At 62.0% G+C, this 113460-nt stretch carries 105 protein-coding genes and 1 tRNA gene; 49 read left to right on the top strand and 57 right to left on the bottom strand.

Annotated features, from left to right (window positions below):
• Window positions 1-106: 106 nt before the first annotated feature.
• Complete coding sequence (locus AC1RQ5_RS17615; RefSeq protein WP_493200644.1) at window positions 107-1276, bottom strand: CmpA/NrtA family ABC transporter substrate-binding protein; 1170 nt, start codon at window positions 1274-1276, stop codon at window positions 107-109.
• Window positions 1273-1860 (bottom strand): ANTAR domain-containing response regulator, encoded by a 588-nt coding sequence (locus AC1RQ5_RS17620; protein ID WP_398482075.1) that lies wholly within the window; start codon window positions 1858-1860, stop codon window positions 1273-1275. The genes AC1RQ5_RS17615 and AC1RQ5_RS17620 overlap by 4 nt, the downstream gene beginning before the upstream one ends.
• 109 nt (window positions 1861-1969) lie before the next feature.
• On the opposite strand from AC1RQ5_RS17620, the gene rimO reads away from it, so the two are divergent.
• Complete coding sequence (gene rimO / locus AC1RQ5_RS17625) at window positions 1970-3298, top strand: 30S ribosomal protein S12 methylthiotransferase RimO (RefSeq protein WP_493200645.1); 1329 nt, start codon at window positions 1970-1972, stop codon at window positions 3296-3298.
• Window positions 3299-3439: 141 nt separating this feature from the next.
• On the opposite strand, the gene AC1RQ5_RS17630 is transcribed toward rimO, so the two are convergent.
• Complete coding sequence (locus AC1RQ5_RS17630; protein ID WP_398482070.1) at window positions 3440-4414, bottom strand: quinone oxidoreductase family protein; 975 nt, start codon at window positions 4412-4414, stop codon at window positions 3440-3442.
• Between the two features lie 65 nt (window positions 4415-4479).
• The gene (locus AC1RQ5_RS17635) at window positions 4480-5205 is read right to left on the bottom strand and encodes a TerC family protein (protein WP_493200646.1); all 726 of its coding nucleotides are present in this window, start codon (window positions 5203-5205) and stop codon (window positions 4480-4482) included.
• A 160-nt stretch (window positions 5206-5365) separates the two neighbouring features.
• Between AC1RQ5_RS17635 and AC1RQ5_RS17640 the strand changes: the two genes are divergently transcribed.
• Window positions 5366-6550, top strand: a complete 1185-nt coding sequence (locus AC1RQ5_RS17640) for a UbiH/UbiF family hydroxylase (protein ID WP_493203460.1) — start codon at window positions 5366-5368, stop codon at window positions 6548-6550.
• 8 nt (window positions 6551-6558) lie between these two features.
• Here AC1RQ5_RS17640 and AC1RQ5_RS17645 read toward each other — a convergent pair whose 3' ends face one another.
• On the bottom strand, window positions 6559-7512 hold the full coding sequence (locus AC1RQ5_RS17645; protein WP_493200648.1) for an AEC family transporter: 954 nt from the start codon (window positions 7510-7512) through the stop codon (window positions 6559-6561).
• 239 nt (window positions 7513-7751) lie between these two features.
• Here AC1RQ5_RS17645 and AC1RQ5_RS17650 point away from each other — a divergent pair, with 239 nt between their 5' ends.
• Window positions 7752-8024, top strand: coding sequence for a hypothetical protein (locus tag AC1RQ5_RS17650; protein ID WP_398482064.1), 273 nt, complete (start codon window positions 7752-7754; stop codon window positions 8022-8024).
• 57 nt (window positions 8025-8081) lie between these two features.
• Here AC1RQ5_RS17650 and AC1RQ5_RS17655 read toward each other — a convergent pair whose 3' ends face one another.
• From AC1RQ5_RS17655 to AC1RQ5_RS17690, 8 genes are all read right to left on the bottom strand, one after another.
• Window positions 8082-8822 (bottom strand): ABC transporter ATP-binding protein, encoded by a 741-nt coding sequence (locus AC1RQ5_RS17655; protein ID WP_398482062.1) that lies wholly within the window; start codon window positions 8820-8822, stop codon window positions 8082-8084.
• Window positions 8819-9619 carry an ABC transporter ATP-binding protein gene (locus AC1RQ5_RS17660; protein ID WP_493200650.1) on the bottom strand — a complete coding sequence of 267 codons (801 nt, stop codon included), beginning with the start codon at window positions 9617-9619 and terminating at the stop codon, window positions 8819-8821. The genes AC1RQ5_RS17655 and AC1RQ5_RS17660 overlap by 4 nt, the downstream gene beginning before the upstream one ends.
• Window positions 9616-11541, bottom strand: coding sequence for an ABC transporter permease (locus AC1RQ5_RS17665; protein WP_493203462.1), 1926 nt, complete (start codon window positions 11539-11541; stop codon window positions 9616-9618). Before AC1RQ5_RS17665 ends, AC1RQ5_RS17660 begins: the two co-directional genes overlap by 4 nt.
• Before the next feature lie 90 nt (window positions 11542-11631).
• Entirely contained in the window at window positions 11632-12858 is a 1227-nt protein-coding gene (locus AC1RQ5_RS17670) for an ABC transporter substrate-binding protein (RefSeq protein WP_493200652.1), read from the bottom strand.
• A 136-nt stretch (window positions 12859-12994) separates the two neighbouring features.
• Window positions 12995-14236: an FAD-dependent monooxygenase gene (locus tag AC1RQ5_RS17675; protein WP_493200653.1), complete on the bottom strand. Its 1242-nt coding sequence runs from the start codon at window positions 14234-14236 to the stop codon at window positions 12995-12997.
• Between the two features lie 29 nt (window positions 14237-14265).
• Window positions 14266-15219, bottom strand: a complete 954-nt coding sequence (locus tag AC1RQ5_RS17680) for a PDR/VanB family oxidoreductase (RefSeq protein WP_493200655.1) — start codon at window positions 15217-15219, stop codon at window positions 14266-14268.
• A complete protein-coding gene (locus tag AC1RQ5_RS17685) occupies window positions 15206-16264 on the bottom strand; it encodes a Rieske 2Fe-2S domain-containing protein (RefSeq protein WP_493200656.1) in 1059 nt (352 codons plus the stop codon). Before AC1RQ5_RS17685 ends, AC1RQ5_RS17680 begins: the two co-directional genes overlap by 14 nt.
• Before the next feature lie 68 nt (window positions 16265-16332).
• Entirely contained in the window at window positions 16333-16512 is a 180-nt protein-coding gene (locus tag AC1RQ5_RS17690; protein ID WP_493200658.1) for a hypothetical protein, read from the bottom strand.
• Here AC1RQ5_RS17690 and AC1RQ5_RS17695 point away from each other — a divergent pair.
• Window positions 16511-17257, top strand: coding sequence for a TetR/AcrR family transcriptional regulator (locus tag AC1RQ5_RS17695; protein WP_493200660.1), 747 nt, complete (start codon window positions 16511-16513; stop codon window positions 17255-17257). The genes AC1RQ5_RS17690 and AC1RQ5_RS17695 overlap by 2 nt on opposite strands.
• A gap of 117 nt (window positions 17258-17374) precedes the next feature.
• Here the strand turns inward: AC1RQ5_RS17695 and AC1RQ5_RS17700 are convergent, their stop codons facing one another.
• The 7 genes from AC1RQ5_RS17700 to AC1RQ5_RS17730 form a co-directional block, all read right to left on the bottom strand.
• Window positions 17375-18691, bottom strand: a complete 1317-nt coding sequence (locus tag AC1RQ5_RS17700; protein WP_493200662.1) for an MFS transporter — start codon at window positions 18689-18691, stop codon at window positions 17375-17377.
• A 166-nt stretch (window positions 18692-18857) separates the two neighbouring features.
• The gene (locus tag AC1RQ5_RS17705) at window positions 18858-19886 is read right to left on the bottom strand and encodes a 2,5-dihydroxypyridine 5,6-dioxygenase NicX family protein (protein ID WP_398478338.1); all 1029 of its coding nucleotides are present in this window, start codon (window positions 19884-19886) and stop codon (window positions 18858-18860) included.
• A 44-nt stretch (window positions 19887-19930) separates the two neighbouring features.
• On the bottom strand, window positions 19931-20569 hold the full coding sequence (locus AC1RQ5_RS17710; protein WP_398478336.1) for an N-carbamoylsarcosine amidohydrolase: 639 nt from the start codon (window positions 20567-20569) through the stop codon (window positions 19931-19933).
• Window positions 20570-20576: 7 nt separating this feature from the next.
• Entirely contained in the window at window positions 20577-21332 is a 756-nt protein-coding gene (locus tag AC1RQ5_RS17715; protein WP_493200665.1) for a maleate cis-trans isomerase family protein, read from the bottom strand.
• Complete coding sequence (locus AC1RQ5_RS17720; RefSeq protein ID WP_493203464.1) at window positions 21329-22141, bottom strand: alpha/beta fold hydrolase; 813 nt, start codon at window positions 22139-22141, stop codon at window positions 21329-21331. Before AC1RQ5_RS17720 ends, AC1RQ5_RS17715 begins: the two co-directional genes overlap by 4 nt.
• A gap of 5 nt (window positions 22142-22146) precedes the next feature.
• On the bottom strand, window positions 22147-23295 hold the full coding sequence (locus AC1RQ5_RS17725; RefSeq protein WP_493200667.1) for an FAD-dependent monooxygenase: 1149 nt from the start codon (window positions 23293-23295) through the stop codon (window positions 22147-22149).
• Window positions 23296-23397: 102 nt separating this feature from the next.
• Window positions 23398-23592, bottom strand: a complete 195-nt coding sequence (locus AC1RQ5_RS17730; RefSeq protein WP_493200669.1) for a hypothetical protein — start codon at window positions 23590-23592, stop codon at window positions 23398-23400.
• 123 nt (window positions 23593-23715) lie between these two features.
• Here AC1RQ5_RS17730 and AC1RQ5_RS17735 point away from each other — a divergent pair, with 123 nt between their 5' ends.
• The 5 genes from AC1RQ5_RS17735 to hspQ all read left to right on the top strand — a co-directional run bounded on the left by AC1RQ5_RS17735 (window position 23716) and on the right by hspQ (window position 30467).
• Window positions 23716-24177: a MarR family winged helix-turn-helix transcriptional regulator gene (locus tag AC1RQ5_RS17735; protein WP_493200671.1), complete on the top strand. Its 462-nt coding sequence runs from the start codon at window positions 23716-23718 to the stop codon at window positions 24175-24177.
• Between the two features lie 49 nt (window positions 24178-24226).
• A complete protein-coding gene (locus AC1RQ5_RS17740) occupies window positions 24227-24736 on the top strand; it encodes a (2Fe-2S)-binding protein (RefSeq protein WP_493200673.1) in 510 nt (169 codons plus the stop codon).
• Window positions 24733-28290 (top strand): molybdopterin cofactor-binding domain-containing protein, encoded by a 3558-nt coding sequence (locus tag AC1RQ5_RS17745; protein WP_493200675.1) that lies wholly within the window; start codon window positions 24733-24735, stop codon window positions 28288-28290. The genes AC1RQ5_RS17740 and AC1RQ5_RS17745 overlap by 4 nt, the downstream gene beginning before the upstream one ends.
• 665 nt (window positions 28291-28955) lie before the next feature.
• Window positions 28956-29933, top strand: a complete 978-nt coding sequence (locus AC1RQ5_RS17750; protein WP_493200677.1) for a tripartite tricarboxylate transporter substrate binding protein — start codon at window positions 28956-28958, stop codon at window positions 29931-29933.
• Between the two features lie 201 nt (window positions 29934-30134).
• A complete protein-coding gene (gene hspQ / locus AC1RQ5_RS17755) occupies window positions 30135-30467 on the top strand; it encodes a heat shock protein HspQ (RefSeq protein ID WP_398478324.1) in 333 nt (110 codons plus the stop codon).
• Between the two features lie 213 nt (window positions 30468-30680).
• Here hspQ and AC1RQ5_RS17760 read toward each other — a convergent pair whose 3' ends face one another.
• On the bottom strand, window positions 30681-31496 hold the full coding sequence (locus AC1RQ5_RS17760) for an invasion associated locus B family protein (RefSeq protein ID WP_493200679.1): 816 nt from the start codon (window positions 31494-31496) through the stop codon (window positions 30681-30683).
• Between the two features lie 285 nt (window positions 31497-31781).
• Between AC1RQ5_RS17760 and AC1RQ5_RS17765 the strand changes: the two genes are divergently transcribed.
• The 4 genes from AC1RQ5_RS17765 to AC1RQ5_RS17780 all read left to right on the top strand — a co-directional run bounded on the left by AC1RQ5_RS17765 (window position 31782) and on the right by AC1RQ5_RS17780 (window position 36929).
• Complete coding sequence (locus AC1RQ5_RS17765) at window positions 31782-33584, top strand: extracellular solute-binding protein (RefSeq protein ID WP_493200681.1); 1803 nt, start codon at window positions 31782-31784, stop codon at window positions 33582-33584.
• A 4-nt stretch (window positions 33585-33588) separates the two neighbouring features.
• The gene (locus AC1RQ5_RS17770; RefSeq protein ID WP_493200683.1) at window positions 33589-35091 is read left to right on the top strand and encodes an AMP-binding protein; all 1503 of its coding nucleotides are present in this window, start codon (window positions 33589-33591) and stop codon (window positions 35089-35091) included.
• Window positions 35092-35214: 123 nt separating this feature from the next.
• Window positions 35215-36453 carry a GGDEF domain-containing protein gene (locus tag AC1RQ5_RS17775; protein ID WP_493200685.1) on the top strand — a complete coding sequence of 413 codons (1239 nt, stop codon included), beginning with the start codon at window positions 35215-35217 and terminating at the stop codon, window positions 36451-36453.
• A gap of 71 nt (window positions 36454-36524) precedes the next feature.
• The gene (locus AC1RQ5_RS17780) at window positions 36525-36929 is read left to right on the top strand and encodes a PRC-barrel domain-containing protein (protein ID WP_493200687.1); all 405 of its coding nucleotides are present in this window, start codon (window positions 36525-36527) and stop codon (window positions 36927-36929) included.
• Between the two features lie 164 nt (window positions 36930-37093).
• On the opposite strand, the gene mfd is transcribed toward AC1RQ5_RS17780, so the two are convergent.
• Both mfd and AC1RQ5_RS17790 read right to left on the bottom strand, forming a co-directional pair.
• Window positions 37094-40615 (bottom strand): transcription-repair coupling factor, encoded by a 3522-nt coding sequence (mfd, locus tag AC1RQ5_RS17785; RefSeq protein ID WP_493200688.1) that lies wholly within the window; start codon window positions 40613-40615, stop codon window positions 37094-37096.
• Entirely contained in the window at window positions 40612-40902 is a 291-nt protein-coding gene (locus AC1RQ5_RS17790; RefSeq protein ID WP_398478309.1) for an FAD assembly factor SdhE, read from the bottom strand. The genes mfd and AC1RQ5_RS17790 overlap by 4 nt, the downstream gene beginning before the upstream one ends.
• A 192-nt stretch (window positions 40903-41094) precedes the next feature.
• On the opposite strand from AC1RQ5_RS17790, the gene recG reads away from it, so the two are divergent.
• Complete coding sequence (gene recG, locus AC1RQ5_RS17795) at window positions 41095-43200, top strand: ATP-dependent DNA helicase RecG (RefSeq protein WP_493200690.1); 2106 nt, start codon at window positions 41095-41097, stop codon at window positions 43198-43200.
• Between the two features lie 2 nt (window positions 43201-43202).
• On the opposite strand, the gene AC1RQ5_RS17800 is transcribed toward recG, so the two are convergent.
• From AC1RQ5_RS17800 to glmU, 5 genes are all read right to left on the bottom strand, one after another.
• Window positions 43203-43505 (bottom strand): hypothetical protein, encoded by a 303-nt coding sequence (locus tag AC1RQ5_RS17800; protein WP_493200692.1) that lies wholly within the window; start codon window positions 43503-43505, stop codon window positions 43203-43205.
• A 9-nt stretch (window positions 43506-43514) separates the two neighbouring features.
• On the bottom strand, window positions 43515-44279 hold the full coding sequence (locus AC1RQ5_RS17805) for a DUF502 domain-containing protein (protein WP_493200693.1): 765 nt from the start codon (window positions 44277-44279) through the stop codon (window positions 43515-43517).
• Between the two features lie 196 nt (window positions 44280-44475).
• Window positions 44476-46302 (bottom strand): glutamine--fructose-6-phosphate transaminase (isomerizing), encoded by a 1827-nt coding sequence (gene glmS / locus AC1RQ5_RS17810; protein ID WP_398478352.1) that lies wholly within the window; start codon window positions 46300-46302, stop codon window positions 44476-44478.
• A 95-nt stretch (window positions 46303-46397) separates the two neighbouring features.
• Complete coding sequence (locus tag AC1RQ5_RS17815; RefSeq protein ID WP_493200695.1) at window positions 46398-46757, bottom strand: hypothetical protein; 360 nt, start codon at window positions 46755-46757, stop codon at window positions 46398-46400.
• Entirely contained in the window at window positions 46754-48106 is a 1353-nt protein-coding gene (gene glmU, locus AC1RQ5_RS17820) for a bifunctional UDP-N-acetylglucosamine diphosphorylase/glucosamine-1-phosphate N-acetyltransferase GlmU (protein ID WP_493200696.1), read from the bottom strand. Before glmU ends, AC1RQ5_RS17815 begins: the two co-directional genes overlap by 4 nt.
• 160 nt (window positions 48107-48266) lie before the next feature.
• On the opposite strand from glmU, the gene AC1RQ5_RS17825 reads away from it, so the two are divergent.
• Window positions 48267-49523, top strand: a complete 1257-nt coding sequence (locus AC1RQ5_RS17825) for a hypothetical protein (protein ID WP_493200698.1) — start codon at window positions 48267-48269, stop codon at window positions 49521-49523.
• 118 nt (window positions 49524-49641) lie between these two features.
• A complete protein-coding gene (locus AC1RQ5_RS17830; RefSeq protein ID WP_398478295.1) occupies window positions 49642-50022 on the top strand; it encodes a hypothetical protein in 381 nt (126 codons plus the stop codon).
• On the opposite strand, the gene AC1RQ5_RS17835 is transcribed toward AC1RQ5_RS17830, so the two are convergent.
• Window positions 49982-51544 carry a glycoside hydrolase family 17 protein gene (locus tag AC1RQ5_RS17835; RefSeq protein ID WP_493200700.1) on the bottom strand — a complete coding sequence of 521 codons (1563 nt, stop codon included), beginning with the start codon at window positions 51542-51544 and terminating at the stop codon, window positions 49982-49984. The genes AC1RQ5_RS17830 and AC1RQ5_RS17835 overlap by 41 nt on opposite strands.
• 306 nt (window positions 51545-51850) lie before the next feature.
• Here AC1RQ5_RS17835 and AC1RQ5_RS17840 point away from each other — a divergent pair, with 306 nt between their 5' ends.
• From AC1RQ5_RS17840 to AC1RQ5_RS17850, 3 genes are all read left to right on the top strand, one after another.
• Window positions 51851-52426, top strand: a complete 576-nt coding sequence (locus AC1RQ5_RS17840) for a beta-1-3, beta-1-6-glucan biosynthesis protein (protein WP_493200702.1) — start codon at window positions 51851-51853, stop codon at window positions 52424-52426.
• A 195-nt stretch (window positions 52427-52621) separates the two neighbouring features.
• Window positions 52622-55291, top strand: a complete 2670-nt coding sequence (locus AC1RQ5_RS17845; protein ID WP_398478289.1) for a glycosyltransferase — start codon at window positions 52622-52624, stop codon at window positions 55289-55291.
• A gap of 190 nt (window positions 55292-55481) precedes the next feature.
• Window positions 55482-55556, top strand: a tRNA-Lys gene (locus AC1RQ5_RS17850).
• A 38-nt stretch (window positions 55557-55594) separates the two neighbouring features.
• Here the strand turns inward: AC1RQ5_RS17850 and AC1RQ5_RS17855 are convergent.
• The 5 genes from AC1RQ5_RS17855 to AC1RQ5_RS17875 form a co-directional block, all read right to left on the bottom strand.
• Window positions 55595-55891, bottom strand: coding sequence for a DUF3325 domain-containing protein (locus AC1RQ5_RS17855; RefSeq protein ID WP_398478287.1), 297 nt, complete (start codon window positions 55889-55891; stop codon window positions 55595-55597).
• Window positions 55888-57516 (bottom strand): PepSY-associated TM helix domain-containing protein, encoded by a 1629-nt coding sequence (locus AC1RQ5_RS17860; protein WP_493200703.1) that lies wholly within the window; start codon window positions 57514-57516, stop codon window positions 55888-55890. The genes AC1RQ5_RS17855 and AC1RQ5_RS17860 overlap by 4 nt, the downstream gene beginning before the upstream one ends.
• 13 nt (window positions 57517-57529) lie before the next feature.
• Window positions 57530-57811: a DUF3649 domain-containing protein gene (locus tag AC1RQ5_RS17865; protein ID WP_398478283.1), complete on the bottom strand. Its 282-nt coding sequence runs from the start codon at window positions 57809-57811 to the stop codon at window positions 57530-57532.
• Window positions 57808-58542: a cobalt ABC transporter substrate-binding protein gene (locus AC1RQ5_RS17870; protein ID WP_493200705.1), complete on the bottom strand. Its 735-nt coding sequence runs from the start codon at window positions 58540-58542 to the stop codon at window positions 57808-57810. The genes AC1RQ5_RS17865 and AC1RQ5_RS17870 overlap by 4 nt, the downstream gene beginning before the upstream one ends.
• Window positions 58543-58648: 106 nt before the next feature.
• Entirely contained in the window at window positions 58649-60958 is a 2310-nt protein-coding gene (locus tag AC1RQ5_RS17875) for a TonB-dependent siderophore receptor (protein ID WP_493200707.1), read from the bottom strand.
• A 361-nt stretch (window positions 60959-61319) separates the two neighbouring features.
• Between AC1RQ5_RS17875 and AC1RQ5_RS17880 the strand changes: the two genes are divergently transcribed.
• From AC1RQ5_RS17880 to AC1RQ5_RS17900, 5 genes are all read left to right on the top strand, one after another.
• On the top strand, window positions 61320-61907 hold the full coding sequence (locus tag AC1RQ5_RS17880; RefSeq protein ID WP_493200709.1) for a formyltransferase family protein: 588 nt from the start codon (window positions 61320-61322) through the stop codon (window positions 61905-61907).
• 161 nt (window positions 61908-62068) lie between these two features.
• On the top strand, window positions 62069-62428 hold the full coding sequence (locus AC1RQ5_RS17885) for a hypothetical protein (protein ID WP_493200710.1): 360 nt from the start codon (window positions 62069-62071) through the stop codon (window positions 62426-62428).
• 22 nt (window positions 62429-62450) lie between these two features.
• Window positions 62451-62948: a hypothetical protein gene (locus tag AC1RQ5_RS17890; protein ID WP_493200712.1), complete on the top strand. Its 498-nt coding sequence runs from the start codon at window positions 62451-62453 to the stop codon at window positions 62946-62948.
• A gap of 214 nt (window positions 62949-63162) precedes the next feature.
• Window positions 63163-64044, top strand: coding sequence for a DMT family transporter (locus AC1RQ5_RS17895; RefSeq protein ID WP_493200714.1), 882 nt, complete (start codon window positions 63163-63165; stop codon window positions 64042-64044).
• 118 nt (window positions 64045-64162) lie between these two features.
• Complete coding sequence (locus tag AC1RQ5_RS17900; RefSeq protein ID WP_493200716.1) at window positions 64163-65590, top strand: caspase family protein; 1428 nt, start codon at window positions 64163-64165, stop codon at window positions 65588-65590.
• A gap of 18 nt (window positions 65591-65608) precedes the next feature.
• On the opposite strand, the gene AC1RQ5_RS17905 is transcribed toward AC1RQ5_RS17900, so the two are convergent.
• A complete protein-coding gene (locus AC1RQ5_RS17905) occupies window positions 65609-65839 on the bottom strand; it encodes a BrnA antitoxin family protein (protein WP_398478267.1) in 231 nt (76 codons plus the stop codon).
• A 354-nt stretch (window positions 65840-66193) separates the two neighbouring features.
• Here AC1RQ5_RS17905 and AC1RQ5_RS17910 point away from each other — a divergent pair, with 354 nt between their 5' ends.
• Complete coding sequence (locus tag AC1RQ5_RS17910) at window positions 66194-66421, top strand: hypothetical protein (RefSeq protein WP_398478265.1); 228 nt, start codon at window positions 66194-66196, stop codon at window positions 66419-66421.
• Window positions 66422-66468: 47 nt separating this feature from the next.
• Here AC1RQ5_RS17910 and AC1RQ5_RS17915 read toward each other — a convergent pair whose 3' ends face one another.
• From AC1RQ5_RS17915 to coaD, 9 genes are all read right to left on the bottom strand, one after another.
• Window positions 66469-67599 (bottom strand): CaiB/BaiF CoA transferase family protein, encoded by a 1131-nt coding sequence (locus AC1RQ5_RS17915; protein ID WP_493200718.1) that lies wholly within the window; start codon window positions 67597-67599, stop codon window positions 66469-66471.
• A 181-nt stretch (window positions 67600-67780) separates the two neighbouring features.
• Window positions 67781-72097 (bottom strand): translocation/assembly module TamB domain-containing protein, encoded by a 4317-nt coding sequence (locus tag AC1RQ5_RS17920; RefSeq protein WP_493200720.1) that lies wholly within the window; start codon window positions 72095-72097, stop codon window positions 67781-67783.
• A gap of 25 nt (window positions 72098-72122) precedes the next feature.
• The gene (locus AC1RQ5_RS17925; RefSeq protein WP_493200722.1) at window positions 72123-74084 is read right to left on the bottom strand and encodes an autotransporter assembly complex protein TamA; all 1962 of its coding nucleotides are present in this window, start codon (window positions 74082-74084) and stop codon (window positions 72123-72125) included.
• Between the two features lie 381 nt (window positions 74085-74465).
• A complete protein-coding gene (gene tgt / locus AC1RQ5_RS17930) occupies window positions 74466-75599 on the bottom strand; it encodes a tRNA guanosine(34) transglycosylase Tgt (protein ID WP_493200723.1) in 1134 nt (377 codons plus the stop codon).
• On the bottom strand, window positions 75596-76678 hold the full coding sequence (gene queA / locus AC1RQ5_RS17935; RefSeq protein WP_493200724.1) for a tRNA preQ1(34) S-adenosylmethionine ribosyltransferase-isomerase QueA: 1083 nt from the start codon (window positions 76676-76678) through the stop codon (window positions 75596-75598). Before queA ends, tgt begins: the two co-directional genes overlap by 4 nt.
• A gap of 76 nt (window positions 76679-76754) precedes the next feature.
• Window positions 76755-77222, bottom strand: a complete 468-nt coding sequence (locus AC1RQ5_RS17940) for a peptidylprolyl isomerase (protein WP_398483783.1) — start codon at window positions 77220-77222, stop codon at window positions 76755-76757.
• Complete coding sequence (locus tag AC1RQ5_RS17945; RefSeq protein WP_493200727.1) at window positions 77198-77599, bottom strand: UCP034077 family protein; 402 nt, start codon at window positions 77597-77599, stop codon at window positions 77198-77200. Before AC1RQ5_RS17945 ends, AC1RQ5_RS17940 begins: the two co-directional genes overlap by 25 nt.
• A 45-nt stretch (window positions 77600-77644) precedes the next feature.
• Complete coding sequence (locus tag AC1RQ5_RS17950) at window positions 77645-78235, bottom strand: peptidylprolyl isomerase (protein ID WP_398483779.1); 591 nt, start codon at window positions 78233-78235, stop codon at window positions 77645-77647.
• Between the two features lie 39 nt (window positions 78236-78274).
• Window positions 78275-78772 (bottom strand): pantetheine-phosphate adenylyltransferase, encoded by a 498-nt coding sequence (coaD, locus tag AC1RQ5_RS17955; RefSeq protein WP_493200729.1) that lies wholly within the window; start codon window positions 78770-78772, stop codon window positions 78275-78277.
• Window positions 78773-79096: 324 nt separating this feature from the next.
• On the opposite strand from coaD, the gene AC1RQ5_RS17960 reads away from it, so the two are divergent.
• The 5 genes from AC1RQ5_RS17960 (at window position 79097) to AC1RQ5_RS17980 (ending at window position 81329) form a co-directional block, all read left to right on the top strand.
• On the top strand, window positions 79097-79354 hold the full coding sequence (locus tag AC1RQ5_RS17960; protein WP_398483775.1) for a hypothetical protein: 258 nt from the start codon (window positions 79097-79099) through the stop codon (window positions 79352-79354).
• 355 nt (window positions 79355-79709) lie between these two features.
• Entirely contained in the window at window positions 79710-79886 is a 177-nt protein-coding gene (locus AC1RQ5_RS17965) for a hypothetical protein (protein WP_398483773.1), read from the top strand.
• Window positions 79887-79960: 74 nt separating this feature from the next.
• Window positions 79961-80485 carry a PAS domain-containing protein gene (locus tag AC1RQ5_RS17970; protein WP_493200731.1) on the top strand — a complete coding sequence of 175 codons (525 nt, stop codon included), beginning with the start codon at window positions 79961-79963 and terminating at the stop codon, window positions 80483-80485.
• Between the two features lie 103 nt (window positions 80486-80588).
• A complete protein-coding gene (locus AC1RQ5_RS17975; RefSeq protein WP_398483769.1) occupies window positions 80589-80849 on the top strand; it encodes a DUF2798 domain-containing protein in 261 nt (86 codons plus the stop codon).
• Between the two features lie 96 nt (window positions 80850-80945).
• Window positions 80946-81329, top strand: a complete 384-nt coding sequence (locus AC1RQ5_RS17980) for a nuclear transport factor 2 family protein (protein ID WP_493200733.1) — start codon at window positions 80946-80948, stop codon at window positions 81327-81329.
• A gap of 23 nt (window positions 81330-81352) precedes the next feature.
• On the opposite strand, the gene AC1RQ5_RS17985 is transcribed toward AC1RQ5_RS17980, so the two are convergent.
• Window positions 81353-82246 carry a LysR family transcriptional regulator gene (locus tag AC1RQ5_RS17985; RefSeq protein WP_493200735.1) on the bottom strand — a complete coding sequence of 298 codons (894 nt, stop codon included), beginning with the start codon at window positions 82244-82246 and terminating at the stop codon, window positions 81353-81355.
• 152 nt (window positions 82247-82398) lie between these two features.
• Between AC1RQ5_RS17985 and AC1RQ5_RS17990 the strand changes: the two genes are divergently transcribed.
• The 5 genes from AC1RQ5_RS17990 to AC1RQ5_RS18010 all read left to right on the top strand — a co-directional run bounded on the left by AC1RQ5_RS17990 (window position 82399) and on the right by AC1RQ5_RS18010 (window position 86962).
• On the top strand, window positions 82399-83052 hold the full coding sequence (locus AC1RQ5_RS17990) for a hydrolase (RefSeq protein ID WP_493200736.1): 654 nt from the start codon (window positions 82399-82401) through the stop codon (window positions 83050-83052).
• Window positions 83053-83153: 101 nt separating this feature from the next.
• Window positions 83154-84182 carry an Atu2307/SP_0267 family LLM class monooxygenase gene (locus tag AC1RQ5_RS17995; RefSeq protein WP_493200738.1) on the top strand — a complete coding sequence of 343 codons (1029 nt, stop codon included), beginning with the start codon at window positions 83154-83156 and terminating at the stop codon, window positions 84180-84182.
• Between the two features lie 165 nt (window positions 84183-84347).
• Window positions 84348-86147 (top strand): monovalent cation:proton antiporter-2 (CPA2) family protein, encoded by a 1800-nt coding sequence (locus AC1RQ5_RS18000; RefSeq protein ID WP_493200739.1) that lies wholly within the window; start codon window positions 84348-84350, stop codon window positions 86145-86147.
• A gap of 200 nt (window positions 86148-86347) precedes the next feature.
• Window positions 86348-86494: a hypothetical protein gene (locus tag AC1RQ5_RS18005; protein WP_493200741.1), complete on the top strand. Its 147-nt coding sequence runs from the start codon at window positions 86348-86350 to the stop codon at window positions 86492-86494.
• 6 nt (window positions 86495-86500) lie between these two features.
• Window positions 86501-86962 (top strand): NUDIX domain-containing protein, encoded by a 462-nt coding sequence (locus AC1RQ5_RS18010; protein ID WP_493203466.1) that lies wholly within the window; start codon window positions 86501-86503, stop codon window positions 86960-86962.
• An 80-nt stretch (window positions 86963-87042) separates the two neighbouring features.
• Here AC1RQ5_RS18010 and gyrA read toward each other — a convergent pair whose 3' ends face one another.
• Together gyrA and AC1RQ5_RS18020 are read right to left on the bottom strand one after the other, a co-directional pair.
• Window positions 87043-89802: a DNA gyrase subunit A gene (gene gyrA, locus AC1RQ5_RS18015; protein ID WP_493200743.1), complete on the bottom strand. Its 2760-nt coding sequence runs from the start codon at window positions 89800-89802 to the stop codon at window positions 87043-87045.
• A gap of 224 nt (window positions 89803-90026) precedes the next feature.
• Entirely contained in the window at window positions 90027-90794 is a 768-nt protein-coding gene (locus AC1RQ5_RS18020) for a TrmB family transcriptional regulator (RefSeq protein ID WP_398476838.1), read from the bottom strand.
• A gap of 260 nt (window positions 90795-91054) precedes the next feature.
• On the opposite strand from AC1RQ5_RS18020, the gene AC1RQ5_RS18025 reads away from it, so the two are divergent.
• The 4 genes from AC1RQ5_RS18025 to AC1RQ5_RS18040 all read left to right on the top strand — a co-directional run bounded on the left by AC1RQ5_RS18025 (window position 91055) and on the right by AC1RQ5_RS18040 (window position 94819).
• Complete coding sequence (locus AC1RQ5_RS18025) at window positions 91055-91888, top strand: ABC transporter permease (protein ID WP_493200745.1); 834 nt, start codon at window positions 91055-91057, stop codon at window positions 91886-91888.
• Between the two features lie 11 nt (window positions 91889-91899).
• A complete protein-coding gene (locus AC1RQ5_RS18030; RefSeq protein WP_493200747.1) occupies window positions 91900-92727 on the top strand; it encodes an ABC transporter ATP-binding protein in 828 nt (275 codons plus the stop codon).
• A gap of 3 nt (window positions 92728-92730) precedes the next feature.
• A complete protein-coding gene (locus AC1RQ5_RS18035) occupies window positions 92731-93786 on the top strand; it encodes an ABC transporter substrate-binding protein (protein ID WP_493200749.1) in 1056 nt (351 codons plus the stop codon).
• Between the two features lie 94 nt (window positions 93787-93880).
• Window positions 93881-94819: a carbon-nitrogen hydrolase family protein gene (locus AC1RQ5_RS18040; protein ID WP_398476829.1), complete on the top strand. Its 939-nt coding sequence runs from the start codon at window positions 93881-93883 to the stop codon at window positions 94817-94819.
• Here the strand turns inward: AC1RQ5_RS18040 and AC1RQ5_RS18045 are convergent, their stop codons facing one another.
• From AC1RQ5_RS18045 to AC1RQ5_RS18055, 3 genes are all read right to left on the bottom strand, one after another.
• Window positions 94820-95227 (bottom strand): DUF2306 domain-containing protein, encoded by a 408-nt coding sequence (locus AC1RQ5_RS18045; protein WP_493200751.1) that lies wholly within the window; start codon window positions 95225-95227, stop codon window positions 94820-94822.
• A gap of 115 nt (window positions 95228-95342) precedes the next feature.
• A complete protein-coding gene (locus AC1RQ5_RS18050; protein ID WP_493200753.1) occupies window positions 95343-95717 on the bottom strand; it encodes an NUDIX hydrolase in 375 nt (124 codons plus the stop codon).
• An 8-nt stretch (window positions 95718-95725) separates the two neighbouring features.
• Window positions 95726-96499 (bottom strand): DeoR/GlpR family DNA-binding transcription regulator, encoded by a 774-nt coding sequence (locus AC1RQ5_RS18055; protein ID WP_493200755.1) that lies wholly within the window; start codon window positions 96497-96499, stop codon window positions 95726-95728.
• A gap of 167 nt (window positions 96500-96666) precedes the next feature.
• On the opposite strand from AC1RQ5_RS18055, the gene AC1RQ5_RS18060 reads away from it, so the two are divergent.
• From AC1RQ5_RS18060 to AC1RQ5_RS18080, 5 genes are all read left to right on the top strand, one after another.
• The gene (locus AC1RQ5_RS18060) at window positions 96667-97683 is read left to right on the top strand and encodes an ABC transporter ATP-binding protein (RefSeq protein WP_493200757.1); all 1017 of its coding nucleotides are present in this window, start codon (window positions 96667-96669) and stop codon (window positions 97681-97683) included.
• A gap of 47 nt (window positions 97684-97730) precedes the next feature.
• Complete coding sequence (locus AC1RQ5_RS18065; RefSeq protein WP_493200759.1) at window positions 97731-99008, top strand: ABC transporter substrate-binding protein; 1278 nt, start codon at window positions 97731-97733, stop codon at window positions 99006-99008.
• Window positions 99009-99223: 215 nt separating this feature from the next.
• The gene (locus tag AC1RQ5_RS18070) at window positions 99224-100144 is read left to right on the top strand and encodes a carbohydrate ABC transporter permease (protein ID WP_493200761.1); all 921 of its coding nucleotides are present in this window, start codon (window positions 99224-99226) and stop codon (window positions 100142-100144) included.
• Window positions 100141-100950 carry a carbohydrate ABC transporter permease gene (locus AC1RQ5_RS18075; protein WP_493200763.1) on the top strand — a complete coding sequence of 270 codons (810 nt, stop codon included), beginning with the start codon at window positions 100141-100143 and terminating at the stop codon, window positions 100948-100950. The genes AC1RQ5_RS18070 and AC1RQ5_RS18075 overlap by 4 nt, the downstream gene beginning before the upstream one ends.
• 1 nt (window position 100951) lies before the next feature.
• Window positions 100952-101800 (top strand): endonuclease/exonuclease/phosphatase family protein, encoded by an 849-nt coding sequence (locus AC1RQ5_RS18080; RefSeq protein WP_493200765.1) that lies wholly within the window; start codon window positions 100952-100954, stop codon window positions 101798-101800.
• Window positions 101801-101816: 16 nt separating this feature from the next.
• Here AC1RQ5_RS18080 and AC1RQ5_RS18085 read toward each other — a convergent pair whose 3' ends face one another.
• A complete protein-coding gene (locus tag AC1RQ5_RS18085; RefSeq protein WP_493200767.1) occupies window positions 101817-102320 on the bottom strand; it encodes a single-stranded DNA-binding protein in 504 nt (167 codons plus the stop codon).
• Between the two features lie 456 nt (window positions 102321-102776).
• Here AC1RQ5_RS18085 and AC1RQ5_RS18090 point away from each other — a divergent pair, with 456 nt between their 5' ends.
• Both AC1RQ5_RS18090 and uvrA read left to right on the top strand, forming a co-directional pair.
• Complete coding sequence (locus AC1RQ5_RS18090) at window positions 102777-103496, top strand: outer membrane protein (RefSeq protein ID WP_398476801.1); 720 nt, start codon at window positions 102777-102779, stop codon at window positions 103494-103496.
• 229 nt (window positions 103497-103725) lie between these two features.
• Entirely contained in the window at window positions 103726-106707 is a 2982-nt protein-coding gene (uvrA, locus tag AC1RQ5_RS18095) for an excinuclease ABC subunit UvrA (RefSeq protein ID WP_493200768.1), read from the top strand.
• Window positions 106708-106722: 15 nt separating this feature from the next.
• Here uvrA and AC1RQ5_RS18100 read toward each other — a convergent pair whose 3' ends face one another.
• From AC1RQ5_RS18100 to AC1RQ5_RS18115, 4 genes are all read right to left on the bottom strand, one after another.
• On the bottom strand, window positions 106723-107778 hold the full coding sequence (locus AC1RQ5_RS18100) for a hypothetical protein (RefSeq protein WP_493200770.1): 1056 nt from the start codon (window positions 107776-107778) through the stop codon (window positions 106723-106725).
• Window positions 107756-108100 carry a hypothetical protein gene (locus AC1RQ5_RS18105; protein ID WP_493200771.1) on the bottom strand — a complete coding sequence of 115 codons (345 nt, stop codon included), beginning with the start codon at window positions 108098-108100 and terminating at the stop codon, window positions 107756-107758. The genes AC1RQ5_RS18100 and AC1RQ5_RS18105 overlap by 23 nt, the downstream gene beginning before the upstream one ends.
• Window positions 108101-108339: 239 nt before the next feature.
• On the bottom strand, window positions 108340-108480 hold the full coding sequence (locus AC1RQ5_RS18110; RefSeq protein WP_493200773.1) for a hypothetical protein: 141 nt from the start codon (window positions 108478-108480) through the stop codon (window positions 108340-108342).
• A 54-nt stretch (window positions 108481-108534) separates the two neighbouring features.
• Window positions 108535-109053: a DMP19 family protein gene (locus tag AC1RQ5_RS18115; protein WP_493200774.1), complete on the bottom strand. Its 519-nt coding sequence runs from the start codon at window positions 109051-109053 to the stop codon at window positions 108535-108537.
• Between the two features lie 202 nt (window positions 109054-109255).
• Between AC1RQ5_RS18115 and AC1RQ5_RS18120 the strand changes: the two genes are divergently transcribed.
• Window positions 109256-109891: an HAD-IA family hydrolase gene (locus tag AC1RQ5_RS18120; RefSeq protein ID WP_493200776.1), complete on the top strand. Its 636-nt coding sequence runs from the start codon at window positions 109256-109258 to the stop codon at window positions 109889-109891.
• 79 nt (window positions 109892-109970) lie between these two features.
• Window positions 109971-110261, top strand: a complete 291-nt coding sequence (locus tag AC1RQ5_RS18125) for a GNAT family N-acetyltransferase (RefSeq protein WP_493200777.1) — start codon at window positions 109971-109973, stop codon at window positions 110259-110261.
• Window positions 110262-110321: 60 nt separating this feature from the next.
• Here AC1RQ5_RS18125 and AC1RQ5_RS18130 read toward each other — a convergent pair whose 3' ends face one another.
• Both AC1RQ5_RS18130 and AC1RQ5_RS18135 read right to left on the bottom strand, forming a co-directional pair.
• Window positions 110322-111113, bottom strand: a complete 792-nt coding sequence (locus AC1RQ5_RS18130) for a fumarylacetoacetate hydrolase family protein (protein WP_493200779.1) — start codon at window positions 111111-111113, stop codon at window positions 110322-110324.
• Between the two features lie 112 nt (window positions 111114-111225).
• Entirely contained in the window at window positions 111226-111603 is a 378-nt protein-coding gene (locus tag AC1RQ5_RS18135; protein ID WP_398476783.1) for a DUF3597 domain-containing protein, read from the bottom strand.
• Between the two features lie 351 nt (window positions 111604-111954).
• Between AC1RQ5_RS18135 and AC1RQ5_RS18140 the strand changes: the two genes are divergently transcribed.
• Window positions 111955-112854, top strand: a complete 900-nt coding sequence (locus AC1RQ5_RS18140; RefSeq protein ID WP_493200781.1) for a DUF2189 domain-containing protein — start codon at window positions 111955-111957, stop codon at window positions 112852-112854.
• The last annotated feature ends 606 nt before the right edge of the window (window positions 112855-113460 follow it).

Here is a 113460-nt window from a genome sequence, read left to right on the forward strand (position 1 = left end):
CGTCTCGAACCATGCATTCGCCGGGCTCTGAGCCTTGCGGCCATCCTTCGAGACGCAGCCCAAAAGGCCGCTCCTCAGGATGAGGGGCCGCGTGTGACGGGAAGCCCTACCCCTTCAGATGTGCGATCTCGAACGCCGCGAGATGCGCCTCGATCTTGGCCGGATCGAAAGCCGGCCCGGCAAAGGCCCCGACGGGATCGCCGGCGTTATCATCGCCACCACCCGGCTTGCCGATCGCCGCATCATAGAGATCGGGCCGGAACACCGCCTTTGCCGTGGCCAGCGCTTCCGGGCTGATCGTCGTCTGGCCCCAGCGGACCATCTGCGCATACAGCCATGCCGCCTGTGCCGGATCGGGTCGCCCGGCGCTTTCGCGGCCGACCAGTAGATAACGCTCGCTCTCGCGCCAGGTGCCATCCGGCGAGATTTTCAGTTTGCCATCCAGCGTCCGTTGCAGCACCTCCGGCGATACGCCGATATGTTCGGGCTTGGCGAGAATGGCCGTCACCTCGTCGCGGTTCTCCGGTGCTTCGATGAAGGCCGCAGCCGCCACATGGGCACGCGTCAGTGCCGCCACGACGTCCGGGTTCTTGTCCGCCCAAACCTGCCGGATCGCCAGCACCTTTTCGGCGGCACGCTGCAGGATGTCGGAGGCGAAATGCAGGATATGGCCGATGCCGAGATCGACAGCGACCGAGTTCCAGGGCGCACCGACACAGAACGCATCCACATGCCCATTGGCCAGGCTGTCCACCATGTAAGGCGGCGGCAACACCACGAGGCGCACGTCTTCGTCCGAATCGACGCCACCCGCGGCCATCCAGAAACGAAGCTGGTAATTGTGCGTCGAGAACGGGAAGGTCATGCCGAAAGTGAGCGGATCGGCACCTGCCCGTTCACGCGCAACGACCACGCGGTTGAGCGCCTGCGCAGTTGCCATGGGGTCGGTGGGATCGCCATCAAGCTCCGACATGATCGCTGCATGCAGCGCCGGCGACACCGTGATGGCGTTGCCATTGATGCCGAGATTGAACGGCGCCACGATCGGCACCTTCACATGACCAAGCCCGAGGCTGGACGCGATGGCGACCGGGGCCAGCAGATGCGCGGCCTCGAACAGGCCGATATTGAGCTTGTCGCGGACATTCGACCACGACACTTCGCGGACCAGCTCGACGTCGAGCCCCTCGTTCCTGGCAAACCCCTTGTCCACGGCCACGATCAGCGCGGCAGCGTCGACCAGCGGAATGAAACCGATACGAAGCGGATGGGTCATTTCAAAAGCTCCGCTGCGGTGATGATCGATTGCGCGATCTCGCCGATCTTCTTCTTCTCGCGCATCGCCGTCGAGCGCAGCAGCACATAGGCCTCGTCTTCGGTAAGGCCCTTGAGCTTCATCACGATGCCCTTGGCGCGGTCGATGATCTTGCGCTCCTCCAGCGCCGACTTGGTGCGCTCCAACTCGTCCTGCAGCTTGGAGAAGGCATTGAAGCGCGAGATGCAGAGATCGAGGATCGGCTTGATCCGTTCCTTCTTCAAGCCGTCCACGATGTAGGAAGATACCCCCGCATCCACGGAAGCCCGCGCCGATTCGGCATCGCTCTGGTCCACGAACATGGCGACCGGCCGGCGCACGGCGCGGGACACCTGGAACATTTGTTCCAGCACGTCGCGGCTTGGGTTTTCGAGATCGATCAGAATGACGTCAGGATCGAGCTGGTACACGCGGGCCAGCAGATTCTGCATTTCCCGGATGTGATGGACATCGCCATAACCGGCCTCGCGCAGCCCCTCTTCGAGGATCGCGGCCCGGATCGGGCTTTCATCGACAATGACGATCTTGGGTGACTTGTCGGGCATCGGGCACTCGGCTGGATACCACTTCATAGCATGCGGCGCTGCGGCATAAAGCCTTGTATTTATAGGCAAATGGGACTACTTGCTGCCGTTCAATCAGGCAGATCGAATAATGAAACAGGCCGCCGCGCCCAAAATTTCGTTTGTGTCCCTGGGATGCCCCAAGGCCTTGGTGGATTCCGAGCGCATCATCACGCGCCTGCGCGCTGAAGGCTATGAGCTCGCCCGCAAGCATGACGGTGCCGACGTCGTCATCGTCAATACCTGCGGATTCCTCGACAGCGCCAAGCAGGAATCACTGGGCGCCATCGGCGAGGCCATGGCTGCCAACGGCAAGGTGATCGTCACCGGCTGCATGGGCGCCGAGCCCGAGCAGATCGAGGCCGCCTATCCCAATGTGCTGTCGATCACAGGTCCGCAGCAATATGAGAGCGTGCTCGACGCCGTGCATCGTGCGCTGCCGCCGGTGCACAATCCGCATCTCGATCTGGTGCCGCCGCAGGGCATCAAGCTGACGCCGCGCCATTACGCTTACTTGAAGATTTCGGAAGGCTGCAACAATCGCTGCACTTTCTGCATCATTCCCAAGCTGCGCGGCGATCTCGTCTCGCGTTCTGCCAGGGATGTACTGCTCGAAGCCGAGAAGCTGGTGAAAGCCGGCGTCAAGGAATTGCTGGTCGTGTCGCAGGACACCTCGGCCTACGGCGTCGATATCAAATATGCCGAAAGCGAGTGGAAGGACCGCAGCGTCCGCGCCAAGTTCTACGATCTCGCCAAGGAGCTCGGTGAACTCGGCGCCTGGGTGCGGCTGCAATATGTGTATCCCTACCCGCATGTCGATGAGGTGATCGGCCTGATGACGCCGGGCAGCAATGTGCTGCCTTATCTCGACATCCCGTTCCAGCATGCAGCACCAAATGTGCTGAAGGCGATGAAGCGCCCGGCGGCACAGGACAAGACCCTCGGCCGCATCAAGGCGTGGCGCGAGCAGTGCCCAGACCTCGTATTGCGCTCGACCTTCATCGTCGGCTTTCCCGGCGAGACCGAGGATGATTTCCAGTATCTGCTCGACTGGCTGGACGAAGCCCAGATCGACCGCGTCGGCGCGTTCAAATACGAGCCGGTGGCCGGTGCGGTGTCGAATGCGATCGGCCAGGATGTGCCGGACGAGCTGAAGCAGCAGCGCTGGAACGCGCTGATGGAGCGCCAGCAGAAGATCTCGGCCCGGCGCCTCAAGCGCAAGGTCGGCACCCGTCAGCAGGTGATCATCGACGAGGTCGGCCCGACCGTCTCCAAGGGCCGCTCGAAGGCGGACGCACCGGACATCGATGGTGCGGTGTATGTGACCGCACGCCGACCGCTGAAGGTCGGCGAGATTGTGACCGCCAAGATCGAACGTGCGGACAATTACGATCTGCACGGGACGGTGGCGGGGTTCTAACAACACCCCCCGCCCTCATCCTGAGGAGCCGCAAAGCGGCGTCTCGAAGGATGGCCGCAAGCTCGACGCCCAGCCAGCTCATGGTTCGAGACGCGGCCAAGTGGCCGCTCCTCACCATGAGGGCAGAGAAACAGGCCCTGATCACACCTTCAGGATCACAGCGCCCGTCGTCTTCCGGGCTTCCAGATCCGTATGCGCCTTCGCGGCGTCCTTCAGCGCATAGGCATGATTGATCGGCACATGCAGCTTGCCGTCGATCACCGCGGAGAACAGCGTGTCGGCGCCCTCCAGCAAATCCTTGCGCTTGGCCACGTAGTCATTCAGCTTCGGCCGTGTCGCAAACAGCGAGCCGTGATTGTTCAGCTCGGCGATGGCAAAGGGCGGCACCGGTCCCGACGCATTGCCGAACGATACCCACAGGCCCAGCGGCTTCAGGCATGACAGCGAGCCCGGAAACGTGGTCTTGCCGACGCCGTCATAGACGACATCGCAGAGTTCGCCGCGCGTGATCTGCTTGACGCGATCGACGAAGTTTTCCTCGTTGTAATAGATGACGTGATCGCAGCCATTGGCGAGCGCCAGCTCGCCCTTCTCCTTGGAGCCCACGGTGCCGATCACATGCGCGCCCATGGCCTTGGCCCACTGGCACGCCAATAGCCCGATGCCGCCGGCTGCTGCATGGATCAATACGCGGTGATGCGGCTCGACCTTGAAGGTCTTGTGCAGGAGATACCAGACCGTGAGGCCCTTGAGCATCAGCACGGCGCCCTGCTCGTGGGTGATGCGATCCGGCAGCTTCACCAGCCGATCGGCGGCGAAGACGCGCTCCGTGGCATAGCTGCCGAGCGCGGAATAGTAGGCGACGCGATCGCCGGGATGAAAGCCGGTGACGCCCGGCCCGACGCTGACCACTTCGCCGGACGCTTCATTGCCGGCGATGAAAGGCAGCTGCGGCGCCTTGTAAAGGCCGGTGCGGAAATAGGTGTCGATGAAATTGACGCCGATGGCATGCTGGCGGATGCGGACTTCGCCGGCGCCAGGCGCGGGCACTTCGACATCCTCATAGGTCAGCACTTCGGGTCCGCCAACCTGATGGACGCGCACGGCCTTCGTCATCGTTCGATCTCCCTGAATGACTTTGGCGACAAGCGATACCAACCGCCGGGAGATGTCAACCGCGGCTAGCCCGTGCGCTTGCGGCGGTTGCGCTTGGCCAGGATATTGAACAATTCCACGGCTGCCGAGAACAGGATGGCGAAATAGATGTAGCCGCGCGGAATATGGAATTTGAATCCATCCGCTACCAGCGACACTCCGATCAGCACCAGGAAAGCCAGCGCCAGCATTTTCGTGGTCGGATAAGCCGCGACGAAGCGCGCCACCGGGCCGGACGACACATACATCACCGCGCAGGCGATGATCACGGCGGCTACCATGATCTCGATACGGTCTGCCATGCCGATGGCGGTGATGATGCTGTCGAGGGAGAACACGAGATCAACGATCACGACTTGAAGGATAACCCAGGCAAAGGCGTTGGCCGCCGGCTTTTCATTGCCGTGCCCTTCCCGCGCCTCCACCTCGGCGTGGATCTCATGGGTCGCCTTGGCGATCAGGAACAGGCCGCCGCCGATCAGGATCAAATCGCGCCACGACAAAGCGAAACCAAACGCCGTAACCACCGGAGCGGTCAGCCCGATCAGCCAAACCAGAATGCTCAGCAACGCGATGCGGAAGACCAGCGCCAGCGCAAGACCGATCTGCCGCGCCCGCTTGGCCTGATCCGGTGGCAATCGCGCGACCAGCACCGACAGAAAGATCACATTGTCGATGCCGAGCACGATTTCGAGCGCGGTCAGCGTCATCAGCGCAGCCCAGGCTTCGGGGCTGGAGAACAGTTCGATCATAACGGTCACCGTCGCGCGAGCACAGGAAATGAAGGGCTAACAGGATTCCTTGACGATTGTCATGTTGCGGCGCGCGGCGTTCAGCCGCCAGGGGCCGATGGAACGTTTTCGCGATGCGTCATGGCTTGAAAATACCATCGCAAAGGTCGATTGTCCCGGCATGACCGAGACATTCGTTTCCCCTTTTGACGTCGCCATTGTCGGCGGTGGCCCGGCAGGCCTCGCCGCCGCGATTGCTGTTGCCGAGACCGGCGCCCGCACCGCATTGCTCGCTCGCCGCGCGCCCTATGCGGATAATCGCACCACTGCTTTGCTCGGCGGCTCCGTGGATTTCCTGAACGGACTCGGCGTCTGGCAGCGCTGCGCCGACAAGGCTGCAGCGCTCACGACGATGCGCCTCGTTGACGACACCAACCGCCTCATCCGCGCGCCCGAAGTGAAATTCGTCTCGGAAGAAATCGGGCTCGACACCTTCGGCTACAATATCGAGAACCGCGAACTCGTCGCCGCGATGGAAGCGCGCGCCGCCGAGCTGACAAATCTCACCCGCATCGAAGACGACGCCGTCTCCGTGCATCCCGGCGATGCGCAGGTCGCCATCATGACAGCCCAGGGCCAAACCGTCCTGGCCCGTCTTGCCGTCGGCGCCGATGGCCGCCAGTCCATTTGTCGTGACGCCGCCGGCATCACCGCGAACCGCCGCCAACTCGATCAGGTGGCGATCACCTTCAATGTCGGCCACACGAGGCCGCATCGACACGTCTCGACTGAATTCCATACGCCACACGGCCCCTGCGTGTTCGTGCCACTGCCGGGCGATCGCTCCAGCATCGTCTGGATCAACAAGCCCAGTGACGCCGACCGCCTGATGGCGCTCAGTGACGACGCGCTGTCCCTCGCCGTCGAAAAGCAGTCGCATTCCATTCTCGGTCGACTCACCGTCGAGCCCGGCCGCCATCGCTTCCCGCTCGGCATCGGCGCCCCGCGTGACCTCGCAAGGAACCGCATCGTGCTGGTCGGCGATGCCGCCCATGTGGTGCCGCCGATCGGCGCACAGGGCCTCAATCTCGGTCTGCGCGATGCATCCGATCTCGCCGAGATGGTGCGCGACGCAGAGGTTGCCGGCGAAGATATTGGCGCGCCCGATGTGATCGCGCGCTATGCCCGCAAGCGCCGCACCGACATCACCTCGCGCACCTTCGCCATCGACATGGCCAATCGCTCGCTGCTCAATGACCTGCTGCCGGTCCAGCTGATCCGCGCCGCCGGCATGCACGCCATGGGCGCCATCGGGCCGTTACGCAGGCTCGCCATGCGCGAGGGATTGTCGCCGAGCTGGCGCTAGAGCGCGTCTTAAGGAAACGCGATCTGGCCTGACTTCAGGAAATACATCACTGACGTCAGCGTCAGCACGGACACGAATGTGCCGAGCAGCACGGCGACCGAGGCCGGCTCGATCCAGCTGTCATATTGCCGCGCGATCACGAACACATTGAGTGCCGGCGGCAGCGATGCAAGCAGCACGGCAGTGGCGGCCCAGACCGGCGGAAACGGCCCGAGCGCCAGCATCAGGCCGAACACGATCAGCGGATGCAGCAGCAGCTTGATCACGATCAGGCCTGGAATTTCCCATGGTACCCGCCCCAGCGGCCGTAATGCGACCGTGACGCCGAGTGCGAACAGCGCGACAGGGGCAGCGGAATTTTGCAGGAACAGCAGCATTCCATCCGCAGCCACCGGCATCTGGATGTGAAATGCTGCCACGGCCGCGCCGAGATAGGCAGCGACGATCAACGGATGCAGCACGATGTGCTTGATGACGATGCCGATGGTCGGCAGCAGCGGCCGTTTCTCCGGCGCCGTCAGCGCCATCATCAGCGGCGCAATCGAGAACAGAAAGATACTATCGAAGCAGAATACCAGCGCCGTCGGCACCGCCGCCGATGGCCCGAGCACGGCCAGCGCCAGGCCCGGTCCCATATAGCCGATATTGCCATAGCCACCCGCAAGGCCCGCCATTCCTGCCTCGCGCATGGTCAAGCGACCAAGAAACTTGCCGGTGCCGACCGAGAGGAAGAACGCCGTCGCTGTGGCCAGCGTCGTGCCGATCACGAAAGGCAGATTGTTGAGTTCCTCGAACGGCGTCTTCGCCATGATGCGAAAGAACAGCGCCGGCAGCGATACATAGAGGAGAAAGAAGTTCATCCAGGCGAGGCCCGCCTCGGGCAAGCTCTTCACCTTACCACAGGCGAAACCGATGAAGATCAACCCGAAATAAGGCAGCGCGAGATTGAGGACGTCCATCATGAGGTGGCGTTCGCCTTGTTATTCTAAGTCGTAGGAAACACCCAAAATCGGCGACCTTAATAGCCAATCTCCATGCTATTTGTAGGAATTAACGCCCGCGTTCAAGTTTTATCGTCAGTGACGCGTCCCCCGAGGCAATACCGCGTTGGCCTTTCCATCAATTGCCGCCCTTGGCTGCAAACGGGCACTGCGCAGTCAAACGCGTCCCGCAAGAGGATGGCACCGATGGATCCATTTCAATGGCAGACGACCGATTGGCACGTTGCTTGCTCCCGTTTTTGATCGCGCATTACGCGCCGCTTCGGCTGGAGCACACAATGACGCCGACAAAGGCCATAACCCTGCGATCGATCTTCCTGCGGTTTTTCGAGGCCTGTTACGGACATCAGATTGCCGCGGAATACGATCAGATCAATCCCAAACGCGATGGCGCGCAAGATTCGTATCTGGCCATCTGGTCAACGTCAGGCGAGTATCATGGCAACCTGCACAATAACAGGCCAGGTGAGTGACGCCGACGACGCCAGCGCAAGGAATCGACGCCGAAAAATCGTCAGGTCATTGACTAGCTAGACACTGAGATAGGCACGCTGGATATCTTCGTTACGCGCCAGATCCTGCATGGACCCCTCATACATGATCTGGCCTTTTTCCAGGACATAAGCGCGGTCGGACACCAGACGCGCGAAATGGAAGTTCTGCTCGGACAGCAGGATGCTCGCCCCCCGCGCCTTCAGCGCCAGGATCATATGCGCCATCTGCTCGACGATCACCGGCGCCACGCCCTCGGAGGGCTCGTCGAGAAGCACCAGCAGCGGATTGCCCATCAGCGTGCGTGCGACCGTCAGCATCTGCTGCTCGCCACCACTCATCTGGCCGCCACGGCGATTCTGCATCTGGCCGAGATTTGGAAACAGTTCGTAGAGTGCGTCCGGCGTCCAGTTCAATGCCGGCGTTCCGTCCGGCCAGTGACGCGGCGCCTGCTTGCCGGTTTCGAGATTCTCGGTCACCGTCAGGTCGGCAAACACCCTGCGATCCTCCGGCACGAAACCGAGTCCCATCCGCGCGACCTGAAACGGCGCCTTGCCGCCGATATCCTGCCCCAGGAAACTGATCTGTCCCTTGCAGCGCGACAGCAAGCCCATGATGGATTTCAGCGTGGTGGATTTGCCGGCACCGTTCCGCCCCATCAGCGAGATGACTTCGCCGCGCCGCACGTTGAGCGCGACGTCGAACAGGATGTGAGCTGCGCCATACCAGGCGTTGAGCCCGGAGACTTCGAGCAGGGTCGGACTTGCAGATGTCGTCATGCGGGGATCCTTGCGGCAGCGACGGCCACTTCCGGCGGATGTTCGAAGGTCAGGCCATTGCCGAAATAGACTTCCTTGACCTTGGCGTGATTGCGGATCGCATCTGCATCGCCTTCAGCGATCAGCTTGCCGCGGGCCAGCACGATGATCCGGTCGGCATGGGCGAAAACGACGTCCATGCTGTGCTCGGTGAACAGCACGGCCATGCCGCGCTCCACCACTAACCGCTTTGTCAAGGCCATCAGTTCGTTCCGCTCGCGCGGCGCCATGCCGGCTGTTGGCTCATCCATCAGCAACAGCTTTGGATCATTGGCCAGCGCCATCGCCAGTTCGACGCGCTTGACGTCGCCGTAAGCAAGCTCGCTGCAGGGCCGATCAGCCTGTGTATCCATGCCGACACGTTCGAGCAGCGCAAGCGCCTCGCCGCGATAGCGGCTCGCCGCAGGACGCCAGAGCGAGAACAGCTGCCGATGATGCGACATCACCGCCATCTGAACATTTTCGATCACCGTGAAGGAGGCGAATGTCGCTGCGATCTGGAAGGTGCGCCCGACGCCGAGGCGCCAGATGGAGCGCGGCTGCATGCGCGTCAGCTCCTGCCCGGCAAAACGCACCGACCCGCCGGAGGCGCGCAGCTGACCGTTGACCATGTTGAACGTGGTCGATTTGCCTGCACCGTTGGGGCCGATCAGGGCGAGGAATTCACCGGGATGAAGATCGAAGGTGATGCCGTCCACGGCGCGCACGCCGTCGAACGCCTTGTAGAGATCACGGACTTCCAGCAGCGCGCCGCTCATGTCAGCTTCTCCTTCCCGATGATGCCAGGGGCCGGGCGATATTGCTGCCACAGCGCTTCGATCTGGCGCGAAATACCGGACAGACCTTCCGGGAAAGCGAGCACCAGGAACAGAATGATGCCGCCGAACAGAGCCCTCCAATATTCTGTCGAGCGCATCACCCAATCCTGCAAGACACCAAACACGCTCGCGCCGATCACCGGCCCGGTCAGCGTCTGAATGCCGCCCAGCAGAACCATGACCAGTCCATCGATGGATTTGCTGACTGAGATCACATCCGGCGACACGCTGCCTTTCGAGAAGATGTAGAGCGTACCGGCCAACCCGCCGAACACACCGGCAATCACGAAAGCCATCCATTGGATCAGCTTCACATCGATGCCGATCGCCTCGGCGCGCAGCGACGAGTCGCGCCCTGCCCTGAGCGCGTATCCGAATGGCGCAAATACGAAGCGACGCAGCGCGTAGGCCGAGATTCCGACCAGTACGAGAGTGAGATAGTAGTAATTTGCGCCGGTCAGCCACTCCGCCGGCCACACACCCACCATGCCATTGGAGCCGCCGGTGACTGCGTCCCACTGGAACACGATCGACCACACGATCTGCGAGAAGGCGAGCGTCAGCATCGCGAGATAGACGCCGGACAGCCGCACACAGAACCAGCCGAACAACAGTGCACCGACGCCGGCCACCAGAGGTGCGATCATCAGGGCGAGCGGCATGGGCATAAGTAGCATCTTGACCAGCACAGCCGCACCATAGGCGCCGAGGCCGTAATAGGCAGAATGCCCGAAGGAGTGCATGCCGCCCGGCCCCATCATGAAATGCAGGCTGACCGCAAACAACACGGCGATCAGGACATCCTGACCGAGCACGGCTGCATAAGGCAGCCACTGACCGAGCAAAGGCAACACGGCCATGATCAGGAATCCGGCGACGACCATCATACGAAACTGGGCGGAGCCCGGCCGCAGCGGCGCTTCGACGGGCGCCGAATTGCGACTGGCGGCCTGCGGTCGTCCCATCAGTCCCCATGGTCGCACCACCAGGACGACGGCCATGATCAGGAATTCGACCACCAGCGTCAGCTTCGAAAAGGAAATCTCGATGCCGGCAAGATGAACCGTGCCGATGCCGATACAGATCGCCTTCACCTCGGCGATCAGCAACGCAGCCAGAAAAGCACCCGGAATCGAGCCCATGCCACCCACGACAACGACCACGAAGGCGTCGCCGATGGTCGAGATATCGACACCGAGGCTGGCCGGCTGGCGCGGCAGCTGAATTGCGCCGCCAAGCCCGGCCAGCATGCAGCCGAGTGCGAACACGCCCGTGAACAGCCAAGCCTGATTGACGCCGAGCGCGCCCAGCATTTCGCGATCATGCGTTGCCGCGCGCACCATGATGCCCCAGCGCGTCTTGGTGAGCAGCATCCACAGCAGCCCGAAAACCGCGGGGCCGATCACGATCAGAAACAGATTATAGCTCGGATAGGCACGGCCAAACAGCTGGACAGCGCCCTCCAGTCCCGGCGCACGACGACCGAGCAGATCCTCCGGCCCCCAGATCCACAGCGCAGCATCGTTGAAAACGAGGACCAGCGCGAATGTTGCCAGCAGCTGAAACAACTCTGGTGCTTTGTAGATCCGGCGCAGCAGCAAAATTTCCACCAGCGCGCCAAGCAGCCCCACCGCCAGCGCCGCCAACACAATCGCAGCCCAGAATCCGATCGATCGCCATGGACCGACGCCGATCCGCTCCATCAGCGAATAAGCCACATACATGCCCAACATGAAGAACGAGCCATGGGCAAAATTGACGATACGGGTGACGCCGAAAATCAGCGACAGGCCGACTGCGACCAGGAACAGCGCCGAGGCACCGGCCAGGCCGTTTAGCAGTTGGGCCAAGAAGGCAGAAATATCCATGGCAATCTCGCTCGGGACAAAATGAGGCGCGTGTTGCGCTCAAGAACGTCCGGGCGCCCTCGCGAGAGGACGCCCGGTATCAGGTCAGTCAGTGGCGGGACGCAGCTTGCGCACTTCGTCATCCGAGGGCAGCAGCTTGTCGCCCGGCGCGTAGTGATAGTTGACCATCACGCCTTTGCCGTCCTCGACGGCGAGCTTGCCGACATACAGACCCCAGGTGGCCTGGTGATCGATTTTGCGGAAGCTCATCTTGCCATCGGGCGTATCGAAATCCAGACCTTCGAACGCCTTGACCATCGAATCGCTGTCAGTCTTGCCACCCGACGCCGCGACGCCGGCTGCAATCGCCTTGATCGTCGAATAGCCGATGATCGAACCGAAACGCAGATTCTCCTTGCCGTACTTCTTCTGGTATTCGGTGAGGAACGCCTGATGCGCCGGCGTCTTGATGCTGTACCAGGGATAACCGGTCACCAGCCAGTTTTTCGGGATCTCGTCGCGCAACGGCTCGAGATATTCGGGCTGGCCGGTGATGATGCTGAACACCGGCATCTGCTCGCCAAGGAAGCCTCGCGTGTTGCCTTCACGGACGAACTGCGCAAGGTCGGAGCCGAACAGCGCGTTGAAGACACCGTCGGGCTTGGCGTCGGCCAGCGCCTGGATCACGCTGCCGGCGTCGATCTTGTTGAAGGGCGGCGCCTGCTCGGCGACGAATTCCACGTCAGGCTGCTTCTCCTTCATCAGCTTCTTGAAGACGGATGCGGCCGAGGTCCCGAATTCATAGTTCGGATAGACCAGCGCCCAGCGCTTCTTCTTCAGCTTCACAGCCTCATCGACCAGCGAGGCGACCAGCATGTAGGTCGAGGAGTCCAGGCGGAACGTGTATTTGTTGCCGACGCTCCAGACGATGTTGTCGCTGAGCGCCTCGGTGATCAGCATGAAGCGCTTCTTCTGCTTGGCATAGTCGGTAAGCGCGGTACCGATATGGGCGTAGAAGGCGCCGGCGAGGATATCGACCTTCTCGCGCGTGACCAGGTCTTCGGCCTGGCGGATGGCTTCGCCGGGATTGGCATTGTCATCGCGGGTAATCAGCTCGAGCTTGCGCCCGGCGACGCCGCCGGCGGCATTGATCTGATCAATCGCCAGCATCATGCCCTTTTTGTAGCCGTCGGTGAAAACAGGCTGGGACTTGTAGCTATTGATCTCACCGATCTTGATGGGCTCCTGAGCGTGGGCCGAGAACGACGCGCCAATGGCGAGCGTGGCCAGGCCGGACAATAAGACGTGTCGCAAACGCACTTGTTTAGTCATGACTTCCCTTCTCCTGTGAACAGTAAAATTTCAAACGCTGGCATTTTCTTGGAATCAAATGTTGGAGCGGCGCCGCGGTGGACCGCGCGGCCTGCACTCACCTCGATCTGACGCACGCTATGCAGTTTGCGTGCCTTCAGGATGCCGCGCTCAGAACCGGACGCTGGTCGAAGCGCTCCCGGCAGGTGCGGGCATCATATTGGTAGACCCACTCGGCCTTGATCCCGACCGCGTTGGGGTTCTCCGCCTGCTCGCGTTTGAAGGCGAGATCGCGCGCGCGCAGTTCCTCGGGCGACGACAGATGATAGGTGCGGCCGCGTTCGCGCGCCTCGAGCTGCACGCGTGTGGTGCGCGGGCGACGCTCGGCTTCATACGCATCGAGTGCCGCGTCGAGCGCAGCCGGTCCAAAATGGCTCAGCGCCTGGGCCAGCACATAACCATCCTCGACGGCCATCGCGGCGCCCTGCGACAGGAATGGCAGCATTGGATGCGCGGCATCGCCGAGCAACGTGACATTGCCTAGCGACCAGCGCTGCATCGGATCGCGATCGAACAAGCCCCATTTGTAGATCTGGTCGGGATTGGTGAGCTCGAACAGCTTGATCAGGTTGTCATGCCAGCCGGCAAAACCGTCGAGCAATTCCTGCTGGCTGCTCTTGATGGTCCAGGATTCCTCGACCCAGCCGTGGTTCTCGTTGACCGCGACGATGTTCACCATGTCGCCGCCCTTGACGTAATAGGTCACCACATGACCCTTCGGCCCCATCCAGAATGAGGATGTCGGGGTCACAAAAGGCAGCGGGAATTTCTCGACCGGCACCAGCGCGCGCCAGCACATATGGCCGGTATAGCTCGCCGGCTCCTGGCCCCACAGAGCCGCGCGAATGGGCGAGCGAACGCCATCAGCGCCGACGACCAGATCAGCGGTGTATTCGCTGCCATCCTCAAAGGTGACGACCGTGCGCCCGGCCTTCTGCTGCAACCCTGTGCAAGTGGCGCCAAATGTAACGCGTTCCGGCGCGATATCCTTTGCCAGCATCGCGTGCAGATCGGCGCGGTGGACGTGATAAAACTCGGCGCCGAACACGCGCGGGCAGACCTCGCGCAGCGGCGTGCGGAACAGTTCCTCGCCGCTCTGCCAATTCCAGCCCATCATGGCTTCCGGCAGAAAGCCCGCAGCCGCGAGATCGGGCGCAAGAGCGAGCGCCTCCAGAACCTTAACGGCATTGGGCGTCATCTGCACGCCGGCACCGACTTCGCCGAAGACGGCGGAGCGCTCGAACACATGATAGTCGATGCCGAGCCGATCCAGGCTGCGGGCCAAAGCCACGCCGCCGATTCCGCCACCGATGATGGCTACATGGAAATCCTTTTGCATCACGTTTCCTTTGTGGGACTGCATGTGGCTCAGATATCGAGATCAAGTGTGGTCAGCCCGCGCGAACAGCAGGCCATCATGACGGTCGATGTTGCGCGCGCGGCGGGTGCAATCACCTGATCGCGATGGTCGACGCTGCCCGACAGCACGCGGACCTCGCAGGCACCGCAGATGCCTTCTTCGCAGGAATAATCGAGGTCGATTCCAGCAGCGAGACAGGCGCTGAGCACGGTCTCGTCAACGCCGACCTCGAGTGTGCGACCCGAGCGCGCGAGATGAATGGAGAAGCTGCCAGCAGGTCCGGCCTCGACCGGAGCCGCTGCAAAGCGCTCGCGATGCACGAGATGGAGCGGACGCTGCGCGGTCAGATCATCGAAGGCATCGATCATGCGCGTCGGCCCGCAACAATAGAGCGGCGCATCGTTCGGAATATCCGCGAGAACGTCGGCCAGGCGCGGCGCCGGCCCGCTGGTGTGATGCAGCCGCACGCTGCCATCGCTGATCGCCGCAAGCTCGTCGTGAAACAGCGCCGCCTCGGCACTGCGCGTCCAGTAATGCAGCTGAACGGGCCGCCCTTCCGCGACCAGTTTGCGATACATCGAAATGATCGGCGTGATGCCGATGCCGCCGGCCAGCAAATAGGATGTCGTCGCCGTCGCTGCATTGAGCGCGAACAGATTGCGCGGCTCCGAGCCCGGATAGATCTCACCCGTCACCGAGTGCCGATGCCAGGCGCTCGAGCCGCCCCTCCCCTCGGTCGCCTCCTGCACCGCGATTTCGTAACTGTCCAGACGCGGCTGCGGCCACAGCAGCGAATATTGCCGCAGGAATCCGGGCGCCACTTCAAGATCGATATGCGCGCCAGGCTCGATGGCCGGCAGCGGCTGCCCGTCGCATGCGGCGAGCCGGTAGAGATTGATCCCCGGCGCACCGTAGCGCACCTCGACCAGCCGCAGCTTCAGGCCCAGTTCAGATGACGCCATAGGTGATACCCTTGGCGCGCAGCCAGGTCCGGTAGCGCTGGCCCATCAGGTCGGTGCGGTGATGCAATTCGTAGCGCAGCTGGGTCGGAATACGCTCCGGACGCTGGGTCTCGACGATTTCGCGATCTTGATTGAACACCACATCGGCACGATCACGGACCGTTTTCGGATCTGGGTGCGGATTGACATTCATCGCCGCGCAAACACGCGCGATGGTCGTCTTCTCATCGACCGGCTGACAGACGAAAAACGTCGCGAACAGATCAGACTTTTCCGAGATGATATTGCCGGATTTGTCGGCGTCCTGTGTGCGCTTGGAGAAGTAAGCCACAAGCGGACGGAACGTGTGATAGGTGTAGAACGCCATCAGCGGCACGCCACGCGCATCGCCATGCGGTTGAAACACCTTCACTTCCGACGACCGCAGTCCGATCTCATCCTCGAACACATCATAGGGATCGAGCTTGTCGGGATTGTCCATCACGCCATTCAGGCCGGCATGGACGAAGGGGAAGTGGCTCGCATCGATGAAATTCTCGATCGAGCGAAAGCCATTGGCGGCATATTTATAGGGTCCGCTATGGACCTTCATGAAGCTCGGGTCATCCCACTGCGGGAAGACCGGGATGTCATTGGCCGGCTCGCCAAGGCACACCCAGACGAAGCCGTAACGCTCGACCGCCGGATAGGGAAAGGCCCGCGCCTTCTTCATGGGCGTCTCGTCGGGGGCGGCCGGCATCAATGTACAGCGCCCGGTGCCGTCATATTCCCAGCCGTGATACGGGCAGACCACGCGATCGTTCTTGATCCAGCCCTTTGAGAGCCGCGCGCCGCGATGGATGCAGAGATCCTCCCAGACGTGGATCTGGCCATCGGCCGAGCGCCAGCCGATCAGGTCGCGCTCGAGCAGGCGAACCGGCTGGATCTTGTCGGCGACGAAATCGGTGGAATAGCCGACGACATGCCAGTCGTTGAGCAGGACCGGATCCTGACAACCATCATCTGCAGTGATCGGCTTCTGGGCCGACAAGGTCGCGACGGACATTCGAACTCCTTTGCGTTGGCCTGAGCTGGGCTTTATTTGGTCAGCCATATAATTATTTTGCTGGCCAGTTATATAATTTTGTTAGCAATCCCCGTGCCAGCTTGAGAGAACGCAGGAAATGGCATCAGGATGAGGATGTGCGGGCTCGCCGCCATCGTCATTGCCATTCCGATGCTGCGATTTGCATCAATTCTAAGCGCGGGGATGCTCGAAATGCGACCACGGCCGAGGAGCGACAGCGACGCCATGAACCGCGTGTCCGGCCGCCGCGGCGTGTCGTCCGCGGAGTCCCCCACCAAGCGTCCCGGCCGCCCCGAAGGCGGGAACGGTACGATGCGGACCGGCATCATGGATGCGGCCGAAGTCGTGTTTGCAAATGAAGGCTATGCAGGAACGACCCTGCGCAGCATTTCTGAACTTGCTGGCGTGACGCAGGCGCTCATCACGTACTACTTCGGCTCCAAATTCGAGCTGTTCAGCGAGACATTTTTGCGGCGCGCTCAGCCGATCGCGGATGCGCGGATCGCAAGCCTCGAGAAGCTGCAGGCTCAGGGCAAGGCCGACGATGTCGTCGCCATCGTCGAGGCCTTCCTGCAGCCGGTGCTGGATCTGCGCGGAACGGCGCAAGGTCCGGCCTTTCTGCGACTGCATGCCCGCCTGCACACCGAACCGCCAAACCTGTCCTATGAATTGCGCAAGAAGGCCTATGACGAGTCGACGCAACTCTATATCGGAGCGCTGCACAAGGCGCTTCCGCATCTGTCGCGTTACGATGTGCAATGGCGGACCACGCTGATGATCGGCACCTATCTTTATGCGCTGTCGGATACCAACCGGATGGAGGACATGGTGCCCGACGCCTACGATCCCAAGGACGAAGCCAGGCTGATGGCGGAGACGGTCGCATTCATCACTGGCGGCATCTGCCGCGACACACCAGCAAAAAAGAGCTCCGATAAGATCGTCAAGAAAAGCAAGAAACGCAAAAGCTGATCGGCCGCACATCGCAAACATCGCTGTCCCGTCGATGTGGATAGGCCACCCTGCCCGCTTGTCACAGGATATGAGATGCAGGCCGTTGCCTGTCGGCAACGACCTGCCAGACCGGATTTATTCCAGCGGACGTCCCATGGTTTCGACGTCCATAAGGCTGACACAGAAAGCGGCAGCGGCGAGCAGGCCTGCGATCGTGACCAGTGCGAGCGTAAAATTCGTCGCCATGATCGGTGCCACCACCGACGGTGCAAGCAGACCGCCGGCACGCGCCACGGCACCCGCAGCACCCATACCACTGCCACGCAGACGCGTCGGATAGACTTCCGGCGTGAAAGCATAGACGCCGGCCCACGTGCCCAGTAGCGCGAAGCTCATCAGCAGCGTGACACCGACCACAACGACGCTCGACGTGCCAAGGCCATAGGCCAGGCTTCCAACAGCGCTGAGCAGAATGAAGCCGATCAAGGTCGGCTTGCGGCCCCAATGCTCAACACCATAGGCAGCAAGCGCGTAACCTGGGATCTGCACCAGCGCAATCAGGATGAGGAAATACTGTCCGCGCATGAAGCCGAAACCTTGCGCCGACAGTTGCACGGGTAGATAGACGAACACGCCGTAATACGAGATCGAGATCGCGAACCATGCCACCAGCAGCAGGATCGAACGACGCCGAAGCTGCGGCGAGAACAATGCAAACACCGACTGCTGCTTCTGCTCCTCGGGCTTGATCGGACCAATTTCGACATTGGTGCCGTTTTCGCGCGCCATGCGCTGCAGGACTTGCCGTGCCTGATCCGATTTTCCGGTTCGATTGAGATAGAGCGGAGACTCCGGCACATAGAAGCGGACCAGCACGCCGATCAGCGCGGGGACCCCGGTGACGAAGAAAATCGTGCGCCATGCATCGCCGCCCTGCGTTCCCGCAAACAGCGCAAGTATCGCCAGCGCCACGGTGCCGACGGCCCACAGCGACTCCAGCCAGACCAGCCAACGCCCACGACGGTCCGATGGCAGAAACTCGGCCATCATGGCATAGTCCACCGGCAACGTGCCGCCGACACCGATGCCGGTCAGCAGCCGCGCCAGCAGCAGCCATTCGAAGCTCGGAGAGAAAGCCGAAGCGACACCGAAGATCGCATCGATCAGAACGGCGCTGAGAAGAATGGGGCGACGCCCGTAACGATCGGCCAGGCGACCAAACACGAAAGCGCCGATCAGCATGCCGACAAAGAACAGCGTGCCGGTCTGCAGGGCCTGCGGAACGGTGATGCCAAAACTCTTTGCAATCGATGGCGCACTGAAGCCAATAGCCAGCACCTGCATCGCATCCGCAGCCCAGACGAGGCTGAAGATGACGAACAACTTACGCTGAAAGAATCCGACACCCGCCTGGCGGATGCCCTCTTCGATCGTAATCAATGGTTGGGACACGATAGATACCTCTATGTAAAATAACTGAGTACCCTTCAGGCAATCAGAGATTGTTCCGGCGGGCGGATTTCTCCCCGCAGGTCGGTTGGTTCAGACGATTGCAGCGGTTTCGGCCGCCCTGACCCGCATGCCAGATGACATCTGGCGTGCGGGTCTACGGATCAGGTCAGCGAGCGACCTGCATTTCTTTCACGGCGATATCGCCGTTGAGCACGATCGGCTCGTCATCCAGGAAGAGCGAGCAACCACGCAGCGGAATGTCGAGATGGCAGGCGGTGTCGTTGGGGCCGCCGAGTTCGTTGTTCGGGCCGGTCGAGAACATCACATTGCCGTAGAACGAGCGCGGCTCCATGCCCATGCCACCGGGGAATTCACCCGGCACCATCGCATGCCACTTGGCATTCTGATTGAGACCCCAGCCGACATGGCTCATGCCCATGCCGCGCGGATCGTTGAAGGCAGACATGTAGGACTTCACCAGTTCCGCCTCGAGTCCGCCGCGGATATCGGTGACCCATCCCTTTTCGATCGTGTAGGTGATCGGCTCGCGCACATAGATGTTCTGCGGCAGCAGGATGTCGCCCGGTCCCACCACGAATGTGCCATCGACACCGTCATCGTCACCACCGGTGAAGACGAAGCCCGACGGCCAGTGATCCCAGCGCCCCGGCTTGTCGGTGCAGGCATATTCCGCAATGGTCGGATAGGTGTTGAGCTTGTAGGTCACGTCGGTGCCAAATGGCGAGGTGATGCGCATCACCTTCGCCTTTTCGAGCAGCTCCGCGCCGATCTCGACGCGCTCGCGCAGTTCCTTGGTCGGCATCATGCGCGCCAGCAATTCCGGCGGCTCCACGGCGGTGAGGATGCGCGTGCCGGACGCCTGGATCGCCATCTGCTCAGGGCTGAACAGCAGGAAGATGCAGTCGATCAGCATGTCGGCGGCCTTGAGCGCCTCGACGGCTTCCGGCATCGCCGCGAGTCCGGTCTGGCCGACGGCCCAGGCGCCGATCGGCGGCACCGATGGCAAACGCATGTGATACATCTTGGCGCCGAGGCGCTGGCCTGCCGCCATGAAGGCATCGGCATAGTCCAGGCGATCATTGCCCTGGGTCAGGACGATGAGTTTCTCACCCTCGTGAACACCTGACATCTTGAGCTGCTGCAGGCAGATTTCCGTGAAGCTGAACTGATCCATTCTCTTTCCTCACTTGATGGGGCTCGAGGACCCGGAGATTGATGTTAGTTGGCGGCGGCTTCGGTGAGACGCGTCACAGTCTCTGACAGACCGATGACGTCGCCATATTTCGCGTCGATGTCGAACAGATTTGCCTCATGCGGTTCGCTGTGGCGATCCCCGACACAGTCCCGCACCACGATGGTGCGGAAACCGTATTGAACGGCATCCACCGCGGTGGCCCGGATGCATCCGCTGGTCGAACAACCGGCGAGTACAACGGTGTCGATACCCTGCGCGTGCAGTGTCGGTGCAAGACTGGTGCCGAAAAACGCGCTCGCATATTGCTTGGTGATGACGAGTTCACCTGCCTCGGGTGCAACGCCGTCGCAGAACTCGGCGAGCGGATTGCCGCCCACCATCGCAGCCATGACAGGCGATTTCTTGACCCAGATCCCGCCATCTGCGGCATCTTTCGCGAAATACAGGATGTTGGTGTGGATCACCGGCACGCCATTGCGACGCGCCGCGTTCAGAAGCGTCGGCGTCTGAGCGACGGCCTCGACAACGCCCGGCGCGAAGAGTGGCGCGCCCGGCGTGGTATAGGCCTTCATGAAATCGACGACGATGACAGCGGGACGCTTGCCGAAGCCGATGCGATTGCCCCAGACACCTTCGTAGTTCTGCGACGCGGACACGGTCATGATGGCCTCAATAGGCGCCAGAGAGAAGGCAACCGGCACCGGGCACGACCGGTTCCAGATCGAGCGCCTTCAGCATCTGATAGGTGGTGGCGACCGCAGCCGTCAGTGTCGGCTTGCCGGTCATGGCCTCGACCTTGGCGACACTGGCCAGCGACGGCATCTGCACGCAGGCGGACAGCACGATGGCATCGACATTCGATGTATCGAGCTCCGCCACGATGCCCGGCAATTTTGCCGGGTCATGCGCTGCGACCTTCAGATTGTCGGAAATTTCGAGCGCACGATGCGTCACCACAGTGATGCCCTCGGCTTCGATATAGTCGATCACCATCTTCGTGAGCGGCTTCATGTAAGGCGCCACCACGGCGATGCGCTTGGCACCGATCACGCCCAGCGCTTCCACCAGTGCACCGGCACTGGTGACCACCGGCGCAGGCGCACCGTTTTCCGCCGTCACCTTCTGCAGCCGCGCCTGGCTTTCGCGGTGATAGCCATGGCCCATCGACATGATGGCGACCAGGCAGGCATAACCGAGCACGTCGACGCGGGCATCGGACAGTTCGAGCGCGCAGCGATCGGACTGGCCGTCCATGGCGGCGAGTTCTTCCTTGGTCACGTGCTTCATGCGCATGCGTGCCGAATGGAAGGTGAAGCGCTCGGGACGGATGAGCTGGCGCGCGGTCAGCATCGCAGGAATTTCCGTCTCCATCGTGATGTTGGAGCTGGGAACGATCTGGCCGATGCGGAATGTCTTGAACGTCATGACAATGTCTTTCGAAGGGAAGTCCCAAGGATGCTGTCGACAGCGCTGATGAAACCCTGGAAGTCATCCCACGGGATCATGTGGCCGGCATCTGGCACGTGAACGATCTGGAGCTTGTTATTGAGCGACGACAGCTCAGCGATGTCTTCGGACTGGATCACGCCCCCCTTCCCCGCAACCATCAGTGCAGCAGGCAGTTTGAGGCCAGGCACGTCGTCGTGAAACGAGGTCTCGTGAAAGTCGTTGAACGCCTTCACGATTGCCGGCGCGAAGCAGGTGTGCAGCCATTCGGCGCGCAGCGCGAGCTGCTCATCGGTCCAGGTCGGACAGAACGCACGCATGGCTTCGGCATCCATACCGGTCGTCGCTTGCGCGATCGAGTCGGTGTACCATGGCAGCTTCGATGGATAGGCGCGACGCCCCGGCCCCGAGACCGGCGGATCGACAAGGACAAGATGCGCCATGCGGGCCGGCTGCTTGCTCGCCGCACGTGCCGCGATGCGCGCGCCCATCGAGTGGCCGAGGACGACGGTATTGTCCAGGTTCAACGTGTCCAGCAAAGCAACGAGATCGTCGGCCATCGCATCGACGCCGTAGTCGAGTTCCGGCCCCGTCGAGGACAGTCCGCGCCCGCGCACATCAACGACATAGGTGTCGAAGTTCTGCGCCAGCGCCTCCGCCACGAATTCCCAGGTGATCGCCGGGCTGGTGATGCCCGGAACGATCACCAGCGGCTGCCCGCTATGCCCATAGCGCAAGACGTGCTGCCGAATGCCGTTGGCAACAACGTTGAAGCCGGATTGACGCATGCGGCTCACGCGGCAGTCCCGTCGCGCAGCGGCTGCGCGAAGATGTCATAGCCGAACACCCAGGCCGGATCTTCCTGCGTGCGCAGCCATGTATTGGCGTTGGAGACCGACTGCACCCGCGAGGCGCGCTCGCGACGATTGGATTCATACAGCGTGAAGGCGGTTCCGAAATCCGACAGGCCGGTTTCTTCCAGGCAGCGCGCCAGCATTGCGCCGTCTTCGATCGCCATGGCGGCGCCCTGCGCCATATGCGGCTTCATCGGATGGCAAGCGTCGCCAAGCAGAACGATACGACCCGTGCTCCAGACCGGCAGCGGCTCACGATAAAACAGCGGCCACTTGGTGATGTCTTCGGCGACATCGATCAGCGCCTGGACTTCCGGGTGATAGCCCGCGAAATCCTGCTTCATGTCTTCGCGGCTGCAAGGCACGAAAGCGGTGTCGTATTCCCACTTCGGATGCGGCACACCGCTCACGAAATAATATTCGTCGCGCGCTTCGGTCGTGTAATAGACCATCAGGTGACGGTCTGCGGTCCACCATTTCACGCAAGGCTCGAACGGGAACGGATATTTCTTCAATGCGTCGCCGCGAATGAGCGCGCGGTGCCCGATCCAGCCGGTGTCCTTCGGCGCTTCGGCACCGAACATGTGCTCGCGGAGCTTCGAATTGATGCCGTCGGCGCCGATGACAATATCGGCACGGTGACGCGTGCCATCTTCGAACACCAGATCGACACCGTTGCCGTCATCGTGGCACTCGATCAGCTTCTTGTCGTAATGGAGCCGCGCATTGCCCAGCGCTGCGATCTGGAACTCGTGCAGGTCGCCGCGATGGATGGTCACGTAAGCCGCGCCATATTCCTTCACCGCGAAGTCGCCGAGCTTGATCCGCGACATGTAGTCGCCGGTGTTGCCGTCGCGGCTGAACCAGAAATCGGGCTTCGAGCCCTTGTGAGCCACCGCGTCCTCGATCCCCATCCGACGGAAGATCTTCATCACGTTCGGACCCATATGGATGCCGGCGCCGAGTCGCGAGAAGGCGGGCGCCTGCTCGAACACATCGACCTCGAAACCAGCCTTCTGCAGGAGCACTGCCGCACAGGCGCCTCCTAGACCAGCTCCGACAATTGCAATGCGAGGGGTGTTGGACATCGGTGGCTTCGCTCCAGTGCTGATCAGTGACACTGACCAATATCAATTTTTGTAGCGTACACACTATTTTTTCCGATGTGCAATAGATCATCCGCACAGTTTTTATGCTGCATCTGCGTAAAAAACTGCCGTATCGCAACATTTTAACGCAATACTTGAGAAGGCAACGTCGATTGACAATTGTCCGCTGCCGTCAATAAATAGCGCACACGCTACATGTTGCTTGGTCGTAAGGTCGGCCAACGACGGGATGATGCGGCGCGATAATCCCGAGCCGGAATTATCGATGGCGGTCATGACAATGTCGGACGGCTCAAACTCCTGGACGCGCCAAAATGAGGCTTGCATCATGTCACGCCAACACCTTAGCCACTCCCCATCCATCCGAAAGTGATGGCGAACATGAGAGGCTGAACACAAATGCAAGAGTCCACGCCGGATCGCAGCAGCAGCGAACCGGATTCAGCTTACGTCTTCTCGGACCAGATCGGCTTTCTGCTGCGCCGGGCGTATCAGCGCCATCTCGCAATCTTCCAGGCCAATACGGGCGATTCCGAACTGACCAGCGTTCAGTTTTCAACATTGTGCGCATTACGCGACAAGGGGCCGCAATCGCAAGGCGAACTGGTGAAAGCAACGGGCGTCGATCAGGCAACGATCCGCGGCATTATCGAACGACTGAAGGCCCGTCGGCTGGTGTCGTTGGCAAAAGATTCCGTGGATGGCAGAAAGGTCATCGTCGCATTGACGGCAGCGGGTGTGACTATGCTCGATCAGATGATTCCTCGCGCTGCAGAAATCACCGAATTGACCTTTGGCTCGCTGAATCCCGGCGAGCGCATGGCACTAGTCTTCACATTGCGGCAGATGCTGCAGGAATAATTGACGGCCAGTATAAATGTTCTGCGCCGGCCGATGTTTCGAGGTTGGCATGCTGAACGGCACGGTCGAGATTGATCTGACCATCAACGGCGCAGAGACGCGGATCGCGGCGGAGCCGGAAACGCCGCTGCTCTACATCCTCCGCAATGATCTCTGCCTCAACAGCCCCAAATATGGCTGCGGCCTCGGCGAATGCGGCGCCTGTGCAGTCCTGATTGATGATCACGCCGCGCGCTCCTGCACCGTTCCCGTCGGCGCGCTTTCGGGAAAATCGGTCACCACGCTTGAAGGCCTCGGAACCACCACCTCGCCTCACCCCGTACAGGCAGCGTTCATCGAGAACCAGGCAGCTCAATGCGGCTATTGCCTAAACGGCATGATCATCACGATCGTTGCCCTGCTCAAACACACGTCTTCGCCAAGCGAGGACGACATCCGCAACGCGCTCCGTCACAACCTGTGCCGTTGCGGCACGCATATGGAGATTCTGGCCGCTGCGCGCTCGGCTGCCGAGATGTGCCGGAACGAAGCGAACGACGGCCGAGAGGAGCTCCAGTGACCGCGCCTCAGGATATGCCGGCTTCCGAATACTGGTCCAATGGTGATGTACTTCTCGTCTACCGCGAGACGCCCGAGGTTAACGAACTCTATATCGCCGTCTATCCCGATGGCTCAGTCACGGCTTTCAACGGCCATGTCGATCTCGGCACCGGCATTCGCACGTCGCTGGCGCAGATCGTTGCCGAAGAACTGCATGTTCCGTTCGGCAATGTCACCATGGTGCTGGGCTCCACCACCGCGGCCCCCAATCAGGGTGCGACCATTGCCAGCGAAACCATCCAGATCACCGCTGTCCCGCTCCGTCTCGCCGCGGCCACTGCGCGCGAATACCTGTTTGCGCAGGCCGCCGAGCGTCTCGGCACGCAGCCCGACAAGCTGCGCCTCACCGAAGACGGCACCTTTCGCCTCGACCCTGCCAAGGATCCGGCTGCGGACAGCGCGAACCTGTTCGTCGCCCTTGCCGATCTCATCAAGGGCCGCGCGCTGCGCCTCCCCCTCGATCCCGATGCCAAGCTGAAGCCGACCGCGGACTACACCATCGTCGGCCAGAGACAGGCCCGCACCGACATCCCGCAGAAGGCTACCGGCGACTTCCATTACGTACATGACGTCCGCGTACCCGGCATGGCCCACGGCCGCGTGGTGCGCCCGCCCTATGCCGGCTTCGATGCCGGCCCTCACATTGGTCACAGTCTGATCAGTGTCGACGAATCGTCCGTGGCCGGAATTCCGGGCCTGATCGGCGTCGTCGTGCTCGGCGATTTCGTCGGCGTTGTGGCCGAGCGCGAGGAACATGCGATCCGCGCCATGAAGGCGCTCAAGGTGACATGGCGCGCGCCGCCGATCATTCCGGATCTCAACGCACCGGAAATGCCCCTGCGCAACAACCGCGCCACCCTGCGCGTGCTGACGGACAAGGGCGATGTCGAAACGACGCTCAAAGGATCCACGTCGTCATTCGAGCGCTCCTATGTCTGGCCTTATCAGATGCATGGTTCGATCGGCCCGTCCTGCGCGGTTGCCGACTGGCAGGACGATCATCTTGTCGTCTGGTCCGGCACGCAAAACCCGTTTCCGGTCCGTGCCGATCTCGCCAGACTGATGGACATGCCCGAGGACAGCATCGTCGTCGAGCGACAGGAAGCGGCCGGCTGCTATGGCCGCAATTGCGCCGACGACGTCACGCTCGATGCGGCCCTGCTGTCGCGCGCGGTCAGGCGGCCGGTGCGCGTCCAGCTGACGCGCGAGCAGGAACACGCGTGGGAGCCGAAAGGTGCAGCGCAGGTCATCGATGTGCGCGGCGCCCTCGATGACGAAGGCGGCCCGGCCGCCTATGATTTCGAGACGCGCTATCCCTCGAACCTCGCGCCGAGCCTGCCGCTGATCCTCACCGGCAAGGTACCGCCGATTGCGGATGTTGCGGAGATGGGCGATCGCACCGCGATCCCGCCCTACATGATTTCCAACATGCGCGTCCGGGTCCACGACATGCCACCGATCGCGCGCGCCTCGTGGTTCCGCGGCGTGTCGGCGATGCCGAATTCATTCGCCCATGAATCCTTCATCGACGAGCTCGCAGTCGCTGCTGAAGTCGATCCGATCGAGTACCGGCTGCGATATCTCACCGATCCGCGCGCGATCGATCTGATCAGGGCTGTTGCCGAGCGCGCCGGTTGGCAGCCGCATACAGGACCGTTCTCGCATGGCTCGAGCGGCGACATCCTTTACGGCCGCGGCTTCGCTTACGCCGTCTATATCCACGGCAAGTTTCCCGGCAAGGCCGCTGCATGGGCGGCCTGGGTCGCCGATGTCGCGGTCAACAAAGTCACCGGCGAGATCGCAGTCACCCGCGTGGTGTGTGGCCAGGACACCGGCCAGGTCATCAATCCCGACGGCGTGAAGCATCAGATCCACGGCAACATCATCCAATCCACCAGCCGTGTGCTGAAGGAAGAGGTTCAGTTCTCGCAGACCGGCGTCGCCAGTCTCGAATGGGGCGCATATCCGATCCTGAAATTTCCTGATGTCCCCGACATCGACGTGCTGCTCGTGCCGCGTCAGGACGAGGAGCCGCTCGGTGCCGGCGAGTCCGCATCGGTGCCGAGCGCCGCCGCCATCACCAATGCGATCTTCGATGCCACGGGTGTCCGCTTCCGCGAATTGCCGCTGACGCCAGAGAAAGTGCGCGCTGCGCTCAATCCGCTGCCGCCGCCTGAACTTGCTGAACCTCCTGTCGCATCGGCAAAGCGACGCTGGATGTGGCCGCTTGCCGGCGCCTTCGCCGGCGCACTGGCAACCGGTGCCGCGATCCTGCCATGGGCCTCGGCCATCTCACCGATCGCGCGACCGTCGGCCGACACCTATTCGCAAGCGACGATCGAACGGGGCCGTCTCGCGGCGGCCATCGGCGCCTGCAATGTCTGCCATATCGGCAATGACGGCATGCCGTTCGGCGGCGGCCGCGCTTTGGAGACGCCGTTCGGAACCGTATATGCCAGCAACATCACGCCGGACAGCACGGCCGGTATCGGCAACTGGAGCTATCCGGCATTCGAACGCGCCATGCGGCAGGGCGTGTCGCGCGAAGGCCACCACCTCTATCCCGCTCATCCCTACACATCCTTCGCCAAGGCCAGCGAGCCGGACCTGCAGGCGCTTTACGCGTTCCTGATGACGCAGACCGCATCCAGCACCGTCGCGCCGCGCACCGAGCTGAAGTTCCCGTTCAACATCCGCTCACTGATGGCCGGCTGGAACGCGTTGTTCCTGTCGGGTTCACCGGCGCCCGCGGATGCGAGCAGGTCGCCGGAATGGAATCGTGGCGCCGAACTGGTTGAAGGGCTCGGCCACTGCTCCGCCTGTCATTCGCCACGCAACGCCGTCGGTGCGGAAGCAAAGCGTGCCGCGCATCTCGCAGGTGGTTTTGCAGATGGCTGGGATGCGCACGCGCTCACCTCCGCGTCACCGTCGCCGATCGGCTGGACCCAGCAGGCACTCTACGACTATCTGCGCACGGGCCGCTCGTACGACCACGGCTCCGCCGCCGGTCCGATGGCGCATGTGATCGAGTCGCTGCAGCTGCTGCCGGATGCCGATATCCACGCAATGGCAACCTATCTCGCCAGCTTCAATGAAACGACCGCTGCTTCCGCCACGCCGGAAGCAGTTATCGCCGCATCCGAAAAGGCAGCGCCGAATGCCGGCCTGCGCGAGCCTGTCGGTGCCCGCATCTTCGACGGCGCCTGTGCCGCCTGCCACGGAAGCGACAGCCGGATCGCATCATTGGCCCTCAACACCAATCTTCACGCCACCACGCCCAACAACGTGATCTCAGCGATCCATCAAGGCATCCCGCTGCCGGTCGGCACACCGGACGAAACCATGGCTATGCCGGCTTTTGCCGGATCACTCGACGGCCAGTCCACCGCCGCGCTCGTCCGCTACCTCCGCGCCCGCTTCGCGCCGGACAAGGCCCCCTGGCAGAATGTCGATACTGCTGTCGCTGCCGGCGAAGCGACATCGGCCAAACAGTCCGCCGTCAAAACGCACTGAATCCCAATTAGCTCTGGGCCAATGCGATCTTTGACCTGGTCGGCGCCAGCCCTTACGTAACTGAGTTCATCTGATTTCGGGTGAAAGCATTCTCGTCAGGACGTGCCAGTTCTGCAGGCTACACAGCACAGCGGTGACGAGATCAAAGACGAATGAACCAGATGCATCTCCCGATACAATTCAAGCAGTCACATGAGCTGATGGAACGTCAGATCGGCTCATGGCTCAGGCTTGTTATGTAACGCAGCCCCCTTTTACATCTCGATCTTTTTGCGTTCACGCCGCGAGTTATGTCGGCCTCCAGTCGGGGATGGATGCCGAAGCATTGCTGATCACGCTCGAGCAGCACCGATCTGGACGCGCCGCTTTTATGAGCAAATGCTGCCGTCGTCCAAGATTTTGAGCTCATGCACTCCGGAATGCATAACCGTTGTGCGCAAGGAGACGGTCACTCGCGATCCAGCAAGCAAACGTTGCAAGACTCATTCATTCGACCGACGCATCCGGGTAGTCACATCGTCGAATGCGACGGGTTTTACCCTTCTCAGACTCCGCCCGAAGCGCTAGGCCGTCGCCATCGGCTGACCCGACCGAATGCAGTGATGCGTTCGGTTGAGGTCATGCCTTGCACAACAATAAAGAACGTTGAGAAGGATTCGCTCACAATGGCTCACCTCAGTCGCCGTGCCATCCTGGCCGCCCCGCTTCTGCTGCCGCTCGCTGCTCACGCACAGTCGGCCTATCCGTCCCGCCCCGTGCGCGTCATCGTGCCCTATCCTGCCGGCGGCGGCACCGACACCTGGGCGCGGCTGTCCAATGAAGGCATGCAGCCCGAGCTCGGCGGAACGTTGATCATCGACAATCGCGGTGGCGGCAACGGCATTATCGGCACTGAAGCCGTCGCCAAGGCCGAGCCCGATGGGCATCAATTGCTGTTCACGATTACCACGCATATTCAGGTGCCGGTGGTGATGCGGCGCTTCACCTATGATCCCATCAAGGATTTCGCGCCGATCGGCCGCCTCAGCTACACCGCGCTGGCTTTCTGCGTTGGGCCGAAAGTGCCGGCGGAAATCACAACGCTGAAGCAGTTCGTCGAATGGGCCGCCGGCAAGGATCTGTCGCTCGGTAATTACGCGGCCGGCTCGCATGGGCATGCTTTCGCGATGTTGCTTGCCCGTGAGGCCAAGCTGAAAGCCGTCAATGTCGCCTATCGCGGCGAGACGCCGATGCTGCAGGACCTGCTTGGCGGCACCATCGATGGCGGCTTCCATTCGATGGCGGCGGCAGGCTCCATGGTGCGCGCCGGCAAGCTGCGTGCGCTGGCCGTGGCCGGCACGCGCGAGCGCATCAGCAGCGCTCCGAACGCGCCGACCATGACGGAACTCGGCTACTCCGACCATTTCGGCTTCACCGGTTTCGCCGGCCTGTTTGCACCGGCCAAGACGCCGCAGCCGGTCATCGACAAGCTCGCCGCAGCCTTCCGCGTCGCGGCCAACAAGCCCCTCACCAAGGAACGCTTGATCGAGATGGACACCGTTCCGGCCTATCTGCCGCCGGATGAATTCAAGGCCCAGATCGAGCGTTCGCTGAAGCAGTGGACCGAGATCGTCGAAGCGCTCGATCTGCGGATGGACGGCTAGGCTATTTTGGCGCGGCGACATGCCCCTGTTGTCGCGCCTAGGCTTAGGTTCCCATATTCCGCAGCACACGTCTGCCATGGCTGAGGTCCCTTGGCCGCGTGTGGACGTCATATGGCCGCGCATTGGTATCTGGCAGCACCTGTCTTAAATCCGTCGTTTTGCCTCTAGCATCGGCCACAATCCTGGTCTATTCGACCGAACATGATCAAAGCGCGGACCGCCAAATTTCAGATCGGACAGATCGTCCGTCACCGGATCTATTCGTTCCGGGGGGTCGTGTTCGACATTGATCCGGTGTTCAACAACACCGAAGAATGGTGGCAGTCGATCCCGGAGGAAGTCCGGCCGCACAAGGACCAGCCGTTCTATCACCTGCTGGCCGAAAATTCGGAATCCGAATACATCGCCTATGTCTCCGAGCAGAACCTCGTCCCTGACGAGACCGGCGAGCCGATCCGCCATTCGCAGGTCGCCGAGATCTTTATCCGCGACAAGACCGGCGGCTATCGTCAGCGCAACCAGTCGCTGAACTGACGACTTCACTCTGGCACTCAGTCCCTCATGGTGAGGAGCGCGCTATGGCGCGCGTCTCGAACCATGAGCTGGCCTGTCTCCAGAGCCTGTGGCCATCCTTCGAGACGCGGCCGAGAGGCCGCTCCTCAGGATGAGGCCGAAATTGCAAGAACATCGCCCAAAACCAAAAAAGGCGCCCAACCGGGCGCCTTTTCGTTTGTTTCTGCGAGCCGCTTACTTGGCGGCCGGGTTGGCCGGGGCTGCAGGAGCTGCGCCACCCGCGGGCTGCTGCGCCTCAAGCTTGGCGCGAGCTTCCGCGGCGCGCTTCTGCAGCTCTTCCTGCAGCTTCTTCTGGGTTTCCTCGAACACCTTCGGATCGGTCGGCGGGCCGTCATAGGCCTTGGCGAACTCGGCAAGGGGCAGCGGCAGCGTCAGCGGTGCGCCGTTGGAGTTGATCGCCTGCACGACCAGGTTCTGGCCCTTCTTCAGATTGGCCAGCAGTTCCGGCGTGACTTCGTAATCCGACATACAGCCATTCTGGAAGCAGATCACGTAAGGGCTCTGCGCGGGCGCGTTCTGATCGACGATCACGCGGGTGCCGTGCACGAGCTGCATGCCGAGCGGCAACGTCACGCGCAGGATCTTCTTCGGCTCGCCTTCCGGCTCGATGATCACGGCGGCGATGACGGGCTGGCCCGACTCGATGCGGCCGTCCTTGCCGGTGAAGCAGACCTGCTTGGCATTGGCGTCCTGGCCCTTGAGGCAGAACTTGGTCCACGGCGCGTAGATCAGCTGAACCTGCTGCTGCTCGCCCTGCGGCTGCTGCGGGGCAGCCTGCTGGGCTGGCGCGGCCGGAGCAGCCTTGGGAGCGGCCTTCGGCGCTGCCTTGGGAGCCGGAGCGGCCTTCGGAGCCTGCGCGGGCGCGCCGGGCGCTGGAGCCTGAGCGAACGCGTCAGAACCGATCACGCCAGCGGTCAGGGCCGTCGCCGCCAGTAGCGCGAAGCCTCGTCCGCGCGGCAACACCGACGCAGCCAAGAGACGGAAAGTCATTGCGGAAAACCCTTTCTGAACGGAGGCGCTCATATCCCGGAGGCGGCGCTGACATAACCCGTAATTGTCACCCGTTGGCGGGTGTCTCGCTGCCGATTACGGCCGTTACGTGACAGGCTCCGCCGCCCGCGTCAATTGCCCGCTCTCAATACAGCGGAACACGGAAAGATCAATGGCAACAGCGTGATTTGATGCATGGCACGCATGGTCAAACCACAGCCGTGCTAGGTTTCCCCTGTGAACCGGACCGAATCAAATCGCTCTAAACGGCTGCGGGTTAGGCGGATGGGCGGCCTGCTGGCAGCGCTCATTGCGCTTGCCGTCATCACCGATCGCGCAGTCGCCGATTCCGCTCCGCGCTATGCGATTGCCATGCACGGCCAGCCCGCTCTGCCAGCCGATTTCCCGCACATGCCTTATGTCAACCCGGATGCCCCCAAGGGAGGCCGGATCGTCTGGGGCGTGCTCGGCACGTTCGATAGTCTCAACCCGTTCATCGTGCGCGGCATCGCCGTGCAGCAGATGCGCGGCTATGTGATGGAGAGCCTGCTCGCCCGCGGCCAGAACGAGCCCTTCACGCTGTACGGCCTGCTCGCCGAAAGCGTCGAGACCGACGATGACCGCACCTATGTGACGTTTCGCGTCAATCCCAAGGCGCGGTTCGCGGATGGCAAACCGGTCACCGCCGACGACGTACTGTTCTCCTGGCAACTTTTGAAGGAGCGCGGCCGCCCGCATTTCCGGCAGTATTTTGGCAAGGTCACAAAGGCCGAATTGCAGGACCCGCTCACCATCCGCTTTGATATCAAGGAGGCAAATGACCGGGAATTGCCGCTGATCCTCGGCCTGATGCCGATCCTGCCGAAACATGCGGTCAATCCCGAGACGTTCGAGGATACGAGCATGGCACCGCCGGTCGGCTCGGGCCCATATACGGTCACGCATGTCCGTCCCGGCGCCAGCGTCACCCTCACCCGCAATCGCGATTATTGGGGCCGCGACCTGCCGATCAATCGCGGAGTGTGGAATTTCGACGAGGTGCGCTTCGACTATTATCGCGAAGCCAACGGCATGTATGAGGCTTTTACCCGCGGGCTCTATGATTTCCGGGTCGAGAACGAGCCGCTGCGCTGGCACGAGGGCTATGACTTTGCCGCGGTGAAATCCGGCGACGTGATCCGCGACAGCATCACGACGGGATTGCCGAAACCATCCGAGTTCCTTGTCTTTAACACGCGCCGGCCTGTCTTTGCCGATATCCGCGTCCGTCGTGCGCTCACGTTACTATTCGATTTCGAATGGATCAATCGCAACTACTTCTTCGACCTCTATGCCCGCTCGGGTGGGATCTTTGCCGGCTCCGAACTCTCCGCCTATGGCCGCCCGGCCGACGCGGACGAGCGAGAGCTGTTAAAACCCTATGCCGCACAGATCCCCGCCGACATCATGGACGGCAGCTACCGCCTACCCGCCAGCGACGGCTCTGGCCGTGACCGCCCGGCGCTACGGACGGCGCTCGCGCTGCTGAAGGACGCCGGCTATCAGCTCGACAAAAACGTGCTGCGTAAAACATCGGACAAAACAACGCTCGGCTTCGAAATACTGGTCACCACCCGCGACCAGGAACGCATTGCACTGACCTATGCACGAGATTTGAAGCGCGCCGGCATCATTGCCACGATCCGCGCCGTCGATGGCGTGCAATTCGACCAGCGCCGCATCAACTACGAATTCGACATGCTGCCGAACCGCTGGGACAATTCCTTATCCCCCGGCAACGAGCAGGCTTTCTATTGGGGCTCCGATGCCGCCGATGTCCCAGGCACACGTAATTACATGGGCGCCAAGGACCCGGCCATCGACGCCATGATCGACGCAATGCTCAAGGCTCGTGAACGTCCGGATTTCGTCGCTGCTGTCCATGCTTTGGACCGCGCATGGATGTCTGGAGCTTACGCCATCCCTCTGTACAATGTGCGCGAACAATGGCTCGCGCGATGGAATCGGGTAGAACGACCTTCGACCATTGCGCTTGTCGGCACTTTGCCGGAAACTTGGTGGGCCCGACCGTCGCCCGACCGGAAATGATCTCGTGACCTCACCCAGCACCTCCCCAACCCTTGATGGACTCTTTCGCCGCTCGCTGCTTCGGCACCCGGAGGCGTTGGCCCTTGTCGACCCCGCCGACAAGATGCGCGTCACGCAGACGCCGCCGCAGCGCCTCACCTTTGCCGCAGCGGATCGTGAGATAAATGCACTGACGGCACATTTTATCGAAATGGGCCTGCCTCCCGGCTCGGTCATCGCCGTACAGCTTCCAAACACCATCGAATTTGTCCTGACGGTGCTTGCTGCGCACCGCGCCGGGCTGGTTGTGGCGCTGCTGCCGCAGCTGTGGCGCCAGCACGATCTCACGACGGCACTCAACCGCACCGGCGCCCGCGCGATCGTCACATCGAGCAAGATCGATGGCGTCAGCCACGCCGATCTCGTCATGAATGCTGCAGCCGAAGCCTTTTCGATCCGCTATGTCGGCGGCTTCGGCGACGATCTGCCGGAAGGCATGATCCCGCTCGACCATATCCTGGCCGGCCCCTTCATCGAACCGCTGCCGCCTGCGCCGGATGCGCGCAGCGCCGCGATCATCAGTTTCGACATCACTGCCGACGGGTTTCGCGCGGTGCCGCGAACGCATCTCAACCTGATCTCCGGCGGACTGGCCGTCTTCCTCGAAAGCGGCATGCCGCAAGGCGCCAGCATGATGTCGGCCCTGGTACCGACATCCTTCGGCCATCTCGCCTCGTCGCTGGTGACGTGGCTGCTATCCGGTGGCGTCTTGTCGCTGCATCATCCGTTCGACAGCGCCGTGCTGGAGCGTGAGATCGTCGATGGCGACTGCGATGTCCTCATCGCGCCCGCTCCTTTCGCGCAAGGCCTTGCCGAAGGTGGCCTGCTCGACCGCGCCCCGATGCTGCAACATGTGATCGGCCTGTGGCGCGCGCCGGAACAGGTGGAAAGTTCTGCCGCGTGGCCGGCGACACAAGCAAGCTTCACCGACGTCTATCTGTTCGGCGAAGCCGGTCTGTTCGGCGCGATCCGTGCGAGCGATGGCCTGCCCATCACCATCATGCCCGGCCCACACGGTGCACCGCGCGCCGCGACTGGCACCGCAGTTGCCGGTGAGACGCTCCTGACGCCACGCGGCACGCTTGGTCTGCGCGGCCCGATGGTGCCGGTGCTCGCCTATACGGCCCAGGCCGATGCCAGCAATGGACTGATCGCTGCCAAGCCGCTCGATTATGTGGATACCGGCTATCAGGCGCGGCTGGATCGGGCGACCGGCGCGCTGCATATCACCGCGCCACCATCCGGCGTCATGGCCGTGGGCGGCTACCGCTTCCTGGCACACGACCTCGGCGAATGGGCCAAACGGCTCGGCGATAATGCCATGCTCACGGCGCTCCCCGATCGCCTCAGCGGCTACCGCCTCGCCGGCCGTGCCAGTGACAACGGCCGTGCGCGGGAGGCCCTCACGGAGCTCGGCCTCAATCCGCTGATGGTCGAAGCGTTTCGCGATCGCGCCGCACCGGAGTAGCCCGGGCGGCTGCGCCCAAAACACCAGTAATCTCAGGGTGTTTTCGATCCTTGTCATTGACCGCGCATTAACGACATCACGCTAGCGTGACCCTACTTATATCCTTTCAGGGTTTTCGTGCGCATGTCCGATCAGGCGACCATCGTTGCCATCTCCAATCAGCAACCTGCGCCCTTTGCGACAGCCCTGGCCGACAGTCACATCTTTCCGGTGATCGATGCCACGTGGCGCACGGCGCTCGAAGCAATCGCTCAGGTGCAGCCCGCCGCCGTGGTAGCATGTGCGACAGCCGCCGACATGCCCGCTTTCGAGCAACTCGCCGCCAAGCTCGGCGCACGTCAGCCCTATATCCCGCTGATCGCCGTCGATCCGGAAGGAGCGCTGGCCGGACACGCCATTCCGATCGTGGGCGCAAACGGGCAGTTCGAGCGCCTTGGTGCGCGGCTGCGGAATGCGCTGCGCGTGCGCGCCTTGCATGCGACGGTGTTGCGTCGCCTCACCGCCGACAATCTGCACACATTCACCACCAATGCGCCGGACCCGCTCGATGATGCGACGGTCATGTTGGTCGGTCGCGGCGGCAGCCATGCCGGGCTGTCGGTGGCTCTTGGCGAGCACATCAGCGTGGTCGGTGCCCTGAGCATCGAGGCCGCCGCCAAGCACCTCAATGCCCGCGACCTCGACGGCGTCGTGATCGGCGACGGATTCACGCCGCGTGTGCTCGATGCGTTCCTGACCGTGCTGGCGGAAGATCCGCGCTTCCGCAGCCTTCCGGTGATCGTCACGTCACCGGGGGTTGCGCAAGATTACGATCTGGCAAATCTGGAAGTCGTCATCGGCGATCCCGACCACGTCGCCAAACTGGCGCTGCCGCTGATGCGGCAGCACGCGTTCGAAGCACGGCTAAACCGGACGCTGCGCTCAATCGACTCCGACGGGCTGATCGATGCGACCACCGGGTTGCTGACGCCCGAGGCGTTCGATCGCGACCTGGCGACGGCAGTCTACCACACCCAGACGCGCGGCGGAGGTCTCTCGGCTGCACGCTTCACCTTCAAGGACATCTCGCTGCGCGCCCAGCGTGACGCAGCCCGGATTATCAGCCGGCTAATGCGCAAGATCGATTTCGGCACGCTCTGCGCCGATGGCTCTATCGTGGTGGTGTTCGCCGAGACCGATCCACGCAATGCGCATATGATCGCGCGGCGCCTCTCCGCGGTGATGAAACACACCATGCATGGGCCGAAGCGCGATGCCCGCAACGAGCCGCGCGTGAAAGTGACTGGCATGACGCCGGACGATTCCGCGAAATCACTGCTGGTGCGTTTGCAGGATGCAACGGCGCAGCGCGCGGCTTCATGACAATTCGGCCATGGGCGGAACAATGCCCGTTGCCTCGTATTGTCGGGGTATCCAAAACGGAGACAACGACAATGAAAAAACTCGCAATCATCACCGCTTCGCTTGCCGTGCTCGCCACCCCGGTTCTGGCACAGACCGCGACGGCGCCCGCAGCGACCACGACGGGCGCAGCGCCGGCTGAGGCCAAGTATTCCACCGTGTCAAAAGATGAAATGTTCTCGTCCAAGCTCAAGGGCCTGAACATCACCAATCAGGCCAATGAGACTGTCGGCGAGATCACCGACCTCGCGATCAAGAACAATCAGGTGGACGCGCTGATCCTGTCGGTTGGCGGCTTCCTTGGCGTTGGTGAGCGCTACGTGGCCGTGTCGCCCGCGTCGGTAAAGGTTGCCCTTAAGGACAACAAGTGGGTGGCAACGATGAATACCACCAAGGATGCGCTGAAGGCCGCTCCGGAATTCAAGTATCCGAAGTAAGATCGGGTTAGATCAAGCGAAGGGCCGCCGACAGCAATGTCGGCGGCCCTTCGTGTTTTTCTATCGTTATTGCGAGCGTAGCGAAGCAATGCAGCATTCACATGTTCCTTGTGGATTGCTTCATCGCTACGTTCCTCGCAATGACGTCGCAACTGTCGCCCAAGCTACGCCGCTTTCTTGCCGCTCTCGGCGAGGTTCGCGAGATCGCGCAAGATGTCCGTCGCACCTTCGAGGCGGTCCTCCGGCGTATCCCACTCCTGCAGGAAAACCACCTTCATATCGGGACGGACCTTGGCGGCGGCGCCGTAGCGGCGGATGAATGCCACCAGTTTTTCCGGCTCGGCAAAGCTGTTGTCGCGGAACACCAGCGACATGCCCTTCGGGCCGGCATCGACCTTCTCGACATTGGCACGGCGGCAATAGGCCTTGATGGCAGCGATCTTGAACAGATAGCGCACCTCGTCCGGCAGCACGCCAAAGCGGTCGCGCAGCTCTGCCGCAAAGCTCTCGATATCCTCGTCATTGTCGAGGTCGGCAAGACGGCGATACAGCGACAGCCGTACCGACAGATCAGCGACGAAATCATCGGGGATCATTACCGGCATGCCGAGCGTGATGCTTGGCGACCAGCGATCGGCGATCGGTTCGGAGATGCCCGACTTGAGCGCCAGGATCGCCTCTTCAAGCATTGATTGATAAAGCTCGAAGCCGACTTCCTTGATGTGGCCGGACTGCTCTTCGCCGAGCAGATTGCCGGCGCCGCGGATGTCGAGATCGTGGGACGCAAGTTGGAAGCCGGCGCCTAGGTTTTCCAGCGACTGCAGCACCTTCAGGCGGCGCTCCGCCTGCCCCGTGATTTTCTGCTTTTCCGGTAGCGTGAACAGCGCATAGGCGCGCAGCTTGGAGCGACCGACGCGGCCACGTAACTGATAGAGCTGTGCGAGACCGAACATGTCAGCACGATGGATGATCAGCGTATTGGCATTAGGAATATCGAGACCGGATTCCACGATCGTCGTGGAGAGCAGGATGTCGTATTTGCCATCATAGAAGGCCGACATGATGTCCTCGATGACGGTGGGCGCCATCTGGCCATGGGCCACCGCCACCTTCATCTCAGGCACATGCTTGTCGAGGAACGCCTTCACCTCGGCGAGATCGTCGATGCGCGGCACCACGTAGAACGCCTGTCCACCACGATAACGCTCGCGCAACAGCGCCTCGCGGATCATCAGCGGATCATGCGGAGCGACGAAGGTGCGCACGGCAAGGCGGTCGACCGGCGCCGAGGCGATGATCGACAGATCGCGCACGCCGGTCAGCGCGAGTTGCAGCGTACGCGGGATCGGCGTCGCAGACAGCGTCAGCACGTGGACATTGGCACGGAGCTGCTTGAGGCGCTCCTTATGCGTCACGCCAAAGTGCTGTTCCTCGTCCACGACGACGAGGCCGAGATCCTTGAACTTGATGGACTTGCCAAGCAGCGCATGGGTGCCGACGACGATGTCGACGGAGCCGTCCGCAAGGCCCTTCTTGGTTGCCGTCATTTCCTTCGGCGTCACCAGGCGCGAGGCCTGCGCGACATTCACCGGGAAACCGCGAAAACGCTCGGCAAAATTCTTGGCATGCTGGCGGGCCAACAGCGTGGTCGGGACGACGACAGCGACCTGCTTGCCCTCCATGGCCACGCCGAAGGTCGCGCGCATCGCAACCTCCGTCTTGCCGAAGCCGACATCGCCGCAGATCAGGCGATCCATCGGCTTGCCGCTTTCGAGATCGTGCAGCGCCGCGTCGATGGCGTTCTGCTGGTCCTCGGTCTCCTCGTAAGGGAACCGGGCACAGAACTCGTCATACTGTTCGCGCGGGATCGCGATCTTTTCGGTCTCGCGCAGATGGCGTTCGGCAGCGATCTTGATCAGCTCGCCGGCGATTTCCTGGATGCGGTTCTTGAGCTTGGCCTTGCGCGCCTGCCAGCCGGAGCCGCCAAGCTTGTCGAGCTCCACATTGGTCTGGTCGGAGCCATAGCGCGACAGCAGCTCGATGTTTTCGACAGGCAGATAAAGCTTCGTCTCATTGGCATAGCGCAGCTCGAGACAGTCATGCGGCGCGCCGCCGACTTCCAGCGTCTGCAGGCCGACGAAACGGCCGATGCCGTGTTCCACATGGACGACGATATCGCCAGCCGAGAGACTTGTGACTTCCGAGATGAAGTTGTCGAGCTTGCGGCTCGCCTTGCGCGGACGCACGAGGCGGTCGCCGAGGATGTCCTGTTCGCTGATCACGGCGACGTTGTCGGTCTCGAAGCCGGACTCCATGCCGACCACCGCCAGCGAAGCCTCGTTGCGCGGCACGGCATTCACGGCGCGCCAGGAATTCACCATCTGCAGATTGAGCAGCTTGTGGTCCTTCAGCATGCTGGCCATGCGGTCGCGCGAGCCTTCGCTCCACAATGCGACGACCACTTTCTTGCGCACCGACTGCAGCGACTGGATATGCGCGACGACGCGCTCAAACACATTGACCGATGTATCGGCGCGCTCCGGCGCGAAATCACGGCCTTGCCGCGCCCCCGCATCGACAGTGCCCACAGTCCCCTCAGGTACTGCAAAGGGCGACAGACGCGCCACAGCCGTCCCATGCAGCCGCTGCTTCCATTCGTCTTCGGTCAGATAGAGTCTGTCTGGCGGCAGCGGCTTGTAGATGGCGCCGCCACCCGCCATGCCCATGACGTCCTTGCGGGCCTCATAATAATCCTGGATCTGCCTGAAGCGCTCGCTTGCGGCATCTTCCGCCAGCGGCTGCATCACGATGGTCGTGCGCTCCAGATAGTCGAACAGCGTGTCCATCTTTTCCTGGAACAAGGGCAGCCAGTGCTCCATGCCGGGATAGCGTCGGCCTTCGCTCACGGCTTCATAGAGCTGGTCGTCACGCTCGGGCGCGCCGAATTCGGCGACATAGCCCATACGGAAACGGCGGATGGTCTCGGTCACCAGCTGGAATTCGGAGACCGGAACGAGATCGAGACCGCGCATGGTCAGCTCGGTGCGCTGGGTCTCGGCGTCGAAGGTGCGGATGGACTCCAGGCTGTCGCCGAAGAAGTCGAAGCGCACGGGCATTTCCAGGCCGGCAGGAAACAGATCGAGAATGCCGCCGCGCACGGCATATTCGCCGGGCTCGCGCACGGTCGAGGAGCGGTTGTAGCCGTTATGCTCGAGCCAGGCGACGATGTTGTCCATCGGCACCACATTGCCCGGCGCCACCGACAGCGCCTGCGCAGCAACGATGTCGCGCGTCGGCACCCGCTGCACGATGGCATTCACGGTCGTCAGCACGATCATCGGCTTGTCGCTGCCGGTCAGGCGCGACAACTGTGCCAGCGCGGTCATGCGCTGTGCGAGAACACCGGCAAACGGCGAGACACGGTCATAAGGCTGGCAGTCCCAGGCCGGGAACTGGAGCACCGGCAGATCCGGCGCGAAGAATTCCAGCGCGCGTGCCAGCTGCTGCATCCGCGGGCCATCGCGGCACACCACGGTAAGGCTCACCGCCGGCGGCTTCGGTTTGGCGGCAACGGCACGGGCGAGATCGGCGACGATCAGGCCTTCGGCACCTTCGCTCACATTGGCAAAAGTCAGCGCCTTGCCTGGAAGGAGCTGCGAGGCCGGCGAGGCCACGGGAGACTTCATACGGGCTTGTCCAGATTGCGGAACTCTTTGATCCGCGCAAATAGCGGCGTGTGGTATTCCGGCGCCAGCTGCGTGTCACCGACAAAGGCTGGATAAAGCTCGGGATCTTCGAGCGCGATCAGGGCTTCAAGCTGCGTCAATTCAAGGTCGGCCAGAATCCCGATCTCCGCGTCGGCGAAGCGGCCGAGGATGAGGTCCATCTCGCGCGTGCCGCGATGCCAGCAGCGATACAACAGCCGCTTGCGGCGATCATCCAAGCCGTTGCTTGATCGTGTCGTTCCCGTCATCCGTCCGTTTCCTAACGCGTGAAGTCAAACGCCAAAAGCCCGGACATGCCGGGCTGGGTGCATATAGCGACCACGCGTTGCGTTGTCAGCACCTCACGCACGCAATGGGGGCCTGCGCGGATTGCTTTCGCTCCAAAATGCCTTCAAGTCTGGCGATATCCGGGCTCCCCAGCCGTTCCATGAGTCGTCCCGATGCGCCCAGAAGTGCTCAATTCGCTGTTCGCGCCGATCACAGCCATGACCGGGATCGGCCCGAAACAGGAAAAACTGTTCCGCTTCCTGCTCGGCCGCGACGAGACCCCGCGCATCGTCGATCTGCTTTTGCATCTGCCCGCCAGCGTGATCGACCGCCGCCAGCGGCCGAGAATCAACGAGGCCGAGATCGGCGCCATGGTGACGCTGGAGGTCATCGTCGAACGCCATCGCCCACCGCCGCCCGGCCGTTCCCGCGCACCGCATCTCGTCTATTGCGTCGACGATACCGGCACGGTGATCCTGACCTATTTCCGCACCTATCCCGGCCAGATCGAAAAACTGCTGCCCGAGGGCGAGAAGCGCTACGTCTCCGGCACCACGCAATTATTCGACGGCATGCTGCAGATGACCCATCCTGACCGCGTGGTGGATGAGGAAGGCTTTGCAAAGCTCACCGGCATTGATGCGGTCTATCCACTCACACAAGGTCTCGCGATCACGGCGCTGCGCAAGGCGATCGCGCAGGCACTGACAAAACTGCCGGATTTGCCGGAATGGATCGGCGCCGATGTCATTCGCCGCTGCAAGTTTCCGTCCTTTGCCGATGCGCTTCAGCGTGTGCATGTCCCGCAGGAATTGACGGACATCCTGCCGGACGGCCCGTTCTGGTCACGGCTTGCCTATGACGAGTTGCTCGCCGGCCAACTCGCCCTGGCGCTGATGCGCGCGCAACTCCGGCGGCCGGCCGGCGATCGCAATGCCGGCGACGGCGCCCTGCGCCGGAAGATTATCGACGCCCTGCCCTATGCGCTGACGCCATCGCAGCAGCAGGCATCCGCCGCGATTGCCGACGATCTCACGCAACCAGTCCGCATGCTTCGGCTGCTGCAAGGCGATGTCGGCTCCGGCAAGACGGTGGTGGCTTTGCTGGCTGCTGCAGCGGTCGCCGAGGTCGGCAAGCAGACCGCGCTGATGGCGCCCACGGAAATTCTCGCGCGCCAGCACGTTAAGACCATCGCGCCCCTCGCCGAACGCGCCGGCCTCACCGTCGCCGTCCTCACGGGCCGCGAAAAGGGCCGTGAGCGCAAGGATATTCTGGCGCGACTGGAGGCTGGCGAGATCGACTTCCTCGTCGGCACCCACGCGCTGATCCAGGACGACGTGATCTTCAAATCCCTCGCCCTTGCCGTCGTCGATGAGCAGCATCGCTTCGGCGTCCGTGAGCGCCTGGCGCTCACCAACAAGGGCTCCGCAGTGGATGTACTCGTGCTGTCGGCGACGCCGATCCCGCGCACGCTGGTACTGACCTATTTCGGCGATATGGACATCTCGGAGCTGCGCGAAAAGCCGGCGGGCCGCCAGCCGATCGAGACACGCACCTTTTCGGCAAGCCGGATTCGCGAGATCATCGACGGTGTCGGCCGCGCGGTTGATCAAGGCAAGCTGATTTACTGGATCGTGCCGCTGGTTGAAGAATCCGAAATGGATGGCCCCAAGCTCACCAATGCGGAAGAGCGTTTCGAAAGCCTGCAACAACGTTTCGGCGACAGGGTCGGCCTCGTCCATGGCCGCATGCGTGGGCCGGAGAAAGACGCCGCAATGGCGCGCTTCGCCGCCGGCGAGACACAGATCCTCGTGGCGACCACGGTGGTCGAGGTCGGCGTCGATGTCCCCGCAGCCACCATCATGGTGATTGAAAATGCCGAGCGTTTTGGCCTCGCGCAATTGCATCAGCTACGGGGCCGCATCGGTCGCGGCTCGGAGGCCTCGACCTGCCTCTTGCTGTATCGCGAACCGCTTGGCGAAATCGCCAAGAAGCGCCTTACCGTGATCAAGGATTCGACGGACGGCTTTCGCATTGCCGAGGAGGATCTGAAGTTGCGCGGGGAAGGCGACGTGCTGGGAACACGGCAAAGCGGCCTGCCCGGCTATCGCATCGCGCGCTCCGAGGTTCATGCGCAGCTGATCACGCAGGCACGCGACGAAGCGCTGCGGATCCTGCAAGAGAATCCGAAATTGACAGGCAAACGCGGCGAGGCGCTGCGTTGCCTGCTTTATCTGTATGAGCGTGATGAAGCGATTTCGCTGCTCGGCGCGGGGTAGCTCTAGGCCGTGATCCGCGCAAACAACGCACGTCCAAATGTCCAGCATGCGCTAGGGATCGTCGGAGATCCGATATACGTCATAGCGAGCACAGTCGCCACAGCATTTGCGATCCACCACGGCCGCTCCGGTGTCGAGAATCCCAACCCAGAACACGCGATGCTTACGAAGAACGCAGCATAGGCTATCCAGATCGAAAGCCACGGATGGCCATGGCCGGCGATTCGCAGTTCGGTGACAGCCGTCATCAGAATGCTGACGACAATGATCGCCCAGACCAGCGTTGATGTCTTGAAACCGCGCATACCGAGCGTCTAATCGACCTTCGCCGGTTGCTTCGTCACATTGGCCACGCGGGACTTTTTCGCCATCTCCGCCAATGCCGCGATCTTTTTCTGCGGATCGGAGCCAGGCTGCACCACGCCTGCCGACATGATCAGCGTGGCCGCGGCCTCCGCCGACATGTCGATCTCGATCAGCTTGCTTTTCGGGACGTAGAAGAAGAAGCCGGTGGTCGGGTTCGGCGCGCAAGGCAGGAACACGGAGATATGCTCCTCCTCCCCCGGCAACTTGTCGGCCACCTCGACGCTTGGCGGCTGTGAGATCAGTACCAGCGACCACATGCCCGGCGACGGAAACTCCACCATCCCGACTTTGCGGAAGCTCGAACCATTGCCCGAGAACAGCGTCTCGAACACCTGCTTGAGACCACGATAGATCGCCCGCACCACCGGCATGCGGCCAAGCAGGTTTTCGCCGAGATCGACGAGGGAGCGACCGATGAGATTGGCGGTGAGAAATCCGAGCAAGGTCAGCGCAACGAAGGCGACGACCAGGCCGGAGCCGGGAATGCCGTAAGGCAGCCACTGCTCGGGCCGATAGGCTTCCGGCACCAACGGCCGCACCAGACCATCGACCCAGGTGACGAACCACCAGGTCAAATAGAAGGTGATCGCAATCGGTCCGGCCACGATCAGGCCGGTCAGGAAATAATTGCGAATGCGCGCCATGAAGCCCCGCGGGGCGTCGGGCGGCAGTTCGCCCAAAGGCGGCGTGGGCGGCAGTTCGGTGGGCTGCATCAAAATCTCGGCGTCAGAAGTCACGGGCGACGCGCGACTGCGCCGGCATCCCTTGGATGGGTATCCTAGCAGGATTTTGCCAGTACGGGGAAAGCCACCTTTTGGACGATCCCGTCAGGATCGCCCCAAAGTGGAACACAAGCCTTTGAAATCATCGCGGTCCGAGCCTGCGGCGCAAGACCTGCGACAATCCGGCCTACTCCACCGTGACCGATTTCGCCAAGTTGCGCGGCTGGTCCACATCCGTCCCCATCACCACGGCCGTGTGATAAGCGAGCAGTTGCACCGGCACCGCATAGACCAGCGGCGTGAAGGCCGCAGCCATGTCAGGCATCACGATGGTGACCATGGAGTCCACGGTGGCCTCCTCGGCGCCCTTGGCGTCGGTCATCAGGATGATGCGGCCGCCGCGCGCCGCCACTTCCTGCATGTTGGACACGGTCTTGTCGAACACCCGGTCATAGGGCGCAATCACGACGACCGGCATCTTTTCGTCGATCAATGCGATCGGGCCATGCTTGAGTTCACCGGCGGCGTAGCCTTCAGCGTGAATGTAGGAGATTTCCTTCAGCTTCAGCGCGCCTTCCATCGCCAGCGGATAGCTGGTGCCGCGGCCGAGATAGAGGACGTCTTTCGACTTGGCGATGTCGCGCGCGAGCTTTTCAATCTCGTGCTCGTGCGTCAGCGCTTCGCTCATCAGCCGCGGGATCTCGACCAGCCCATGAACCAGCTTGGCCTCATCCACGTCGGACAGCTCGCCGCGTGCCTTGCCGGCAGCGACGGCAAGCGCGGCCAGCGTCATCAACTGGCAAGTGAACGCCTTGGTGGAGGCGACACCGATTTCCGGGCCAGCCAGCGTCGGCATCACGGTCTCGCTCTCGCGCGCAATCGTCGAGGTCGGCACGTTGACGACCGCGAGCGTATGCATGCCCTCGGCCTTGGCATAGCGCAGTGCCGCCAGCGTATCGGCGGTTTCGCCGGACTGCGAAATGAAGATCGCCAGATCGCCCTTGCGGACCGGTGCTTCGCGATATCGGAATTCGGACGCCACATCGACCTCGACGGGCAGCCGTGCAAAGCGCTCGAACCAGTATTTTGCGACATAGCCGGCGAGGCTTGCGGTGCCGCAGGCAGCAATGGAGATGCGCTGGACGTCCTTGAAGTCGAACGGCAGTTCAGTGGGCAGCGAAATACGCTCGCTCGCCATATCGACATATCGCGCCAGCGTGTGGCCGACGACTTCCGGCTGCTCGTGAATTTCTTTGGCCATGAAATGGCGGTAGTTCGCCTTGTCGACCATGAAAGCGGACGCGCCGGACTTGAGCACCTCGCGCTTGGCGGGCTTGTTGCTCTCGTCAAAAATCTCACAGCCCTTGTGGTTCAGCACCACCCAGTCGCCATCTTCGAGATAACAGACGTCGTCGGTAAGCGGCGCCAGTGCGATGGCATCGGAACCGAGATACATCTCGCCGTCGCCGAATCCCACTGCCAGCGGCGAGCCCTTGCGGGCGCCGATCATGAGGTCGTCGTGATCCTTGAACACGAAAGCAAGCGCAAAGGCGCCTTTCAGCCGCGGTAGCGTCTGCTTCACGGCCTCAACCGGCTTGATGCCCTTCTTGACGAAGGAATTGACGAGATGAGCGACGACTTCGGTGTCAGTCTCGCTGGTGAACACAGCACCCTGCTTTTCGAGCTCGATCCGCAGCTCGCGAAAATTCTCGATGATGCCGTTATGCACGACCGCGACACCGTCAGCGGCATGCGGATGCGCATTGGCTTCGGTTGGCTTGCCGTGAGTGGCCCAACGCGTGTGGCCGATGCCGATATGACCAGCCAGCGGCTCCTTGCCGAGCTTGGCTTCGAGATTCTTCAGCTTGCCCTCGGCGCGACGGCGCGTGACGTCGCCCTTCTCCAGCGTCGCAACGCCGGCAGAATCGTAGCCGCGATATTCGAGCCGCTTGAGCGAATCCACGATCTGTTCAGCGACCGGGCCGCGCCCGAGAATTCCGACAATGCCGCACATGCGTGAGGTGATCCCCAATAAAAATCATAACGCGGTTCCAGCAGCCGAAACCGAGCTTGGAACCCTCTTAACGAGAATCGCGAATGTCTTGGTACTCAAGAATTATTGCCGATTGAGACAAGTTGACGTGTCTGCGCGACGATTTTGTCCGTCGCGTTTAACAAAGCCTCAACAGGTTTCCTGAAGACTTTCCATCGGAATGGAGTCGACGTCATGTGGGAGCCGCGAAATCCGAGGGAGCCGCGATCCATCGCAGGGACCAGACTGCGCCAGATCGAGATGCACAACAGTCGCCTCGCCCATTGGCCGCCGCCGATGCGCGATACGGTGACACCGCCATCCCACGAGCCTCCGCCAAACGCCATTCCCGACGAGCCGATCAAAGTACCGCCACGACGTAACTGGTTCTTCAAAGGCAAACCGGGCGGCTGACCGCAGCCGCCCGCCATCGTCACTTCGATTTCTTCAGTCCGGCATGCTTGTCGCGAAAGCGTTTGCCCCAGCCATCCTTCGTCGCAACCTCGTTACGCTCCACTGCGAGCGCATCGTCCGGCACGTCGCGGGTGATCACCGAACCTGATCCGATATAAGCACCACTGCCGATTTTCACTGGCGCCACCAGGGATGAATTCGAACCGACGAACGCGCCAGCGCCGATGATCGTCTTGGCCTTGTTGAAGCCGTCATAATTGCAGGTGATCGTTCCCGCACCGATATTGGCGCCGGCGCCGATCTCGGTGTCTCCGATATAAGTGAGGTGGTTGACCTTGACGCCTGCAGCCAGCTTCGCCGCCTTCGTTTCCACGAAATTGCCGATCCGTGCGCCCTCGCCCAGCGACGTGCCCGGCCGCAAGCGCGCATAGGGACCGACCGAGACCTTCTTGCCGATCTCCGCCTGCACGATATGGGAGAAAGCATGGATGACAGCGCCATCCGCAATGCTGACGCCTGGTCCGATCACCACATATTGCTCGATCATGACGTCGGCACCGAAAGTCGTGTCGGCGGAGAGATGTACCGTCTCCGGCGCAACGATGGTGACACCGGCATCGAGCGCCGCCTTGCGCAGGCGCTGCTGCATGATCGCTTCGGCCTCCGCGAGCTGCGCCTTGGTGTTGATGCCGCGGACCTCGTCTTCGTCGGTTTCGATGACGGTCGCCTTGAGGCCGAGGCTGCGAACGATCTCGACGGCGTCCGTCAGATAATATTCGCCCTTGCTGTTGGCCTTGCCGATCTTTTCGATCACGTCGAGCGCCGTTTTGCCTGCAAACGCCATCACACCGGCATTGCACAGATCGACCTTGCGTTCCGCTTCGCTTGCATCGGCCTGCTCGCGAATGGCGACCAGTTGCCCGTCCTCGACCAGCAACCGGCCATAGCCTGTGGGATCCTGCGCGCGAAAACCAAGCACCGCCAGCGCCGCACCATCCTTGAGCGGGGCACGCAGGCGCTCGAACGTGGCGGCCGAAATCAACGGTGTGTCGCCGAACGCAACCAGCAGATCATCAGCGCCCTTGGCAATGGCATCTTTCGCAGCCAGCACCGCATGAGCCGTGCCGAGACGTTCTCGCTGGACAAATGTCACAGCATCCGTGCGCGCGCGCGTCGCTTCGGCGGCAACATCTTCACGATCCGGCCCGACAACCACTGCGAGCGCAGAGCCTGCCCCTTGGGGCGCCGCCGCCAGAACATGCGCAAGCAGCGACTGGTTCGCCACCTGATGCAGCACTTTCGGCAATGACGACCGCATTCGGGTGCCCTCGCCGGCCGCGAGTACAATCGTAAGACTGGTTCTGCCGGTCATCGCAAAATCCTCATTCGTGCTTTGCCGACGTCATAGCGGCTTTTCGCCGCCGCCGGAAATCGCTTTCCTTCCACGCCGTGGCTTCGCGACGTCAGGTTCGCGACGGTTTCCTGATAATGTCGGATCGTGATTCGGGGCGACGGGACGACGCAGACGTCGGATGGCTGACAAGCGCGACCAGTGGGCGGAGTCCTTCTCAGCAGAGCCGCAAGGCGGCTGGCTGACGGGATTTCTAGCTGAAGAGAGAAAGGGAAGCCGGCGCCTGATGTGGCGACTGGGGTCTTGGGGCGTGGCCGCCGTCGGCGCGGTCTCGCTCTCCGTGCTCGCCAGCCAGTATGAGATCCAGCTGCGCCGCGATCAGTTCACGGCTACCGATACGCTGAACCGTCAAGAGCAACAGCTTCAGCGCCTGACCAAAGAGGCACAGGCGGAGAACCGCCGCCTGTCCCAGGCCATCGATACGCTCAACAGCGATCGCGACCGGCTGTTCACGCGCGTGACGTCGATGGAGAAGAGCCTGGAATCGGCCACAGGCTCGATCCTCACACGGCAGACTTCGCCAGCCGTTGCTCCACGCGAACCCGCCCCACCGATCGCAGCACCCGCGACCCAGCCAGCACCGTCCCCCTCGACAACAACCGAGTCGAAGTCCGCCGTCACGGCGCCCGACCTGCCCACGATGCCGACAAAGCCACTCGCCAGCGCCGCCGCCGACACGGCAGCAAAAGCATCTCCCGAATCCTCGGCCTTGACGCGCGCGGCCGATCCCGCAGCGCCAACGTTGGAAGAGAAGACGGACCCGGAACCAACCGCATCGGTGGTGGAATCTCAGACTGCCGCACAGAAAGCGCCCGAGCCTGTTCCTCTCCAGATGGCCGCTACCATCCCGGCCCCGGTTGAAGTGGCGACCCTCGTGGCGCGCACCGAATTTGGGATCGATATCGGCACGGCCAATTCCATCGACGGCCTGCGCGCGCTTTGGCGTGGCCTGTCCAAGACACCTGCCTTGAATGGCCTGCGCCCCATCATCGTGGTGCGGGAACGCAGCAATGGTCTCGGCATGCAGCTTCGCCTGGTGGCGGGCCCGCTGACCGACGCCGCTGCCGCCGCCCGCCTCTGCGCCACTCTGGCAGAGAGCAAGCGCAGTTGCGAAACCTCCGTGTTCGACGGCCAGCGCCTGGCCCTCAAGGATGAGGCCGCGCCGGCCCATCGACCGACCGCAGCTGTGCAACCAGCCCCGAAGCCGCCGCGCCCGCCGCAACAGCGCCGCACCGCGCCGAAGCCGGAGCCGGCTCCCGTACCGAAGCCTGAAGAGCGATCCGAGCTGCCACCGCCCAAGCCGGTCGAAGAAGCGCAGGCCCAAGCGCCCAAGCCGACGCCCTCGCTGTCCAACCTCCTGGGTTTCAATCGGGAATAGAAATCTTTCTTCGCAAGAACCGCTTAGGACCAATAGCTCAAGTAATTTCTAGCTGAACATCGTAGTGCGAAGGCTTACCGGCTTGTCCCCAAGCCCGAACCGCAGCATAGTCAGGACCATGAAAAAAGATCCGTTCCGCCTCAGCCCTTACGAAGTCCAATGGTTGCTTGTCGTCGGTTTCGCGGCCGTCGGCTATGCCGTCTACCTGCGCTACATGGCCGTCGAAATGTCCGCGGTCGCACTCGCCTGTGACGCGGGCTCCCAGACCATGCTGTGCAAGAGCCGGCTGGTGGCGACCTATCTGTTCAAGAATTCGGTCTTCGGTATCGCAGCGATCGTGATCGCGCTGCTCAACCTGCTGCGCCCCTCGATCGTGCTGATCACCGGCGCCGTCATCGCCGCCGGTCTTGGCATCGTGCTTTACAACATTGCCCTGTCGGGCATCGCGATCGGCCTGCTTATCCTTGGATTTGCGCGGCCCGCGCCCGCCACAGCGTGATCGCGAACAGCAGATAGATCGCGCAGGTCCACAGCGACTGCCAGTTATCCGGCCCCTCATTGAAGCCGATATAGACCAGCGAAGCCACCAGCAGACCAGCAAAGGTGGCTTCGGCGATTGGCCGTGTCCCCTCGGCGCGCCGGTTCACCGTCATTAGGCCGGCGAACGGCACCACCGCCATGGTCAGCGCTGCGAACGGGAAATCCCGATAACGGGGATCGAAAACGAAGCCGAGCGCAGTCTGCGCCGCGATTAGCGCCGTCACGATCAAAGTCAGCCCGAGCAAAACCGTGGTGAAGCTGCGGTTCTGATACGGACGCGGCCCTAGCAGCTCCAGGAAGGTCGGCAAGGAGCGGCCCGACATGGTCGCATAGGCGCAAAGTAGCGGCGACAGCACGGCAGCAGCGAGCAAAGCGCCCCACTGGATCCAGCGGCCGGTGCCATAACTTTCGTAGAGCAGCTTGTCGACGGCGACGCCGAGCAAGGCACCGGCAACGGTAGCCGAAACCGCCACCGTCAGCCAGGCCGAAAAGCGCGGCGTCCACGGCTTGCGGCGCAAGGTCAGCATGCCGGTCAGGAACACCAGCACGCTGAGGCCGAGACCGAGGCCCATATGCAGCTTCCAGGCCGGGTAATTGCTGATCGGCACGCCGGCCGGATACTTCAGGGCGCGCGCATCGGCATCGTACAGGCCCCAATAGCCGCCGACGGTGCCTTCCAGATCACGCTTCCATGGCTGGTCATAGGCTTCGATCAGATTGACGCGGAAACCTTCACGCTTGGCGAGATCGAGAATTTCCGACACCACCCGGGCCTGGTTGTCGCGGGACGGCAGTGCGCCATCGCGCATGCGGCCAGCGCTCGGCCAACCGGTCTCACCGATCAGGATCTCCTTGCCGGGGAAAGCGACCGCGACACGTTTGCGGATCGAATCGACATGTGACGCCGCATGTTTGGCGCGGATCGGGATGTCCTCCCAATACGGGAGAATGTGGATCGTCACGAAATCCACGGCGTCATAGAGTTCGCGATTCTTCAGCCAGAATTCCCAAACATCGGCGTAGGTCACCGGCATCCGACCGACCTGCGCCTTCACAGAGCGAATATTGCCGACCAGATCAGCCGCAGTCATTTCGCCGCGCAGCAGCACCTCGTTGCCGACCACCACGCCAGTGATGACATTCGGATAGCGCTTGGTCAGATCGACCACGCCGGCGATCTGGGCCAGATTCTTCAAACGATTGCTGCCCAGCCAGACGCCCTGCAGCACCTTGAGCCCGACTTTGCCCGCCAGTTCCGGCACCTGGTCCAGACCGTTATCGATGGAATAGGTGCGGACGCATTTCGAGATCTGGGCGAGCTGTGCCATGTCGGCAGCGATCTGCTCGGCCGGGATGATCGCGGTCGAATTCAGCGGCGTCTGCTCGCCGCGGAACGGCGCGTAGGACACGCATTCGAGCTTGTCGGCAGGATCGATCGGGGCACGCACGAGGGCGATCGGCGTGGCAAGCCACCACCACACCGCTGCGATCGTACCGAGTGAGATTAGGAGAAGCGCCAGCGGCGTGCGGTAGGAAATTGGTTCCGTCCTCCAAAAGACGTCCGTCGATTAGCTTGTCGCCGCCGATCTGCCAAGTGCGGGAAAATAGCGATCCGGTGACTGTCCTCCCCTCACGCCATGGAAATGAGACGAACTTCGGACGTTCTGGACAAAATTGAAAATACCCGTCATGGGATTCACTTGAGGTCTTCGCCGCAATGGGGACCCATTTGCACGTCATCTGGCAACGATGTCAGAGGGCTGACTGCCAACTTTATCGGGGACTTTATGGGTCGACTGGTGTTCGGGTTCCAATCTGTGGTTCTGCGTCGTCTGGCCACGCCGGCCTTCGCTTTCCTGCTCGGTGCGAGCGCTGTCATTGCACCGGTCAGCACCGTTCTCGCCCAGGAGCAGAAGGCTGCGACCAGTGGCCCCACCCCCGCCGAGGTGGCCCGTGAGGGCCAGAAGCGCGCCGACGAATTCGTCGAGGCGACTCAGGCGATCAATGGCCCCGCTGGCAATCCCGAATGCGTCTGGCTCGGCCGCCGCGTCGTCGTGCTGATGTGGCGCGACGATCTCGACACCGCCTTCCGCCATCTTGACCTCTATGACCGTTTCGGCTGCCCGGGCGGCCATGTGCAGGCGACGTTCCGCTGCCTGGTGAAGTTCGGCCCGGCCATCGATCCGAAGGTCGCCGACAGCCTGAACCGCCACGTCCATGCCTGCTGGATCAATCCGAACGCGACGCCGCAGCCGGCCGCGCTGACCCAGCCTCCGACGCCCGCGACTGCAGCTCCCGCTGCACCGGCCGCGCCGCAGCCCGAGGCGAAGCCGGACGCCAAGCCGGCCGAAGCGCCGAAGTAACAATCGCGCTTCGCGCGCACTGCCGCCACGGTAGTGCGCGTGTTCGCGTTTACACGACCTGCCGCCCTCAAAACGCCATGGCGGCAGTTGAGTTGTTGATTTCCGCGGCAGATTTTACTGCCCGTCGCCATTGGCCGGACCTCGGGGACAGGTCCGCTGCCCGGCCTAGCTTCGCCCCGTTATGGTTTGGACGCGATGCGCGCTGTCGTCGCCGTTATTCTTCTTGTGACTGCCGTTCATGCCGGTCTTTGGGCGCTTCTCCGCGAGAAGCAGGATGCGCCCGACTTCAAGGGCATGATTCCCAGCCTGTCCTACGCCCCGTTCGAAGGCACAGCGCATCCGGACGTCGATAACATCCCGACCGTCGACAAGGTCCGCGCCGATCTCAAGAAGCTCGCCACGATAACGCGGGCTATCCGTCTCTATTCGTCTACCGGCGGCGTCGAAATCGTGCCGGCAATCGCCAACGAATTCGGCCTCAAGGTCACGCTCGGCGTCTGGATCGACAAGAATGCCGACCGCAACGAGCGCGAGATCGTCTCCGCCGTCGATCTCGCCAAGAAGAACTCGAATGTCATCGGCGTCGTCGTCGGCAACGAAACGCTGTATCGCGACGAACTCAAGATCGACGACCTCATCGAATATATCCGCAAGGTGAAACGTCAGGTCAGCGTGCCTGTCACGACGGGTGAAATCTGGAACATATGGCGCGACAATCCGCAGCTCGCGTCCTCGGTCGATTTTATCGCCGCGCACATCCTGCCCTATTGGGAAAACTTCGAGGACACCCAGGCGGTCGATCAGGCCGTCTACATCTACGGACTGCTGCGCGACACCTTCCCCGGCAAGCGCATCGTGGTCGCCGAATTCGGCTGGCCGAGCCAGGGCTACAATCTGCGCCGCGCCGAACCCGGCCCGTTCAAGCAGGCTGTGGTGATCCGAAACTTCGTCACCCGCGCCGAAGCCATCGGCATGGACTACAATATCGTCGAAGCCATCGATCAACCCTGGAAATTCTTCGAAGGCGGCGTCGGTCCTTATTGGGGCATGCTCGACGCCAATCGTGAGCCGAAATTTGCCTGGACCGGCCCGATCGTGAACCCGGCCTATTGGAAGAATGCCGGCCTGGCATTGCTGGTCGGCATCCTGCTGTCGCTGCCGATCCTGCAGATCGTCGCGCCGACGATGATGCAGGCCTTCGTGCTGTCGGTTGCGGCCAACGCTGTCGGCGCATGGGCGGCGCACATCTTCGCCTACCAGCAGACGCATTATTTTGTCTGGGGCTCGGCTTTCGCCCTCACCCTGGGCTGCATCCTGCTGATCCCGCTGATCCTGATCGCGCTGGCGCGCATCGAGGAGATCGCAGCCATCGCCTTCGGCCAGAAGCCGCTGCGCCTGCTGACGCCCGAGCGCAGCGCCGCATTGCTCGCTGCGGCCGAGGCCGAACAGAAATATCCCAAAGTATCGATCCACATCCCGGCCTATCGCGAACAGCCGGAGATGCTGAAGCTGACGCTGGATGCAGTGGCGGCGCTCGACTACCCGAATTTCGAATGCGTGGTGATCATCAACAACACCCCGGATCCCGCCTATTGGCAGCCGATCCAGGATCACTGCCGCACACTCGGCGAGCGCTTCATTTTCATCAATGCCGAGAAGGTTCAGGGTTTCAAGGCCGGCGCGCTGCGCATCGCCATGGACCGCACTGCAGCGGACGCCGAGGTGATCGGCATCATCGACGCCGACTATGTGGTGACGCCGAACTGGCTCAAGGCGCTCGTTCCCGCCTTCAACGATCCCCGTGTCGGCCTTGTCCAGGCCCCGCAGGATCACCGCGACGAAGACACGTCGCTGATGCACTACATCATGAACGGTGAATATGCCGGCTTCTTCGACATCGGCATGGTCCAGCGCAACGAGGCCAATGCCATCATCGTCCACGGCACCATGTGTCTCATTCGCCGCGAAGCGATGGACATGGCGGGCGGCTGGGCCGGCGACACCATCTGCGAGGATTCCGATCTCGGCCTCGCCATCATGCAGCATGGCTGGCTGACGCATTACACCCGCGAGCGCTATGGCTATGGCGTGCTGCCGGACACCTATGAAGCGTTCCGCAAACAGCGCCATCGCTGGGCCTATGGCGGCTTCCAGATCATCAAGAAGCACTGGCGCCGCTTCCTGCCGGGCGCGAGCCGCATGTCGCAGGACCAGAAGCGCGAATTCGGCATCGGCTGGCTGAACTGGTTAGGGGCCGAAAGTCTCGGCGTCGTGGTGGCGATCCTGAACATCATCTGGGTGCCGATCATCGCCTTCGCCGACATCTCGATTCCCGACACGATCCTGACGCTGCCGATTATCGCGTCCTTCGTGATCTCGCTCGCGCATTTCCTGATTCTCTACCGCCTGCGCGTGAAGATCGGCCTGTGGCAGATGCTGGGCGCCATGATTGCCGCCATGTCGGTGCAATGGACCGTGTCGCGCGCGGTGGCGGACGGCCTGATCAAGGACCACCTGCCCTTCACCGTGACGTCGAAGGGTGGCAAGTCGCGCAGTTCGATCGAATTCCAGGCGTTCTGGGAGGCGGTGATCGGCGTGCTGCTCTGGATCAGCGCTGGCGTGCTGGTGTTTGCCAATAACGACAAGCAGGTCACCGAAATCTACATCTTCGCCGGGGTGCTGATCCTGCAGAGTCTGCCGTTCCTGTCGGCGGTCGCCATCGCGATCCTGGAGAATTCCCGCGCCAACCAGTTCAAATGGTGGACCGACACCACGATCCGCACCGCAGAGCTGATCGGTTTCCGCCCGGTGCAGATGCCCCAGCTCGACATGGCCCGGCCGGAAGCCCAGCGTGAGGCGCGCTGACCCGGTTTCGCCGCGCCAGTTCATGTCCACAATCCGCAGGCTCGCCCTTGACCCCGGCGGGCCCGCCTTTTACACAGCCGGTCAACGCGATACACTGCATTGCAGCCACCATCGCGGCCGTGGCCGACCGGCTCTCCGCGCCCTTTTGGGGCCGGTATCTCCGGCAAGCCTCACTGAAACGGCATCTTTCGGGCGGGTAGCTCAGCGGTAGAGCATTCGACTTTTAATCGACTGGTCATGGGTTCGATCCCCATCCCGCCCACCATCAATTCTTTGAATAGCTGAACGGATTGACCGGTTTGCCTACTGGTGCCGCAGCTTCGGACCTTGCATCCGCGCATAGCCGATCAGCCCACACACGACGACACCAGCAGCCAGGCTCGTATGGCCGCTGAACATGACGAGGCCGAGGCCCCAGCCATGTTGAGCTGCGAGCACGCCTAGTGCGCCCAGCAACGCGACAGAGCCGACAAGACGCAGCATGCGCGTTCTGGCAGGTCCCAGAACCCTACCGAACAGATCGCGCTGCTGGCGGTGTGTGGCGCTGGCCAGTGCGGCGAAGCCGGCAAGGCTGAGCACGAAAGCGAACAGATGGCTCATTCGGCTGCCTCGCCAGACGCGACAACCATCGCGGACGGACGCGCCGCCTTGCGCTTGGCTGGTGCCTTCACCCGATGTCGCGCGGTGCGCAGCGCGAGAGCCACATGCAGCGCGGCCAGCACCCAGCACATCAGATCGATGCCGGCGAAGATCCAGTCGCCCTGCGCAAGGCTATGCCAGAGCGGACGCTGCGTGGTCACGGCATTCAAAACCGGCAGCAAGGCCAGCAGCGCCGCCGCTGCCCATAGCTGCTCGACCCAGGCCGCCTTGGCCGGCCGCAGCACCGCATGCAGCAGCGTCGCCGCCCATACGATGAAGAACAGATCGACTTCCCAATTGGAGCGGCCGGCCAGCGTGGTCGGCAGCAGGCGGTTGCCCCACATGAATGCCGTCATGGCGATGGACAGGCCGGCGATGCTCGCAATGTTCAGCCGCTCGACGAGGCGAAAGCCGAAATACGGACGCTGCGGATCGGGCAGCTTCTGGCGCCGCTTCACCGTCCACATCACGAGGCCAGTGCCGACCATGGCCGTGCCCGTGAAACTCACGAGGAAATACAGCCAGCGCGTGACGGTGTCGCTGAATCGTCCGAGATGCAGCGCATAGAGCACGCCACGAGTCTCGGCCGCGCCGCCGACCTGATCACGAACCGAAAGCAGCTTTCCGGTGGTGCCTTCGAATTCCATATATTGCGGGCTCATGGAGACGCGACCGGGATCACCGCGCGTCACCACCACGCGCGCTGCAGCGTCGCCGGAAAGCGAGACATTGACGCGACCGACATTGTCGTGACCCCAGCGCTCCTGCGCCTGTCGCACCATGGTTTCGACGGAGGCCAGCGGCACCCTCTGGCCCGTGGGCTTGCCCGGCTGGGTGAACGCGCTGAGCTCCGCCTGCAACTGCTGGCGCTCGGCCGGCGACTTAATCGCCACCTGCCCGCCCCACGGCATGTACAGCGCCATCAGCGTGACCAGGCCGGTGTAAGTGATCATGGCGTGGAACGGCAGGCCGAACACCGACAGCGCGTTATGGGCGTCGAGCCACGAACGCTGGCCCTTGCCCCAACGGAACGTGAAGAAATCGACGAAGATCTTCTTGTGGGTGATGACGCCGCTGATGATGGCGACGAGCATAAACATCGCCGCGATGCCGGCCAGCCACCTGCCCCACAGCACCGGCATGTAATGGAACTGGAAATGGAAGCGGTAGAAGAATTCGCCGCCTAGCGTATCGCGTGACGCCACGCGTTCGCCCGTCGCGGGATCGAAATGGCCGTCGGCGAAACCGCGCTGGCCTGGTTCACGTGGCGCCGTGCGCCAGAATGCATAGGCGCTGTTGTTGCGGTCGTCGGGTAGACGAACACTCCATTGCGACGTGCCCGGTGCAATCTTGTCGAACGAATCCGCGACGCGTTGCGCCACCATGGCTGGATCGGGACGTTCGGCGAGCCGCGACAGCTCAGGCCGCGCCCATTGCGACAGCTCGTCCTTGAAATAGGACACCGTGCCAGTCAGGAACATTGCATAGAGCACCCAGCCGAGCAGCAGGCCCACCCAGGTATGCAAGTCCGACATGCTTTGCCGGATGCCGCGGCCAGCACTGTCCTGATCGCTTTCGGTTGTCATGAACCAGACCTCGTCAGGTCACGGACCACGCCGCCAGCCCCAAGGGCACCGCGGCAATGATCAGACCCGTCCACGCCTTCAGCGCGCTGCGCACGGCAAATACCCAGATCACCGCACCGGCATAAACGAGGAAGCTTCCGAGCTGGCCCGCGATCACGGCCTGGACCTTGTTCATCGGCAAAGCGAGCACGGCGACGCTGCTCAGCGCTGCCAGCGCATAGCCACCGGCCAATGCGGCGGCGATGCGCGAGACGAGCGGGCCGGTCGCCAGGAGCCGATGAACGTAGACGCTCATTTTGCCGGCGAAGGCGTCGCCGCCGGGCCCGCTGGAAGCGGTGACAGGCCGTTGGCATTCACATAGGTCACGGTGGTGGCGTAGCTGACGCCATCATATTTCTCGACGCCATTCGCGCCCGCGCGCTCCCCAGCGGCGCGATCATTGAAGCTGACTTCGGCTACATAGGTGCCCTTCCAGGGCAGGTCGAACTTCACGATGCCCTGCTCGTCGGTGTTGGCTTCCTTGGACCAGCCGGATTGCGTGACCAGCGTGACCTTGGTCTTGGCCTTGGGCTGATCCTTGAAGAAGAGCTTGAATTCGCCATCCTGCCCAGTTGGCACGAGGTCGAGCACCAGCTTCGGCTTCTGTGCGGCAAAACCGGTGATCAAGCGCGCCGCGGGGTAGTACCAGCCGGTGATCTGCTTATCCTGCTGCTTGGTCTGAAAGAGAGGATAGCTCGCATCTTCGGCCACGATGCTGTCGCCCGCTGCAGCCTTAAACGGCAGCATGAAACCGTTCGCCGTCTTGGTCGCGTCCGATTTCTGCTCGCCCTTGGATGCGATGAGCGTGCTGGTCACCTTGGCAAATTTGTCCAGCAATCCCGGCGACGCCTCACGAAGATTTTCGCCAAACTCGCCAAAGCGCACCACGGCATTCTCGCCATCCGCCTGTTCGATCCAGATCTGGTGCGCGTGGGCAGAGGTGACAGCGCCGAGCATGGCTATGATAGCGAGAGAAAGCTTCTTCATGACGAACCTCGATTGCATCCTATGTCCAAGCAATTCGGCGCGAGTGACATCGATCTACGACATCACACGCGCCGGATGATATTGGTTCCTGTGCAGCTATGCTCGATCAGAAATCGAACGCGGCCGAAAGGATGTAGGTCCGCGGCGAACCGACTGTCACGAAGGTGCCCGTCGTGAGCCAATAGTTTGCGCCGCCAACATTCTCGATATTTGCGCGGAATGTGACAGGTTTTCCGGTAAGCGCTGTAGTCGTGTAACGCGCGCCGATATCAACACGGGTCCAGTCCGGATACTTGAGCAGATTAGCGGTGGTGAGATAAGAGCCTGCCGTGTAGATCACGCGGCCATTGAGCGCAAAGCCTTGCACGCCAGGCACATCCCAGTCGAGACCGGCCGAGAATGTCTTGTCAGGCACGCCGGCAGCATCGTTGCCACGCTGCGTCGGATCAGTCGGATTGGTCAGCTCAGGCTTCAGGAATGTAGCGCTCGCCATGCCGCGCAGGCCAGGCAAGATCAGGCCGTAAGCGTTCAACTCCACACCGCGGTTACGCTGTTCGCCATCGTAAGCAAGTGCACCGGTCGCCGTGGTGACCGCGCTCGGACGCGTGATCTGGAATACGGCAGCCGTCGTGGTGATTGTGCCCCAATCGACCTTCACGCCAGCTTCCTGCTGCTTCGACTTGTAAGGCGCAAGAACCGCACCGACGTTGGTGTAAGTCGGCCCGACGACCTGTCCCTGCGACAATCCTTCAGCATAATTCGCATACAGCGAGACATTCTGTAGCGGCTTGATCACGATGCCGGCGAGCGGTGTGGTCGCAGCGGCGTCGTAACTACCACTGAGCGCGCCGGACGTCAGACTGAAGCTGTCCTGCTTCACCATCTGGTGACGCGCGCCGACGGTGAACAATACCCTGTCATTCAGGAACGACAACGTGTCCGAAATCGCGACGCTGGTCAGCGTGGTGTCAGAGCTCTTGCCCATCGCGGGACGTCCCGCCGGAAGCGTCGGCAACGGTGACGGGTTGTAGATGTTCGACGCCACAAAGCCCGTGCTGGCGAGCGACGACACGTAGCCGTAGCCCATCTCCTGATTGTAGCCCGTAAAAGCGACGTTCACCGAATGGTTGACGAAGCCGGTGTCGAACTTCGCCCGCAGGCCGACATTGCCGCTGACCGTCTTGGTGTAAGCGTCATAATAGGCATTGAAGGCGTTGAAATTACCGAACTGATCGGCACCAGCCAGACCACCTGCACGCGAGTCGGCGAGGTTTTGCTCATGATTGCCTTCACGATAACCGACGCCGGCATAAGCGGTGAGCCAGTTGGTCACATCATATTCGAGAGCCGATGCAATCGTGTTGTCGCGCTGCTTCAGCATTGTGCCCGGATACCAGTTACTGGTGGCGCTGGGTGGTGCCGGAATAAAGGGCACAGTGCCCTGAATGGTCAGCTGCGGGCGGAAATTCTTGGTGTCATCGTTCTGCGAGATGGCATCCATCGTCCAGCGCAGACGCTCGCCCCGATAATCGAGCGAAAGCGCGCCTGTGCCAGTGCGCCAGTTGCCTCCGTCGATCGAGGCCTCACCATTTCGCGCGATGCCGTTGAAGCGGACGCCCCACTCCTTGTTGTCGCCATAGCGCCGGCTGGCTTCCAACTTCAGACCGTAATTGGCACCGCTCATGAAGAACGGTGTCAGACGCGCGAATGGCTCCTCAGTGGCGCGCTTGCTGACGATGTTGATGGCGCCGCCGACAGTGCCGCCCGGCGCGATGCCGTTGATCAGCGCGCCCGGCCCCTTCAGCAGTTCGATCCGCTCGATGATCTCCGCTGGAACATGATAGGCCGAAATCAGGCCATAGAGCCCGTTGAAGCCGACGTCCTGCCCCTGCACCTGGAAGCCACGGATCATAAACGTATCGTCATAACCGTTGGCGCCAGTGGTCATGCGAACAGACGCATCATTGATCAGAGTATCCGCGGCGGTGCGAGCCTGCTGGTTCTCTATGAGCTGTGACGTATAGTTGGTGGTGCTGAACGGCGTATTCATCACACTGGTGCTGCCGAGCAGACCTAGCGTTCCGCCGGTAGCGACCTGGCCGCCCGCATAGGCTGGCGCCGGGGTGCCGATGGTACGGGTCGAGCCCATCGTAGTGGTTGGCGCTGTCGGTGCCGGCTGTTCGTTCACCTGTCGGGGAGCGACGCGCGTTGCACGCTGAGACGTCGTGCGCGTACGGACCGTGCGTGCTGACCGAGCACGCTGTTGAGGTGCATCGACCGACACGGGCGGCAGCACATTCGTCTGCGCGCTCTGCGCATTCACCGGCGAAGTCCCCGCTCCGCTCAGGCACAGCGCAATAACGCTTGTGGCAGCACCGACGAACAGACGGTTCTTGTATTTCTGATTGATGGTCACGACGCCCCCCAATTATAGGATTGGAGGCCTGACTAGGTAATTGATGCGGCGTAAGCAACGAGACTGAATTAGAATAGATTTAGGAACGGGAATAACCTCTTTTTCCGCCGCCTAGCATTCATGGACGTGAATTCGGCGAGAACACAAGAGCAACTTCGCACTGGTGAAAACCCAACAGAAGGCGCCCTCCGCGAAACGTGCCTTCTAATGGATCCGCGAATCGCAGTTTCGCTGTCAGCCATGGCCAAAGCAGCATCTGAGGCCCCGCTTTAGATGGCCCAGATATTGATCTTGCGTTGATGCCGGAAAGCCTGCCAAGACCGTGGCAAACAATCCCGCCTCTGATTACCGGACCTTATCCATGCGCATCACCCTCGTCGGCTCCCGCCACTTCGGCGTCACCACGCTCGACATGCTGAAAACCCACAAGGTCGAGATCATCAGCGTCGTCGTTGCCGATGCGGAAGATCGCCTTGCGGCGGCCGCCAAGGCTGCAGGCATCCCCGTCACGGTGCAGGCCAATCCGAAGCTCGTGGTGGCTGCCGAGATCGCTGACGGCACCGATCTGATCATCACCGCCCACAGCCATGCCCGCATCGGCCAGGACGCGCTGGACAAGGCCAAGCTCGGAGGCATCGGCTATCACCCGTCATTGCTGCCCCGTCATCGGGGAATCGCCGCGGTGGAATGGACCATCAAAGAGGGCGACCCGATCGCCGGCGGCACCATTTACCATCTGGCCGACGTCATGGATGGCGGCGCCATCGCAGCCCAGGAATTTTGTTTTGTGAAAAAGGGCGAGACTGCCCGTGAGCTGTGGGAACGCGCCCTCGCCCCGCTCGGCTACAAGCTGCTCGGCGAAGTCGTCGATTATGCCATTGAAAACAATAGCTTGCCAGCCACTTACCAGGACGAGCAGTTCGCGACCAAAGCGCCCAAGCTCAGCTAATCGCGCGAGGTTTCGCAAAAATATCGCAGGTTCCCCGGGAACGATCCTGGGGAGTGTGCGTTGCAGCGCATAGGTGTTATGGGCTCACTGCGCACCGCACAAACTTTGGACACATTAAGATCCAATAACGCAGCCCATCACAACATCGAGGATTTGATTCAATGCGTTTCGACCGCATGCGCGTGTTCCTGTCCGTCTCCTTGCTGGCCGGTGCCACGCTTGCCGCCACTGCCCCTGCGTTCGCCCAGCATCCCTATGATGGTCTTTGGAACGTCACCATTTTCACGCAATCTGGCAGTTGTGACCGCACGGCGAGCTATCCGTTGACAGTGACCGAAGGCCGCGTCTCTGCACCCGGCGCTGACGTCTCCGGCAAGATTGCGACATCGGGCGTCGTCCGCGTTGCCATTGGGCCGGCCTTCGCCAACGGTCAGCTCACTGGAAATGCCGGCTCCGGCAAATGGAATGGCGCCTCGAACGGCGTCCCCTGCAGCGGGCGCTGGGAAGCTTCTCGTCAATAAACCGCAGTCAGGAAATGCTCGAATGAACGTCGTCTCGATCTCGCCACGCGCTCTCGCTCGGACCGCTCTTGTCGCCGCCGCCCTTGCGGTGCCGTCAATCCCGGCCTTCGCCCAGTCCGCGCCTTTTGAAGGGATGGCGGGTGTGTGGTCCGGCAGCGGCAATATCTCGCTCGACGACGGCTCCAAGGAACGCATCCGCTGCAAGGCGACTTACGCCGTATCGGGTGATGGTAGTGGCCTGAACCAGGCTCTTCTGTGCGCCAGCGACAGCTACAAGTTTGAATTGAAGAGCAATGTGCAGGCCAAGGGCAACGCGCTGTCGGGCCAATGGTCGGAGACCACCCGCAATGTCAGCGGCGAGTTGTCTGGCACGTCCAGCGCCGGCAAATTCAATGTGAATGTCTCGGCACCGGGCTTCGATGCCAAGCTGACGCTGACGACCACGGGCAACAAGCAGGCCGTGTCGATATCGTCCGACGGCCAGTTCAAGGGCGTCAACATCACCCTGAGCCGCAGCTAAGCTCGTCAGCTCATCTGATTTTCAAAACCCCGGTCGCCCACGCGGCCGGGGTTTTCGTTTGCAGTGCAATGCGCTTCGCTCAGTCACCTCGTTGTTTCGCATCGCTGCCGCTGCAAATCCGTCCATTGCCAAGCGAAGGTCCCGCCGATACAGCCTGCGGGAAAGGCCATCGCTGACCAAAACGGCGACGCCGTGCAGGAAAACGCCCGCGTCCATGACCGCTTATCCTCCGTCGAAACTGCGTGCCGCAATATGGATGTCCGGCTGGCTGCTGCTCATGCTGTTCGTCGCCATCGGCGGGCGCGAGACGCTGCGCGATCTCAACGTCTTTCAGGTCATGGAAATCCGCTCGCTGTTCGGCTTCGTTTTCCTGACGCCGATCATCCTGCTGAATGGCGGCTTCGGCACCATGGGGACTGCACGGCCGATTGCGCATCTATCGCGCAACCTCGTGCATTATGCGTCGCAAATCGGCTGGTTCTATGCGCTGACCCTGATCCCGCTCAGCCAGCTCGTCTCGATCGAATTCACGATGCCCATCTGGATCGCGATCATGGCCGCGCTTTTTCTCGGCGAGCGCATGACCGTCTGGAAGATCACCGCCATCGTGCTCGGCCTGATCGGCGTCGTCGTCATCGTTCGACCGACCACGGGCGAGATCAATTATGGCCAGCTGATTTCGCTCGCTTCAGCCTTCGGATTCGGTATCTCGATCACGCTCATCAAGTCGCTGACAAGGACTGACAGCGCGCTGAAAATCATCTTCTGGATGATCGTCGTGCAATCGGTCGCGGGCGTCATTCCTGCGATCAGCGTGTGGCAATGGCCGTCGGCCTATGTGTGGTTCTGGCTGGTCGTTGTCGGCTTCTGCGGCACCTTCTCGCACTTCTGCATGGCCCGCGCGATGCTCTATGCCGATGCGACGGTGGTAGTTCCAATGGACTTCCTCCGCGTTCCACTCAGTGCCGCGATCGGATGGTTACTATACTCTGAACAGCTCGACATGTTTACGCTGCTGGGCGCCGCACTCATACTGGCTGGCAATACGCTTAACTTGCGTAGCCCTGCACCTGTACCTGCGCGTATGAGCACCTGAGTTCCCTTTTCGATTTTATTCCCGCAGTGCGCGTCCCGACATTTTGGCCTGCGTATTGAATTGCTATTTTCCTCGCCGTCAGTCGGTCGCCGAACCGGATTCGATGGGGAGATTTGCCGTGCGCCAGCTCGTATTCGCTTTGTCAGCGCTGTCCGTCATGTTCAGCGCCACTGCAGCGCTCGCCGATAAGCGCGTTGCATTCGTTGTCGGCAACGGCGCCTACAAGAATGTCGATCCGCTGCCGAACCCGCCCATCGATGCCAAGGCGATGGCCAGCACGCTGCGCAATGTGGGCTTCGAGGTGATCGAGGGGTCCAATCTCACACGCGACGGCATGACCGAGCGCTTGCTTGAATTCGGGCGCAAGGCACAGGGCGCTGATGTCGCGCTGTTCTTCTATGCCGGTCACGGCATCTCGGTGAACAACATCAATTACCTTCTGCCCGTCGATGCCAATCTGAAATCGGAGATGGACGTGAAGCTCGGCGCTGCCATCAATGTCGAAATGACGCTTGAGCAGACCATGGGCGATGCCAAGGTCAAGCTGGTGTTCCTCGACGCCTGCCGCGACAATCCATTCGCAGCGAAAATCCGCTCCAGCGGTTCCGCGACCCGCAGCGTTGCAGTGTCGTCCGGTCTTGCCGAGATGAAATCCGGCGAAGGCACACTGATCGCCTTTGCGACGAGCCCTGGTCAGACCGCGCTCGACGGCAAGAGTGGCGGCAATAGCCCGTTCACGCGTGCGCTGCTGACCAACATCACGGCGCCGGGTGCTGAGATCCAGCAGGCCATGACCAAGGTCCGCGCGCAGGTGCAGGACGAGACCAACAGGGGCCAGCTGCCCTGGGGCCACACCAACCTCATCGGTGCGGTCTATCTGAATCCCGACGTCCAGACCCAGGTGCAAGTGGCGGCTGCGAGCCCGACCGCCACCATGCCGGCGACGGCTGTGGCAGGCTCGGATGTCGAACTGGAGTTCTGGCGTTCGATTAAGGACACCAACCGTCCTGAGGAGCTCAACGCCTATATCACCATGTATCCGAACGGGCAGTTCAAGCCGCTCGCCCTCGCCCGTATCGCAGCGCTTCAGGAAGCCGCGACCGCGCCGCGCACCGCGGGGCCGGGCGCTGACAAGGCTGTCTTCACCGAACCTGCCAGTCAGCTCACCGAGGACAAGGTCGGCCTCAATCCGGCCAAGCGTCGCGACGTGCAGCGCCGTCTCAATGGCCTCGGTTTCGATACCAAGGCGACCGGCACATTCGACGCCGGAACCCGCAGTGTGATCACCCGCTGGCAGGCAGCGCGCGGCTACCCGACGTCAGGCTATCTCAACAAGGCGCAGCACACGGCGCTGCTGGCCGAGCCCGTCACCCTGGCCGAGGAACCGGCACCTGCGCCCAAGCCGGTGCGCCGCCAGGTGCAGCAAACCTATGACGAAGCACCGCCCCCCGTCGCCCGACGCCAGGCAGCGCCTGCGCCGGCCGTGGACCCAGCTTTACCTGGCCGGTTCATTGGCGGCGTTGTCGGCGGCTTCCTGAACCGATAAGCGCGAACGGCCGCGGAATTACTTGCCCGCGGCCTTCCGCAGCGCATCATTGATGCGGTCCTGCCAACCGGGGCCGCCGTCCTGAAAATGTTCCAGTACGTCCTGATCGATCCGCAGCGACACCAGTTCGCGAACACCAGGGACGGCCGCCTTCTTAGCCGGCGCCTCGACCACGGGGGCGGTTGCCTTCTTGAATGCCGCCTCCGCCTCGCTACGGGCGTCTTTGGGGCGGCGCGGTGGCTGGGCCATGACTGCGAATCCTTACAAAGCGTGATGCTGCTCAAGAGCTAGGACAAGGTCCGCGCAATTGCCAGCCAGTAAGACGATCACCGCCGCATCCTGAGCGCTGCCATGGACGCATCGTTGCGCCCGGTCAGGCGGGTAACACAACGTGCAGATTCCAGTGCTAGATCATACAAGCGTGGCACTGCGTCACAGCACCCCGCAATGCACAACTTCGTTCGCCGCTGCATCGCAAAAGCGCGATCGGAATATCACCAGATCAACGCATTTGTGTTGCGATGGGGTCAAACAAATCAGTTGTGGTCCATCAAATCAGGATAGTCTAACCGCAGGTCAAATCAGATGGTGAAGGAGGTCACGATGGCAGCTGCTGCTGAAATCCGCACGACCAAGACGTCCCATCAGAATGCGCCGGGCACAGCGCCTCGCGCGGATCTCCCGACCTGCCCTGTCTGCGCCGACAGCATGATCGCCGCAGAGTCCTCAGCCTTCCTCGCCGACAACGTCGTGAGCTACCTCTGGACCTGTGACACCTGCGGCTATGGCTTCGTCACTAATCACACGATGAAGAAGATCACATGCAGTTGACACGGCCATAATAGTCGGGCGCCCGGATTCAGGTGACCGACGCCCCCCTATCCTTTAAGAACATCCGCGTTATGCTCGCCTAAACGTGGAGCTGGACGTTCCAGCGCTGGCTGCGATTTCGACCAGCGACCTGTCGATCTCATCGCCCTGATCGGTCCTTCGCTTGGATGTTCAATCTCGTCGAAAAAGCCGACGGCCTTCAAATGCGGATCGTCGATCAAGCTATCGATCGTCGCCAGCGGCACGGCGGGAATATCGACGCGCTCCAATTCCTGCATCCACCAGTCGGTGGTTCGTGTCGCAACAAGTTCGGCAACGATCTGATAAAGCGCCGTCGTATTGTGCGTGCGTCCGGAGACGGTGGAGAAGCGTTCATCCTCCAGCACATTACTACGATCGACGAGCCCGAAAAACGCTTTCCATTGTTTGTCGGTCACGAGCAACAGACAGACCACGCCGTCAGATGTCGTGAACGGCCGCCGCACCGATGCGTATCGCTCGAACACCGTCGGGCCGAGCTGAGGTTCATACGTACGCCCGCCCATGTGGTCGGACAGCACCATGAAAGCCATGGTCTCGAACATCGCGATTTCCACATGCTGTCCCTCACCAGTTCTGAGGCGGTGATACAGCGCGCCGAGCGCGGCATTGGCCGCATTCATGCCTGTGACCCGATCCGCGACAGCAATCGGCGCATATCGTGCGCCGCCCTCTTGCGACGCGCCGAGAGACGGTATTCCGACGGCGGCCTGAATCAGATCGTCATAGGCGGGCCTATCGGAGTAAGGCCCGCCGCTGCCATAGCCGACGATGCTCACATAGATCAGCGATGAATTGACCTCACACAGGTCCTGGTAAGCGAGACGCAGCCGCTGCATGGCCTTGGTCCTGACATTGCAGATCAGGACATCGGCATCCCTGATCAAGGCCAGAAACGCATTGCGTCCGTCCTCGCTCTTCAGATCGAGCGCGACGCTGCGCTTGCCGCGATTGGCGTGGAGATGCATCGGCCCCATCCCGCCGCTGCGCGACTGACCGATATTGCGCAGATTATCGCCTTCGGGTGTTTCGACCTTGGTGACGTCGGCGCCCATTTCCGCGAGGGTTTGCGCAGCACAGGGACCGGACAACATCGTGGTGAGATCGACAACCCGAACACCATGTAGCGGACCTGACATTGTAAACTCCCCTGCGATCATTGAAGACGGCACGCTCTGCGGCGCTTTGATTTTCTGTGACGCGAACTATTCGCTCGAAGGCTCGATCGAGCCGAGAGCGAACATGCCAAACGCAACAGCAGATGGCTATCAGCAATCACGCGAGGATGAGAAGGGCGCGACGGACATGGCGGCCCCTCGCCTAGTATTCGATCTCGGTCCCGATCCCGATCGACGTAGCACCGGCACCCGATGCTTCGCCCTGCAAGCGCAGGCGGCGGGTAAGATCGATATCGAGCGTGACGGCAGAGTCCTTCGCCGCTGCCGCGCCTTTCACGCCGACGCTGACTCGGCTGTTGATAGCCCGCGCGGCGCCGACGCTGGGGCCACTGGCACCGCCCGCAGAAATATCCAGCGCATCGACGCCAAGCGAACGACGCAGCCGCTCCATCGTGTCCGGCCCGCCATCGCCGGAGAACTGCGCCACCATCTGTGCGAGCTGCACCGCCTGGAATGGCGACAAACCGCCCGATGCCTTGGAGAACATGATGCGCGACAGCACCTCGTCCTGCGGCAGATCGGGCGACGAGCTAAACGCAAATGTCGGTGCCGAGGCGATGCCGCTGACCGCGATCTGCGCGGTGACGTCACCCGCCTGGGTCTGCGCAACGAAATCGAGTTCCGGCGTGACCTCGCCGCTGAACGTCGCACGGCCGCGGCTGAAATCGAGGCGGGTGCCCGCTACTTGCAATTTTCCGCGCCGCATCTCGAAGGCACCGATGGTGACGGGCGATGCCAGCCGCCCGGTCAGCCGCATGTCGCCGCCGAGTTCGGCGTCAATACCACGGCCACGGACAAAGATCCGGTTCGGCGCAGCAATGGTGAGATCGAGTGCCGCATCGAAAGGCGGCGCGCGCTTGGTCCGTTTGCGCGCCTTCTCTTCTTTCTCGATCGCCTGACGTACATGTTCGGGCGCATCGATGTGGCGCGTGCCGGCCAGCGGCTTCAGCGTGGACGGCAGCCGTTCCGGGACATTGATATCGAGACCATCGATATCGATGCGTCCGGTGACCCGCGGATCGCGCATCAACGGACCGGCGATGCGCAGGTTCGGACTGGCGCGCATCTTCATGATCGCGTTCGATGCCAGCAGCATGTCGCGGCCGGTGATCTGGATCGAGCCAGGCAATCCCGCATCAGGATCGATGCGGATATTGCCGCTGGCATTGAGGCTGCCGCCATTGGCGCTGGTCGCGGTAAAACGTTCGATCACCATATCATCGTTGCGCGCTGCGATCCGCGCAGCGACGCCAGTGAGCTTGGTCCCGAGTTCGACATCGTCGAAAGTGCCGCCAGACAGCATGACTGCACCATTGAGCTTCGGCTTCTCGAACGCGCCGGTGACGCGCAGGTCGATGTCCGACCGCCCCGACAGGCGCCGGCCCTGCGGAGCGAGATGGCCGTTGGCGGCGGCAAGATCGAGCGCGCCTTTTACGGAAAGATCGAGACTGCCGCGCTGCACCGGGACTTTGCCGACAGCGTGCAACTGGCCAAGACGCGGTGCGCTGACGTGCGCATCCAGCGTGGTCAGCCCATCGCTCAGCCGACCACTGGCTCGAATGCCCATCGGTGCCAGCGCGAATTCGCGTGTCTGCGCCGCCGCAAGGCCGTTGATGGCGACGCGCCAGTCGCCACTCGGCGCTTGCGCCGTACCGGTCACACGCGCCTGCGCATCGAGCGTACCCGCGAGACCGAGCTGCGGCGACACGGCATTGGCGATCGCGAGCGGCACGGCCCTCGCCGAAAGCGCGAGATCGAGGGTCTTGCCGGCCGAGCCGTTCACACTCAGCACACCGCGATCCAGCGCCAGCGCGAAATCCCTGATATCGACGGTCGAGCCACGCAGCGTGAATGACGCCGGCCGCGCCAGCGCAATTCGGCTGCTTTCATAACGCGCCGTGAGCGCCGAGAGATCAAGGCGGATGTCGCCGGCCGGCACCAGCATGGCACGTAGATCGGCCCCGATGCGACGGCCATTCACTTTCAGCGTGATGTCGCTGCCAGATGTGGTCGTACGCGACGCCACACGCATGCTCGGAAACACCTCGCCTGCGATGGCGGCGCTGTCGACGGCGATGTCGCCCTGCACGAGCGGACGCTGCCAGATGTCGCGCAATGCCGCCTGCACATCGATCTTGCCGATGGCATCGTTCGCATGTTTGAGGCCCTGACCACGCAACGCGATCCGGGCATGCTGCGCGCCGGCCTCGGTGCTGAAATTCAGATTGGCATCGAAGGCACCGGCCAACTTGGCCATGAGTAGCGGTGACAGGTCGTCGAGATTGCCGGCCGATGCAGTCAATTGTCCCGACACTAGATGCACTGCATCCAGCGCGACAGCGCCGCGTGCGGCAACCGAACCTATGCGCAGATCGAGATCATCGATCCGCCATCCGCCATCCGCCTGTTTGGCAACGTGAAGACGTCCATTGGCATTGTTGCGATCGATGGTTCCGGCCAGCGTCGCCTTGGCGTCGAGTAAGCCGGTGAGGTCGGTGGCGGCGAGGTCAAGCGCGAGACGAGGCACCGGCCGCCCCGATACTTGTACATTGTTTGCAAGCACGGACACATTGGCATTGAGCCGGTCAAGCGAACCTGTGAGTTGCCCATGCGCCTCCGCCTGCCCGCTCAATGTCTTGTCCGCATGTGACAGCTGCGGGATCTGCACCGCAGCAGTCACGGCGGCACTCTCCCTGCTGGCATCGCCAGTCACGCGTGCGCTAATGTGGCGGCCGGCAATGCGCAGGTCGTCAAAGCCGAAGCCGCCATTGGGCAGCGTGCGCAGGAGGCCGGTTATATCGACCGTGCCTCCTGTGAGACCATCCACATGACTGATCCCGGTCGCGAGCCCACTCAGCTTGCCAGCAAGCCGTGCATCAACGTGCCCGGCGTCCGGGCTGCCATTGATCTCCGCGCCCAGCGCCAGTGCGCCGCGCAGCTTCAGGCCGGCCAATGCGCCGAAGCGTACGAGGTCAGACGACGAGATTTCCGCGCGGCCGTTGGCGACGGAACTGCCCACCAGCCCCTTGAACGAGGCCGCCGCCGTCTCGGTCTGCAATTGCAGCGTCTGCACATCGATGACACCGGCATGGCTGGTCCCCGCCAGCACCAGTGACAGCGACGAGCCCACGGCACTGTCGATCGCAGCATCGCTGGCGTGAAGGCCGTTTGCCTTCACCTGCCCGGCCAGCATGATCGCGGTGTCTTTCTCCAGCAGCGAGCCGGCCGGCGACGCGTTGAATGACGCATCGATCTGACCGAACCTGCCCTGCGGCAGCCGGGCATCACGCAACATGGCCGTGGCCGCGATCTGCGGCCCCGACAGCGCGCCTTTCACCGTCGCATCGAAAGCCAGCGTCTTGATGCCGATATCGTTGACCTCGGTAGTCTCACCCATATTGGGCAATGCGCGCATGCGAATGGTGAGGTCGGCGACCTGCTCCGCATCGATCGCACCGCCGATATCCAGCCGCGCCAGTTTTGACACCACCGACAGCGGTTCGATGTGAACGGCGCCCCCCTGCGCGAAGCGGATGCTGCTGTTCAGCTGCGTCGTCCCGGCAAAAATTGGCTGAATCACGGACGGCAGAAGCCCCTCGATGCGCGCGCCGAGATCGAGGGTCAGGCGGCGGCCGTCCGGCTGTTGCGCGAGTTGCGCCACGCCATTGGCGCCGGTGTTCGCTCCTGCGTCGAAAGCCAGCCGCGCATTGAATGCATCGAGCGTTCCAGTGCCGTTGAGATCGAGCTTGGCCGCCGGCAGATCGGCCACCTTCAGCAGCCGCACCACGATGCCGCCCGGCGCCTCGTCGAGGGTCATGGTGGTTTCGAGCCGGCCGCTCGCCGGCACGTAATCGAGCCTGGTGGTCAAGATGCCTTGCGCATCGAGTCTGCGCGCGTCGAGCCGCAGATTGAGACCTTCGGCGGGATTGCCGAGCAGCGCCTGCCCCGATGCAGCGAAGCGTGCCGCGACGCCGAGCAACGGCTCGCCGAGCGACAGCTCGGCCAATGCAAAGGATTTGACCTCCAACTTGACCGGAATTTGGGGCAATAGCGGTTCTTCCGCCTTTACCGGTTGATTGGAGTCCGGCGATGGTTGCGCGGTGACGATCGCCTCGGGCGCTGGTGCTGGTTTGCGATAGACGGCAAGATGCCCGACATCCAGTCGGTCGATCTCGAGCCTGCCCATCAGCAGGGCTGCGCGGCGCCACACCAGCCGAACCTTGTCGAGCTTGAGCCAGACACCATTGTGATCGGCGATCGACACGTCGCCGACGGTGACATCCGAGGTCAGCACACCGGAAACATCGCCGATCGAGATCTGCGCTGCCGGCGTCGAGAGCGCGCGTGAGATCAGATTGGCGAGCAGGCCCTTGTCGTCGCCCTGCCCCTTCAGCGCCAAGTGCAGGAACGCAAAACCAGCCATGCCGAGCAGCAGCACGCCAGCACATACAGCAATCAAGATATGTCTGCGGCGCAACCGCATGTCAGAATGCCTGACCGATGCCGACATAAAACGCGTATGCGGATTCACCCGGTCGCTTATTGATCGGCAGCGCGACATCGAGCCGGATCGGCCCGATCGCGGTATAGTAGCGCAGGCCGACACCAGCTGCGACGCGCATATCCTCGCCCAGATTTGAATAGCCCGAATTGAATGCGCCGCCGATATCGACGAATGGAACGATGCCGATCGTATCGGTCACCTTGATGCGCGCCTCGAACGAACCTTCCAGCAGATTGCTGCCGCCGACGACTTCGCCGGTCGGCCCGAGCGGGCTGAGGCTGCGATAGCGGAAGCCGCGCACCGATCCACCGCCACCGGCATAAAAGCGATGATTGGCCGGGATCAGCGCGCTGTCGGCACCGAACAGCGCACCGGCCGCGACACGGCCCGCCAGCACAATGCGCGCGGACTCGTCCAGCGCGCGATAGACGGAGGCCTGTGCACGCGTCTCGGTGAAACTGACCGACGAGCCCAGCCAATTCGGATAGGTCGCTGCAAAGCCCTGCAGGCGAATGCCTTTGGTCGGGTCGAGCGCATGGTCGGTCGTATCATAGGAGACCTGAACGGGGATGCCGATCAGGTTGTAATCGATAGTGCCGAGCGTATCGGTGGTGCGGCCGACATCGCCGGCGATGCCAATCTGTGCCGAGAAGGTGTCGCTGAAACGATGCCGGATGGCGGCGCTGGCGGTCATGCGCTCGCTCTCATAGCCGCCATAGCGATCGCCGCCGATGCGATCGCGCTCCACCATGCCGTCCAGCAGCAGGTCATTCCGCGAGCCATTCAGCGCTGGCTTGATGAAGGTGGTGCGCAGCCGTCCGCCGAGATCGGAGAAGCCGAAATCGCGCAGCGTATCCAGCGCGCTCTGATTGGTGCGCGGCGGCACGAACACGTCGGCCTCGACGCGCAGGCTCTCGGCGCCGCCGAACAGGTTACGGTGCTGCCAGTAGCCGCGCAGGCTGGGACCATCGAGGGTCGAAAACCGTGCGGAGGCGCCGAGCACATTGTTGGGGCGCTCGGTCACCTCGGCGGTGAACGGCAATTGTCCGGCACCATTGAGATTGCGCGCCTCGCGCACCCGCACCGTCTGGATCGCAGGCACCTGCAACACCGATTTGCGGATGCGCGCGATCTGGTCTGGCGAATACGGATCGCCGGGCGCTGGATAGATATACGACTGCACCACGCGGGGATCGACATGGGTGGTGCCGCTGACACTCACCTCGCCGAAACCGGCGCGCGGGCCGCGATCGATCACGAAGGTGATGTCCATCGTCCGATTGCGATGATCGACAAGCGGCTCGGCATCGCGCGCGCGCGCCAGCGGATAGGACTGCGCACGGAAATAATCGACGATCGCCCCCTGCGCCGCCTGCAAGTCCCCTGCACTCGCGCCCACACCGGGCTCAATCTTCAGTACGTGACGCGGCAGCGTTTCCGTATCGAACGGCCGCATGGTCGCCGCATCGACGACGGAGATGTTGCGCAGCTTGAACAGCGTTCCCGGCGTCACACGCACGGTGATGGGAACAAGGCCACTGTTTCGGAATTGCTCGGCCTTCTGGGCAGCGGCAGCGCCATCTTCGCGCAGCGGGACCGATGCGACCTCAATGCTGACTGACGCGTCATAATATCCGGCCCCCCAAAGGGCCCGCAGCATCGGCTCCGCATCGATCTGCGCGCGCCGCACCAGCATCTCGCCATCCACGGGAGGATCCGTGCGCAGCTTGTGAAGATTAGACACATCCTTCAGCGCCTGAACGGCGGTCTTGTCGATCCCATCGGCGTCGAATTCGACCTTGTAAGGCAACGCGTCCGGCGAGACCTTTGGCGTGTCGTCGCCTGTGACCCACGCGATCGGATCGAACGCCACCGCATCGGTTGGACCTGCGACAGCAACCAAAGCAACGGCGCAGAGAGAGGCAATAAAGTCGGAAGACAATTTCCGCAGTCGCATTACATTCCAATGACGATTGCGCTCAACCCCAAGAAACGTCGAGAGCGCTTTAAACCATAATTCGGCCAAATACGGCGAAGGTGTGGGCCAAACAAGAACGCGATTTCGCCAAAGTCTCGCTGCGGTCGCGTATCGTTTCAATGCAACGTCAGGGCATTCGTCTCAATGCCGCCAGCCCTGTGAATAAAGGGGTTCCCGCAAAATGCGTTGCTTGTTGTCATATTGACGCATGCCGCAATTTATTTGCGGGAGCATCCGAGGTTCCATCGTCAATCGCGATGCAACTGCCTCATCCCCCGACGAGCGATACAACACGACCTGCCGGCGATTCCGTTCGCGATTGTTTGATCCGCACCGAGCGGTTTCTCAGCGCGGCGCGATATCGCCCTGCGCCCAACCTTCCTTTGTCTGCGCGCGAAAATTTTCGAACGTGCCATTTTCGATCGCCGCGCGAATGCCCTCCATCAGCGTCTGGTAATAGGCGATGTTGATCTCCGACAGCAGCATCGCGCCGAGCGTTTCATTGGCGCGCACGAGGTGATGCAGATAGGCGCGCGAATAGTTGCGCGCTGAGGGCCACGGGCTTTCCTCATCGAGCGGACGCGGGTCATCCTGATGCCGCGCATTGCGCATATTGATCTGGCCATGGCGGGTGAAGGCCATGCCATGGCGGCCGTTCCGCGTCGGCATTACGCAGTCGAACATATCGACGCCGCGCGCCACCGCTTCAAGAATGTCCTCGGGCGTACCCACACCCATCAGATAGCGCGGACGATCCGTCGGCAGGATCGGCGCAACTTCCTCGATCATCGCCAGCATGACGGCCTGCGGCTCGCCTACAGCAAGACCACCGATGGCATAACCGTGAAAACCGATATCGATCAGGCCACGCGCGCTGGCATGGCGGAGCGCCGGCACGTCGCCGCCTTGCGCGATGCCGAATAGCATGTAGCCGTCGGGCGCAGTCTCGAACGCGCGCTTGCAGCGCTCGGCCCAGCGCAGCGACAGCTGCATTGCACGGTCGATTTCGGCGTGCTCTGCCGGCAGCCGCACGCATTCATCGAGCTGCATGGCGATATCCGAATTCAGCAGCCGCTGGATTTCCACCGCGCGCTCCGGCGTCAGCTCATATTTGCTGCCATCGATATGCGAGCGGAAAGTAACGCCCTGCTCCGTCACCTTTCGCAATTGCGCCAGCGACATCACCTGGAAGCCGCCGCTGTCGGTCAGCATCGGCCCGTTCCAGGTGGTGAATTCTTGCAGGCCGCCGAGTGCCGCGATGCGCTCCGCGCCGGGCCGCAACATCAGATGATAGGTGTTGCCGAGCACGATATCGGCACCGGCATCGCGCACCTCGCGCCAATGCAGGCCCTTCATGGCGCCGAGGGTGCCCACCGGCATGAAGGCCGGCGTGCGCACCACACCATGCGGTGTCGTCAGGCGGCCGAGGCGCGCGGCGCCGTTGTTGCCCAGCAGTTCAAAGTGATTGGCGACGGTCATGGCGGGCTTTCGTTACGGAACAGCAGGCTCGCATCGCCATAGGAGTAGAAGCGGTAGCCTGTCGAAATGGCATGCGCATAGGCTGCCTTCATGGTGTCGAAGCCGGCAAAGGCCGAGACCAGCATGAACAGCGTCGAACGCGGCAGATGGAAATTGGTCAGCAGGATATCAACGGCCCGGAAGCGATAGCCGGGCGTGATGAAGATCGCGGTGTCGTCGGCAAATGGCTTGATCACGCCATCCTCGCCAGTGGCGCTTTCGAGCAGGCGCATCGACGTGGTGCCGACAGCAACAATGCGGCCGCCCGCGGCATGCGCCGCGTTCAGCGCGTCGGCGGTCTCACGCGAGATCGATCCCCACTCGGAATGCATTTTGTGTTCGGTGGTGTCGTCCACCTTCACCGGCAGGAATGTGCCCGCGCCCACATGCAGCGTGACGCAATGCAGGCCGATACCGCGCTCCGTCAACTGTGCCTCAAGCGCCGGTGTGAAATGCAGCCCCGCGGTCGGCGCAGCGACGGCGCCTTCATTGACGGCGAACATGGTCTGATAATCCGCCGCATCCTGCTCGTCAGCATCGCGCTTCGATGCGATGTAGGGCGGTAGCGGCGGTGAGCCGAGTTCGGCGATTGCCTGGTCCAGCGCTGGCCCATGAAATGTGAAGGCAAGCGTCACCTCGCCCGCCTCCCCCTTCGCCTCCACCGTGGCATCGAGATGTCCGAGCAGGCAGACGCGGCCCTCATTGCCGAAGCGGACGACATCGCCGGCTACGAGCTTCTTCGCCGGCTTCACAAAGGCCTGCCAGCGCGAACCATCGACGCGCTTGATCAGCGTCGCCTCGATCTTTGGCTCGGTCTCACGGCTGATACGGCGCCCGGTGAGGGAGGCTGCGATCACCTTGGTATCGTTGACCACCAGTTGATCGCCCGGCTTCAGCCAGTTCGGAAGATCGCCAACGGTGCGATCTTCGAGTTTCTCCCCCGGCCGCACCACGAGCAGCCGCGCCGACTCCCGCGGCGACGACGGGCGAAGCGCGATGTTTTCGGGCGGGAGATGGAAATCGAACAGATCGGTGCGCATGGTCTCAGGGGTTATAAAACGTGGATGCCCGGCACAAGGCCGGGCATGACGTCGTTGATATCAGAGAAAGCGTCGATCAGGCAGCCTTGTCAGCCGCCATATAGGCCTTCACGATCTTGTCCGGGTTCTGCACAGGCTCGCCGCGCTTGATCTTGTCGACATTCTCCATGCCGTCGGTGACCTTGCCCCAGACCGTGTACTGCTTGTTCAGGAACGAGGCATCATCGAAGCAGATGAAGAACTGGCTATCGCCGGAATCCGGGCTGGCCGCGCGGGCCATCGAGGTGGTGCCGCGCACATGTGGTTCAGCGTTGAATTCGGCCTTCAGCTTCTGGCCCGAACCGCCGGTGCCGGTGCCCTGCGGGCAGCCGGTCTGCGCCATGAAGCCGTCGATGACGCGGTGGAACACGATGCCATCATAGAAGCCGTCGCGCACCAGTTCCTGGATGCGGGCGACATGGCCCGGCGCCAGGTCCGGTCGCATCTCGATGGTGACATTGCCCTGGGTGGTCTCAAGGATCAGAGTATTTTCGGTGACAGCCATGCTTTTCTCTCGACTGGTTTGGGTTGGTTTCGGCGGTCGTCGAACCGCATTCGGAACGGGCGTCCAGCGACAGCGTCGCCTAGTCCCCCGCTAAATGGCATCGGTGAGCACCGTTGCAAAGTCTCCATCACCGCCGTTCGGTAGGCGATGCTGTCGGCTTGTGACGCATCCGGTGTCTCAAAGGTAATCCGCGGCCGGCCAAGAAGTTCGCCGTCGCGTTTGAAGCTGAATAGCACCGTGATCTGCATGCCGGGATGGCCGCGCGGTAGCTCTGGCCCGCGCCAGCACCCCTTCAGTTTCTCGAACATCCCGTCCAGCGTGCTCACCGCCCCGGCCTGCGCGAAAGCGGTATTCATCTGAATCGATGCGATCAGCATCGATGCTGCGAGCAGGACGATATGCCCATGCCGCAGCACCACGCATCACTTGATGTCGGACGCGACCTGGACCTTGACCATCTTGTCCGGATCGGTGACCGCACCCGAAGCAGAGCCCGGAGGCGCCTTCTTCAGCTTGTCGACCACATCCATGCCCGACACGACATCGCCGACCACGGTATATTTGCCGTTCAGCGACGAGCCGTCAGCGAACATGATGAAGAACTGCGAATTGGCCGAATCCGGATCGCCGGCGCGTGCCATGCCGACCACGCCCCGCTTGTAAGGCACTTGCGAGAACTCCGCCTTCAGGTTCGGATATTTCGAGCCGCCGGTGCCGTTAAAATTCTTGCCGTCGCCGGTCTGGGCCATGAAGCCATCCATCACGCGGTGGAACGGCACATTGTTGTAATAGCCCTCGCGCGCCAGCAGCTTGATGCGCTCAGCGTGCTGCGGGGCGATATCCGGGCGCAGCTTGAAGACGATGCGGCCCTTGGTGGTGTCGATGACGATGGCATTGGCCTTGTCAAGGCCGGCCGGCAGCGGCGCTGCGGCCGGAGCCTGCGCGGCGGGCGCCTGCGCAAAAGCGGGGACGGCCGACAACAACACGGCAGCGATGGCGATGGTACGGATCATGGAAACTCCGGATGCAGGACTGCCCGAGGGGCATTCAGTTCAGGTCGCGAATTTCGACTTCAGGCTTCTGGCAACCGCCTCCGGCACGAAGGCCGAGACATCGCCGCCCATGGCAGCGATCTGCCGGACCAGTGTGGCGGTGATCGGGCGGACGCCGACCGAGGCCGGCAGGAAGACCGTCTTCACATCCGGCGCCATGGTCTGGTTCATGCCGGCGATCTGCATCTCGTAATCGAGATCGGTGCCGTCGCGCAGGCCGCGGATCATGATGGTGGCGCCGATCTTCTCGGCGGCCGTGATGGTGAGATTGTCGTAGGTGGTGCAGTCGAAGTCACAGCCTGCAGCTTTCGCGACCGGGCCGAACACGTCTTTCACCATCGCCAGCCGCTCCTCGGTGGAGAACAGCGGCTTCTTGCCGGGATGCACACCGATGGCGACGACGAGCTTGTCGCACAGGCCGACGGCGTTGCGGACCACGTCGAGGTGGCCGTTGGTCACGGGATCGAACGATCCGGGGTAAAGCGCGATACGGGTCATGCCCTCTCACCTAGCCTGCCCGGCATGGCCCCGCAAGCGCCGATGGTTCCGTCCAAGACGCTCCGCCCTGCAGACAATATTTTTCGATCCGGTTCGAACCGGAATGCCAGTCACCGCGTCAATTAGGCATCTGGGACGGCACTGAAAACACACGCTTTTCAGCGGATTGTGTCGTCGCGGACGGATGGATGAAACACAGGCCGGGCGGGATGAAACCAGTTTGCCCGGCGACGACAACCTCCCGAAACCGGCCCTGACTAATCAGGGAGGCACAGGGACTTGCAAATAAACGGGTCAAAATGACCCAACCGACAGGGGACCGTCATGATCAAGGCTCTTTCCGCGATTGCGATTGCTGCTTTTATTGCCGCCGCCGTCACCGTTCTCCCCGGCTTCGCGCCGCGGGTCGAAGCGTCGGTTCCGGTGGCCCTCGCCAAGGCCGACCGTCTCGACGTCAAGCAGGTCGGCCGCGCCTGCTCCGAGCAGGCTTGGCCAAATTTCGAGGCCTCCTGCCTGCGTAATGCGGCAACCAAGGTGATCAATATCCGCGAAGCCCGCGTCGTGAGCACCGATCGCCACTGAGCCGCGTCAGCGCCCTCACACATCAAAAAGCCCGCGGCATGTCCGCGGGCTTTTTGATTCACCGGCCGTAACGAACATGGTCAGGCGATCCACTCATCGATCGCGGTTGCTACCGCATCGCGAAGAGAGAGAATCGGCAACGCCGCCGATGGCCACGATCGGAGCGAAGTCGCTTCACTTGCATGCCCTGAGTGCAGGCATGCCAGCAACAAAACGCGCATGATGGTAACGGAGAGCCGCGCCTCCGACGGTTCCATGTTGAGCGAAGGCATTCCACATCTTCACAGCTTGACTGCGATCCAGAATGCGCCAGTACTTGTGTAGTTCAGCTCGAGAATTGGACATGAGTGCATACTTGACGAGCATTTCTCTGCAATATCGTCGGCGCGCTGCTGACGTGGGACGGAAAGCGATCGAGAGTCCGGACGACGCCGAAATGCTTCGTCTGCTGCATCAGGCGCTGTCATGGATTCAACTGGCCGAGAATGAGGAGCTGATGTCCAACGCCCAGCCGATGACAGGCTCGGCATAGGACCTGCACACTTCAAGATTTAGACAATATCAGATACAATTTCCCCGGCACATTAACGACCGCGGATCGTTTCAATGGCGAAACTCATCTCAGTGGCGAGTATCTGCGAAAGTCTGGCTGAACTTGCTCAGGCCAATGGCTGCAACACCCTGTCGATGTGGCTCAAGCTCGCGACCAACCAGGCCTATCTCGATCAGCTGATGACGACCGCGCAAGCGGACGGACGCATCGGTGTCTGGGACTGGGATGTTGCCAACAACAAGAACTACACGAATGATTATGCGGGCTCGTTCTTCAATGTCGACGCTCAACTGGGCGCCCGCGGACATCCGATCGAGCGCATCATCGAATGCATCCATGCCGACGACGCCGCGGAATTCAACGGCAGGCTGGAAAACTCCATCCGGACGGGCGAGCAGTTCCATGTCGAATACCGGGTGAAGTCCGCTGACACGATCCGCTGGGTCCGTGCCGACGGCCAGTGCTCGCTGGACGACAGCGGCCGCCCCATGCGCATGCTCGGATCACTCGTCGACATCACGCACGAGAAGCCGCCAGAGAACGTCATCGTGATGCGCCGACAGCTTCAGCGCTTGTGACCAGCGAAAGCGCCCCTGCTCGCACGAGCGACGACATATGCGACGGCGTCCTCATCCAGCTGGCAAGCTTATTGCTTTGCCCCCTTGACCAAGAGGACACGCAATGACGCTTATCCCTGCTCGCTACAGCCACCTGACATTCGGCGTGATCCAGTCCGGCCTCACCAGCGGCGTATCGGCAGCCGTCGCGAGCGTGCCATTCTGGCAGGAACGATCTTTTCTCGCGCACTGGCTGTCGGCATGGGTCATCTCCTGGCTGATCATGCTGCCCATCGTGGTGTTCGCCGCGCCCTTCATCAAAGCGTTCGTCCATCGCATCACATGCGACGTGACCGATCCCCAGCACGCCACGAAGCAGCATTGAACCTCACATCCCAAACTCCGCAATGATACGCTCTCCAGCTGCACTATCGATCCTCGCGCAGCATGAGGTACAGATTGTCGTATTCTGGAGGTTGTCATGTCCGGGACTGAGCGCAACAAGGCCAATGTCATCGCTTTCTATGAACTGATGTTCAACGACTGCCGCCCACGCGAGACGATCGCGCTCTATGCCGGCGACAACTACACCCAGCACAATCCGCATGTGGCTGATGGCATCGACGGTTTCATCGCCTATTTCGAGCGCATGGCCCGCGAATGGCCGGGCAAGCGCGTGGAAATCCGGCGTGTGATTGCCGAAGGTGATTTCGTTGTCCTGCACTGCCTGCAACACTGGCCCGGCGACCAGGACTACGCCGCGATCGATATTTTTCGGCTCACACCGGGCGGCAAAATCGTGGAGCATTGGGATGTGCTGCAGACCATTCCTTCCGAAGCGGAAAACCTCAACGGGATGTTCTGAGGCGATCCGCACGCATCGACGCTCTAGCCACTTGCCTCCACCGCGTTCGCAGCCTTGCCATAACATTCGATCAGCATCTCGGTGAGTACCCTCACCTTTCGCGCTGGATGCGGGCTCGACGGTCGGATGACATAGATGCCTGCCGCTGGCGGCGGATAGCGTGTCATCACAGGAACCAGTGCACCGGATGCCACATGCTCCTGCGTGATATCGTCGGGGATCCGGGCGATGCCGAGCCCTGCCAGAGCGGCGGCGACGAGAGCCGTACTCTCATCGGCCTTGAAGCGCCCCTGCGGGCGCACCGAGATCACTTTGTCGCCATCCATGAGTTGCCAGGCTTCGGTGCCATGCATCAGCGCTTGATGGGTGATGAGTTCGTCCGGTGTCTCGGGAGCACCATGCGTTTTGATATAGTCCGGGCTCGCGACCAGTTTGCCATATAGCGGCCCGATATATCGCGCGATCAGATTGGAGTCCTGCAGATAGCCAAACCGGATCGCACAATCGAACCCTTCTGCGATGAGGTCCACGAAGCGATCGCTATAGAAGGTGTGGACGTGAAGCTGCGGATGGTTGCGCGCCATCTCCGCAAGCACCGGCGCCAGATGCGTCGGGCCGAATGTCAGCGGCGCGGCGATGCGCAAGCGGCCACAGAGCTCGCCATCGGGCAGGATCAGTTCCCTGGCCGCATCGATCTCGGCGCACGCACGCGCCGCATGATCGCGAAACAGGATTCCGGCTTCCGTGAGTGCGGCACCACGCGTGGTGCGCGCCAGCAATTGAACGCCGAGTTCCGCCTCGAGCCGGGCAAGCTGACGGCTGACGATTGATTTGGAAACACCGAGACGTCTTGCCGCAGGTGACACACCGCCGGCATCGGCGACTTCCACGAATGTGCGTAATTCTTCGATGTCCAATTCGGCGTTCCCCGTTTTGCGACACAGCTTGCCATGGAAGGGCACTACCTCACTACGCCCGCGAACGGCAATACCGCGCCCAGGCAGTGTCGCCGTTGTCGCATGTCTGCCGAAACCCCGTCTCACTCACAACGGCAGTAGAGGATGTATTCATGACCCTTCGTAATGGCCTTGCGTCGCTTCTTCGCCCCGAAGACTCGGTTCTCGTTCTGATCGATCACCAGCCTTATCAGCTCACCAATCTGAACAGCCACGATCCGCATGCCGTGGTCAATGCGTCGGCAGCCTTGGCCAAGGCTGCGAAGGCTTTCAATGTTCCGACCATCCTGACCAGTGTGATCGCAGAACGCGGCGGCCTCATCTTCCCGCAGATCACCGATGTGTTCCCCGATCAGGAAGTGATCGACCGCACCTTCATCAACACCTGGGAAGACCCGAAAGTCGTCGAGGCTGTCAAGGCGACGGGTCGCAAGCAGCTGATCATCGCAGGCCTGTGGACGGAAATCTGCGTCGCGATGCCGGTGATCCAGGCCCTCGGTGAAGGCTGGGATGTCACGGTGGTCACCGATGCATCGGGCGGCACGTCGGTTGAAGCGCATGAAGTCGCCATCCAGCGCATGATTGCGGCCGGCGCCAATATGATGACCTGGCTGGCGCTCGCGGCCGAATGGCAGCGCGACTGGGCCCGGCTCGGCACAGCGGGCAAGATGACGGATGTGCTTGTCCAGCACGCGGCGGGAAGCGGCATCGCGTTCCTGTGGGAGCAGCAGCTTCTGAACACGCCGGTGCCGAAGACTGCGAGCTAACGCGTGCGGGGATGACGGGACGCTTGTACCACGTCCCGTCGTCCCCGTTATAACCGACCAGAGCGATCCGCCGCGCGGACACATGAATTGGAATGATACCCATGGAAATCGGCATCGACAGTTTTGCGGCCATCCTTCCCGACCCCATGAGCGGCCAACTTCCTTCGGCCACCGATCGCATGGCCGATCTCCTTGATGAGGTCGAGGTCGCTGACCGCGTCGGGCTCGATGTTTTCGGCATCGGGGAGCATCACCGCGCCGAGTTCCTTGATTCCGCCCCAGCGATCATCCTGGCTGCGGCAGCAGCACGCACTCAGAACATCCGCCTGACAAGCGCGGTGACAGTGCTGAGCGCCGCCGATCCCGTGCGCGTGTTTCAGGAATTCGCGACCCTCGATCTCATCTCGAAGGGCCGCGCCGAACTCGTGGTTGGCCGTGGCTCGTTCGGCGAGGCCTATCCGCTTTTCGGCATGAACCCGCAGGACTATGACGAACTGTTCGCCGAGAAGCTCGCGCTGTTCCTGAAACTGGGCGAGACCAAACATCCGATCTGGAAAGGTCGCTTCCGCGCCGCGCTGGAGGGCCAGGGCATCTATCCCCGCCCCCATCAGCCACGCCTGCCAGTCTGGGTCGGCGTTGGCGGCACGCCGGAATCCTTCATACGCGCTGGCACGCTGGGCCTGCCGCTCATGGTCGCGATCATCGGCGGCACATTCGAGCGTTTTCGCCCGCTGGTCGATCTCTATCGCGACGCTGGCGAGCGTGCCGGACAAAGTCCCGACAAGCTCAAAGTGGGCGTGCATGCGATGGGTTTTGTCGGCGAGACCGATGCAGCCGCGCGCGATGCTTTCTTCCCTGGCTGGGCGCATCTGACCGCAAAGATAGGCCGGGAGCGCGGCTGGTCGCCGCCATCGCGCCAGCAATTCGACGCCACGGCGGGCCCCGGAGGCGCGTATCTGATCGGTGCGCCGGCCACCGTCGCCGCAAAGATGCGCCACGCGAGCGAAGCCCTCGGCGGCATCGCGCGCATCACCTTCCAGATGAGCACCGCCTCGCTCGAAACCGCAGCGATGAAGCGCTCGATCGAACTTCTCGGCACCGAAGTCGCGCCCGTCATACGGGCGGCCTGATCGCAACCTTGAGCAGTTCCGTCTCTCGCGAGACACGCAAGACGGCCGGCATCGAGTGCGATCCCGGCCATCCACGCTTGCTCGCAGCGCATCACACGGGCATATGCAACCAAGGTGCTCTACGCGACGGGCTGAACTGTCCGGCAGATCAACGAAAGAGGTTTCATGGCGGACGCTTCCGGTTTTAGCTTGGGACACGCGATCGTCCTGCTCGGTGCGGCCACCGTCGCAGTACCACTGTTCAAGCGCCTGGGGCTCGGCTCCGTTCTTGGCTATCTCACCGCCGGCCTCGCCGTGGGGCCATTCGGCCTTGGCCTGTTCAACGATCCCGAAACCCTGCTGCACACCGCCGAACTTGGCGTCGTCATGTTCCTGTTCATCATCGGGCTGGAGATGCGCCCGTCGAAACTCTGGAAACTGCGACGACAGATCTTTGGCCTCGGCGCAGCCCAGGTCATCACCTGCGGCTTTCTGCTCACGCTGGTCGGGATGGCTGCAGGTTTCAGCTTTCCCGTCGCCATGATCGGCGCGATGGGTTTTGTGCTCTCCTCTACCGCTGTCATCATGCAGCTGCTGGAAGAGCAGGACGAGACCTCCTCGCCCGAAGGCCAGCGCGCCATCGCGATCCTGCTGCTGGAGGATCTTGCCATCGTGCCGCTGCTGGCGCTGGTCGCCATCTGGGGCGCCGCCGATGCACCCGTAGCCGCCAATGCCAAGCCGATGTGGCAAAGTGCCGCCATCGCATTCGCCGGTCTTGCCGCATTGCTGGCCGCAGGCCGCTGGCTGCTCGACCCGTTCTTCCGCATCATTGCGCGTGCCGGCGCGCGCGAAGTGCTGACTGCCGCCGCCCTCCTGGTCGTGCTCGGCTCCGCCGTGTTCATGCAAAGCGTCGGCCTGTCGATGGCGATGGGCGCCTTCCTCGCTGGCGTGTTGCTGTCGGAATCGAACTTTCGTCATCAGCTCGAGGCCGATATCGAGCCGTTCCGCGGCATCCTGCTCGGCCTGTTCTTCCTGAGCGTCGGCATGTCGCTAAATCTCAGCATCGTCGCCAGTGAATGGGTCATGGTGCTGGGCGGCGTCGTGGCGTTCATGATCGTCAAGGCGATCGGCATTTATGTGATCGCGCGCCTCGCCAAATCCGATCACGCCGCAGCCACCCACCGCGCCGCGTTGTTTGCGCAAGGCGGCGAATTCGCCTTCGTCCTCTATGCGGCTGCCGGCACCGCAGGCATCTTCGACACCCGCGTCTCGGCGGTGATGAGCGCCATCGTTATCCTGTCGATGGCCCTGACGCCCATCGTGCTGCTGGTCCATGCGCAGATGCGGCGCGGCGCGCCGGTGTCCATGGACGGCATCGACAAGGCCGACGGCCTGCGTGGCAAGGTGCTGTTCATCGGCTTCGGCCGCTTCGCCCAGGTGGCGAGCCAGGCCCTGTTGGCGCGCAATGTCGAACTCTCGCTGATCGAGACCGACGTGGACATGATCCGCGCTGCCGGCACCTTCGGCTTCAAGGTCCATTACGGCGACGGCACCCGCCTCGACGTCCTGCACGCCTCGGGCGCCGCCACCGCCGAGGCGATCCTGATTTGCGTCGACAAACCGGAGGCCGCCGATCACATCGTCGAACTCTGCCGCTCGGAATTCCCGCTGGCCAAACTCTATGTCCGCTCCTACGACCGCGGCCATTCGCTGCGGCTGATCCATGCCGGCGTCGAATTCCAGATCCGCGAAACGTTTGAATCCGCGCTGGTGTTCAGCGAAGCCGTGCTGACCGGCCTCGGCCTCGACGAGGATGCGGCCCGCGACGCCATTGCCGACGTCCGCGAACGCGACGCGCAGCGCGTGGAGCTAGAAGTGATCGGCGGCCTCGAAGCCGGCCGCAAGCTGCTCCGTGGCAATGCGGAAACGCCGGAGCCAAGCCCGTTCTTCAAGACGCGGCAGGCGAGTGCGGAAGCCAGCTCATGAGCGACACCGATATCAAGATGTTCGGAAAGTCGTTCCTGTAGGACAGGTCGAGCGAAACGGCCCCCTGCGATCGGCCCATCAAACGCGCTGGCAAGCGCCGCGCCTCGACCGTCAGAATTTATTTGCACTGCACCATATTCGGGTCCGCACGTATTATGATACTCTCGACCACATTCGAGCGTAAGCGTAGGGAACCGGATATGGTGGGCTATCTCGTTATTGCTCTGATTTTCGGCATTGGCTTCGCATCCGGATATTGCGTCCGCGCTGGCATTTCCGCCAAAAGGCGCCGCAGGGCGAAACTGGCGGCGGCTTTCAGCCCATTCGCCGAATTGCGAGACAAGTGATTGGCAGTGCTCAGCGATGACATCTTCCGAGGCGTCATACGCCACACGCCCTTGATCGCGATCGACCTTCTGATCCGCGATCCAGCCGGTCACCTGCTCGTCGGCGAACGCAAAAACGATCCCGCCAAGGGCCTGCTATTCGTGCCCGGTGGACGCGTCCGCAAGAACGAAACGCTTGTCGCGGCCTTTGAGCGGATCCTGCAGACAGAAACCGGCCTGAGCGTCCCATTCGAACAAACGACATTCTACGGCGTCTTCGAGCATTTCTACGACACCAACACGTTTGGCGACCCCGACTACGGCACGCACTACGTCGTACTCGCTTACGAACTGCGTCTGACCGACCGCCGTCAGGTCTCCCTCGACGACCAGCACACGGGGGCCGCCTGGGCACCAAGTTTCAACGAGCTGATGCACCCCAATAACGAGCCCTATTTCGGTCGATGGGAGCAATCCGAGGCGCTTTGAGTGGATTACAAATATGGAAAAGCCCGCGCTTCTGGCGCGGGCTTTCGTGATCTAGCTGCTGAAAGTGCAGGCCAAACGCCTCAGCCCTCCGCCACCGGTGCCTCGCCGCCAGCCTCGGGCTCCTCGCCCTCGCCGGCTTCGCCGATATGCTCCACCGAGACCACATGCTCGTCATCGGCTGTGTTGAACACGATGACGCCCTGGGTCGAGCGGCCGGCGACGCGGATGCCTTCCACCGGGCAGCGGATCAGCTGGCCCTTGTCGGTGACCAGCATGATCTGGTCCGAGTCTTCCACGGGGAATGAAGCGATCAGCTTGCCGTTGCGGTTGTTCACCGACATGGCGACGATGCCCTTACCGCCGCGGCCGGTGGTGCGATACTCGTAGGACGAGGTGCGCTTGCCATAGCCGTTGATGGAGATGGTCAGCACCACCTGCTCGGCCGCGGACAGTTCGACATAACGCTCCTGCGTGAGCTGGATCGCCGTCGATGACGTTTCTTCGGCTTCGGCCTCGAGCACGGACTCATCGACAGTAGCCGCCTCGCCCGCCACCGCGCGGCGCATCTTCAGATAGGCCGTGCGTTCGTCCGACGTGGTTTCCACATGGCGCAGGATCGACAGCGAGATCAGCTTGTCGCCCTCGGCCAGCGCGATGCCGCGCACGCCCATGGAGTTGCGGCCCTGGAACACGCGCACATCGGTGACCGGGAAACGGATGCACTGGCCGCCTCCGGCGGTCAGCAGCACGTCGTCATGCTCAGTGGCGATCTGCACGTCGACGATGGCCTCGCCCTCGTCGAGCTTCATGGCGATGATGCCGGAGCGGCGGACATCGACGAAGTCCGACAGCTTGTTGCGCCGGACATTGCCGCCGGTCGTGGCGAACATCACGTCCAGCGTATCCCAGGTCGCCTCGTCCTCGGGCAGCGGCATGATGGTGGTGATGCGTTCGCCCTGCTCCAGCGGCAGGATGTTGATCATCGCCTTGCCGCGACCATTCGGCGGCGCGATCGGCAGGCGCCAGACCTTTTCTTTATAGACCTGGCCGCGTGACGAGAAGAACAGCACCGGCGTATGCGTGGACGCCACGAACAGGCGCGAGACAAAATCCTCGTCACGCGTGGCCATGCCGGAGCGGCCCTTGCCACCGCGGCGCTGCGCCCGATAGGTCGAGAGCGGCACGCGCTTCACATAGCCATGATGCGACACGGTCACCACCATGTCCTCGCGCTGGATCAGGTCCTCGTCCTCGACCTCGCCTTCCTGCTCCATGATCACGGTTTTTCGCGGGGTCGCGAATTCGAGCTTCACCGCGGCGAGCTCGTCCTTGATGATGGTCTGCACGCGCGCACGCGAGCGGAGGATTTCGAGATAGTCGGCGATCTCGATGGCGAGCTTGTCGAGCTCGTCGGAAATTTCCTCGCGGCCGAGAGCCGTGAGGCGCGCCAGACGCAGATCGAGAATGGCCTTGGCCTGTTCGAAGGACAGACGCGCAGTGCCGTCCTCTTCCAGCCGATGGCGCGGATCGTCGATCAGCGTGATCATCGCCGCGACGTCCTGCGCCGGCCAGCGGCGCTCCATCAGGATGTCGCGCGCGGTGGTCGGATCCGGCGACGTCCTGATCACGCGAATGATCTCGTCGATATTCGCCACGGCAATGGCGAGGCCGACCAGGATATGCGCGCGGTCGCGGGCCTTGTTAAGCAGGAATTTGGTGCGGCGGGTGACGACCTGTTCGCGGAAGGCCACGAAGATCGTCAGCAGGTCCTTCAGATTGAACAGCTGCGGACGGCCGGCATCCAGCGCCACCATATTGGCGCCGAAATTGGTTTGCAGCGGCGTGAACTTATAGAGCTGGTTCAGGACGATCTCAGGCACGACATCGCGCTTCAGCTCGACGACCACGCGATAGCCATCGCGGTCGGATTCATCGCGCAGGTCAGAAATGCCCTCGATCTTCTTGTCGCGCACCAGTTCGGCGATGCGCTCGACCATGGTGGCCTTGTTCACCTGGTACGGAATTTCCGAGATGATGATCGCTTCGCGATCTTTTCGCGCAGGCTCGATCGCTACCTTGCCGCGCATCACGATGGAGCCGCGGCCTGTATTGTAGGCCGAGCGGATGCCGGCGCGGCCGAGAATGATGCCGCCGGTCGGGAAATCCGGGCCCAGAATGATCTTGTTGAGATCATCGATGGTCAGCGACGGATCGTCGATCAGCGCCACGCAGGCGTCGATGACTTCGCCGAGATTGTGCGGCGGGATATTGGTCGCCATGCCGACAGCGATGCCGCCGCCGCCATTCACCAGGAGGTTGGGGAATTTCGCCGGAAGAACCTTCGGTTCCTTCTCCGATGAATCGTAGTTGTCCTGATAATCGACGGTGTCCTTGTCGATATCGTCGAGCAGCGTCTGCGCGATCTTGGTGAGGCGCGATTCCGTGTAACGCATCGCGGCCGGCTGGTCGCCGTCTACCGAGCCGAAATTGCCCTGACCATCGATCAGCGGCACGCGCATCGAGAAGTCCTGCGCCATGCGAACCATGGCGTCATAGACCGACTGGTCGCCATGCGGATGATACTTACCGATCACGTCGCCGACCGTTCGCGCTGACTTGCGGAACGGCTTGTTGTATTCGAAGCCGTTCTCGTACATCGCGAACAGGATGCGCCGGTGCACGGGCTTGAGGCCGTCGCGCGCGTCGGGCAGCGCACGCGCCACGATCACGCTCATCGCGTAATCGAGATACGAGCGCTTCATCTCGTCGAGGATGGATACGGGACGGATATCAGAGGGAACCGGCGGCTCCCCGGGCTTCTGGTCTTCTTTGTCGGACAAGGTGTTTTCCGGTCAGAATCGGGTGCTGATCATATAGCGCATGATGCCTGCACAAGCCACCCCGAGAGAATTCGCGAACGGGGATTTTCCACCTTATTTTTCAATCGCTTAAGGCTCCTGCTGCAAGACGGCCGCAAGAACGAGGAAACGCACGGACGGCGCAGAATTCTTGAGGCATTACAGCGGCATTCCGGAGGCAAACCAGAGGCTGCAAATTCCATCCGTCACGAACGATCGGCCGAGATCGCCGGCTGGATATCCGGCGAGCTGAGGCTCCACATGGCGTCGAACAGCTGAGCCTGGAAGGCGGCGAATTCGGCGCTGTCGATGATCATGCCATAGCTCTCCCGCGCTGAGGAGATCAGGCAGACCTTGTTGCCATAAACGAAACAGGTCATCGCCAGCGTATGCGCGGCGGGAGCGTAGCGCAGCTCGCGCCGCAGCTCCTGGCTCGACGGCCAGATCGGCGCGATGTCGCGCTCGACCGACCGGATCACGCGCAGCCAGATGCCGCGTCTGGCGCGCTCCTGCAGGTAGCGCTCCATCTCTTCGAGACCGGGCTCGGCCATCAGCTCCTTCATCGAGAGCGTGGCGCGGAGCACCTGGTCGCCGCCGGACAGCGTATCCCACAGCGCGGTGCGGATACCTTCGGGACCGGGATGAAATCGCACATTCGGCTGGCCGCTTTCATGATGATACATCGAGCGCAGCACCGGCATCACATCAGTGAGCATCTGCCGCCGCGCTTCGATCCGCTCCAGCAGAATGCCGGGATCCTGCGCCACCACAAAGCGGCGCTTGCCTTGATCGACGAATTTGACGAGCCCTTCGGCCTCCAGCTTGGCGAGCGCATCATGGGCGGTCGTGCGCGCCAAGCCGGCTTCCGCCGCAACATCCGTCACTGAGGCGCCGCCAAGGCGCACCGTGGTCAGGAACAGTTTGTAGAGCGTCCCCGTGATGCCGATCTGGGCCAGCTTTTCTTCGATATCCACCTTGGTCTCCTGGCGGGATTGGAATGACCTAACGCAGTCCCGCGCCCCAGTCTAATCGTCGGTTTTTTCCGACACAACCTTTGATCCACTGCGCATAAATTAGGTGCAGATGGCGCTGTTATCGGCACATTATCGCAGTATACGCTTGTTTTATCGCCAGTATTACCCCCGTCAAACGTTGACGGAAATTTCCGACATATCTAGCCTTTTCGATAGCCCGATGTCACCGGATGTGATCGGCAACTGAGAAGGAGCCCCTCATGGAAGCCAATGCCGATGCAGGCCGCCTGCCGCTCGAAACGGCGAAGCCAAACCATAGCGGATTTCAAAGGGCCCTGAAGACACGCTCGGTGCGCGCCGCGATCGGGCTCGCCGCTTTCTTCGCAATCTGGCAGGCCGTGACCGGCCTCGGCTTCGTCGATGGCTTCCTGCTGCCCTCGCCGGTCGGCGTTGCCCAGGCACTCTGGGAGCTCGCGCTGGATGGCTCGCTGTGGGTGCATCTCGGTGCCAGCCTGCAGCGCGTGGCGATCGGCTTCCTGCTCGCCTGCATCGTTGGCCTCGTGCTTGGCCTGATCTGCGGCTGGTGGCGGACCGTGTCGGACTTCGTGCGCCCGGTCGTCGAAGCACTGCGTCCCATTCCGCCGCTGGCCTGGATACCGATCACCATCCTGTGGTTCGGTCTTGGCGATGCCGCTTCCTACTTCCTGGTCTTTCTCGGCGCGGTCTTCCCGGCTTTCGTCGCGACCTACACCGCCGTGCGCGGGCTTGATCGCAACCAGATGAATGCCGCGCTCTGCCTCGGCGCCAAACCGTGGCAGCTGTTCACCGACGTGCTGATCCCCGCCTCGCTGCCGATCATCCTGCCGGGCCTGCGCATCGCGCTCGGTGTCGGCTGGATGTGCGTCGTCACCGCCGAGCTGATCGCGGCCCAGACCGGCCTCGGCTACCTGATCCAGCAGTCCCGCATGCTGTTCCAGATCAACAATGTCGTGGCCGGCATGGTCACGATCGGCCTCGTCGGCTTCCTGATGTCCGCGCTGCTCGAACGCCTCGAGCGCCGTGTGAATGCCTGGGCGCCGTCCGAGCGCAATTGAGGAGAACAGCCATGAACGCCCATACCGCTCTTCTCGACCGTCCGCCGCAGGCACAAGCTTCCGACATCCAGATCGACATCAGCAACGTCGGCAAGGTCTATGACTCCAAGACCTCCGACAGCCGCGTGATCGCGCTTGACGGCGTCTCACTTAAAATCCGCCGCGGTGAATTCATTTCGCTGCTCGGGCCGTCCGGCTGCGGAAAATCGACGCTGCTGAACATCATCGCCGGCTTCCAGTCGGCGACGTCCGGCAAGATCCTTCAGGACGGCCGCCAGATCAGCAAGCCCGACGCCTCGCGCACCGTGGTGTTTCAGGATTATGCGCTGTTCGGCTGGATGACCGTGCAGCAGAATGTCGAGTTCGGCCTCAAGGCGAAGGGCATGCCGAAGAAAGAGCGCGCCGAGATCGCGCGTTCGCTGATCGCGACGGTCCAGCTCTCCGGCTTCGAAGACAAGTTTCCGCACCAGATGTCCGGCGGCATGAAGCAGCGTGCGGCGATCGCCCGCGCACTGGCGCCAGATCCCGACATCCTTCTCATGGACGAGCCGTTCGGCGCACTCGATGCGCAGACCCGCGTGCTGCTGCAGGAAGAAATCGCGCGCATTTCGTCGGAAGCCGGCAAGACGGTGATCTTCGTCACCCACGGCATCGACGAAGCGGTTTTCCTCGCTGACCGCGTGGTGGTGATGAGCCCCCGCCCCGGCCGCGTGCGCGACGAAGTCGCCGTGCCGCTGCCGCGGCCGCGCACCGCCGAGATGCGATCCGACCCCTGGTTTGTCTCCACGGTCAAGGACCTGTGGGAGACGCTGAAGCCTGAATGGCAAAAAGGAGAATAGACTGTGACATCCACGCTCTCTCGTCGTCGCTTCGGTCAGCTTGCGGTCGGCGCCGCTGCTACTCTCCCGCTCGGCCTGCCGTCGATCCTGCGCGCGCAGGAAGGCGATGTGGTCAAGATGTGCTGGTTCAACACGACCACCGTGTCGGCCCAGATCGCCCATGTGCTGATGCGCACGGACATCGCCGCCAAGAACGGCCTGAAGATGGAGATGATCCAGCTCGCCGCCTCGCCCGCCATCACCGAAGCACTCGTCTCCGGCGCCGGTGATATCGGCACTCTGTCGGACTTTGCTGCGGTCACCACCATGGCGATCGGCGCGCCGGTCACCACCGTCGCCTCGCAGGCGCTGTTCCGTTCGGCGGTGCTGACCACCAAGAAGTCGGGCATCACCGACATGGCTGGCCTCAAGGGCAAGCAGGTCTACGGCACCTTCGGCATCACCGCCTTCCAGAACGCGCAGGAAGCCGTGATCAAGGCCGGCCTCACGCCGGGCAAGGACATGACCTTCGTGAATGTCGGCCCGGCCGAACTCGCGGATGCCGTCGGCGCGCAGCGCATCGACGCCTTCTTCACCTATGATCCGTTCGTGTCGTTCTTCGAGAATTCGGGCGCGGCACAGGTGATTTCGCAGAACGTGACGCCAGTGATCGCGCTGACCGCGAACAACAAGTTCTTCCAGCAGCGCCCCGAAGTGCTGAAGCGCTTCCTGCGTGCCAATTCGGAAGCACTGTTCTTCGCGAGCCAGAACAATGACCTCGTGAATGGCTGGTTTCGCTCGCTGGAGCCGGCGAAGAACATCCCGGTCGAAGTGCTGCAGAAGGCATCGAGCTACGATCCGGCCTGGACCGCAAAGTCCTTCACCGACATCAAGGCGACGCTGTCGCCGGCGCAGATCGCCAAGATGGAAGCGCTCGGCAAGTGGGGCGTCGAAGCCAAGCTGCTGCCGAAGATGCCGGATGTGGCGAAATTCGTGGACACCAAGATCGCCAGCGCCGTGGACAAGGAAGCCGCTGAAAAGGGTTTTGATCCGAAGACCGTGAAGATTACCCGCGCCTGATCGCGCGTCGATCCCTGAACAGAAGCACTCACGGCGCACGGCGCCGTGAGTGCGAATGTGCAAGACACCACACACGTCAGTCAGAGTAACCGAGATGGCCAAATTGAAAGTCGCTGCAGTGCAGGCAGCCACCGTTCCGTTCGACGCTGCCGCTGCCACCGCGCGCACCGTCGCCCTCATCGCCGATGCTGCTGCCACCGGCGCCAAGGTCGCGGTGTTTCCGGAAGCTTTCATCGGCGGCTATCCGAAAGGTCTCGATTTCGGCTGCTGCATCGGACGGCGCACGCCGGAAGGCCGCGCGGATTTCGTGCGCTATGTCAAAGGCGCGATCAGCGTTCCCGGCCCGGAAGTGGATGACCTTGTCGCGGCCTGCGCCAAGCATGACATCACAACGGTCGTCGGCGTGATCGAGCGCGATGGCGGCACGCTCTATTGCACGGCGCTGTATCTGTCGCCGGCCGGACTGCTCGGCACCCATCGCAAGGTGATGCCCACCGGTTCAGAGCGTCTGGTCTGGGGCTTTGGCGACGGATCGTCGCTGACGGTGGTGGACACGCCCCATGGCCGCCTCGGCGGCGCGATCTGCTGGGAGCATTACATGCCGCTGATGCGCGCGGCCTATTACGCCAAGGGCGTCCAGCTCTGGGCGGCGCCCACGGCGGATGATCGCGAGACGTGGATTCCGACCATGCGCCACGTCGCCATGGAAGGCCGCTGCTTCGTCATCAGCGCCTGCCAGGTGATGCGCCGTTCGGATTTCCCGGAAGACTATGCCAGCCGCATCGAGGCAGGTCCCGATGAATGGATGATGCATGGTCGCTCAGTGATCGTCGGACCGCTCGGCGAAGTGCTGGCCGGCCCGCTGCTGGACGCCGAAGGCATCCTCACCGCAGATATCGACACCGACGACATTCTCGGCGCCACGCTCGACTTCGACCCAGTCGGCCACTATGCGCGACCAGACCTGTTCAGCCTCCATGTCGATGAACGCGTGCAGGCGCCGGTGGCGGTGTTGAGCGACGATGAGATCTAACTAACCGCTGGCAAACACCACGCTATGCATGATGCGGCCGGGTACCAGCGTGAACACCCCGGCGATCACCAATGCGCCGATGAAGATCGAGACCATGGTGATCGCGTGTGCGCGAACACGATGACGCCGTGCGCGTACCACGCCGATCACGAGCATGATCGGCACGAAGATCGACAGAAGATGGATCGGTCCGAAATCGCGCCACAGCCTGAAACCATGGCCGTGAATCCAGAACGAGCTGATCGCGGTGACGGCCAGCAGCAGCACCCAGATCCAGCCGAATATACGATGCGATAGCGTTCCCTTCGGCGCGAGCAATTGAACAACGCCGATCAGGAACGCTGCCATTGCCACGAAGGCATGGAGCGGAATGGGAGCCGCGGCATCGAGCAAGGGCTGGAGCGACATCGCATGTCCTGTGCAGATTCGGGCTGAACCCGGGCCATCGTCGCACAAATCTTTCCATTGTAAAGATTTAAATGAGAGAGTTCTATCGCGCGTTCCAGCCGCGAGGCAATCAATGTTAGGAAAACAGCTTGTCGCGAATATAGCGCGATGTCGGTGTCAGCCGGATGCGATGCGGCTTGCGCCAGACGGCGCGATCAAGCTCTTTGGCATCGCCGATGTCGAGGTCGCCCGACACCTTGTCGGCGATGAAGATGGCGTCGCTCATCTTGCGGCCGGAATAGCGGTTCTTTGTCGTCGCTTCTTTCCACAGCGTCACGCGGCCGAGCTTCAGCTTGGGAAGCTCCTCCTTGATCTCGCGCTTGAGGCAATCCTTTTCGCTCTCGCGTCCGCGCTTGCGGCCGCCAGGAAACATCCAGAGGCCATCGACGCGCCGCCGCACCAAGAGAACCTTGCCGCCCTTCACCGCTATGAGCTTGGATGCCTTAGCCATCGCGGCCCCTACTCCGCGTCCGCGATGTGAACACTGCCGCCGCGCGTCTCGATCATGGCGCGGACATTGGCGGCAACCGGCGCATCGGTGACGAAATGCGGGACATCGCCGAGATGGCCGCCGCGCACCACCGCGCTGCGCCCGAACTTGCTGTGATCGGCGACCAGCAAAGCGCTACGGCAATTGGCGGCAATCGCCAGCCGCGCATCGACTTCGCCGACATGGAAGTCGAGCAAGGCGCCGTCATCATCGATGGCGCCGACGCCGAAGATACCGAAATCCGCGCGGTAACGCGCAAAGAATGAGGCCGCGGCATCGCCGATGACGTCGCGATCCCTGGGGCGCAGCGTGCCGCCGGCAAAGGTGATCTCCACATCGGGATTGCGGGCGAAGGCGATCGCCACGTTCAGGCTGTTGGTGATGACATGCAGCTCGCGCCGATGCGCCAGCGCCTGCGCGACGCATTCCGGCGTGGTGCCGATGCCGAACATCAGCGTGGCACCGTCCGGAATGAAGGCTGCAGCGGCACGGGCAATGCGCCGCTTGGCATCGATATTGACGGCCTGCCGGCTTTCATAAGCGAGGTTCTGGCCCTGCACGGGCAAACCGACGCCGCCATGGACCCGGCGCAACGCCCCCTGCTCGCAGAGCTGGTTCACGACCCGCCGGATCGTCTGCTGGGTGACATCGAAATGGTCGGCAATGTGCTCGATCGAGGCAAAGCCCTTCTCGCGCACCAGCTCCAGGATCCAGGTCTGTCGGTCGTCAGCATTGGCTAGCATCCGACCGACATACGCCAGAAATGTTCGAAATGGGAAGTTTTATTTTCATATGAACATATTTGATTTTCACATGAATGTCATGGAGCCGGTGCTACCCGTCATATTCGAAGGTCGAGGCTCCGCGAAGACGGGGCCGCAGGCCCAAATGTCATCCAGCCGGGTTCACGATGTCTGCCATAAGCCTCGATCAGATCAGCAAGGGATGGGGCACCCAGCGCGCCGTCGATGGCGTGACGCTGACGGCCGATGAAGGCTCGCTGCTGGTGCTGCTCGGCCCCTCCGGCTGCGGCAAATCCACGACCTTGCGCCTGATCGCGGGGCTGGATCAGCCCGACAACGGCACGATCGCCATCGGCGGACAGGACGTCACCCATGCCTCACCGGCGGAGCGCAGGATCTCCATGGTGTTCCAGTCCTACGCGCTGTTTCCGCATCTCAGCGTCGCCGAGAACATCATCTTCGGCCTGCGCGTGCGCGGCGTCTCGCGAGCCGATCGCGATGCCCGGCTGAACCGCGTGGCGGATATCGTCGGCCTCTCGCATCTGCTGACGCGAAAACCATCGCAGTTGTCCGGCGGACAGCGCCAGCGTGTCGCGCTCGGACGCGCCATCATCGCGGAAGCAAAAGTCTGCCTGATGGACGAGCCGCTCTCCAATCTCGACGCAAAGCTGCGTCACGAAATGCGCACCGAGATCCGCGCGCTGCAACAGCGCCTCGGCATGACCATGGTCTATGTCACCCATGACCAGACCGAAGCCATGACCATGGCCGACCGCGTGGTGCTGATGCGCGACGGGCGCGTCGAGCAGAACGGCACGCCGGAAGATCTCTATCTGCGGCCGGAGACGGCTTTCACCGCGCGCTTCATCGGCACGCCGCCGATGAACCTGATCACGCGCGGCAACCTGCAGATCGGCGTGCGCCCGGAGCATATCCGCGTCGTGGCGCAGGATGGATATCGCGCGCAGGTCCAGAGCGTCGAACATCTCGGTGCCGACAGCATCATTCAATGCGACGTCGAGGGACAGCCGGTGCTGGTGCGCCAGGACGGTTTCAGCAAGGCGACGCCGGGCACCGAGATCCGCATCGCCTGGGCGGCCGAACATGAACATCGCTTCGATCTCGCAACCGGCCGGCGGCGCGACACCGCGCCCGACGGCGCACCACGCTTGGCGACCGGCTGAGGCCGCGAACCAGACTATCGAACGACATCACAGAGGGGACCAACCAGATGACATTCCACGTACGCAATTGGCTGGCGGCTGCAGCGCTCGGCGCCGTCCTGCTCGGCGCCCACCCCGCGGCCGCCGTCGATCTGACGATGTATTATCCGGTGACCGTGGGCGGTCCCGTGACCAAGGTCATCGATGACATGGTCGCGCGCTTCGAGAAGGAAAACGCCGACATAAAGATCACCGCCGTCTATTCTGGCAACTACACGGACACGCTGACCAAGGCGATGACCGCGATGAAGGGCGGCCAGCCGCCGCAGCTGTCGGTGATGCAGTCGACCGACCTGTTCACGCTGATGGACGAAAACGCCATCGTGCCGCTCGACGATCTGGTCGCCGACAAGTCGTGGTTCAAGGAGTTCTATCCGGCCTTCATGGCGAACGGCCAGACCGCCGGCAAGACCTGGAGCATTCCGTTCCAGCGCTCGACCATCGTGCTGTACTGGAACAAGGACGCCTTCAAGGACGCCGGCCTCGATCCTGAAAAGGCGCCGGCGAGCTGGGACGAAATGGCCGAGATGGGCAAGAAGCTCGTCAAGAAGGACGCATCGGGCAATGTGACCCGCTGGGGCGTTGAGATTCCGACCACTGGTTACGCCTATTGGATGCTGCAGGCACTGGCGATCGAGAACGGCCAGAAGATGATGAACGAAGCCGGCACCGAAGTGTATCTCACGGCGCCGAAGACTGTTGCCGCGCTCGACTACTGGGTTGATCTCTCGCGCAAGCAGGCTGTGATGCCGACGGGCAGCATCGACTGGGCCACGCTGCGCACGGATTTCCTCGAAGGCAAGACGGCCATGATGTGGCACACGACAGGCAACCTGACCGCCGTGAAGGACGGCGCCAAGTTCAATTTCGGCGTCGCCATGCTGCCGGCCAAGGAGCGTCGTGGCTCGCCGACCGGCGGCGGCAGCTTCTATGTGTTCAAGAGCGCCACGCCCGAACAGCAGAAAGCCGCGGTGAAGTTCATCCAGTGGATGACCGCGCCTGAACGCGCTGCCGAATGGAGCATCAAGACCGGCTATGTCGCCGTCTCCCCGGCTGCCTACAAGACCCCGGTGATGGAAGCCTATATCAAGGGCTTCCCGCAGGCGACCGTCGCGCGCGACCAGCTCGAACACGCCGTGCCTGAACTGTCGGTCCATGAGAATGGCCGCATGTACAAGTTCGTCAACGACGCCGTGCAGGCGGCGGTGACCGGCACGCAGTCCTCGAAGGACGCCCTCGCCGGCGCCCAGCAGCAGGCCGACCGCGTGCTGCGCGCTTACAAGTAAGGAGATCGGCCGGACGGCGCTAAGCCGTCCGGCCTCGCCCGCGATCTGCGGTCATCCTTCGAGACGCCGCTGCGCGGCTCCTCAGGATGAGGGCGGAGTGTGAGGCTTGAGGCTGTAGAAGACCCTCATGGTGAGGAGCCCGCGACGCGGGCGTCTCGAACCATGCAGGCCGAACACGATCCCCGTCGCTCAAACGCCAGATGCAATCGAGCTTCATGTCCACAACGTCAGCCACATCACCCGTGACACCACGCAAGCCGAGACCGCATGCGTGGTGGAATGCCGTGAATGCGTGGCTGCTGGTGCTGCCGGCGGGCGTGCTGCTCGCCGCCTTCACGCATTATCCGATCCTCGCCACCATCCGGCACAGCTTCTTCCTCACCCGCCGCAACGGTACCGAAGCCTTCGTTGGCCTTGAGAACTTCGAGTCGATGGCCAGCGACGCTATTTTCTGGAAGGCGTTGGTCAACAATGTCTGGTTCGCGCTCGGCACGATCCCGACCTCGATCGCGCTGGCGCTGCTGATGGCGCTGTGGGTCAACCGCAACATGCGCGGGCGCGGCTTCCTGCGACTGGCTTTCTTCACGCCCACCGTGCTGCCGATGATCGCGGTCGCCAATATCTGGCTATTCTTCTACACGCCGGATTACGGCGCGCTCGACCAGTTGCGCGGATTGTTCGGACTCCCCGCCTGGAATTGGTTGGGCAGCCCGAGCACGGTGATGGGCTGCCTGATCGTGATGGTGATCTGGAAGGAAGCCGGCTTCTTCATGATCTTCTATCTCGCCGCACTTCAGCAACTGTCCCCCGACCTCGAAGAGGCCGCCGCCATCGAAGGCGCGAGCCGCTGGTATACGTTCCGCCGCATCACCTGGCCGCTGCTGATGCCGACCACGCTTTTTGTCGCCGTCAACGCCACCATCAATTCATTCAAGCTGGTCGATCACCTGGTCATCATGACCAAAGGCGGCCCCGGCAATGCGTCGTCACTGCTGCTCTATTACATCTATGAGGTCGCCTTCACCTTTCAGGACCACACCTATGCGGCGACATTGACCGTGGTGCTGGTGGCGATCCTGGGCTCGCTCGCGCTGCTGAAATTCGGTTATCTCGACCGCAGGATTCACTACCGATGACGGGCCGCACGCATCCACTCGAGGCGATCACCGCCTGGCTGCTGGCGCTGCTCTGGTTGGCGCCGCTGGTCTATGCGTTCTGGAGCGCGCTGCATCCGGCCGCCTATGCGACCTCGTTCAGCCTGTCGGCACCATGGACGCTGGAGAATTTTGCGCGCGCCTGGGAGCAGGCACCGTTCGGCCGCTATTACATCAACACGATCCTGCTGGTGTGCATGACCCTCGTCGGACAGCTCGTGCTCTCGACACTCGCGGCCTATGCCTTTGCGCGCTTCACCTTCAAGGGTAGCGGCATAGCTTTCGCGCTGGTGCTGCTGCAATTGATGATCATGCCGGATGTGCTGATCGTCGAGAATTATCGCGCCATCGGCAAGCTCGGCCTGCTCGACACGATTCCGGCCATCGCGCTGCCCTATCTCGCCAGCGCTTTCGGCATCTTCCTGCTGCGCCAGACTTTTAAAAGCGTGCCGCAGGAACTGGTGGACGCCGCACGGGTCGAGGGCGCCGGTCCCTTGCAGATCCTCTGGAAAATCTATGTACCGCTGGCGCGTCCGACTTACATCGCCTTCGGTCTGGTCTCGGTGAGCTATCACTGGAACAACCTGCTGTGGCCACTGATCGTCACCAATTCTGTCGGCAGCCGTCCGCTGACTGTGGGGCTCGCGGTGTTCGGCGCGCCGGAGACCGGCGTTGATTGGTCGCTCATCAATGCGGCGACGGTGATGACCATGGCGCCGTTGCTGATCGGCTTCCTGCTGTTCCAGCGCCAGTTCGTGCAGTCCTTCATGCGCGCGGGAATCCGCTGACATGAAACTGGTGACCTGGAATATCCAGTGGGGCAAAGGCTGCGACGGCGTGGTCGATCTCGCGCGGATCGTATCGACCGCGAAAGCGCTGGCCGATGCCGATGTCTATTGCTTTCAGGAAGTCTCGTCCGGCTTTCCCGAACTGGATGGCGGTATCGATCAGAGCGCCGCACTTGCCGCGCTGCTTCCGGATCATCGACCTGTCTACAGGCCGGCGGTCGAGGCTTGCAGTGAAAGCGGACAACTCAGGACATTCGGCAATCTGACGCTCTCGCGCCTGCCCGTCCTGCAGATTGCCAACCATCTGCTGCCATGGCCTGAATCCGGCGATCACCGCAGCATGCGGCGCCATGCGCTGGAGGTGACAGTCCAAACCGCTTTCGGCCCGCTCCGGATCGTCAATACGCATCTGGAGTTCTTCTCGAGCGTCCAGCGCCGGACGCAAGTCGATCGGCTTCTTGATCTGCAGCAGGAAGCGTCAACGAGCCCAAAGGGCGCTGCTTCCCAGCCGGTCGATCCGTTCGAAGCTGGACGTACCACCGCATCCAGCCTGCTCTGCGGGGATTTCAATTTCGATGTGTCCGAACCCGAGCATGCGATGATCCACGGATCATCGCGACCGGGATTGAATTACCGCGATGCCTGGACGACCCGATATCCGGATCGGGCTCATGAGCCCACTTGCGGCCTTTACGACCGCGATCTCTGGGATGGTCCCGACTGCCGGGATTTTGTCTTTGTCAGCGAGGATCTCGCTTCTCGCGTGTCGGCTATCTCGGTCGATAGCGAGACCGCTGCATCGGATCATCAGCCAGTCCTGATCGAACTGGCCGATGATCTGTCTCGATAAGATCTGAAGCTCAGCCTCAGAACGGGATGTCGTCATCCATGTCGCTGCGGCCGCCGGCGGGTGCTGCGGCCACGCGGCGCTGCGGCGGGGCGCTGGACTGGCCACCGCCAAAGCTGTCGCCCATGTCGTCGCCGCCATAGCCGGCACCGCCGCCCGAACCACCGCCGCTGCGGCCATCGAGCATCGTCAGCGTGGAGTTGAAGCCCTGCAGCACGATTTCGGTCGTGTATTTCTCCGCACCCTGCGGGTCCGTCCATTTGCGGGTCTGCAGCGCGCCTTCGATGTAAACCTTGGCGCCCTTCTTCAGATACTGCTCGGCGACCTTGGCGAGGCCTTCGCTGAAGATCACCACGCGATGCCACTCGGTCTTTTCCTTGCGCTCGCCGGTGCCCTTGTCGCGCCAGGTGTCCGAGGTCGCGACCGTCAGGTTCACCACCGGATTGCCGTTCTGCATGCGGCGAACCTCGGGATCCTTGCCGAGATTTCCGACCAAAATCACCTTGTTGACGCTACCCGCCATGCCACTCTCCTACTCTCGAATCTGAATTGCTGATCGGATGCCACCATCAAAGCCCGCCACATAGTGCCGGGCCGCGCGCAACCGCTGCCAAGATCGACCCTATACGGTCCGCACCATCGGGACGTCCCCACCGCATGGGTTATCCACGACGAGTTATCGTAACGCGTTCTCTTTACGTTCTCAAGATGGTCGTGCGACCAGCAATTCGGCGGTACCCCGCCACAGACCGAGAGCCGGGCGGGTCGCTTTTGGCACGCAGTTCCATCGTGCAACCGATCTACCCAGCTGTTTTTGCTTACTCTTTGTTAATCTAGATTGCTGCGAACAACGTATGCGAGTGTGACTTTTGAGAGACTGCTTTTTGGGCGGACTCGCGTATATTTCGACCATCGAATGAATTTGGCGCTCGCGCCGGGGATTTGGTTTCGCCAGAAACCGCAGACTGGGGAGTTTCCTATGAAGAAGATTTTGCTGGCCTCTGCCGCTTTCGCCGTGCTCGGCGCTGCTTCCGCCTCCGCTGCCGATCTGGCCGCTCGTCCCTACACCAAGGCTCCGGCTTACGTCGCTGCCCCGATCTATAACTGGACCGGCTTCTACATCGGCGGTCATGTCGGTGGCGCCTTCAACGGCAATAGCGGCTTCGGCGGCACCTCGGACAATTCCGACGGTCGCTTCCTCGGCGGCGTGCAGGTTGGCGCTGACTACCAGTTCGCTCCGAACTGGGTGATCGGTGTGGAAGGTCAGTACAGCTGGGTTGGCAACAACAACACGACCGTCGTGTTCGCTCCGTCGGGCTACGGCTACAACCTGAACCAGAAGGGCCTGGCCTCGGTCACCGGTCGTCTCGGTTACACCTGGGGTCCGGCACTGCTCTACGTGAAGGGCGGCTGGGCTTATCAGGACGCCACCGAAACCCTGTTCGTTCCGGTCGGCCTCTCGGCTGCCTTCGACACCACCACCAAGTCGAGCGGCTACACCGTCGGCGCTGGCCTCGAATACCTGTTCACCCAGAACTGGTCGGGCAAGGTCGAATACCAGTATTACGATTTCGGCAGCACCACCATCAATGCTCCGGCCCTGATCGCAGGCGCCTCGTCCAAGAACGACCAGCACGTCGTCAAGGCCGGCCTGAACTACCGCTTCAACTGGGGTGGCCCGGTCGTCGCGAAGTACTGAGTTTCCAGAAGACCAACCTCGAAAGGCCGGCAGCAATGCCGGCCTTTTTCTTTTGTCGCGCGTGGCCGCAACCCCGCCCCCAACAAAACGTTTGAAGATCGCTGCAGGGCACTGGAAATCCACGACCGTTCTTCCTATGTTCCAGCAACACTCAATTCGGCGTTGATCCCGGCCCCTCCGGAGATTCGCCCGCTTGTGGCGCGCGCGGCGTGCCGGGGATTGCATTGCGATGGACGAGATCATCAAGGCGAAGCGGCAGCAGGCCGCCGCGAACGCACGCAGCATCACCATTCGCGGCGCGCGCGAGCACAATCTCAAGAATGTCGATCTGACGATTCCGCGCGACAAGCTCGTGGTGTTCACCGGCCTGTCCGGCTCTGGCAAATCCTCCCTCGCTTTCGATACGATCTATGCCGAAGGCCAGCGTCGCTATGTGGAGTCGCTCTCCGCTTACGCCCGCCAGTTCCTCGAAATGATGCAGAAGCCGGATGTCGACCAGATCGACGGCCTGTCACCCGCCATCTCCATCGAACAGAAGACCACCTCGAAGAATCCACGCTCGACCGTCGGCACCGTCACCGAAATCTACGACTATATGCGCCTGCTGTGGGCGCGCGTCGGCATTCCCTATTCGCCGGCGACGGGTCTGCCGATCGAAAGCCAGACGGTGTCGATGATGGTGGACCGCGTGCTGGCGCTACCGGAAGGCACGCGGCTGTATCTGCTGGCGCCGGTGGTGCGCGGCCGCAAGGGCGAGTATCGCAAGGAGTTTGCGGACTATCTCAAGAAGGGCTTTCAGCGCATCAAGGTCGATGGCGCATTCCACGAACTCGCGGAAGCACCGACCCTCGACAAGAAATTCCCGCACGACATCGATGTGGTCGTCGATCGCATCGTGGTGCGGCCGGATATCGGCCAGCGCCTCGCCGAAAGTTTTGAGACCGCGCTGAAGCTCGCTGAAGGCCTTGCGGTGATCGAATACGCCGATGCGCCCGCGGCTGCCGTCGAGGAGTCCGCCAAGGACAGCAAGAAGAAGATCGCAAAGATTCACGACAAGACCGGCGCCGAGCGCATCCTGTTCTCGGAAAAGTTTGCATGTCCGGTGTCCGGCTTCACCATCCCCGAGATCGAGCCGCGGCTGTTCTCGTTCAACAATCCCTATGGCGCCTGTCCGAAATGCGGCGGCCTCGGCGTCGAACAGACCATCGATGCCGATCTCGTCATTCCCGACAAGGAGCTGACGCTGCGCAAGGGCGCCATCGCGCCATGGGCGAAGTCGTCATCGCCTTATTATCTGCAAACGCTCACCGCGCTCGGCAAGCACTACAAGTTCGCGCTCGACACCAAGTGGAAGGACCTGCCGAAGAAAACGCAGAATGTCCTGCTGCATGGCTCGGGCGACGACGAGATCAAGTTCTCCTATGAGGACGGCGTCCGGGCCTATGACACCAAAAAACCGTTCGAAGGCGTCGTCACCAATATCGATCGCCGGTTTCGCGAAACCGAAAGCGAATGGGCGCGCGAAGAACTCGGCAAATATTTTTCCGACGTGCCCTGCGATGCCTGCAACGGCTATCGCCTGAAGCCGGAAGCGCTGTCGGTGAAGATCGGCGGCATGCATATCGGCAATATCTCGGAAATGTCGGTGCGCAAGGCCGGCGACTGGTTCGAGACCGTGCCAAAACTGCTCAACAAGCAGCAGAACGAGATCGCCGTCCGCATCCTCAAGGAGATCCGCGAGCGGCTGTCGTTCCTGCTCGATGTCGGCCTCAACTATCTCACCCTCGCCCGCTCTTCCGGCACGCTGTCCGGCGGCGAGAGCCAGCGCATCCGCCTCGCCTCGCAGATCGGCTCCGGCCTCACCGGCGTGCTCTATGTGCTGGACGAGCCGTCCATCGGCCTGCACCAGCGTGACAATGCGCGCCTGCTCGACACGCTGCGGCGGCTGCGCGATCTCGGCAACACCGTGATCGTGGTGGAGCATGACGAGGACGCGGTCATCGCCGCCGACTATGTCGTCGACGTCGGCCCCGGCGCCGGCACCCATGGCGGCAATATCGTGGCGCAAGGCACGCCTGTCGAGGTGATGAAGAATCCGAAATCGCTCACCGGCAAATATCTCACCGGCGAGATGTCGGTGCCGGTGCCCGAGCGACGGCCGCCGAACCACCGCCGCACCATCAAGGTCATCAATGCCCGCGGCAACAATCTGAAGAACGTCTCGGCCGAACTCCCGCTCGGCCTGTTCACCGCCATCACCGGCGTCTCCGGTGGCGGCAAGTCCACGCTGCTGATCGACACGCTCTACAAGGCGATCGCGCGAAAACTGAACGGCGCCAGCGAAGGCGCGGCACCGCACGACCGCATCGAGGGTCTCGAGCATATCGACAAGATCATCGAGATCGACCAGTCGCCGATCGGCCGCACCCCACGCTCCAATCCCGCGACCTATACCGGCGCCTTTACGCCGATCCGCGAATGGTTCGCCGGCCTGCCGGAGTCGAAAGCACGCGGCTATGAAGCCGGCCGCTTCTCCTTCAACGTCAAGGGCGGTCGCTGCGAGGCCTGCCAGGGCGACGGCGTCATCAAGATCGAGATGCACTTTCTGCCCGACGTCTATGTCACCTGCGATACCTGCAAGGGCAAGCGCTACAATCGCGAGACGCTGGAAGTCCTGTTCAAGGGCAAGTCCATCGCCGACGTGCTCGACATGACCGTGGAAGAAGCCGCCGACTTCTTCAAGGCGGTGCCGCGCGTGCGCGAAACTTTTAAAACCTTGCACCGCGTAGGCCTGGATTACATCCATGTCGGCCAGCAGGCGACGACGCTGTCGGGCGGCGAAGCGCAGCGCGTGAAGCTCGCCAAGGAACTGAGCAAGCGCGCCACCGGCCGCACGCTCTATATCCTCGACGAGCCGACCACGGGTCTGCATTTCCACGACGTCGCAAAGCTGCTGGAAGTGCTGCATGAGCTGGTGGAGCAAGGCAATACGGTGGTGGTGATCGAGCACAATCTTGAAGTCATCAAAACTGCCGACTGGGTCATCGACCTCGGCCCCGAAGGCGGCGACGGCGGCGGCGAAGTGGTCGCCTGGGGCCCGCCGGAAGATATCGTCAAGGCACCGCGGAGCTATACCGGCCAGTTCCTGAAGCCGGTGCTGGCGAAAGCGGGGAAACCGAAGAAGCGGAAGGCGGCCGAGGCGGCGGAGTAACATTTGTCGAATGATTTATGGGTTTGCCAAAGCGAACTCGGTGTCCTCGTCTGCCACCAAGGCGATGATGACAATTTCAGAAATGGTCTGTATCACAAGTAGCTTTCTCTGATGCTTCCCGCTTTCTTCTTTTTGAATTGTTTGGGATAGAAGCTCAAACTTCACGTCAGAATGCAAACGTTCCGCAACTATCTGAGCCTGTGTTTCCGCGAGAGCTATGGCTTTCTTAATCGACAACTTTGTAGCAACACCGATACTATTCGCCTGGCCTAGCCAAAGCTCCGAATTACAACTAAGAAATACACAGAGTTTTGCTGCTACAACACATTCGCGTGCGATATCTCTAATCTTAAGTTTGGCTCCATTAACGTTGACGAGCGCTCCGCCATCATTATGACCAACGAAGATTAGAACATTTTCCTTCACATCGGAAAATGCATTGGATCGTACTGCAACGAGAGCGGACATATCTTTATTCTGAGGGTGGCTCCGTAAAGTTGCGCCAGCCTTGAGATCCGACTGGTCGCCTTGACTCGCTGCCCGGGCAAAAACCTTTCGATATTCTCCAGGAGAGGCAGGTAACATGCTTATGATTGCCGCACTATCTAAGCTGCTAGGGAGAACAGAGATCTTACTCTTATCGTAAAAGGCAGATGGTGTGGCAGCATCCCCTTTGATTGGCTTAAGCAGCGCGATCGAAGATCCATCGACATCGCCTGAAAGTCCTGACGCGGACAGCTTTACCTCAGGGTAGAACGCACGAACGAAATCTTCGAGATCACCTTTCTCAATGATCCCGGTTTTTAGACCGGCTTCACCGAGATGATCTGTGAGCGATTTTGCCAGAACGGGATCTTTTACTCCGACTACTTCATTGATATTCCGCGTATTACTCTCAAAGAAATGCAACATCAGTTGAGAGGAAGGAAGCGTTCTTGGAATTGGGATCGCTTTTGAAACAGAAGGAGCGCGCCATTTAAAGCGGGCATCTGCTGTGCCTGAAAATGCAGAGCTGACTACTAAGACTGTCAGAAAGATACATATACTCTTAGCGCGCGAGAAAATAATCATTGACGACCTCACCCGGTCCCAAATGCGCTTTAGCTAAGACGCCGCTTCCCGCTTGTTTTACTAGAGCGGGTAAACTTGCTCCGAACACAAACAGCGTTCTAGGATCTGAACTTACATCCCAAAACCATAGCTGGCAGACAGCTCCCGTGATCAAAATGAAAAGCGAGACCACGATCCAATAATATCGCGAGCGCAGGAGTCTGATGTATTTCACACGATCAAGACTCATTCTGAGATTGTACCAATGCAGCACTTCCTGCACTGCAGCACCAAGAAACGGCGCCACTAACATCGCGACATCGCGCGATACAATCATCGACATACAAGCCCCTGCAGCTAGATAGCAGATATTACAACAACCACCTGAGATTGTAAATCTTAATATCTCCTTTTGCGAAAACGCAAAGGCAGGTTGATAAACTTCACCGAAATGAGCCGATGCGGCACTGCTTGCGCCAAGAGCACCTATGAAGCTCGCATACGCGAAACGATATCCGAGGCCTTCATCGCGCCAATGTCCTACACGCCACTAGCTGTGCAGATTACCAAAGGCCTCTGTTCTCACCTCAGCCCCGTCCCGGAACACCTCTGGCACTTCACCACCTTGTCGCCCTTCTTCAACAGACCCTTGCCTTCGCAATTCTTGCATTTCTGCTTCTTCTTGGTGTTGGGGCCTTTCTGGTTCGGTCTGTCGTCTGCCATGCCGGCCTCCTGCGGGTGATGTGAAGCTGTTGTGACCGGGTTAGCACGTTGCTGCTATTCGCACACCCGTTCGGGATGCTGCCGCGCGTACGACGTCCAGAATCCCAGCAGCCCGCCGTCGATGTCCTGCAGATCCCACATTCGTTCCGTCAGCGGTAGTAACCGTCGGTCGAGCTCAGAATCACGGTACCATTCGACGAAGTCTCCGAAGTCCTGCGCGCAGAGAGCGCCGATCTCGTCCCAGAATGGCTGCACCGCCTGATAGGCCTCGGCGAAGATCGCGGCATGGTCGCGCGCGCCCAACTCACCGAGCGCCCATAACGTCGCGTCGGAATAGCCGCGGTGGTGCCAGTTCGCAAAATGCCAGCCAAGATCGTCCAGCGTCAGGCTCACGTCGAGCTGATAGACCGCTGCCATGGCGCGCAGCCCAACGGGAATCTGCGAAAGCCGGGTCAGAAATTCATCGAGATCGTCGCCTTCGCTCGGGCCGAGACGCTCGGTCAATTCGCCCGCGAGAAGCTTGAACAGCGCGTCGTCGGGACACGCCTTGATCTGATCGATCCGAAGGACCACTGCGCTGTCGCCTCCAGTGCGGGCTCCTTATTTTGGCTGACTTTATCAGATGATCGGACAAACATGCATCCTTTCGTCGCGTAGCCGCGACTTGCTGCCGTCACCCAATCCAGTCATCCTTGTCGCAGCGGGCGGCCTCGATTCCACCGCCTTTTCATGACCAGTTGCGCGACGAGCCCCCTCGCCGCCCTTTTCCAGTGACATGCCGTATAAACTCGCCATCTTCGACATGGACGGAACGCTGTCCGACAGTTTTCCGTGGTTTCTCAGCGTCATCAATGGCGTCGCTGACAAGCACAAGTTTCAGCGTGTCACCGAGGACCGTGTCGACGAGATGCGCAGCGTCGGCGCCGGCGAGCTGGTGCGGATGCTCGGCGTTCCCAAATGGCGCATTCCACTGATCATCCGCGACATGCGCAAGATGAAGACGGCGCAGATCGACCGTATCGCATTGTTTCCCGGCGTCGATCGCATGTTCGTCGAGCTGAAGGCCCGCGGCGTCACCATCGCCGTGGTCAGTTCCGACACCGAGGACAATGTGCGGCACGTGCTGGGTGCGCTCGACGACCACGTGTCCCACTTCGCCTGCGCCGCCGGCCTGTTCGGCAAGACCGCAAAATTCCAGCGCATCCTCGAACTGACCGGCATTTCCGTGGATGACACGCTGTCCATCGGCGACGAGATCCGCGACATCGATGCGGCGCGTGAGGCCGGCATCGATTTCGGCGCAGTTGCCTGGGGCTATACGAGCGCGGCTGCGCTCGATGCACGCGCGCCGACTTTCATGTTTTCACGCATGGACGATATCACCGTGGCCCTGACCACGCCGCGGAGCTGACCGGCATCCGGCCGCATTGCCTGCGCAGGTGGTCATGCTTAGCTTTCAGATCACGCATCGTCTGATCGGAAAGCCTCTCATGACCGACACCCTCGCCTCCTCCACCGTCCGCGACAACAAGAGCGCCGGCCGCTTCGAGCTGGACGTCGATGGTCGCATCGCCTTCGCCAATTATCGCCTGGCTGGAGATCGTGTTGTCATCACCCATACGGAAACGCCGCCCGCCTTGCGCGGTCGCGGCATCGCGTCGGTGCTTGTGAAAGGTGCGCTGGGATTGATCCGGGCGGATGGGCACAAGGTCGTGGCCGGGTGTAGCTTCGTGGTCGATTATCTCGACCGGCATCCGGAACATGCGGATATCAAAGGTTAGCCACGGACTGTCATTCCGGGTTCGCGCCAAGTGGCGCGCCCCGGAATGACGGGTAAAGGCTCAGTCGATCTTGATCGACATATCCGGCAAGCCCTGCAGCTTGCACAGCAGCACATCGCCCTTTACCACCGGGCCGACATTTTCCGGCGTGCCGGAATAGATGATGTCACCGGCCTTCAGCTCGAATGCCTCCGACAGTTTTGCGATCTGCTCGGCGACGCTCCAGATCATCTTGTCGAGATCGGACGTCTGCTTGACCGTGCCGTTCACAGCCAGCGAGATCGGGCCCTTGGTCATGTGCCCCGTCTTCGCAACTGGATGAAGCGGGCCGATGACCGCAGCGTGGTCGAAGCTCTTGCCGATCTCCCACGGCTTCTTCTCGTCGCCCATGGCGCGCTGCAGGTCGCGGCGGGTCATGTCGAGGCCGAGGGCGTAGCCATAGACATGATCGAGCGCCTTATCGACCGGGATATTGGTGCCGCCGGATTTGAGCGCGGCAACCAGCTCGACTTCATAGTGATAGTTCTTCGTCAGCGACGGATAAGGGTGATCGGCGACCTCGCCAACTTTCACATTCTGGATCGCGTCGGTCGGCTTCTGGAAGAAGAAGGGCGGCTCGCGGGTGGGGTCACTGCCCATCTCGCGCGAATGCGCTGCGTAGTTGCGGCCGATGCAATAGATGCGGCGGACCGGGAAGACATCGGTCTCGCCGACGATGGGAATGGTCACCGCATCGAGTTTGAAGATGCTCTTGGGACCGGCCTGCGCCTGCGCGGCTTCGCCGCCGATGGCCGTTGCGGTCAGCGCAGCGGCGCCGCCAGCGACGAGTGTCCGACGATCAATCAGATCCATGATAATCCTCCCTTATGCCCTCTTGAGCGAGCGCTTTCTTGTCGTCTGGCATACCACAACAAAAAGGCCCGCGCGAGCGCGGGCCTTTCGTTTCGCGATGTAGCGAAGAACCTTATTTGAGATCGTCCGGCAGCTTGCCACCATTGGCGGCGAATTTGGTCATCACCTGCTTGTGCAGCCAGATATTCATGCTGGCGCTGTCGCTGGTGTCGCCGGTATAGCCGAGCTCCTTGGCCAGCTCCTTGCGGGCGCTGAGGCTGCTGTCGATATCCAGCGCCTTCATCAGATCGACGATGGAGGTGCGCCATTCCAGCTTCTCGCCCTTGGCCTTCACGGCTGCGTCGAGAATCGGCGCCACGTCCACGGTGGCCGCCGGTGCGGCGCCGCCGGCCGGAGCTGCGGCGCCGCCAGCAGCGGGTGCAGCGTCGGGAGCCGCAGCGCTGGCGCTGCTGCCGAAAATCGCGCCCATGATCTTTCCGAAAATGCTCATTTTATCGCTCCCAATAACTATGATGATGGCTGCAAGAATTGCCGCAAGACATGACCGGCGAATGACCGCCGGATAGCAGTATGTCCCCGCTGCCCGCCGCTGCCAATGCGGCAGAGGCGACGGATAACGAGACTAGTTCAAACTCCGTTCCAATTGCGGCGAAACGCCGACTGCACTGCACCCTCACCCAAGCGTGAGAGCGGCACTGCGCATCGCGCGCTAGGATGGTCCCACAGGTCGCGGCAAGTCAGTTCTTTCTGCATGCGCGTCTGACTTCGTCGTGATGGTTTCCGAGCGGCTGCCGCGCCTGCTGCGCGTGACGTTGCCGCGTGAACAATGGGAGCAACGACCATGGCCCTCTCCACCACAGGCAATGCCACTGAACTTGTCCGCATCGACGACATCAGCCCGGCGCCTCGCGTCTATTCCATCACGCCATCCGATCTCGGCGACGCGCTGCGTCTCGGCTGGGAAGATTTCAAGGCCGTGCCCAGCCACGCCATCATGCTATGCCTGATCTATCCGGTGATCGGCATCGTGCTGGCCCGCACCGTGCTCGGCTATTCCATCCTGCCGCTGCTGTTTCCACTCGCAGCCGGCTTTGCCCTGCTCGGCCCGTTCGCGGCCATCGGGCTCTATGAACTGAGCCGCCGCCGCGAGACTGGCGAGGATGCGTCGGCCTGGCATGCGCTGGATGTCACGCGCTCTCCCTCCTTCGGCGCGATGCTGGCGCTCGGCCTCGCATTGCTGGTGCTGTTTCTCACCTGGATCGCAACGGCCCAGGCAATCTATGTCTCGACCTTCGGCAATGCGCCGGCAGCGGGCATTCCGAGCTTCGTGTCGGAGGTGCTGACGACATCGCAAGGCTGGCAACTCATCGTGGTCGGATGTGGCACCGGACTGATGTTCGCGCTTGTCGCACTCTGCGTCAGCGCCGTGTCGTTCCCACTGATGCTGGATCGCCATGCCAGCGTGATGGACGCCGTCACCACGTCCTTGCGCGTGGTCGCGCGCAATCCGGTGACCATGGCCATCTGGGGCTTCATGGTTGCGGCGCTGCTCGTGCTCGGCTCGCTGCCCTTCTTTCTCGGGCTTGCCGTCGTGATCCCGTTGCTCGGCCACGCCAGCTGGCATCTCTATCGGATGGTGGTGGAGCGCAATCCGAATCCGCCCGTCATGCCCGAGCGCAACCCGATGAAGCGCCATGCGGCCGATTTTCCGGTCTCACTGTTTCGAGGTCGCGAAGACTGACGATTCAGGGTTCCCGGCGAGGCCGGCTATGCTGCGGGCCGACGCGTCCCGGGTTCCCGAGTCGTCACCTCGTTCAGTCTTTGAAGGCGCTGCTCGCATACGGCGATCAATGGCTGCGGCGGCAATCTATGCGAGGGCCGCTAGCGCAGTGGCATGCAGAACAAAGCGGGAAATGATACAACTGCTGAGCGCCTGTTCGCTCGATATCCTTTCTTGAGATCAATCCCATAATATATGAATTATAATTCATAACTTTCTTCCATATGCGATTCGCGCATGTCTTACCGCTGGCTGTTAACGGCCCGTCAGGCCTGCGCCAGCCTGTGGCCACGCCGCCATCACGATCCCGCCACAAGCGCCGGAAACCCTTTAAAACCGTACTTTAATCGACTAATTAACGGGTAACCGCGCGGTCCCGGTGTCCGGATACGCACCCTGCCTGAAGCCACGCCACCCTGCGCCGAAAGGTTAATCACTTCTTGCTATAGGCATGCATAAATCGCTTAGCTGCACCGCAACATCTGAACTGCCGCATTGCGAAGTGGTCATCTATATTCACTTCAACGGCGAGGAACTCTTCAAGAGATGAATCGCCAGATTGAAGGA

The organism is Tardiphaga sp. GW821-FHT12E02 (assembly GCF_058807155.1).

Excerpts from the sequence above, each read along its gene's own strand:
- AC1RQ5_RS17615 (WP_493200644.1), bottom strand. The coding sequence starts at position 1,276 with ATGACCCATCCGCTTCGTATCGGTTTCATTCCGCTGGTCGACGCTGCC.
- AC1RQ5_RS17620 (WP_398482075.1), bottom strand. The coding sequence starts at position 1,860 with ATGCCCGACAAGTCACCCAAGATCGTCATTGTCGATGAAAGCCCGATC.
- rimO (WP_493200645.1), top strand. The coding sequence starts at position 1,970 with ATGAAACAGGCCGCCGCGCCCAAAATTTCGTTTGTGTCCCTGGGATGC.
- AC1RQ5_RS17630 (WP_398482070.1), bottom strand. The coding sequence starts at position 4,414 with ATGACGAAGGCCGTGCGCGTCCATCAGGTTGGCGGACCCGAAGTGCTG.
- AC1RQ5_RS17635 (WP_493200646.1), bottom strand. The coding sequence starts at position 5,205 with ATGATCGAACTGTTCTCCAGCCCCGAAGCCTGGGCTGCGCTGATGACG.
- AC1RQ5_RS17640 (WP_493203460.1), top strand. The coding sequence starts at position 5,366 with ATGACCGAGACATTCGTTTCCCCTTTTGACGTCGCCATTGTCGGCGGT.
- AC1RQ5_RS17645 (WP_493200648.1), bottom strand. The coding sequence starts at position 7,512 with ATGATGGACGTCCTCAATCTCGCGCTGCCTTATTTCGGGTTGATCTTC.
- AC1RQ5_RS17650 (WP_398482064.1), top strand. The coding sequence starts at position 7,752 with ATGGCAGACGACCGATTGGCACGTTGCTTGCTCCCGTTTTTGATCGCG.
- AC1RQ5_RS17655 (WP_398482062.1), bottom strand. The coding sequence starts at position 8,822 with ATGACGACATCTGCAAGTCCGACCCTGCTCGAAGTCTCCGGGCTCAAC.
- AC1RQ5_RS17660 (WP_493200650.1), bottom strand. The coding sequence starts at position 9,619 with ATGAGCGGCGCGCTGCTGGAAGTCCGTGATCTCTACAAGGCGTTCGAC.
- AC1RQ5_RS17670 (WP_493200652.1), bottom strand. The coding sequence starts at position 12,858 with ATGACTAAACAAGTGCGTTTGCGACACGTCTTATTGTCCGGCCTGGCC.
- AC1RQ5_RS17675 (WP_493200653.1), bottom strand. The coding sequence starts at position 14,236 with ATGCAAAAGGATTTCCATGTAGCCATCATCGGTGGCGGAATCGGCGGC.
- AC1RQ5_RS17680 (WP_493200655.1), bottom strand. The coding sequence starts at position 15,219 with ATGGCGTCATCTGAACTGGGCCTGAAGCTGCGGCTGGTCGAGGTGCGC.
- AC1RQ5_RS17685 (WP_493200656.1), bottom strand. The coding sequence starts at position 16,264 with ATGTCCGTCGCGACCTTGTCGGCCCAGAAGCCGATCACTGCAGATGAT.
- AC1RQ5_RS17695 (WP_493200660.1), top strand. The coding sequence starts at position 16,511 with ATGAACCGCGTGTCCGGCCGCCGCGGCGTGTCGTCCGCGGAGTCCCCC.
- AC1RQ5_RS17690 (WP_493200658.1), bottom strand. The coding sequence starts at position 16,512 with ATGGCGTCGCTGTCGCTCCTCGGCCGTGGTCGCATTTCGAGCATCCCC.
- AC1RQ5_RS17705 (WP_398478338.1), bottom strand. The coding sequence starts at position 19,886 with ATGGATCAGTTCAGCTTCACGGAAATCTGCCTGCAGCAGCTCAAGATG.
- AC1RQ5_RS17710 (WP_398478336.1), bottom strand. The coding sequence starts at position 20,569 with ATGACCGTGTCCGCGTCGCAGAACTACGAAGGTGTCTGGGGCAATCGC.
- AC1RQ5_RS17715 (WP_493200665.1), bottom strand. The coding sequence starts at position 21,332 with ATGACGTTCAAGACATTCCGCATCGGCCAGATCGTTCCCAGCTCCAAC.
- AC1RQ5_RS17720 (WP_493203464.1), bottom strand. The coding sequence starts at position 22,141 with ATGCGTCAATCCGGCTTCAACGTTGTTGCCAACGGCATTCGGCAGCAC.
- AC1RQ5_RS17725 (WP_493200667.1), bottom strand. The coding sequence starts at position 23,295 with ATGTCCAACACCCCTCGCATTGCAATTGTCGGAGCTGGTCTAGGAGGC.
- AC1RQ5_RS17730 (WP_493200669.1), bottom strand. The coding sequence starts at position 23,592 with ATGACCGCCATCGATAATTCCGGCTCGGGATTATCGCGCCGCATCATC.
- AC1RQ5_RS17735 (WP_493200671.1), top strand. The coding sequence starts at position 23,716 with ATGCAAGAGTCCACGCCGGATCGCAGCAGCAGCGAACCGGATTCAGCT.
- AC1RQ5_RS17740 (WP_493200673.1), top strand. The coding sequence starts at position 24,227 with ATGCTGAACGGCACGGTCGAGATTGATCTGACCATCAACGGCGCAGAG.
- AC1RQ5_RS17750 (WP_493200677.1), top strand. The coding sequence starts at position 28,956 with ATGGCTCACCTCAGTCGCCGTGCCATCCTGGCCGCCCCGCTTCTGCTG.
- hspQ (WP_398478324.1), top strand. The coding sequence starts at position 30,135 with ATGATCAAAGCGCGGACCGCCAAATTTCAGATCGGACAGATCGTCCGT.
- AC1RQ5_RS17760 (WP_493200679.1), bottom strand. The coding sequence starts at position 31,496 with ATGACTTTCCGTCTCTTGGCTGCGTCGGTGTTGCCGCGCGGACGAGGC.
- AC1RQ5_RS17765 (WP_493200681.1), top strand. The coding sequence starts at position 31,782 with ATGGGCGGCCTGCTGGCAGCGCTCATTGCGCTTGCCGTCATCACCGAT.
- AC1RQ5_RS17775 (WP_493200685.1), top strand. The coding sequence starts at position 35,215 with ATGTCCGATCAGGCGACCATCGTTGCCATCTCCAATCAGCAACCTGCG.
- AC1RQ5_RS17780 (WP_493200687.1), top strand. The coding sequence starts at position 36,525 with ATGAAAAAACTCGCAATCATCACCGCTTCGCTTGCCGTGCTCGCCACC.
- mfd (WP_493200688.1), bottom strand. The coding sequence starts at position 40,615 with ATGAAGTCTCCCGTGGCCTCGCCGGCCTCGCAGCTCCTTCCAGGCAAG.
- AC1RQ5_RS17790 (WP_398478309.1), bottom strand. The coding sequence starts at position 40,902 with ATGACGGGAACGACACGATCAAGCAACGGCTTGGATGATCGCCGCAAG.
- recG (WP_493200690.1), top strand. The coding sequence starts at position 41,095 with ATGCGCCCAGAAGTGCTCAATTCGCTGTTCGCGCCGATCACAGCCATG.
- AC1RQ5_RS17800 (WP_493200692.1), bottom strand. The coding sequence starts at position 43,505 with ATGCGCGGTTTCAAGACATCAACGCTGGTCTGGGCGATCATTGTCGTC.
- AC1RQ5_RS17805 (WP_493200693.1), bottom strand. The coding sequence starts at position 44,279 with ATGCAGCCCACCGAACTGCCGCCCACGCCGCCTTTGGGCGAACTGCCG.
- glmS (WP_398478352.1), bottom strand. The coding sequence starts at position 46,302 with ATGTGCGGCATTGTCGGAATTCTCGGGCGCGGCCCGGTCGCTGAACAG.
- glmU (WP_493200696.1), bottom strand. The coding sequence starts at position 48,106 with ATGACCGGCAGAACCAGTCTTACGATTGTACTCGCGGCCGGCGAGGGC.
- AC1RQ5_RS17825 (WP_493200698.1), top strand. The coding sequence starts at position 48,267 with ATGGCTGACAAGCGCGACCAGTGGGCGGAGTCCTTCTCAGCAGAGCCG.
- AC1RQ5_RS17830 (WP_398478295.1), top strand. The coding sequence starts at position 49,642 with ATGAAAAAAGATCCGTTCCGCCTCAGCCCTTACGAAGTCCAATGGTTG.
- AC1RQ5_RS17840 (WP_493200702.1), top strand. The coding sequence starts at position 51,851 with ATGGGTCGACTGGTGTTCGGGTTCCAATCTGTGGTTCTGCGTCGTCTG.
- AC1RQ5_RS17845 (WP_398478289.1), top strand. The coding sequence starts at position 52,622 with ATGCGCGCTGTCGTCGCCGTTATTCTTCTTGTGACTGCCGTTCATGCC.
- AC1RQ5_RS17855 (WP_398478287.1), bottom strand. The coding sequence starts at position 55,891 with ATGAGCCATCTGTTCGCTTTCGTGCTCAGCCTTGCCGGCTTCGCCGCA.
- AC1RQ5_RS17860 (WP_493200703.1), bottom strand. The coding sequence starts at position 57,516 with ATGACAACCGAAAGCGATCAGGACAGTGCTGGCCGCGGCATCCGGCAA.
- AC1RQ5_RS17865 (WP_398478283.1), bottom strand. The coding sequence starts at position 57,811 with ATGAGCGTCTACGTTCATCGGCTCCTGGCGACCGGCCCGCTCGTCTCG.
- AC1RQ5_RS17870 (WP_493200705.1), bottom strand. The coding sequence starts at position 58,542 with ATGAAGAAGCTTTCTCTCGCTATCATAGCCATGCTCGGCGCTGTCACC.
- AC1RQ5_RS17880 (WP_493200709.1), top strand. The coding sequence starts at position 61,320 with ATGCGCATCACCCTCGTCGGCTCCCGCCACTTCGGCGTCACCACGCTC.
- AC1RQ5_RS17885 (WP_493200710.1), top strand. The coding sequence starts at position 62,069 with ATGCGTTTCGACCGCATGCGCGTGTTCCTGTCCGTCTCCTTGCTGGCC.
- AC1RQ5_RS17890 (WP_493200712.1), top strand. The coding sequence starts at position 62,451 with ATGAACGTCGTCTCGATCTCGCCACGCGCTCTCGCTCGGACCGCTCTT.
- AC1RQ5_RS17895 (WP_493200714.1), top strand. The coding sequence starts at position 63,163 with ATGACCGCTTATCCTCCGTCGAAACTGCGTGCCGCAATATGGATGTCC.
- AC1RQ5_RS17905 (WP_398478267.1), bottom strand. The coding sequence starts at position 65,839 with ATGGCCCAGCCACCGCGCCGCCCCAAAGACGCCCGTAGCGAGGCGGAG.
- AC1RQ5_RS17910 (WP_398478265.1), top strand. The coding sequence starts at position 66,194 with ATGGCAGCTGCTGCTGAAATCCGCACGACCAAGACGTCCCATCAGAAT.
- AC1RQ5_RS17915 (WP_493200718.1), bottom strand. The coding sequence starts at position 67,599 with ATGTCAGGTCCGCTACATGGTGTTCGGGTTGTCGATCTCACCACGATG.
- tgt (WP_493200723.1), bottom strand. The coding sequence starts at position 75,599 with ATGACCGTCGCCAATCACTTTGAACTGCTGGGCAACAACGGCGCCGCG.
- queA (WP_493200724.1), bottom strand. The coding sequence starts at position 76,678 with ATGCGCACCGATCTGTTCGATTTCCATCTCCCGCCCGAAAACATCGCG.
- AC1RQ5_RS17940 (WP_398483783.1), bottom strand. The coding sequence starts at position 77,222 with ATGGCTGTCACCGAAAATACTCTGATCCTTGAGACCACCCAGGGCAAT.
- AC1RQ5_RS17945 (WP_493200727.1), bottom strand. The coding sequence starts at position 77,599 with ATGCTGATCGCATCGATTCAGATGAATACCGCTTTCGCGCAGGCCGGG.
- AC1RQ5_RS17950 (WP_398483779.1), bottom strand. The coding sequence starts at position 78,235 with ATGATCCGTACCATCGCCATCGCTGCCGTGTTGTTGTCGGCCGTCCCC.
- coaD (WP_493200729.1), bottom strand. The coding sequence starts at position 78,772 with ATGACCCGTATCGCGCTTTACCCCGGATCGTTCGATCCCGTGACCAAC.
- AC1RQ5_RS17960 (WP_398483775.1), top strand. The coding sequence starts at position 79,097 with ATGATCAAGGCTCTTTCCGCGATTGCGATTGCTGCTTTTATTGCCGCC.
- AC1RQ5_RS17970 (WP_493200731.1), top strand. The coding sequence starts at position 79,961 with ATGGCGAAACTCATCTCAGTGGCGAGTATCTGCGAAAGTCTGGCTGAA.
- AC1RQ5_RS17975 (WP_398483769.1), top strand. The coding sequence starts at position 80,589 with ATGACGCTTATCCCTGCTCGCTACAGCCACCTGACATTCGGCGTGATC.
- AC1RQ5_RS17980 (WP_493200733.1), top strand. The coding sequence starts at position 80,946 with ATGTCCGGGACTGAGCGCAACAAGGCCAATGTCATCGCTTTCTATGAA.
- AC1RQ5_RS17990 (WP_493200736.1), top strand. The coding sequence starts at position 82,399 with ATGACCCTTCGTAATGGCCTTGCGTCGCTTCTTCGCCCCGAAGACTCG.
- AC1RQ5_RS17995 (WP_493200738.1), top strand. The coding sequence starts at position 83,154 with ATGGAAATCGGCATCGACAGTTTTGCGGCCATCCTTCCCGACCCCATG.
- AC1RQ5_RS18000 (WP_493200739.1), top strand. The coding sequence starts at position 84,348 with ATGGCGGACGCTTCCGGTTTTAGCTTGGGACACGCGATCGTCCTGCTC.
- AC1RQ5_RS18005 (WP_493200741.1), top strand. The coding sequence starts at position 86,348 with ATGGTGGGCTATCTCGTTATTGCTCTGATTTTCGGCATTGGCTTCGCA.
- AC1RQ5_RS18025 (WP_493200745.1), top strand. The coding sequence starts at position 91,055 with ATGGAAGCCAATGCCGATGCAGGCCGCCTGCCGCTCGAAACGGCGAAG.
- AC1RQ5_RS18030 (WP_493200747.1), top strand. The coding sequence starts at position 91,900 with ATGAACGCCCATACCGCTCTTCTCGACCGTCCGCCGCAGGCACAAGCT.
- AC1RQ5_RS18040 (WP_398476829.1), top strand. The coding sequence starts at position 93,881 with ATGGCCAAATTGAAAGTCGCTGCAGTGCAGGCAGCCACCGTTCCGTTC.
- AC1RQ5_RS18045 (WP_493200751.1), bottom strand. The coding sequence starts at position 95,227 with ATGTCGCTCCAGCCCTTGCTCGATGCCGCGGCTCCCATTCCGCTCCAT.
- AC1RQ5_RS18050 (WP_493200753.1), bottom strand. The coding sequence starts at position 95,717 with ATGGCTAAGGCATCCAAGCTCATAGCGGTGAAGGGCGGCAAGGTTCTC.
- AC1RQ5_RS18055 (WP_493200755.1), bottom strand. The coding sequence starts at position 96,499 with ATGCTAGCCAATGCTGACGACCGACAGACCTGGATCCTGGAGCTGGTG.
- AC1RQ5_RS18060 (WP_493200757.1), top strand. The coding sequence starts at position 96,667 with ATGTCTGCCATAAGCCTCGATCAGATCAGCAAGGGATGGGGCACCCAG.
- AC1RQ5_RS18065 (WP_493200759.1), top strand. The coding sequence starts at position 97,731 with ATGACATTCCACGTACGCAATTGGCTGGCGGCTGCAGCGCTCGGCGCC.
- AC1RQ5_RS18070 (WP_493200761.1), top strand. The coding sequence starts at position 99,224 with ATGTCCACAACGTCAGCCACATCACCCGTGACACCACGCAAGCCGAGA.
- AC1RQ5_RS18075 (WP_493200763.1), top strand. The coding sequence starts at position 100,141 with ATGACGGGCCGCACGCATCCACTCGAGGCGATCACCGCCTGGCTGCTG.
- AC1RQ5_RS18080 (WP_493200765.1), top strand. The coding sequence starts at position 100,952 with ATGAAACTGGTGACCTGGAATATCCAGTGGGGCAAAGGCTGCGACGGC.
- AC1RQ5_RS18085 (WP_493200767.1), bottom strand. The coding sequence starts at position 102,320 with ATGGCGGGTAGCGTCAACAAGGTGATTTTGGTCGGAAATCTCGGCAAG.
- AC1RQ5_RS18090 (WP_398476801.1), top strand. The coding sequence starts at position 102,777 with ATGAAGAAGATTTTGCTGGCCTCTGCCGCTTTCGCCGTGCTCGGCGCT.
- uvrA (WP_493200768.1), top strand. The coding sequence starts at position 103,726 with ATGGACGAGATCATCAAGGCGAAGCGGCAGCAGGCCGCCGCGAACGCA.
- AC1RQ5_RS18100 (WP_493200770.1), bottom strand. The coding sequence starts at position 107,778 with ATGATTATTTTCTCGCGCGCTAAGAGTATATGTATCTTTCTGACAGTC.
- AC1RQ5_RS18105 (WP_493200771.1), bottom strand. The coding sequence starts at position 108,100 with ATGTCGATGATTGTATCGCGCGATGTCGCGATGTTAGTGGCGCCGTTT.
- AC1RQ5_RS18110 (WP_493200773.1), bottom strand. The coding sequence starts at position 108,480 with ATGGCAGACGACAGACCGAACCAGAAAGGCCCCAACACCAAGAAGAAG.
- AC1RQ5_RS18120 (WP_493200776.1), top strand. The coding sequence starts at position 109,256 with ATGCCGTATAAACTCGCCATCTTCGACATGGACGGAACGCTGTCCGAC.
- AC1RQ5_RS18125 (WP_493200777.1), top strand. The coding sequence starts at position 109,971 with ATGACCGACACCCTCGCCTCCTCCACCGTCCGCGACAACAAGAGCGCC.
- AC1RQ5_RS18130 (WP_493200779.1), bottom strand. The coding sequence starts at position 111,113 with ATGGATCTGATTGATCGTCGGACACTCGTCGCTGGCGGCGCCGCTGCG.
- AC1RQ5_RS18135 (WP_398476783.1), bottom strand. The coding sequence starts at position 111,603 with ATGAGCATTTTCGGAAAGATCATGGGCGCGATTTTCGGCAGCAGCGCC.
- AC1RQ5_RS18140 (WP_493200781.1), top strand. The coding sequence starts at position 111,955 with ATGGCCCTCTCCACCACAGGCAATGCCACTGAACTTGTCCGCATCGAC.